This window comes from Streptomyces sp. NPDC029292 (assembly GCF_055569295.1).
The window spans coordinates 170,223-272,410 of record NZ_JBVHXR010000015.1 but is presented as its reverse complement, the minus strand read 5'-3'; the positions used below and the strand labels follow the sequence as shown (position 1 = coordinate 272,410).

The 102,188-nt window shown below is 70.5% G+C and carries 88 protein-coding genes, 8 pseudogenes and 1 riboswitch; of the genes and pseudogenes, 48 read left to right on the top strand and 48 right to left on the bottom strand.

The features are described 5' to 3' along the window. Window positions 1–144: 144 nt before the first annotated feature. From ACZ4WS_RS30405 to ACZ4WS_RS30395, 3 genes are all read right to left on the bottom strand, one after another. Window positions 145–825, bottom strand: coding sequence for a cyclase family protein (locus tag ACZ4WS_RS30405; RefSeq protein ID WP_467985448.1), 681 nt, complete (start codon window positions 823–825; stop codon window positions 145–147). After that, window positions 825–2,408 (bottom strand): purine-cytosine permease family protein, encoded by a 1,584-nt coding sequence (locus tag ACZ4WS_RS30400; RefSeq protein WP_467985446.1) that lies wholly within the window; start codon window positions 2,406–2,408, stop codon window positions 825–827. The genes ACZ4WS_RS30405 and ACZ4WS_RS30400 overlap by 1 nt, the downstream gene beginning before the upstream one ends. 233 nt (window positions 2,409–2,641) lie before the next feature. Continuing rightward, on the bottom strand, window positions 2,642–3,193 hold the full coding sequence (locus ACZ4WS_RS30395; protein ID WP_467985445.1) for a hypothetical protein: 552 nt from the start codon (window positions 3,191–3,193) through the stop codon (window positions 2,642–2,644). Window positions 3,194–3,502: 309 nt separating this feature from the next. Here ACZ4WS_RS30395 and ACZ4WS_RS30390 point away from each other — a divergent pair, with 309 nt between their 5' ends. The 6 genes from ACZ4WS_RS30390 to ACZ4WS_RS30365 all read left to right on the top strand — a co-directional run bounded on the left by ACZ4WS_RS30390 (window position 3,503) and on the right by ACZ4WS_RS30365 (window position 10,774). Beyond that, the gene (locus tag ACZ4WS_RS30390) at window positions 3,503–3,937 is read left to right on the top strand and encodes a protease inhibitor (protein ID WP_467985443.1); all 435 of its coding nucleotides are present in this window, start codon (window positions 3,503–3,505) and stop codon (window positions 3,935–3,937) included. Window positions 3,938–4,296: 359 nt separating this feature from the next. Continuing rightward, entirely contained in the window at window positions 4,297–5,151 is an 855-nt protein-coding gene (locus tag ACZ4WS_RS30385) for an ABC transporter permease (protein ID WP_467985441.1), read from the top strand. Next, window positions 5,148–6,035 carry a carbohydrate ABC transporter permease gene (locus ACZ4WS_RS30380; protein ID WP_467985440.1) on the top strand — a complete coding sequence of 296 codons (888 nt, stop codon included), beginning with the start codon at window positions 5,148–5,150 and terminating at the stop codon, window positions 6,033–6,035. The genes ACZ4WS_RS30385 and ACZ4WS_RS30380 overlap by 4 nt, the downstream gene beginning before the upstream one ends. Window positions 6,036–6,074: 39 nt before the next feature. Next, window positions 6,075–7,724, top strand: coding sequence for a type 2 periplasmic-binding domain-containing protein (locus tag ACZ4WS_RS30375; RefSeq protein ID WP_467985438.1), 1,650 nt, complete (start codon window positions 6,075–6,077; stop codon window positions 7,722–7,724). A gap of 43 nt (window positions 7,725–7,767) precedes the next feature. Next, complete coding sequence (locus ACZ4WS_RS30370) at window positions 7,768–8,835, top strand: LacI family DNA-binding transcriptional regulator (protein WP_467985466.1); 1,068 nt, start codon at window positions 7,768–7,770, stop codon at window positions 8,833–8,835. 22 nt (window positions 8,836–8,857) lie between these two features. Then, entirely contained in the window at window positions 8,858–10,774 is a 1,917-nt protein-coding gene (locus tag ACZ4WS_RS30365) for a DUF2264 domain-containing protein (protein ID WP_467985436.1), read from the top strand. Here ACZ4WS_RS30365 and ACZ4WS_RS30360 read toward each other — a convergent pair. The 3 genes and pseudogenes from ACZ4WS_RS30360 to ACZ4WS_RS30350 form a co-directional block, all read right to left on the bottom strand. Then, window positions 10,695–11,132: an STAS domain-containing protein gene (locus ACZ4WS_RS30360; RefSeq protein WP_467985434.1), complete on the bottom strand. Its 438-nt coding sequence runs from the start codon at window positions 11,130–11,132 to the stop codon at window positions 10,695–10,697. The two genes, ACZ4WS_RS30365 and ACZ4WS_RS30360, sit on opposite strands and share 80 nt — an antisense overlap. A gap of 174 nt (window positions 11,133–11,306) precedes the next feature. After that, a pseudogene (locus tag ACZ4WS_RS30355) lies at window positions 11,307–12,311 on the bottom strand (Ppx/GppA family phosphatase); the annotation flags it as partial. Between the two features lie 40 nt (window positions 12,312–12,351). Next, a complete protein-coding gene (locus tag ACZ4WS_RS30350) occupies window positions 12,352–12,849 on the bottom strand; it encodes a methyltransferase family protein (protein WP_467985432.1) in 498 nt (165 codons plus the stop codon). Between the two features lie 116 nt (window positions 12,850–12,965). On the opposite strand from ACZ4WS_RS30350, the gene ACZ4WS_RS30345 reads away from it, so the two are divergent. Beyond that, window positions 12,966–14,528, top strand: a complete 1,563-nt coding sequence (locus ACZ4WS_RS30345; protein WP_467985431.1) for a phosphatase PAP2 family protein — start codon at window positions 12,966–12,968, stop codon at window positions 14,526–14,528. 93 nt (window positions 14,529–14,621) lie between these two features. Here ACZ4WS_RS30345 and ACZ4WS_RS30340 read toward each other — a convergent pair whose 3' ends face one another. Beyond that, window positions 14,622–16,124: an MFS transporter gene (locus tag ACZ4WS_RS30340; RefSeq protein WP_467985430.1), complete on the bottom strand. Its 1,503-nt coding sequence runs from the start codon at window positions 16,122–16,124 to the stop codon at window positions 14,622–14,624. A gap of 178 nt (window positions 16,125–16,302) precedes the next feature. Here ACZ4WS_RS30340 and ACZ4WS_RS30335 point away from each other — a divergent pair, with 178 nt between their 5' ends. Then, window positions 16,303–16,656, top strand: a complete 354-nt coding sequence (locus ACZ4WS_RS30335; RefSeq protein ID WP_467985428.1) for an ArsR/SmtB family transcription factor — start codon at window positions 16,303–16,305, stop codon at window positions 16,654–16,656. Between the two features lie 6 nt (window positions 16,657–16,662). Further along, on the top strand, window positions 16,663–17,199 hold the full coding sequence (locus tag ACZ4WS_RS30330; RefSeq protein WP_467985426.1) for an SRPBCC family protein: 537 nt from the start codon (window positions 16,663–16,665) through the stop codon (window positions 17,197–17,199). A 4-nt stretch (window positions 17,200–17,203) separates the two neighbouring features. Here the strand turns inward: ACZ4WS_RS30330 and ACZ4WS_RS30325 are convergent, their stop codons facing one another. From ACZ4WS_RS30325 to ACZ4WS_RS30305, 5 genes are all read right to left on the bottom strand, one after another. Then, on the bottom strand, window positions 17,204–20,032 hold the full coding sequence (locus ACZ4WS_RS30325) for an NHLP bacteriocin export ABC transporter permease/ATPase subunit (protein ID WP_467985424.1): 2,829 nt from the start codon (window positions 20,030–20,032) through the stop codon (window positions 17,204–17,206). A 1-nt stretch (window position 20,033) separates the two neighbouring features. After that, window positions 20,034–22,256 (bottom strand): NHLP family bacteriocin export ABC transporter peptidase/permease/ATPase subunit, encoded by a 2,223-nt coding sequence (locus ACZ4WS_RS30320; protein ID WP_467985423.1) that lies wholly within the window; start codon window positions 22,254–22,256, stop codon window positions 20,034–20,036. Further along, the gene (locus ACZ4WS_RS30315) at window positions 22,253–23,062 is read right to left on the bottom strand and encodes a hypothetical protein (RefSeq protein ID WP_467985421.1); all 810 of its coding nucleotides are present in this window, start codon (window positions 23,060–23,062) and stop codon (window positions 22,253–22,255) included. Before ACZ4WS_RS30315 ends, ACZ4WS_RS30320 begins: the two co-directional genes overlap by 4 nt. Before the next feature lie 90 nt (window positions 23,063–23,152). Next, the gene (locus ACZ4WS_RS30310) at window positions 23,153–23,368 is read right to left on the bottom strand and encodes a type A2 lantipeptide (protein ID WP_467985419.1); all 216 of its coding nucleotides are present in this window, start codon (window positions 23,366–23,368) and stop codon (window positions 23,153–23,155) included. Between the two features lie 478 nt (window positions 23,369–23,846). Next, window positions 23,847–24,260 carry a PaaI family thioesterase gene (locus ACZ4WS_RS30305; protein WP_467985418.1) on the bottom strand — a complete coding sequence of 138 codons (414 nt, stop codon included), beginning with the start codon at window positions 24,258–24,260 and terminating at the stop codon, window positions 23,847–23,849. A 223-nt stretch (window positions 24,261–24,483) separates the two neighbouring features. Between ACZ4WS_RS30305 and ACZ4WS_RS30300 the strand changes: the two genes are divergently transcribed. Then, on the top strand, window positions 24,484–25,806 hold the full coding sequence (locus ACZ4WS_RS30300; RefSeq protein WP_467985416.1) for a S1 family peptidase: 1,323 nt from the start codon (window positions 24,484–24,486) through the stop codon (window positions 25,804–25,806). 201 nt (window positions 25,807–26,007) lie between these two features. Here the strand turns inward: ACZ4WS_RS30300 and ACZ4WS_RS30295 are convergent, their stop codons facing one another. Next, entirely contained in the window at window positions 26,008–28,164 is a 2,157-nt protein-coding gene (locus ACZ4WS_RS30295) for a SpoIIE family protein phosphatase (protein WP_467985415.1), read from the bottom strand. 288 nt (window positions 28,165–28,452) lie between these two features. Between ACZ4WS_RS30295 and ACZ4WS_RS30290 the strand changes: the two genes are divergently transcribed. Together ACZ4WS_RS30290 and ACZ4WS_RS30285 are read left to right on the top strand one after the other, a co-directional pair. Continuing rightward, window positions 28,453–30,921, top strand: a complete 2,469-nt coding sequence (locus ACZ4WS_RS30290; protein WP_467985413.1) for a SpoIIE family protein phosphatase — start codon at window positions 28,453–28,455, stop codon at window positions 30,919–30,921. Window positions 30,922–30,933: 12 nt separating this feature from the next. Continuing rightward, a complete protein-coding gene (locus tag ACZ4WS_RS30285; RefSeq protein ID WP_467985411.1) occupies window positions 30,934–31,455 on the top strand; it encodes a metallophosphoesterase family protein in 522 nt (173 codons plus the stop codon). A 23-nt stretch (window positions 31,456–31,478) separates the two neighbouring features. Here the strand turns inward: ACZ4WS_RS30285 and ACZ4WS_RS30280 are convergent, their stop codons facing one another. The 7 genes from ACZ4WS_RS30280 to ACZ4WS_RS30250 form a co-directional block, all read right to left on the bottom strand. Continuing rightward, window positions 31,479–32,072, bottom strand: coding sequence for an SRPBCC family protein (locus tag ACZ4WS_RS30280; RefSeq protein ID WP_467985410.1), 594 nt, complete (start codon window positions 32,070–32,072; stop codon window positions 31,479–31,481). 39 nt (window positions 32,073–32,111) lie between these two features. Next, on the bottom strand, window positions 32,112–33,230 hold the full coding sequence (locus tag ACZ4WS_RS30275) for an XdhC family protein (RefSeq protein ID WP_467985408.1): 1,119 nt from the start codon (window positions 33,228–33,230) through the stop codon (window positions 32,112–32,114). Window positions 33,231–33,327: 97 nt separating this feature from the next. Further along, window positions 33,328–34,440, bottom strand: coding sequence for a vWA domain-containing protein (locus ACZ4WS_RS30270; protein WP_467985407.1), 1,113 nt, complete (start codon window positions 34,438–34,440; stop codon window positions 33,328–33,330). Between the two features lie 3 nt (window positions 34,441–34,443). Then, the gene (locus ACZ4WS_RS30265; RefSeq protein ID WP_467985405.1) at window positions 34,444–35,328 is read right to left on the bottom strand and encodes an AAA family ATPase; all 885 of its coding nucleotides are present in this window, start codon (window positions 35,326–35,328) and stop codon (window positions 34,444–34,446) included. A 22-nt stretch (window positions 35,329–35,350) separates the two neighbouring features. Then, window positions 35,351–36,205 (bottom strand): FAD binding domain-containing protein, encoded by an 855-nt coding sequence (locus ACZ4WS_RS30260; protein WP_467985403.1) that lies wholly within the window; start codon window positions 36,203–36,205, stop codon window positions 35,351–35,353. Continuing rightward, window positions 36,202–38,583 carry a xanthine dehydrogenase family protein molybdopterin-binding subunit gene (locus tag ACZ4WS_RS30255; RefSeq protein WP_467985401.1) on the bottom strand — a complete coding sequence of 794 codons (2,382 nt, stop codon included), beginning with the start codon at window positions 38,581–38,583 and terminating at the stop codon, window positions 36,202–36,204. The genes ACZ4WS_RS30260 and ACZ4WS_RS30255 overlap by 4 nt, the downstream gene beginning before the upstream one ends. Beyond that, window positions 38,580–39,050: a (2Fe-2S)-binding protein gene (locus ACZ4WS_RS30250; RefSeq protein ID WP_467985399.1), complete on the bottom strand. Its 471-nt coding sequence runs from the start codon at window positions 39,048–39,050 to the stop codon at window positions 38,580–38,582. The genes ACZ4WS_RS30255 and ACZ4WS_RS30250 overlap by 4 nt, the downstream gene beginning before the upstream one ends. Window positions 39,051–39,297: 247 nt before the next feature. Between ACZ4WS_RS30250 and ACZ4WS_RS30245 the strand changes: the two genes are divergently transcribed. Then, window positions 39,298–41,283, top strand: coding sequence for a GTP-binding protein (locus tag ACZ4WS_RS30245; protein WP_467985397.1), 1,986 nt, complete (start codon window positions 39,298–39,300; stop codon window positions 41,281–41,283). A gap of 142 nt (window positions 41,284–41,425) precedes the next feature. After that, entirely contained in the window at window positions 41,426–43,294 is a 1,869-nt protein-coding gene (locus tag ACZ4WS_RS30240; RefSeq protein ID WP_467985395.1) for a cellulase family glycosylhydrolase, read from the top strand. On the opposite strand, the gene ACZ4WS_RS30235 is transcribed toward ACZ4WS_RS30240, so the two are convergent. Further along, window positions 43,287–44,555 (bottom strand): YncE family protein, encoded by a 1,269-nt coding sequence (locus ACZ4WS_RS30235; RefSeq protein ID WP_467985393.1) that lies wholly within the window; start codon window positions 44,553–44,555, stop codon window positions 43,287–43,289. The two genes, ACZ4WS_RS30240 and ACZ4WS_RS30235, sit on opposite strands and share 8 nt — an antisense overlap. Window positions 44,556–44,768: 213 nt before the next feature. On the opposite strand from ACZ4WS_RS30235, the gene ACZ4WS_RS30230 reads away from it, so the two are divergent. Then, window positions 44,769–45,422: a TetR/AcrR family transcriptional regulator gene (locus ACZ4WS_RS30230; RefSeq protein ID WP_467985392.1), complete on the top strand. Its 654-nt coding sequence runs from the start codon at window positions 44,769–44,771 to the stop codon at window positions 45,420–45,422. 232 nt (window positions 45,423–45,654) lie between these two features. Here ACZ4WS_RS30230 and ACZ4WS_RS30225 read toward each other — a convergent pair. Next, window positions 45,655–46,575, bottom strand: a pseudogene (locus ACZ4WS_RS30225) (glycosyltransferase). Between the two features lie 240 nt (window positions 46,576–46,815). On the opposite strand from ACZ4WS_RS30225, the pseudogene ACZ4WS_RS30220 reads away from it, so the two are divergent. From ACZ4WS_RS30220 to ACZ4WS_RS30210, 3 genes and pseudogenes are all read left to right on the top strand, one after another. Continuing rightward, window positions 46,816–47,058 (top strand): annotated as a pseudogene (locus ACZ4WS_RS30220) (response regulator transcription factor); the annotation flags it as partial. 51 nt (window positions 47,059–47,109) lie between these two features. Continuing rightward, window positions 47,110–48,114: a polyprenyl synthetase family protein gene (locus ACZ4WS_RS30215; RefSeq protein WP_467985390.1), complete on the top strand. Its 1,005-nt coding sequence runs from the start codon at window positions 47,110–47,112 to the stop codon at window positions 48,112–48,114. Window positions 48,115–48,422: 308 nt separating this feature from the next. Further along, window positions 48,423–49,628: an MFS transporter gene (locus ACZ4WS_RS30210; protein WP_467985388.1), complete on the top strand. Its 1,206-nt coding sequence runs from the start codon at window positions 48,423–48,425 to the stop codon at window positions 49,626–49,628. A 25-nt stretch (window positions 49,629–49,653) separates the two neighbouring features. Here the strand turns inward: ACZ4WS_RS30210 and ACZ4WS_RS30205 are convergent. Together ACZ4WS_RS30205 and ACZ4WS_RS30200 are read right to left on the bottom strand one after the other, a co-directional pair. After that, window positions 49,654–50,136: pseudogene (locus ACZ4WS_RS30205) on the bottom strand (winged helix-turn-helix domain-containing protein); the annotation flags it as partial. 139 nt (window positions 50,137–50,275) lie between these two features. Further along, window positions 50,276–50,506: a hypothetical protein gene (locus ACZ4WS_RS30200; protein WP_467985386.1), complete on the bottom strand. Its 231-nt coding sequence runs from the start codon at window positions 50,504–50,506 to the stop codon at window positions 50,276–50,278. Between the two features lie 26 nt (window positions 50,507–50,532). On the opposite strand from ACZ4WS_RS30200, the gene ACZ4WS_RS30195 reads away from it, so the two are divergent. Both ACZ4WS_RS30195 and ACZ4WS_RS30190 read left to right on the top strand, forming a co-directional pair. Next, a complete protein-coding gene (locus ACZ4WS_RS30195; protein ID WP_467985384.1) occupies window positions 50,533–51,255 on the top strand; it encodes a CU044_5270 family protein in 723 nt (240 codons plus the stop codon). Further along, on the top strand, window positions 51,249–51,371 hold the full coding sequence (locus ACZ4WS_RS30190; protein ID WP_467985382.1) for a hypothetical protein: 123 nt from the start codon (window positions 51,249–51,251) through the stop codon (window positions 51,369–51,371). The genes ACZ4WS_RS30195 and ACZ4WS_RS30190 overlap by 7 nt, the downstream gene beginning before the upstream one ends. On the opposite strand, the gene ACZ4WS_RS30185 is transcribed toward ACZ4WS_RS30190, so the two are convergent. From ACZ4WS_RS30185 to ACZ4WS_RS30175, 3 genes are all read right to left on the bottom strand, one after another. Beyond that, window positions 51,372–52,220: a bifunctional 5,10-methylenetetrahydrofolate dehydrogenase/5,10-methenyltetrahydrofolate cyclohydrolase gene (locus tag ACZ4WS_RS30185; protein ID WP_467985380.1), complete on the bottom strand. Its 849-nt coding sequence runs from the start codon at window positions 52,218–52,220 to the stop codon at window positions 51,372–51,374. It lies immediately after the preceding gene. 23 nt (window positions 52,221–52,243) lie between these two features. After that, a riboswitch (ZMP/ZTP riboswitch) is annotated at window positions 52,244–52,330 on the bottom strand. Between the two features lie 5 nt (window positions 52,331–52,335). Then, window positions 52,336–53,064: a hypothetical protein gene (locus ACZ4WS_RS30180; RefSeq protein ID WP_467985469.1), complete on the bottom strand. Its 729-nt coding sequence runs from the start codon at window positions 53,062–53,064 to the stop codon at window positions 52,336–52,338. A gap of 714 nt (window positions 53,065–53,778) precedes the next feature. Then, the gene (locus ACZ4WS_RS30175) at window positions 53,779–54,600 is read right to left on the bottom strand and encodes a hypothetical protein (RefSeq protein ID WP_467985467.1); all 822 of its coding nucleotides are present in this window, start codon (window positions 54,598–54,600) and stop codon (window positions 53,779–53,781) included. Window positions 54,601–54,723: 123 nt separating this feature from the next. Between ACZ4WS_RS30175 and ACZ4WS_RS30170 the strand changes: the two genes are divergently transcribed. Continuing rightward, a complete protein-coding gene (locus tag ACZ4WS_RS30170) occupies window positions 54,724–55,314 on the top strand; it encodes a MarR family winged helix-turn-helix transcriptional regulator (protein WP_467985379.1) in 591 nt (196 codons plus the stop codon). Window positions 55,315–55,338: 24 nt separating this feature from the next. On the opposite strand, the gene ACZ4WS_RS30165 is transcribed toward ACZ4WS_RS30170, so the two are convergent. Beyond that, a complete protein-coding gene (locus ACZ4WS_RS30165; RefSeq protein WP_467985377.1) occupies window positions 55,339–55,704 on the bottom strand; it encodes a nuclear transport factor 2 family protein in 366 nt (121 codons plus the stop codon). Between the two features lie 170 nt (window positions 55,705–55,874). Here ACZ4WS_RS30165 and ACZ4WS_RS30160 point away from each other — a divergent pair, with 170 nt between their 5' ends. Next, complete coding sequence (locus ACZ4WS_RS30160) at window positions 55,875–56,168, top strand: hypothetical protein (RefSeq protein WP_467985375.1); 294 nt, start codon at window positions 55,875–55,877, stop codon at window positions 56,166–56,168. Window positions 56,169–56,182: 14 nt separating this feature from the next. Then, window positions 56,183–56,320, top strand: a pseudogene (locus tag ACZ4WS_RS30155) (aldehyde dehydrogenase family protein); the annotation flags it as partial. A 4-nt stretch (window positions 56,321–56,324) separates the two neighbouring features. On the opposite strand, the gene ACZ4WS_RS30150 reads toward ACZ4WS_RS30155, so the two are convergent. Then, window positions 56,325–57,212, bottom strand: coding sequence for an MFS transporter (locus tag ACZ4WS_RS30150; RefSeq protein WP_467985373.1), 888 nt, complete (start codon window positions 57,210–57,212; stop codon window positions 56,325–56,327). 102 nt (window positions 57,213–57,314) lie between these two features. Continuing rightward, window positions 57,315–58,226 (bottom strand): helix-turn-helix transcriptional regulator, encoded by a 912-nt coding sequence (locus ACZ4WS_RS30145; protein WP_467985371.1) that lies wholly within the window; start codon window positions 58,224–58,226, stop codon window positions 57,315–57,317. A gap of 120 nt (window positions 58,227–58,346) precedes the next feature. Here ACZ4WS_RS30145 and ACZ4WS_RS30140 point away from each other — a divergent pair, with 120 nt between their 5' ends. Then, window positions 58,347–59,252, top strand: coding sequence for a prolyl oligopeptidase family serine peptidase (locus ACZ4WS_RS30140; RefSeq protein ID WP_467985369.1), 906 nt, complete (start codon window positions 58,347–58,349; stop codon window positions 59,250–59,252). 4 nt (window positions 59,253–59,256) lie between these two features. Here ACZ4WS_RS30140 and ACZ4WS_RS30135 read toward each other — a convergent pair whose 3' ends face one another. Together ACZ4WS_RS30135 and ACZ4WS_RS30130 are read right to left on the bottom strand one after the other, a co-directional pair. Next, window positions 59,257–61,011, bottom strand: a complete 1,755-nt coding sequence (locus ACZ4WS_RS30135) for an ABC transporter ATP-binding protein (protein ID WP_467985367.1) — start codon at window positions 61,009–61,011, stop codon at window positions 59,257–59,259. Between the two features lie 349 nt (window positions 61,012–61,360). Then, on the bottom strand, window positions 61,361–61,927 hold the full coding sequence (locus ACZ4WS_RS30130) for a rhodanese-like domain-containing protein (RefSeq protein ID WP_467985365.1): 567 nt from the start codon (window positions 61,925–61,927) through the stop codon (window positions 61,361–61,363). 81 nt (window positions 61,928–62,008) lie between these two features. On the opposite strand from ACZ4WS_RS30130, the gene ACZ4WS_RS30125 reads away from it, so the two are divergent. Next, window positions 62,009–62,296, top strand: coding sequence for a metal-sensitive transcriptional regulator (locus ACZ4WS_RS30125; RefSeq protein WP_467985363.1), 288 nt, complete (start codon window positions 62,009–62,011; stop codon window positions 62,294–62,296). Between the two features lie 36 nt (window positions 62,297–62,332). Here the strand turns inward: ACZ4WS_RS30125 and ACZ4WS_RS30120 are convergent, their stop codons facing one another. Together ACZ4WS_RS30120 and ACZ4WS_RS30115 are read right to left on the bottom strand one after the other, a co-directional pair. Then, a complete protein-coding gene (locus ACZ4WS_RS30120; RefSeq protein WP_467985361.1) occupies window positions 62,333–63,079 on the bottom strand; it encodes a sulfite exporter TauE/SafE family protein in 747 nt (248 codons plus the stop codon). Beyond that, window positions 63,076–64,869 (bottom strand): MBL fold metallo-hydrolase, encoded by a 1,794-nt coding sequence (locus ACZ4WS_RS30115; protein ID WP_467985359.1) that lies wholly within the window; start codon window positions 64,867–64,869, stop codon window positions 63,076–63,078. The genes ACZ4WS_RS30120 and ACZ4WS_RS30115 overlap by 4 nt, the downstream gene beginning before the upstream one ends. A gap of 273 nt (window positions 64,870–65,142) precedes the next feature. On the opposite strand from ACZ4WS_RS30115, the gene ACZ4WS_RS30110 reads away from it, so the two are divergent. From ACZ4WS_RS30110 to ACZ4WS_RS30095, 4 genes and pseudogenes are all read left to right on the top strand, one after another. Beyond that, window positions 65,143–65,346, top strand: coding sequence for a hypothetical protein (locus ACZ4WS_RS30110; protein WP_467985357.1), 204 nt, complete (start codon window positions 65,143–65,145; stop codon window positions 65,344–65,346). 41 nt (window positions 65,347–65,387) lie between these two features. Next, a complete protein-coding gene (locus ACZ4WS_RS30105; RefSeq protein ID WP_467985355.1) occupies window positions 65,388–66,473 on the top strand; it encodes an S-(hydroxymethyl)mycothiol dehydrogenase in 1,086 nt (361 codons plus the stop codon). Then, the gene (locus tag ACZ4WS_RS30100; RefSeq protein ID WP_467985353.1) at window positions 66,473–67,102 is read left to right on the top strand and encodes an MBL fold metallo-hydrolase; all 630 of its coding nucleotides are present in this window, start codon (window positions 66,473–66,475) and stop codon (window positions 67,100–67,102) included. Before ACZ4WS_RS30105 ends, ACZ4WS_RS30100 begins: the two co-directional genes overlap by 1 nt. Window positions 67,103–67,247: 145 nt before the next feature. Next, window positions 67,248–68,762, top strand: a pseudogene (locus ACZ4WS_RS30095) (SDR family oxidoreductase); the annotation flags it as partial. A gap of 18 nt (window positions 68,763–68,780) precedes the next feature. Here ACZ4WS_RS30095 and ACZ4WS_RS30090 read toward each other — a convergent pair. Then, window positions 68,781–70,183 (bottom strand): annotated as a pseudogene (locus ACZ4WS_RS30090) (pyridoxal phosphate-dependent decarboxylase family protein). Window positions 70,184–70,242: 59 nt separating this feature from the next. Between ACZ4WS_RS30090 and ACZ4WS_RS30085 the strand changes: the two are divergent. The 3 genes from ACZ4WS_RS30085 to ACZ4WS_RS30075 all read left to right on the top strand — a co-directional run bounded on the left by ACZ4WS_RS30085 (window position 70,243) and on the right by ACZ4WS_RS30075 (window position 72,854). Continuing rightward, on the top strand, window positions 70,243–71,619 hold the full coding sequence (locus tag ACZ4WS_RS30085; RefSeq protein WP_467985350.1) for an aminotransferase-like domain-containing protein: 1,377 nt from the start codon (window positions 70,243–70,245) through the stop codon (window positions 71,617–71,619). 104 nt (window positions 71,620–71,723) lie between these two features. Next, a complete protein-coding gene (locus ACZ4WS_RS30080; protein WP_467985348.1) occupies window positions 71,724–71,963 on the top strand; it encodes a hypothetical protein in 240 nt (79 codons plus the stop codon). A 195-nt stretch (window positions 71,964–72,158) separates the two neighbouring features. Next, window positions 72,159–72,854 carry a L,D-transpeptidase family protein gene (locus ACZ4WS_RS30075; protein ID WP_467985346.1) on the top strand — a complete coding sequence of 232 codons (696 nt, stop codon included), beginning with the start codon at window positions 72,159–72,161 and terminating at the stop codon, window positions 72,852–72,854. Window positions 72,855–72,883: 29 nt separating this feature from the next. On the opposite strand, the gene ACZ4WS_RS30070 is transcribed toward ACZ4WS_RS30075, so the two are convergent. After that, window positions 72,884–74,086 (bottom strand): Gfo/Idh/MocA family protein, encoded by a 1,203-nt coding sequence (locus tag ACZ4WS_RS30070; protein WP_467985344.1) that lies wholly within the window; start codon window positions 74,084–74,086, stop codon window positions 72,884–72,886. A gap of 195 nt (window positions 74,087–74,281) precedes the next feature. On the opposite strand from ACZ4WS_RS30070, the gene ACZ4WS_RS30065 reads away from it, so the two are divergent. Together ACZ4WS_RS30065 and ACZ4WS_RS30060 are read left to right on the top strand one after the other, a co-directional pair. Next, the gene (locus ACZ4WS_RS30065; protein ID WP_467985343.1) at window positions 74,282–75,442 is read left to right on the top strand and encodes an ROK family protein; all 1,161 of its coding nucleotides are present in this window, start codon (window positions 74,282–74,284) and stop codon (window positions 75,440–75,442) included. An 80-nt stretch (window positions 75,443–75,522) separates the two neighbouring features. Then, complete coding sequence (locus tag ACZ4WS_RS30060; RefSeq protein WP_467985341.1) at window positions 75,523–75,705, top strand: hypothetical protein; 183 nt, start codon at window positions 75,523–75,525, stop codon at window positions 75,703–75,705. A gap of 3 nt (window positions 75,706–75,708) precedes the next feature. On the opposite strand, the gene ACZ4WS_RS30055 is transcribed toward ACZ4WS_RS30060, so the two are convergent. The 3 genes from ACZ4WS_RS30055 to ACZ4WS_RS30045 form a co-directional block, all read right to left on the bottom strand. Next, window positions 75,709–77,106 (bottom strand): S1 family peptidase, encoded by a 1,398-nt coding sequence (locus ACZ4WS_RS30055; RefSeq protein WP_467985339.1) that lies wholly within the window; start codon window positions 77,104–77,106, stop codon window positions 75,709–75,711. A 124-nt stretch (window positions 77,107–77,230) separates the two neighbouring features. Further along, on the bottom strand, window positions 77,231–78,061 hold the full coding sequence (locus ACZ4WS_RS30050; protein ID WP_467985337.1) for an SAM-dependent methyltransferase: 831 nt from the start codon (window positions 78,059–78,061) through the stop codon (window positions 77,231–77,233). Between the two features lie 43 nt (window positions 78,062–78,104). After that, entirely contained in the window at window positions 78,105–79,121 is a 1,017-nt protein-coding gene (locus ACZ4WS_RS30045) for a DUF3800 domain-containing protein (RefSeq protein ID WP_467985335.1), read from the bottom strand. 44 nt (window positions 79,122–79,165) lie between these two features. On the opposite strand from ACZ4WS_RS30045, the gene ACZ4WS_RS30040 reads away from it, so the two are divergent. Next, window positions 79,166–79,924 (top strand): type 1 glutamine amidotransferase domain-containing protein, encoded by a 759-nt coding sequence (locus ACZ4WS_RS30040; protein WP_467985334.1) that lies wholly within the window; start codon window positions 79,166–79,168, stop codon window positions 79,922–79,924. Here ACZ4WS_RS30040 and ACZ4WS_RS30035 read toward each other — a convergent pair. Beyond that, window positions 79,921–81,273, bottom strand: coding sequence for an NAD(P)/FAD-dependent oxidoreductase (locus ACZ4WS_RS30035; protein ID WP_467985332.1), 1,353 nt, complete (start codon window positions 81,271–81,273; stop codon window positions 79,921–79,923). The genes ACZ4WS_RS30040 and ACZ4WS_RS30035 overlap by 4 nt on opposite strands. 229 nt (window positions 81,274–81,502) lie before the next feature. On the opposite strand from ACZ4WS_RS30035, the gene ACZ4WS_RS30030 reads away from it, so the two are divergent. Together ACZ4WS_RS30030 and ACZ4WS_RS30025 are read left to right on the top strand one after the other, a co-directional pair. Further along, on the top strand, window positions 81,503–82,141 hold the full coding sequence (locus ACZ4WS_RS30030) for an HAD family acid phosphatase (protein WP_467985330.1): 639 nt from the start codon (window positions 81,503–81,505) through the stop codon (window positions 82,139–82,141). 68 nt (window positions 82,142–82,209) lie between these two features. Further along, on the top strand, window positions 82,210–82,599 hold the full coding sequence (locus ACZ4WS_RS30025) for a PPOX class F420-dependent oxidoreductase (protein WP_467985328.1): 390 nt from the start codon (window positions 82,210–82,212) through the stop codon (window positions 82,597–82,599). Here ACZ4WS_RS30025 and ACZ4WS_RS30020 read toward each other — a convergent pair. Both ACZ4WS_RS30020 and ACZ4WS_RS30015 read right to left on the bottom strand, forming a co-directional pair. Further along, window positions 82,596–83,285, bottom strand: a complete 690-nt coding sequence (locus ACZ4WS_RS30020; protein WP_467985326.1) for a hypothetical protein — start codon at window positions 83,283–83,285, stop codon at window positions 82,596–82,598. The two genes, ACZ4WS_RS30025 and ACZ4WS_RS30020, sit on opposite strands and share 4 nt — an antisense overlap. Window positions 83,286–83,446: 161 nt before the next feature. After that, a complete protein-coding gene (locus ACZ4WS_RS30015; protein ID WP_467985464.1) occupies window positions 83,447–84,925 on the bottom strand; it encodes an alginate lyase family protein in 1,479 nt (492 codons plus the stop codon). 316 nt (window positions 84,926–85,241) lie between these two features. Here ACZ4WS_RS30015 and ACZ4WS_RS30010 point away from each other — a divergent pair, with 316 nt between their 5' ends. From ACZ4WS_RS30010 to ACZ4WS_RS30000, 3 genes are all read left to right on the top strand, one after another. Further along, on the top strand, window positions 85,242–85,766 hold the full coding sequence (locus ACZ4WS_RS30010; protein WP_467985324.1) for a hypothetical protein: 525 nt from the start codon (window positions 85,242–85,244) through the stop codon (window positions 85,764–85,766). Between the two features lie 344 nt (window positions 85,767–86,110). Next, a complete protein-coding gene (locus ACZ4WS_RS30005) occupies window positions 86,111–87,091 on the top strand; it encodes a pectate lyase family protein (RefSeq protein WP_467985322.1) in 981 nt (326 codons plus the stop codon). Window positions 87,092–87,122: 31 nt separating this feature from the next. Beyond that, on the top strand, window positions 87,123–87,929 hold the full coding sequence (locus ACZ4WS_RS30000) for a pectate lyase (RefSeq protein ID WP_467985320.1): 807 nt from the start codon (window positions 87,123–87,125) through the stop codon (window positions 87,927–87,929). Between the two features lie 65 nt (window positions 87,930–87,994). Here the strand turns inward: ACZ4WS_RS30000 and ACZ4WS_RS29995 are convergent, their stop codons facing one another. The 3 genes from ACZ4WS_RS29995 to ACZ4WS_RS29985 form a co-directional block, all read right to left on the bottom strand. Next, window positions 87,995–88,264, bottom strand: a complete 270-nt coding sequence (locus ACZ4WS_RS29995) for a hypothetical protein (protein ID WP_467985318.1) — start codon at window positions 88,262–88,264, stop codon at window positions 87,995–87,997. Window positions 88,265–88,310: 46 nt separating this feature from the next. Then, the gene (locus ACZ4WS_RS29990; RefSeq protein ID WP_467985316.1) at window positions 88,311–88,727 is read right to left on the bottom strand and encodes a Zn-ribbon domain-containing OB-fold protein; all 417 of its coding nucleotides are present in this window, start codon (window positions 88,725–88,727) and stop codon (window positions 88,311–88,313) included. A gap of 150 nt (window positions 88,728–88,877) precedes the next feature. Further along, a complete protein-coding gene (locus ACZ4WS_RS29985; protein WP_467985462.1) occupies window positions 88,878–89,546 on the bottom strand; it encodes a TetR family transcriptional regulator in 669 nt (222 codons plus the stop codon). 545 nt (window positions 89,547–90,091) lie between these two features. Between ACZ4WS_RS29985 and ACZ4WS_RS29980 the strand changes: the two genes are divergently transcribed. Then, on the top strand, window positions 90,092–91,312 hold the full coding sequence (locus ACZ4WS_RS29980; RefSeq protein WP_467985314.1) for a right-handed parallel beta-helix repeat-containing protein: 1,221 nt from the start codon (window positions 90,092–90,094) through the stop codon (window positions 91,310–91,312). A gap of 8 nt (window positions 91,313–91,320) precedes the next feature. Here ACZ4WS_RS29980 and ACZ4WS_RS29975 read toward each other — a convergent pair whose 3' ends face one another. Next, window positions 91,321–91,734 carry a luciferase domain-containing protein gene (locus tag ACZ4WS_RS29975; protein WP_467985312.1) on the bottom strand — a complete coding sequence of 138 codons (414 nt, stop codon included), beginning with the start codon at window positions 91,732–91,734 and terminating at the stop codon, window positions 91,321–91,323. Between the two features lie 160 nt (window positions 91,735–91,894). Further along, window positions 91,895–92,575, bottom strand: coding sequence for a DUF6445 family protein (locus tag ACZ4WS_RS29970; protein WP_467985310.1), 681 nt, complete (start codon window positions 92,573–92,575; stop codon window positions 91,895–91,897). A 113-nt stretch (window positions 92,576–92,688) separates the two neighbouring features. On the opposite strand from ACZ4WS_RS29970, the pseudogene ACZ4WS_RS29965 reads away from it, so the two are divergent. Next, window positions 92,689–92,826: pseudogene (locus ACZ4WS_RS29965) on the top strand (SCO5389 family protein); the annotation flags it as partial. A 16-nt stretch (window positions 92,827–92,842) separates the two neighbouring features. On the opposite strand, the gene ACZ4WS_RS29960 reads toward ACZ4WS_RS29965, so the two are convergent. Beyond that, the gene (locus ACZ4WS_RS29960; RefSeq protein WP_467985308.1) at window positions 92,843–95,305 is read right to left on the bottom strand and encodes a SpoIIE family protein phosphatase; all 2,463 of its coding nucleotides are present in this window, start codon (window positions 95,303–95,305) and stop codon (window positions 92,843–92,845) included. Between the two features lie 205 nt (window positions 95,306–95,510). On the opposite strand from ACZ4WS_RS29960, the gene ACZ4WS_RS29955 reads away from it, so the two are divergent. The 6 genes from ACZ4WS_RS29955 to ACZ4WS_RS29930 form a co-directional block, all read left to right on the top strand. After that, a complete protein-coding gene (locus ACZ4WS_RS29955; RefSeq protein ID WP_467985305.1) occupies window positions 95,511–96,602 on the top strand; it encodes a substrate-binding domain-containing protein in 1,092 nt (363 codons plus the stop codon). Window positions 96,603–96,717: 115 nt separating this feature from the next. After that, window positions 96,718–98,025: an ABC transporter substrate-binding protein gene (locus ACZ4WS_RS29950; RefSeq protein ID WP_467985303.1), complete on the top strand. Its 1,308-nt coding sequence runs from the start codon at window positions 96,718–96,720 to the stop codon at window positions 98,023–98,025. 295 nt (window positions 98,026–98,320) lie between these two features. After that, the gene (locus ACZ4WS_RS29945) at window positions 98,321–99,142 is read left to right on the top strand and encodes a carbohydrate ABC transporter permease (RefSeq protein WP_467985460.1); all 822 of its coding nucleotides are present in this window, start codon (window positions 98,321–98,323) and stop codon (window positions 99,140–99,142) included. Then, window positions 99,139–100,059, top strand: a complete 921-nt coding sequence (locus tag ACZ4WS_RS29940) for a carbohydrate ABC transporter permease (RefSeq protein ID WP_467985301.1) — start codon at window positions 99,139–99,141, stop codon at window positions 100,057–100,059. The genes ACZ4WS_RS29945 and ACZ4WS_RS29940 overlap by 4 nt, the downstream gene beginning before the upstream one ends. A 2-nt stretch (window positions 100,060–100,061) precedes the next feature. Then, entirely contained in the window at window positions 100,062–101,117 is a 1,056-nt protein-coding gene (locus ACZ4WS_RS29935; protein WP_467985299.1) for a hydroxyacid dehydrogenase, read from the top strand. 128 nt (window positions 101,118–101,245) lie between these two features. Then, on the top strand, window positions 101,246–102,188 hold a 943-nt coding region (locus ACZ4WS_RS29930), incomplete at its 3' end, for an alkaline phosphatase family protein (protein ID WP_467985297.1).

The window sequence follows — 102,188 nt, the reverse complement described above, 5'->3', positions numbered from 1 at the left end:
CCCCTCCCCCTCCCGGGGGGCTCCGCCCCCGGCCCCCCGCGATAGCCCTGCCGTCCTTGTCCCCAAACGCCGGACGGGCTGTCTCCAGCCCGTCCGGCGTTTGAGGACGAGGGGCGGCCGGGGCGACAACCATCCGCCATGCCCCTACGCGTACCCCACCCGGCCCCCGATGCGGGCCATCGCCCGGACCGGCGCACCGTCTGACCCCGGAATGCGCAGGGGAAACAGGAACACCTCGACCGAGTACCCCGCGGCCTGAGCGTCGGCGACGTGGTCGAGACCGGTCAGGTTCTCGGCGATCACGCCCCCCGCGCCGCACAGCACACGGTGGGCGGGAAGGTCGATGCCACCGGTGGGATCCACGCTCAGCGCGTCCACTCCGACCGTGCGCACGCTCGCGTTGACGAGCATCTGCGCCGCCTCCGGCGTGAGCCAGGGGTGGGCGAGGTACTGGTCCTCGCCCCAGTACGCCGACCAGCCGGTGGCGAGCAGCAGGATCGCGCCCGGTTGGAGGCGGAGACGACTGAGCGCGGGTGCGAGCAGGTCGGGGGTGATCGGCGTCCCGGCCGCGAGGCCCCGGACGTCGGCCACCACCGCCGGTCCGGCGAAGCGGTCGAGCGGCACGGCGTCCAGCGTGGGCCATGCCGAGTCCACGTGGTAGGGCGCGTCCACATGCGTCCCGGACTGTGAACCCATGTGCAGCCGCAGGACGTTGACCCCGTCGGTGGCGACCCGCAGCGCCCTCTCCACCTCGACCTGCGGGTCACCGGGATAGACGGGCATCCCGGTGACCAGCGGCACCGACAGATCGATCCAGGACTCCATCAGTTCCCCTCGACGGCGAGCACGGGCGGCGCGCCGTCGGGCTCCGCGCCGGGTCCGGTGATCGCGGGCACGGGAACATCGAGCGTACGGGCCAGCCGCGCACCCTCGGGCCCGTACACGGCCCGGGGTTCGGGGAAGAGCCGCAGCAGCGTGAGGAACAGGACGGCGGCGACGGCGAGGGACAGCGGCAGGCTGATGTCGATGCCGTTGGCCAGGTCGCCCAGCGGGCCGACGAACTGCCCGGGGATGTTGGTGAACAGCACGCCGATCACCGCGCCCACCCACCAGGCCGTCATGCCCCGCCAGTTCCAGCCGTGCGTGAACCAGTAACGGCCGCCGCGCTGACGGCGGTTGAAGACCTGGAGCGCGTCCGGGTCGTACCAGCCGCGCCGGGTGTAGAAGCCAAGGATCATCACGACCATCCACGGCGTGGTGCAGGTGATGATCATCGTGGCGAACGTCGAGATGGACTGCACCAGGTCGAACCCGAAGCGCCCGATGAAGATGAAGGCGATCGACAGCACGCCGACCAGCATCGTCGCCTGGACCCGCGACAGGCGGGGGAAGACGGACGAGAAGTCGAGCCCGGTCCCGTACAACGACGTCGTACCCGTCGACATACCGCCGATCAGCGCGAGCAGACACACCGGCAGGAAGAACCAGCTCGGCGAGATGGCCAGCAGCCCGCCCACGAAGTCGGGGGCGGCCGGGTCGACGTACTTCGGGGCCTTGGTGGCGATGATGCTCGCGGTCGCCAGGCCGAAGACGAACGGCAGCAGGGTCGCGATCTGGGAGAGGAACGCGGCACCGACGACCTTGCGGCGCGGCGCGTTCGCCGGGATGTAGCGCGACCAGTCGCCGAGGAAGGCGCCGAAGGACACCGGGTTCGACAGCACGATCAACGCCGAGCCGATGAACGAGGGCCAGAACAGCGCCTGCGTCGCCGAGTCGGCCGAGGACGTGAAGACACCGGCGTACGACGGGTCGAAGTCACCGGCGAAGGCGATCGCGCCGAGCAGGAACAGCACGGTCGCCGAGGTCACCGCGATCTTGTTGACGAACAGCATGAACCGGAACCCGTACACGCACACCGCCAGGACCAGGCAGCCGAAGAGCGCGTACGCCACCACGTACGACAGGTTGCTGCGCTCCAGGCCGAACAGCCGGTGCGCGCCGCCCACCAGGGCGTCGCCGGAGCTCCACACCGAGATCGAGAAGAACGCGATGGCCGTGAGCAGCGACAGGAACGAGCCGACGACCCGGCCGTGCACGCCCAGGTGCGCGGAGGAGGCGACCGCGTTGTTCGTGCCGTTGACCGGGCCGAACACCGCCATCGGGCACAGGATCAGCGCGCCGACGACGACGCCGAGGAGTGTCGCCGCGAGCCCCTGCCAGAAGGAGAGGCCGAAGAGGATGGGGAAGGCCCCGAGAACGCAGGTGGAGAAGGTGTTCGCGCCGCCGAAGGCGACCCGGAAGAGGTCGAGCGGGGACGCGGTGCGGTCCGCGTCGGGGATGCGCTCGACGCCGTAGGTCTCCACCTCGGTGAGAGACGGGGGAGGGGTGGTCGGAGAGTTGTCGGACAAGAGTGCTCCAGCGAAGTGCCTGTACCCGGGCCGGGCGGTGGAGCGCGTTGTGGCGCGGAGGGAGGGATGGCCGGTTGTCGCCGCTGGGGTATGCGGCGTGAGCGGATGCCGTCCTTGGGGGTCAGCCGACGCTACGGCGGCGCGTCGGGCCGGCGCCAGAGGACGGATCATCCATCTTTCGTTCCTCCGCTGGACGATTGCTCCACAGGGTCGGGCGGACTCCCGCTCCGGTGTCACTCCTCGTCGGCCGGGGCGTCCTGCGGTTCGGCGTCCGGACCCTGGGCGCGCACCCGCTGCACGTGCTCCAGCGAGTCCCGCAGCTCCGTGAGCCAGTCGTCGGTGTGCCGCTGGACGAGGCGCACACACCAGGCGAGGGCGTCGCTGCGGCTGCGGGCGACACCGGCGGCGATGAGGGTGTCGAGGACCTGGCGCTCGGGCTGGCGCAGCCGGGTCATCACGGGTGCGGCGATATGCGTGAACAGGGCGCGCTCGGCGCCGCACTCCACACCCCAGGAGACCTTCTTGCGGAACCGGTGTTCCGCCTCGCGCGCCACCGCGACCCGGTCCCCGCGGGTGCGCTCGCGGAATTCCTGGATACGTGCCTGGAGGGCCGCCTCCTTCTCGGCGTCCGAGGCGCCTTCGGCGAGCCGGGGCTCGGGGATGCGGCCGACGACGGTGATCTCCTCACGGTCGACCGTCACCTCCGCGAGGTTCTCGAAGAGATCGTCGGGCAGGCGGCCGGCGAACCAGCCGCGCAGCTTCTCGCGTTGCTCCGTCGTAATCATGTAATCACCATTACTCCGTTGCAGGGAGAGTGCAAGGGGGTCCGCCGCGGGCTGAAGCGGAATGTTTCAGGCCTATTGCCGAGCCGGGGAAATCCGGCCAGGAGGGCGCTCCTGGCGATCAACAACCGCTCAGTTCCGGGGATGGGGCGTTCGAATTCCGTAACTTCACGCCACTGATTCAACACTCAAAGTTACTGAAACCCGTGGGTTGGATGTGTGTTTCCGGTCCGGAGTCGGCAGACTCGCGCTCGCCGAACCGGCACTCAACCGAGCCGGTATCGCATTCGATCGAGCGGAAGGATGCACACAATGCCGACCACCGCGCACTGGGCAGCAACCCTCACCCTGACGGCCACCGCCGTCTGCGGACCCCTCGTCGGGTCCGCCCTCGCAGCCCCGAGCCACGGCCCGTCCGGCCTCTACGCCCCCTCGGCCCTGGTGCTCACCGTGGGCCACGGTGCCGGCGCGGCCACCGTCACTCCGGAACGCGCGGTCACGCTGAACTGTGCCCCGACCGCCTCCGGCACCCACCCCGCCGCCGTCGAGGCCTGTGCCGAACTCCGCGCGACCGGTGGCGACCTCAACACCCTGACGGTGAGAGACGGGGTTCGCTGTACCAAGCAGTTCGACCCGGTGGTCGTCACGGTCGAGGGCGTGTGGCAGGGCAAGCGCGTCGCGTACGAACGCACCTTCGCCAACGAGTGCGTGAAGAACTCCTACGGGATGACCGTCTTCACGTTCTGAGGGACCGGGATCGCGCGGTCTTCGTGAGCATCGATCGAGGCTCGTAGCTGGGGAGCGCGAGCCCCGTCGCGGGGAGCCGCGTGATTTCGCACCGGGGGTCGGCCGGACGGAGTGGGGCCGTCGGCCGTCCCCCGGCATCCGTCTGCCAACTCCCCGTTGTGTCAGAAGTGTTGACCCCGCATTGGAAACGTTTTAATTTCCCCTCACCCGACAGTCAGAGGTGAGGAGGCTCCGTGGCCGCAGTGTTGCGGGAGCGTGCAGGTACGGAGGCAGCGGACCCTTCTCGCCGCCGCCCGGCCGGGATGCGTCCGGGACTAAAACGTTTTCAGAGGCGCGGCAGCCGGGCGCTGTTCCTGCTGATGCTGCCCGGGCTGGCGTACTTCCTGGTGTTCCACTACGGGGCGCTGCTCGGCAACGTCATCGCGTTCAAGGACTACGTGCCCTTCGACGGCATCTGGGGCAGCCGATGGGTGGGCCTCGACAACTTCCAACGGATGTTCGAGGACGGCGAGTTCTGGGACGCGGTCCTCAACACCCTCTGGATCGCGGTCCTCCAGCTCGTCTTCTACTTCCCCGTCCCGCTCGCGCTCGCCCTGCTGCTGCACAGCCTCACCTGGAGCACCGTTCGCCGCTTCGTGCAGTCGGTGGCGTATCTGCCGCACTTCATCTCGTGGGTGATCGTCGTCGCCCTGTTCCAGCAAGTCCTGGGCGACACCGGCATGGTGAACGGCTATCTCGGCGACGCGGGCCTGCACACCGTCGACATCATCGGCAACCCCGACGCCTTCAAACCGCTCGTCGTGGCCCAGGTGATCTGGAAGGACGCCGGCTGGGGCACGATCATCTTCCTCGCCGCGCTCTCCCAGGTCGACGAGCAGCAGTACGAGGCCGCCGCCATCGACGGCGCGGGCCCCTGGCGGCGCTTCTGGCACGTCACGCTGCCCGCCATCCGCCCGGTGATCGTGCTGCTGCTCATCATGCGGCTCGGCGACATCCTCTCCGTCGGCTTCGAGCAGATGCTGCTCCAGCGCGACGCGGTGGGCCCGCAGGCCGCCGAGATCATCGACACCTTCGTCTACTACCAGGGCATCGTCGGCGGCGACTACGGATTCGCCGCCGCCGCGGGCCTGTTCAAGGGTGTCATCGGCGCCCTGCTCGTCTACGCGGCCAACAAGGTCGCCCATCGCCTCGGCGAACAGGGGGTCTACCGGTGAGCGCCCACGTACGGCCCGGCTGGATGGAGAAGCCCAGGCCCGCCACCCAGGCCGCCAAGGCCCTCGCACTGACCGCGGTCGTCCTGCTGGTCTGCGTGCCCTTCCTGGTGATCCTGTCGACCTCGCTCGCCTCGCAGCGCGAGGTGGTGGCGAACGGCGGCTGGGTGCTCTGGCCGCAGCACCCCACCCTCAAGGCGTACCGCGACATCCTCGACGGCGGCATCGTCACCCATGCCCTCGGCGTCAGCGCGGGCGTCACGTTCATCGGCACCCTGCTCAGCCTCGTCTGCACCGTCACCCTCGCCTACGCCCTCTCCCGCCCCCGCGTCTTCGGCGGCAAACCCGTCCTGCTCCTGGTCCTGTTCACCTTCCTCTTCCCGCCGGGCATGATCCCGAGCTTTCTGCTGGTGAAAGAGCTCGGACTCCTCGACTCCTACGGCTCGCTGATCCTGCCCGTGCTGGTCAACGTCTTCAATCTCGTCGTCCTGCGCGGCTTCTTCCAGGCGATCCCGGAGGAGTTGTACGAGGCCGCACGGCTCGACGGGGCGGGGGACTGGCGGGTGCTGTGGTCGGTCGTGCTGCCGCTGTCGAAGGCGGCCCTCGCCGTCGTCGGCCTCTTCTACGCGGTGGCGTACTGGAACTCCTGGTTCTACGCCTCCCTCTACCTGGAGAGCGGCCACTGGCCGCTCCAACAGGTGCTGCGCACCTACGTGGTGGCAGGTTCCGGACTCACCGACACCACCGTCGGCGAGGGCACTGTCAACGCGCCGCAGACCATCCAGATGGCGGTCCTGGTGATCGCCACCGTGCCGATCCTGCTTGTCTACCCCTTCCTCCAGAAGTACTTCACCAAGGGCGTGCTCACGGGCGCCATCAAGAGCTGACAACACATCAAGAGCCGCGCTACGAAAGGTCGGTTTCCCATGCCCTCCCTGTCCCGGCGCACCCTGCTGCGCTCGATAGCCGTCGGCGGCGCCGCGATCGCCGCGCCCGGCGTACTGACCGCCTGCTCGACCGGCTCGGGCGACGGCGACGTCTCCAACGCCGGGAAGAAGCTGGCCCCTTGGCCCGCGTACAAGGCGTTCGCCGGACCGAAGCCCGGCCTCGCGCCCACCGACGCGGGCGTCCAGGCCGGGTACACGGCCTACCCCTCCGACCTGGTCACCGCGGTCTCGCGCACGCCGGGCGACGGCTCCACCGTCAAGGTCATGTCGGTGACCTTCGGTACGCCGCCCAAGCCGGCCTCGGCGAACAAGTTCTGGGCCGCCGTGGAGAAAGCGCTCGGCGTGAAGATCGAGTACACGATCATCTCGCAGACGGACTACCAGAAGAAGATGGCCACGGTGATGGCCGGCGACCCGGGCGAGCTGCCCGACATCATCAACATGTTCTCCGGCTTCACGCTGCCCCGCGAGGCCCAGTTCGTGCAGCGCAGGGCCGAGGACCTCACCCCCTACCTGTCGGGCGAAGCCGTCCAGGACTACCCCAACCTCGCGAACATCCCCACCCACGCCTGGCGCGACATGGGCCGCATCGGCGGACGGATCTACGGCATCCCGCTCGAACGCCCGCTGCCCGGCTCCACCCTCTGGGTCAACCAGGGCTTCTTCACCGACGCCGGGATGAAGGAGGGCTGGACCTCCGAGGAGTTCGCCGCCGTCGCGAAGAAGGGGACCAGCGGCAAGAAGTACGCACTGGGCGCGGCGACCGGCTCACTCTTCGGCAACGCGGTGCACTCCGCGGCGCACAACGCTCCGCAGGGCTGGGCCGTGGACAAGGACGGCACCTTCCACGCCAACTACGGCGACGAGCGCTTCACGGCGGCGGTCGCCTACCAGGCACAGCTGCGCAAGAACGGCTCCTACCACCCGGACGCCACCTCCCTGTCCCAGCCGGACCTGACCACCCTCTTCCTCAACGGGACCGTCGGCTCCATGCAGGACGGCTTCGGCGCCTATCTCCCCAAGTACCTCGACTCCAAAGGCTTGTTGACACCGGCCGCCGCGCTGCCGTACAGCGTGGGCGGCACGCCGGGCGGCATCGTCGCGGCCCGCCGCTCGTTCGGTTACACCGTCCTGAAGAAGGCGAAGAAGGAGCGCATCGAGCTCCTGCTCCGCATCCTGAACTACCTCGCCGCACCCTTCGGCAGCAAGGAGTGGGAGCTCGTCCACTACGGCCTGGAGGGCACCCACTTCACCCGCGGCAAGGACGGCTCGCCCGAGGCCACCGAGCTGGGCAAGGTCGAGAACAACACCAACCTGCCCCTGAAGTACCTCGCCGAGGGCCCCCAGGTGCTGTTCGTACCGGGCATGCCCGCGGCCGTACAGGCCCTGCATTCCTGGCAGCAGAAGGTCGTACCGGTCGCGATCCGCAACGCCTCCTTCGGACTGCAGTCCGCGATCTACACCTCCCAGGGCACCACGCTCAGGGCACTGATGGACGACACCGTCACCGGCGTCATCGCGGGCCGTACCCCGCTGTCCGAACTCGACGGGGCCGTGAAGAAATGGCGCTCCCGCGGCGGCGACAGAATGGCCGAGGAATTCGCCAAGGACTACGCCGCCAACACCTGAGGTGGCGAGGCCGGTCGAGGGAGCGCGGGGGATGGGGAGCGAGATGGCGTCGAAGGGGCGGGTCACGATCCGCGAGGTGGCCGAGCGGGCCGGTGTGTCCATGGCCACGGTCTCTCGGGTGCTCAGCGGCAACCACCCGGTGCCGGCGTCCACGCGGGCCCGGGTGCTGCGCGCGGCCCGCGACCTCGACTACGTCGCCAACGCGCATGCCCGCGCTCTGGTCGGCGGCGGCCGCAAGATGGTCGCCGTCGTACTGCGGCAGGTCACCAGCCCGTTCTACGCGCAGGTGGCCGAGGGGGTCGAGGCGGAGGCGGCGTCCCGCGGCTGGCTCTGCCTGGTCGGGACCACCGGCGGTGACCCCGGGCGCGAGCTGGAATTCGTCCAGTTGATGCGCGAGGAGGGCGCCCGCCTGGTGATCCTGGTCGGCGGGGTCGTCGAGGACGACGCCTACCGGGAGCGCGTCGCTCACTACGCGCAGGCCCTCGCCTCGTCCGGCGCGCGGCTCGTGCTGTGCGGACGGCCCGCCCCCGACCCCGACATCCCGGCGCTCGTGGTCGAGTTCGACAACGAGGCCGGGGCCCGTGCCCTCACCAGTCACCTGCTGTCGGCAGGTCACCGCAGAATCGTGTTCCTGGGCGGCCTGCCCGGCAACACGGCACTCGACGCACGTGTCGCCGGATACCGGGCCGCGCTCGCCGAACACGGCCTCGGACCCGAGGCCGCCCATGTCGTCGACTGCGGCCTGGGGCGGGCGGCGGGCCTTCGGGCGATGACCGAGCTGCTGAAGAACGCATCCGACGCGCACAGTGCCCCGGGCTTCACCGCCGTCTTCGCCGGCGACGACATGGTCGCCGCCGGAGCCCTGCGGGCCATCGCCGACGCGGGGCTGCGTGTCCCCGAGGACATCTCTGTCGTCGGCTACAACGACATCCCGCTCGCCGAGGACTTCAACCCCCCGCTCACCACCGTCCGCACCCCCGCGGAGGAACTCGGCCGCGCCGCCGTCCGCATCGCCCTGCGCGACCCCGAACACGCCGCCGACACCCACCACTTGCTCGGCACCCACATCGTCGTACGCGACAGTGTTCAGCCGCCCCCGCCCGGGGCTTAGACCACGGAGGACCCGCCCCCGTATGACCGCACCACATGTGTCGCTCACCGTCCCGACACACCTGCCGCCCCTCGACCCCGCCAACTCACCCGTCACCGGCTGGACCCGGGCCCACTGGGAGGCGACGGCCGACCGGCTCCTGGACGGCCTGCTCCCGTACGCCTCACCGGGGCTGGCCCAGTACCGGCTACCGGGCCGGGCCAGCCACTCCGGGCCCTGGTCCGACGGGCTCGAAGGCTACGCACGGTCGTTCCTGCTCGCCGCCTTCCGCATCGCGGGTTCCGGCGGGCGGGTCTCTCCTGCCTTGATCGAGCGGTACGCGGCCGGGCTCGCCGCGGGTACGGACCCGGAAAGCCCCGAACGGTGGCCGCCCGTCACCGACCGGGGGCAGCCGATGGTCGAGGCCGCGTCCGTCGCGATCGCCCTGCACGAGACGCGCCCCTGGATCTGGGACCGCCTCGACGACGCCGTACGTCAGCGGGTCGCGGACTGGATGGGCGGATTCATCGGCGCGACGGTCAACGACTCGAACTGGCGGCTCTTCCAGGTCATCACCGAGGAGTTCCTCGCCTCCGTGGGCGCCCCGCACAGCCGGGCCGAGATCGACGCGGGGCTCGCGCGGCTGGGGGACTGGTACCAGGGCGGCGGCTGGTACACCGACGGCGACGGCCGGAAGTTCGACTACTACAACGCCTGGGCCCTGCACCTGTACCCGGTCCTGTGGGAGCGCATCGCGGGACCTCGGGCCGACCCGGACCTGGTGGCCCTGCACCGCGCCCGGCTGCGCGAATTCCTCGGTGTCCACCAGTACTTCTTCGGTGCGGACGGCGCTCCCGTGCACCAGGGCCGCTCCCTCACCTACCGGTTCGCGGCCGCCGCCCCGCTGTGGGCGGGCGCCCTCGCCGACGTGACCCCGCTGGCTCCGGGCCTCACCCGGCGCCTCGCCTCCGGAGCCCTCAAGCACTTCGCCGAACGCGGAGTCCCCGACGAGCGGGGACTGCTGTCCCTCGGCTGGTACCGCCCTTTCCTTCCGGTCACCCAGGAGTACTCGGGGCCCGCCTCCCCGTACTGGGCGAGCAAGGCATACCTCGGGCTGCTGCTCCCCGCCGACCACCCCGTGTGGACGGCCCCCGAGGAACCCGGGCCGGTCGACACGGCCGACACCTGCCTGGCGCTGCCCGCGCCGGGCTGGCTGCTGCATTCGAGCGCCGCCGACGGCATCGTCCGCCTGGTCAACCACGGCAGCGACCGGCTGCCGCCACCCCCCACGGCGGACGAGGACAGCCCGCACTACTCGAAGTTCGCGTATGCGTCTGCGGCGGCTCCCGACACCGTGGGCGCGGGAATCGACAACCACATCGCCCTGGTCGCGGCCGACGGCACGGCGTCCCAGCGCGGCCGGATCCATCCCCTGGGCGCGACCGGGTGCCGAGCGGCCTCCTGGCACACGGCGTTCCTGCCGGGGCAGGGGCAGGGGCATCGCATCGAGACGACGAGTGTGGTGCGCGGGCCGTGGGAGATACGGGTGCACCGGGTGGACGGGCCGGGTGGTGCGGTCGTACGAGAAGGGGGGTGGGCGCTGGCCGATGACGCCGGGCCGTTGGAGGAGAGCGTGGGGCCGGGGTGGGCGCGGGCGCGGCGCCCGGACGGGCCGGCGAGTGCGGTCGTCGGCCTGTACGGGTGGGACGCTTCACGACCCGGTGCGGTCGCGCGGGCCCGGGAGGCCAACGCCTATGGAGCCTGGTCGGCAACTCCCCATCTTCTGCTGCCTGTTCACCAAGGCGGTGTGCACGTGCTCGTCACGCTGGTGGTGCTCGGTGACGATTCCGCGACCGCGGTCACCGGGGCGGACGCCCGGGTCACGGCCGAGGGCGGGGTGCTGATCCGCTTTCCGGACGGGACGGAGGAGGAAGTTCCGGCAGTGGCGGAAAGCGGTTGAGCAGGCCCGAGGCGCGCAGGAGGCGGTGGATGCGGGGCCGGTCGGAGATGATGCGCAGGCGTCCGCCGCGCTCCCGCGCCCGCGTGTCGGCGCGGCACAGCACCCGCAGGCCCGAGCAGTCGAAGAAGTCGACCCGGCGCAGGTCGACCAGGACATCCGGCTCGGCGCGAGCGGTGGCGGCCGACAGATGCTCGGCCAGGGAACCCGCCGTCGCCATGTCGATCTCGCCCGAGACCTCGACCACGGTGTACGGGCCGTGCGGATGGCTGTGGGCGCAGGGGTTGGTCTGAGGGAGCCCGGGTCCGGCGGCCGAGCCCTCGGTCGGCTCGGCGGCTCGGTCGCGGGACTCCGGCGGCATAGCGGCACCACCTCGACGGGGGAGGGGCTATTCGATCTCGGTAGCTACCCCGCATGGCCGGAAACATCCGTATGGCACCGCCCTCAAGATCTAGTTCACCTGACCGGGTGAACTAGGGGATGAAGGTGTTGACATTTGGATGCGGTACTGCCCCAATCGGCCCTGTTCCAGAGGATGCGCCGGAGTCGCCAGGCGCAGGGGTGCCCCGCCCGTGGGCGCGGCCTCGTCGCTGTGCCGGATGATGTCCGCCCACCAGGAATCGCCGTCCTCGATGTGCCGCAGCAGCACACCCTCGCGGATCGCCCAGGGGCAGATGGAGACCGTCTTGAGTCCGGTCAGCTTCATCGCCGTGTGCCCGACCATCGCACCGGCCAGGCTCTGGGCGGCCCGCGGCGCCGAGATGCCCGGGAGCAGGGCGCGTTCGGCTGCCGTGAGACGGGAGAGCCGGTCGAGCGAGTCGCGCAGGTCCGTTCGGCGTAACTCCCGTTCCACGAAAGGACCCTGGCGTCCGGGCGCCGCCCCGCACAGCCGGGCCAGCTGCTGGAAGGTCCGTGAGGTCGCCACGGCGGTGCGCGGCCCCTCCCAGCGGATCCGTGCGGCCACGTCCCGCAGTTGGTGGCGTACCGTGCGGCGCAGCGCCCTGACGCTGTCCGGCGACGGCGGGTCCTGCCCCGCGAAGAACTCACGGGTCAGCCGCCCCGCACCGAGCGGGAGCGAGGCCACGAAGTCCGGCAGCCGGCCCCGGCCGAAGGCCACCTCCAGCGAGCCGCCGCCGATGTCGAGGAGCGCCAGCGGCCCCGAGCGCCAGCCCATCCAGCGGCGCGCCCCGAGGAAGGTGAGCTCGGCCTCCACCTCACCCGGCAGTGTGCACAGCCGTATACCGGTCCGGGCCCGAACGGTCCGCAGTACCTCCTGACGGTTCGGCGCGCTGCGCACCACGGCGGTCGCGAAGGCCAACGGGCCCGCCGCGCCCCACCGTTGGGCCGTAGTGCCCGCCGCGCGCACCGCCTCGACCAGCTGCTCCACGGCCTCGTCCGGGATCGGAGCCCCGTGCCCCATCTGCGCGGACAGCCGCAGCTGCCACTTGGCGGTGTGCACCGGCAGCGGTATCCCGCCCTCGGCGTCCGCCACCACCAGCCGCACCGTGTTCGACCCCACGTCCACCACACTGACTCGCATGTCCTCCCCATTACCCCGGTGTTGCCGCGGCACGCCCGCGTCAGCCGGGGCCGCGCCAGGGGCGGAGCCTGGGCCACCATCCGGGCACGGCTCGCCGGTAGTGTTCGTACTCCGCGCCGAATCTCTCGGCGAGTTCGGGTTCCTCGTACCACCGCGCGAACGCCCACATCGCGAGTCCGGCGATCGCGCCGTACGCCAGGAGCACCGGCCGTGCGAGCAGCAGGGCCTGCCCGGCGATCGACGCGACGACCGCGACGTACATCGGATTGCGTACATGCCGGTACAGCCCGCCCACGACGAGATGCTCCGGGGGCGCGACCGGCGCCGGGGTGCCGAGACCCTCGGCGACGAACCGTACGAAGGCCGACAGCAGCACCGCCGCACCCGCCGCCAGTGGCACCAGGCCCAGCGCGCGGACGGGCGGCCACCAGTGACCGGCCCGCCGGCCGGTCAGCCACCAGGGGACGAGGACGGCCACGGTGCCGGGGGCGAGCGCGAGGAAGAGCGAGCTGCCGAGCGCCGCTGCTGATCTGCGCATACGCCCACCATGGCGGCCGTGCGGCGGTCTGTGAACCTGCGCCGCCCGGACCAGCCCCGTCACCGGTCCGAGTCGCCCGGGATGCCGACGCGGGCCCGGCACCGTAGCGATGGAGCATGGGCGTATTCGGTGAGCTGGACCAGCGGCTGTTCGTGCGGGTGGCGGGAGCTCGGGTGCCCGGGGCCGATCCGGCGTTGCGGCGGCTGAGCCACTCCGCCGACCACGGGCGGCTGTGGCTGGGCGCGGCCGCCGGTCTCGCGTTCTTCGGCGGCCGCACGGCCAGGCGGGCGGCCCTGCGCGGGGTGGGCTCGCTCGCGCTGGCCTCGCTGACCGTCAACACGGTCGTGAAATGGAGCACCCGGCGCCCCCGCCCCCTGCTGGACCTCGTCCCGCAGATCCGCCATCTGACCCGGCAGCCGCACACCACGTCCTTCCCCTCGGGGCACTCGGCCTCGGCCGTGGCCTTCGCCACCGGAGTTGCCCTGGAGTCCACCCGCTACGGGGCGATGGTCGCGCCGTTCGCCGCCGTGGTCGCCCTTTCGCGTGTCTACGTGGGCGTGCACTACCCCGGAGACGTGCTGGCCGGGATGGCGATCGGCGCCGGTGCCGCCGCGCTCACCTGCCGCTGGTGGCCGCCGCGCCACGCCGCCCCCGAGCGGGAACGGCCCGCGGCCCACGCGCCCGCACTGCCCGGTGGCAAGGGGCTGGTCGTCTTCGTCAACAGCCGGGCCGGCAGCGGCGCACCCGGCGCGCCGCTGCCGCCCGCCGAGCGGCTGCGCGCCCTGCTGCCCGAGGCCGAGCTGATCGAGCGCGGCCCCGGCGAGGACTTCGCCGCGCTGCTCGCCCAGGCGGTGGACCGGGCCGCGCGGACGGGCGGCGCGCTGGGCGTGTGCGGAGGCGACGGCAGCGTCAACGCGGCGGCCCGCGCGGCGGCCGAACGAGGGCTCGCGCTGGCGGTGTTCCCCGGCGGCACCCTCAACCACTTCGCGCTGGACGTGGGCGTACCGGACTTCGAGGACACCGCCGTCGCGGTCGCCCGGGGCGAGGCGGTGGCCGTGGACATCGGCGTGGCGCGATCGGGGACCGGACACGGCGTGCTGTTCCTCAACACGTTCAGCATCGGCCTGTATCCCGAACTCGTCCGGCTCCGCGAGCACTTGGAGGAGCGTTGGGGCAAGTGGCCCGCCGCGGCCCTCGCCCTCGTCCGGGTGCTGCGCACCGCGACCCCCATCGAGCTGAGCGTCAACGGGCGCCGCCGCCGGCTGTGGCTGCTCTTCGCGGGCAACGGCCGGTACGTCCCCGAGGGCTTCGCCCCTGCCTTCCGGCCGCGCCTGGACGACGGACTGCTCGACCTGCGCCTGGTCGACGGCGACCACCGCCTCGCCCGCACCCGCGTCATCGCCGCCGCGCTCGCCGGGGCGCTGGGCCGCTCCCGGGTCTACAGCGCCGCACACGTCCCCTGGGTCGAGCTGGAGGATCTCACCGGCACGGACACCCTCGCGTACGACGGTGAAGTAGCCGACACACCTGCTGGGTTGAGGCTGGAGAAGCGGCACCGGGCGCTCGTCGTGTACCGGCCCGCCGTACCCCAGAACGAGCTGGCCCAGCAGGCCCGCCTCGCCGCCGCGACGGCCCGCTACCGGAAACGAACGCGACGGCCCGCCACCGGAAACGGATGAGGCAGCTGCAATCGAGAATGGATGAGGGGCCGCCGTCTCCCTGCAGACGGCGGCCCCTCGGCCTGGAAGTGATCACATGAGGTCAGCGCGTGATCACATGTGGACGACCGGTGCGGCGTCCGGGTCCTGCTCCAGCTTTCCGCGGCGGTAGAGCAGGAAGGCGATCGCCGCGCCCGCCACGAAGAAGCCCGCCGACCACCAGAAGGCGGTGGTGTAGCTCTCGATCGTCGACTGGGCCTGGACCAGCTTGTCGGTCGCGTCCTTGCCGGACAGATAGCTCGTCGCGGCGCTCGCGGCCAGGGTGTTCAGCAGTGCCGTACCGATCGAACCACCCACCTGCTGCATGGTGTTGACGGTCGCGGACGCGACACCGGCGTCCTCGGGTGCGATCCCGCTGGTGGCCAGCGACATGGCGGGCGGCATCACGATGCCGAGTCCCGCGCCGATCAGGAGCAGCTGCGGCAGGACGGCGGTCGAGAAGGACGATCCGATGCCGATGCCGGTCAGCCACGCCATGCCGACCGCCGCCAGTGCGAAGCCCGCGGGGATCACGGCCTTCGGCCCGATCCGCGGCACCAGGATCGTGGTGGAGACCTGCGCCATGATCATCAGGGCCGCCATCATCGGCAGGAACGCCACACCCGTCTTGGTCGGGCTGAAGCCCAGGTTCAGCTGCAGGTAGTAGGTGAGGAAGAGGAAGACGCCGAACATGCCCGCGCCGGTGATCAGGACGGTGACGAACGACGCGGCGCGATTGCGGTCGAGCAGCACGCGCATCGGCAGCAGCGGGTGCTTGGCACGGGTCTGCCACCAGGCGAACGCGGTCAGCAGGATTCCGCCCGCGATCAGGAAGCCCCAGGTGGCGGGCGAACTCCAGTCGTGCGTCTCGGCGTTGGAGAAGCCGTAGACCAGGGCGAAGAGACCGGTGGAGACCAGCAGCGTGCCCGGCAGGTCCAGCTTGGAGTTCGCGGCGTCACGGTGGTTGCTCAGCAGTATCCAGCCGCCGGCGAAGGCGACGACCGCGAAGATGACATTGACGAACAGCGTCCAGCGCCAGTCGAGCGCGTCGGTCAGCACACCGCCGAGCAGCAGGCCCACCGCACCGCCGGCGCCGGCGATCGCGCCGTACACGCTGAACGCCTTGGCGCGTTCCTTGGCGTCGGTGAACGTCGTGTTCAGCAGCGAGAGCGCGGCGGGTGCGAGCAGCGCGCCGAAGACACCTTGCAGGGCACGGGCGGTGACCAGCATTCCGAAGCTGGTCGAGACGCCGCCCAGCACGGAGGCCGCGGCGAATCCGGTGACGCCGACCAGGAAGGCGGACTTGCGTCCGAAGAGGTCGGCGATGCGGCCGCCGAGCAGCAGCAGTGAGGCGAAGGCCAGTGAGTACGCGGTGACGATCCACTGCCGGTTGCCGTCGGAGAAGCCCAGGTCCGCCTGGGCGGACGGCAGGGCGATGTTCACGATGGTGGCGTCGAGCACCACCATCAGCTGGGCGATGCCGATGATGGCGAGGATCCACCAGCGCCGCTTCGACGCCTCTGCGGGCTGCGCGTCCACGGCACCCGCGCGGGTGCCTTCTGCCACGGTCTGAGACATGGGAGAACCACTCCAGGGAAAGTCGCTCAGGATTACGTGCACGTAAACGAAACGGTTTCGTACACATCGATGGATCGAGACTAGACCCCTTTCAGCGAAACGGCAAAGTTTCGCTAAGTGGGCTGGCTCGCTCTTCCATTCCTTGACGGGCATATAACTGTCGAGGCATATTGAACCCATGTCCGATGCCTCCCTCTGGGCCGCACTCGCCGACCCCCACCGGCGCGCCATCGTCGCGCTGCTCCTGGAGCGGCCACGGGCCGTCGGTGAGATCGTCGAGGCGTGCGGTCTGAGCCAGCCGAGCACCTCGAAGCATCTGCGGGTGCTGCGCGACGCGGGGCTCGTGCGGGTACGACAGGACGCGCAACGCCGTGTCTACGCGCTCGACCCGGCCCCGATCGCTGAGCTCGACGCCTGGCTGGCCCCGTACCGGAAGCTGTGGAACGAGAGCCTCGACGCCCTCGGCCGTCGCCTGGACGAGGCGGCGGGGGAGCCGTCGGACGACCACGAAGACCTCTCCCCGAAGGGCTGAGCCACCATGTCCGCAGAACCCACCGCCCTCACCGGCACCTACCTCACGCTCGACGACGGCCGCCCCGCCGTCCGCTTCAGCCGGACCTACGACCACCCCGTCGACCGCGTCTGGCAGTTCGTGACCGACCCCGACGAGCTCGCCCAGTGGTTCCCGTCCCGCGCCGAGATCGAGCTGCGGCCCGGCGGCACCATCAAGTTCAGCGGCGACCCCAACATGGCGGAGTCCACGGGTCGGGTCATCGCGGTCGACGCGCCGCGGCACCTCTCCTTCGCATGGGGCGGCGACGAGCTGCACTTCGACCTCGAAGCCCTCGACGAGAAGCGCACGCACTTCACCCTCACCGACGTCCTCGCCGCCGAGAACACCGCCGCGCGCAACGGCGCGGGCTGGGAGGTGTGCCTCGCCGCGCTCGACGCGAAGGCCCGCGGGGAGCGCCCCGAGGGCCCGCACACCGGGGCCGGAGCGTCCTGGAAGGAGATCTACCGCGGTTACATCGAGGCCGGAGTGCCTTCCGGCGCTCCGGTCCCGGGGCTCGACTGAGCGCTCACTGCATCTGGCGCCGCACCAACTCGTGCAGCCGCCCACTGGTGTCCGCGAGGAGCTGTGCGGGCGGGCCCTGCTGGGCGACCCGGCCGTCCTCCATCACGATGACGCGGTCCGCGTCCATGACGGTGGACAGGCGGTGCGCGATCACGACCCGGGTGGCGTTGAGCGCCCGGGTGCTCTCGATGACCGTGCGCTGGGTCTCGTTGTCCAGGGCGCTGGTCGCCTCGTCGAAGAAGAGGATGCGCGGACGGCGGATCAGCGCCTGGGCGATCATCAGACGCTGCCGCTGACCGCCGGAGACCGCGCCGCTGCCGGAAACGATCGTGTGCAGCCCCATCGGCATGCGCTTGATGTCCTCGGCCAGGCCCGCCATCTCGGCCGCCGCCATCGCCTCCTCGGCAGTGAAGGGCTCGGTGCCGCAGATGCAGTCCAGGATCGAGCCGGTGAACGGCTGCGCGTGCTGGAGCACCACGCCGCACTGGCGGCGTACGGCGGACTGGTCGAGGGCCGCCAGATCCTGGCCGTCGTAGAGCACACTGCCCGAGACGGGCTTGTCGAAGCCGATGAGCAGCCGCAGCAGCGTGGACTTGCCGCAGCCGCTGGGGCCGACGATGGCCACGAACTCGCCCGGCCTGATGTCGAACGACACGTCGTCGAGGACCAGTGGGCCGTCGTCGGCGTACCGGAAGGAGAGCCTGCGGGCTTCGATGCCACCGGAGAGGACACCCGGGCGGGTGCTCGCCACGCGCACCTCGGGCGCGGCGTCCAGCACCGGCTTGATCTCCTCGAACATCGGCAGCGCGGCCGCCGCCGAGACGAACGCGCCGGTGATCGAGGTGACCGAGGTCAGCAGCATCGTCATCGACGTGTTGAAGGTGAGGAAGGCGGCGGCCGACAGTGAGCCGCGCGCCGGGCCCGCCAGCAGCATGAACATCAGCAGGGAGCACAGCGGCAGATACACCGCGCCCATCACCGTGGTGAGGTTCTTGATCCGGCCCACCTTCTGCTGGAGCTCACGGCTGCGCGCGAACTCACCCGCCCAGGCGGCGTACGCGTAGTTCTCGGCCGCGGCGACCCGCAGCTTGGGCAGGCCGCGCAGGGTCTGGAACGCCTGGTTGTTGAGCTTGTTGCTGAGCACGACCAGACGACGCTGCCAGCGCACCTGCCACAGGCCGAGCCCCAGGAACACGGCCGCGATGACGACGAGCATGCCGATCGCGGCCAGCGCCATGGGGACGCTGTACCAGAACAGCAGCCCCAGGTTCATCGCACCGACCGTGCCCGCCTGCGCGAGTGTCGGACCGACGCCCGCGAGGAGGCGGCGGATCGCGCTGATGCCCATGGCGGCACTGGCCAGTTCACCGGTGGAGCGCGAGGTGAAGAACTTCGTCGGCAGTCGCAACAGCCGGTCCCACACGGCCGGCTGGAGCGTGGCCTCGACCCGCCCCTCCATCCGCAGGATCGTGAGGTTCTGCAACAGCATGAAGGCCGCCGACACGATGCTGGTGACCATGAGGGCCAGACAGACCTGCACGATGAGACCGTGCTGGGCCTTCGGCACGTACTCGCCGAGCACCTTGCCGGTGGCGATCGGCACCAGAGCGCCGATCGCGACGGTCACCAGGCCGCTGATCGCGAGGTTGCGCACATCGCCACCGGTGCCCTGGAGGCAGAACCGCAGCAGCCGCAGCGGGCTCAGGCTCCGCTCGGGCAGCGGCCGGTAGAACATCACGGCCCGCGGCGCGAACTCCGCCGCGTTGGCCTTCTCGACCGGCGTCTCGCGCCCGGAGGACGGCTGCACGGCCACATATCCGCCGCGTCGCCACAGCAGCGCCACCGGGCTGCCCGACACGGCACGGTGGCCCACCAGGGGGCCGATGTTGTCCCGCCACCAGCGCCCGTCGAGGCGTACAGCACGGGTGCGGACGCGCGAGGAGAGCGCGATCCGCTCCACCGGGTCGAGCCGGTCGCTCTCGGTGCCGCTCTGCGCGGACTCCGCGAGGGTGATCCCGGCCGTGCGGGCGACCAGCTTGCAGGCCGCGTACGTGGCGTCCGCGTCGGCGGCGGTCGGGCGCTTCGCCGACGACTTGCCGATGGAGGCGAGCAGCGTCCGGTCGGCCTGGGCGCGGACGGCCTCGCCCGCCTTGATGCCCGCCGCCGTACGGTCCTCGTGGCGGGCCTCCAGCTGCTCGATCCAGCGGTCGAGCGTGGTCAGGAGGCGGTACTCCTGGTCGACCATGCTCTGCCAGACACCGGAGTCCATCAGCAGGTCGGCCGCGGCTTCGGCGCCGTACAGGGAGCCGTACTGCACACTCCCGGGCGGCACCTGCATCCAGAAGACGTCGTCATCCGTGAGCGCGGCGGCGTTCTCCGTGGCCATCGGCGCCTGGAAGAGGATGGACAGGCTGCGGCCGACGCCCAGGGCGAGGGCGTACTCCAGCGGGCTCGAAGTCGGCGGTACGTACTGGGCGTTGCCGTACTCGTCGTACGACCAGGTCTGCGTGTCGACGGGCTGGTACAGCTCGCGCAGCACGATCCGGTGCACGACGCAGTCGCGCAACGGCCGCCCGACCAGCGTGTGCTGGGGGCCCGCGACCGGGCCGAGCAGCAGAGAGCCCGCTTCGAGGCGGCCGAGGTGGTGCCAGTGGCCCTGCTGGACGGCGTCCACCGCGAACAGGTCCATGGCACCCGCCGCGACGAGCCACAGGACCTGCGGGCCTTCGAGGTCGAGGCGGTTGAGCCCGGAGCAGTCGATGGGCGTGCCCATGCCGCCGAGTGCGCCCAGGACGACGTCGCCCTCGTGAACACCCTCGTGAACCGTGGTCATCTCATCGCTCCTTGACCAGCTCGGCGTACGGACCGCCGGCCGCCACCAGGGCGTCGTGCCGCCCGCGTTCCACGATCGTGCCGTGCTGAAGTACGACGATCTCGTCGCTGTCGCGCACGGTGCTGAGCCGGTGCGCGATCACCACACAGGCGCAGCCGCGCTTGCGCAGGTTGTCGATGACGGTCTGCTCGGTCTCCGCGTCCAGCGCGCTGGTCACCTCGTCGAGGACCAGGATGCTGGGGCGTCGCACCAATGCCCGTGCGATCTCCAGGCGTTGCCGCTGGCCGCCGGAGAAGTTGCGCCCGTCCTGCTCGACCCGGCTCTGGATACCGCCGGGGCGACGCATCACCACGTCGTACAGTGCCGCGTCCTCCAGCGCCGCGATGATGGCGTCGTCCGGGATCGACGGGTCCCAGAGCGCGATGTTGTCCCGGACCGTCCCCTCGAAGAGGAAGACGTCCTGGTCGACGAAGGAGACGGAGGCCGCGAGCGCGCCGCGCGGGATGTCCTCCAGGCGCTGCCCGTCGATGCGGATCGTGCCTTCCCAAGGGGCGTACAGCCCCGAAATCAGCCGGGAGACCGTGGACTTGCCGCTTCCCGAGCCGCCCACCAGCGCGACCTGCTGGCCCGGACCGACCGTCAGCGAGAAGCCGGTCAGCAGGGGCTTGTCGAGCGGGCTGTAGCCGAACGTGATGTTCTCCAGCTCGACATGGCCCTGCAGGCGGCGGGTGGACTCGCCGGTGCCGGAGCGGGCGTAGAGCGGGTCCGCCTGGAAGTTCTCGACGTCCTTGAGGCGGGCCACGTCGGCCGCGAAGTCCTGGATGCGGCCCGCGACGCCGTTGAGGCGGGTGATCGGCGCGGTGAAGCGGGTGACAAGGGCCTGGAAGGCGACGAGGAGACCGACGGAGATATGGCCCTCGACCGCTCGCATACCGCCGATCCAGAGAATCAGCGCGGAGTTGAGCGTCGCGAGCGTCGGCGCGACCACGCCCAGCCAGGCGCTCGGCACACCGAGGCGCTGCTGTTCCTCCAGCGTGGTGGCGTGCTGCCCGGCCCACTTGCGGAAGTAGCCGTCCTCGCCGCCCGTGGCCTTCATCGTCTCGATCAACTGGAGCCCGGAATAGGCGGTGTTGGTCAGCCGGGCGCTGTCCGCGCGCAGTTTCGCCGTACGGGTGGCGCGCAGCCGGATCACCACCCGCATCGCGACCACGTTGAGCAGCGCGACGCCGATGCCCACGGCCGTGAGCTGCGGATCGTAGGTGTAGAGCAGCACCGCGTAGAGCACGACCACGATCGCGTCCACACCGGCCGCCGCGAGGTCGCGGGCCAGGGTCTCGGCCACCGCGTCGTTCGACTGGAGCCGCTGCACCAGGTCGGCCGGGCTGCGCTGGGAGAAGAAGGTGACCGGCAGCCGCAGCAGATGCCGCAGGAAGCGGGCGCTGCTGAGCGTCGAGGAGATGATGCGGCCGCGCAGCAGATTCGCCTGCTGCAACCAGGTCAGCACCACCGTGAGCAGCACCGATGCCCCCATCGACGCGAACAGCACGCCGAGCAGGGAGGTCTGGCCACCGATCAGATACGTGTCGATGTACGTCCGGCTGAGCGCGGGCACCGCCGCACCGACCACCACCAGCAGCAGGCTCGCCAGGACGGCCGCGGGCATGGTGCCCGACGTCCCGCGCAGCCGGGCCGGCATGGCACCCAGCACACCCGGCTTGCGGCCGCCCTTGCGGAAGTCCGCACCCGGCTCCATGACCAGGACGACACCGGTGAAGCTGGTGTCGAAGTCCTCCATCGGTACGAAACGGCGGCCCTTGCCGGGGTCGTTGATGTGCACACCGCGGCGTCCGAAGCGGCGCCCCATACCGTCGTACACGACGTAGTGGTTGAACTCCCAGAACAGGATCGCGGGCGCCTTCACCCCGGCGAGCGCGGCCGTGTCCATCTGCATGCCCTTGGCCGTGAGGCCGTAACTGCGGGCCGCCTTCAGCAGGTTGCTGGCGCGCGAGCCGTCCCGGGAGACACCGCACGCGATGCGCAGCTCTTCGAGAGGGATGTGCCGCCCGAAGTGCCCGAGCACCATGGCGAGGGAGGCGGCGCCGCACTCCACGGCCTCCATCTGGAGCACGGTGGGGGTGCGGACGGTCTTCGCCCTGCTCTTGGGGACCGAGCGCTTCGGCGGGGTGGCGCGCCGTCTGCCCCGGGTGTCTTGTGCGGTGGTCACGGCAGGAGCCAATCGACGGGGCGCTGATCGGCCAGGCGGATCGAACCCGTGGCCAGGGTCATGGAGGTGAGCGCGTACGGCGGCCCGTCCGCCGAGGACCACTTGAGGCCGCTCTTCGTGCCGGACGAACGGTCGAGGCGCACCAGGACGGCCACCGGCCTGCCCTTCTTGGTGAACTGCTCGCCCAGCTGGCTGTCACCGAGGAAGGAGGCGATCTGCGCCTGAGTCTGCACGCTCCGGTCGACCGCCTTCACATGGCCGCGCAGCACCCCGTACTGCTGGGTCGGCACCGACTGGACGGTGAGGTCGACCGCGGCGTTCGCGGGAATCGTGGCGGCGTTCTCGGCGGGGACGTACACCGTCGCGTACAGCGGATCGCCGGCATGCGCGACCTTCTCCACGGCCGCGACGTTCGCGCCGGTCGAGATGATCGCGCCGATGGTGGCGGCGAGCGCGGTGATACGGCCCGCGGCGACCGTCCGGACGACGGTCGTTTGGCCTTGTGCCGTACGGACTTGCAGCACGGGGGCGTTGGCGGCGAGCCGCTCGCCCTCCTTGGCCAGGACCGCGGTGACCTGCCCGGCGACCGGGCTCTGCAACACGTAACTGCCCTCCCCGTGCGTGAGGATGGCGGGCGCGCTGACCGTGGACGCCACGGTGCCCGTCACGGCCCAGACGGACGCCGCTGCCATGACGACGACCGTCACGGACAGGACGAGCCAGCCCTGGGGGCGGGCGAAGCGCACCGGAAGGTCGAGCTCTTCGGGCGACTGCAGCTTGGCGAGGGCCTGTTGGCGGAACTGCACGGGACTTCCCTCACCTGTTCGAGAGATTTACGGCACCCGAGAGTCCCGGAACCGGGGGGCGGTTCCGGGACTCAGCGGCATGAAATGCGATCAGAGACCGGCAACCAGGCCGGTGACCGGGGCGGTGTTCAGGCCGGTCACACCCTCGACGGTGCTGACGCCCGTGCCCAGGAGGCTGGAGACCGGGGCAACCGAGTCCACGAGGTCCGTGACGCTGCCAACGGCGTTCAGGGCCAGGCCGCCGGAGACGTTGTCGAGGTCGGCGTCCGAGATCTCGGCGGTCTCAACACGGGGGGTGGAGTTCATGATGGAACTTCCCTTCGTATGGGTATTCATAAGGGGGAGCGGCCCCCTCTGGGGACAGATGACGGCCGCCACCGCGAGCGTGCGGCCTCCGTTTCCGGAAGCCTTGGTGCGACCCTCGCGGTGCAACGGATCAAAGCACGCCGGCGTGGCGTGTATCCAATCAACCACGGCTCTCACCTGCGAACTTGAGCACCTCGGCCGTCCAACCGTGCAGGCCTGCGCACGTCTCGATGGCGAGTTCTTCACATGCTGCGCAGCATCGGTTCGTGCGGGCTCTTGCCGCCCCGGGATCGAATGGGACAGTCCCGCCTCAATGGCACGGAGAGGGGCGCGCGACTGTGCAGATCCGTCGCGCGCGGTGGCTTGCTTGCGTATTCGATGTGCAGATTCACTGAAGCCCGGGATTCCGTTCTTGCTCGAAGACGGACCGTTACTGATCGGTAGCGGACTGTGCCGTTCGGGCCGGAGCGGCGCGCGTTCAGCCCAGAAGCGCGTACACCGTGCTCGCCCGCGCCGCGATCTCCGGCGACCCCTCGGCGGTCATCATGATGTCGGCGAAGGCCATCCTGCGGCCGAGTTTCGTGAGGACCGCCTCGATCAGCACGTCCGCGTCGGTGACGGCCCGTTGGAAGCTGGTGGACTGCTGGACCGTCGTCATCGGGACGAAGGCGCCGCGTGCCGCCGACACCGCGATCACGGTCGCCGTGTCGGCGGCGGCCATCAGGGCCTGACCCGACAGGGAGCCGCCCTCCCGGGCGAGATGCGCGGACCACGGAAGCCGCAGGACGGCGCGGTGGTCACCCAACTCCTCGACGGTCAGCCCCAGGTCGAGAACCCAGGTGGCGAAGTGGGCGGCGAGGATCTTGTCGGCTTCGGCGAGGTTCAGCGTCATACGGGGCATTGTGCCCCGCCTGCACCGCGGAAAGCCGTTCCCCCGTTGTCTCGGCACAAAGGCCCGATTGCCTCGCAATCCACGCCTTTGGCCTGCGTAACTCCTGCCTTTCTTAAAGGCAGTTGAACAACCCACGCGGCTCACGCGTATCAACAGGCATCCAGGCGCCCCCCAGTCAGCTGCCGGACGGCGGCAACGGACCCCGTCCCCAGGAGGTCAAGAGTTGAGTCACAAACGGATACCCAAGCGCAAGGCCGCTCTCGCGGCGGGAAGCGTGGCGGCGCTGGGAGCGGCGGCACTTCTGCTGCCCAATGCCAACGCGTCACAGACGAACTCGGACGACGCCACCCCGAAGACGTTCAAGGCGACCGATGTCTCGGGCGTGGCCTCGCAGCTCGCCTCCCAGCTGGGTGACGCCTTCGCCGGGTCGTACTACGACGCCGGCAAGAAGCAACTCGTCATCAACGTCGTCGGTGAAAACAGCAACGTCGTCAACCAGATCGAGAAGGCCGGCGCCGTCGCCAACCAGGTGCAGAACAGCACCTCCACGCTCCAGACGGCCGCCAAGACGCTGAAGACCGACGCGACGATCCCGGGCACGGCATGGTCCGTCGACCCGAAGACCAACGAGATCCGCGTCACCGCCGACTCCACCGTCACGGGCACCAAGTGGGACACGCTGGAGTCGACGGTCCAGGGCCTCGGCTCGGACGTGGCGACCATCAAGAAGTCCGCGGGCACCTTCAAGACCTTCGTCGACGGCGGCGACGCCATCTTCGGCGGCGGCGCCCGCTGCTCGCTCGGCTTCAACGTCACCGCGGGCGACGGCAGCCCCGCCTTCCTCACCGCGGGCCACTGCGGTGTCGCCGCCGCCCAATGGTCGGACGCGCAGGACGGCGCGCCGATCGCCACCGTCGACCAGGCCACCTTCCCCGGCGACGGCGACTTCGCTCTCGTCAAGTACGACGACCCGAACACGCAGACCAACAGCGTGGTCAACGTCGGCAACGGCCAGACCGTCACGATCAACCAGGCCGCCGACGCCACCGTGGGCCAGCAGGTCTTCCGCATGGGCAGCACCACGGGCCTGAACAACGGCAACGTCCTCGGCCTCGACGCGACCGTCAACTACCCGGAGGGCACGGTCACCGGTCTCATCCAGACCGACGTCTGCGCCGAACCGGGCGACAGCGGCGGCTCCCTGTTCACCCAGGACGGCAGCGCGATCGGCCTGACCTCGGGCGGCAGCGGCGACTGCACCAGCGGCGGCGAGACCTTCTTCCAGCCGGTCACGACCGCGCTGGCAGCGGTGGGCGCGACGCTGGGAGCGGGCGACGCCGGAGCGGGAGCGGGTGACGCCGGAGCGGGCGCGGCAGACCCGAGCGCGAGTGCCAGTGACCCGGCGGGCGACGCCGGAGCCGGTGCGGCGGACCCCAGCGCCGGCGCGAGCGACCCGGCCGGCGCAGGTGACCAGACCGGAGCCGCGGGCGACCAGTCCGGCACCGGCATGGACGACGGCTCGGGCCTGGTGACCACCACCCCCTGACGCCGCTGACCAGGAGCCGCTGACCCGGCCGCGGAACAGCGGTCCCGGTCGGCAGTGGAAGCGTCCGGCCCTCCGGCGGGAGGGCCGGACCGCTCTGCGTACGGGCACTGCTCTGCGTACGGACATCGCACCGGGCACGGGCACCGCTCTACGTACGGACACCGCATCAGGTACGGGCGCCGCTCCTCGTACGGGCGCCGCTCACTCGTGTGCCCGCGCCCGCAGCAGAAGCAGCGCGACATCGTCGAGCCGCTCCTGCGAGGCCGTTGCGCCGTGCCGTACGAGGCTGTCGGCCAGCGCGTCCAGCGGCTGGTCGCCCGTCTCGGCGAGCCGCCGCCCGAGATCGGCGAGGGCGTCCTCGATGTCGACGCCCGGCGACTCGATCAGGCCGTCGGTGTAGAGGGCGAGGACGGAACCCGGGGCGAGCGGGACCTCGGTCGTCGGATACGTGGCGGAGGCGTCGATCCCGAGCAGCGGACCGCCGGCCAGGTCGAGTACGCGCACCTTGCCGTCCGGCCGCCGCAGCAGGGGCGGCGGATGGCCCGCGCGCGCCATGACGGCCACCTCGCGCTCGGGGTCGAGACGCATATAGAGACAGCTGGCGAACAGCTCGGTGCCCAGATCGAACAACAGCCGGTTGGTGCTCCGCATGACCTCTTCCGGGGCCTGACCGACGGTCGTGTACGCGCGGACAGCCGTGCGCAGCTGCCCCATCAGGCCCGCCGCCGTGACGTTGTGGCCCTGCACGTCACCGATCACGGCCGCGGCTCCGCCGTGCGTGGGCACCAGGTCGTAGAAGTCCCCGCCGATGTCCATGCCCTGTGTGGCGGGGAGATAGCGGGCGGCCGCCTCGATCAGGGGCAGCGACGGCAGGGAGTGCGGCAGCAGTGCGGCCTGCAGACCGTGTGCCAGCTGGTGCTTGGCGTCGTAGAGGAGCGCCCGTTCCAGGGCCTGCGCGATCAGACCGCTCAGACTCGTCAGGACGGCACGCTCGTCCGCCGGGAAGACGTGCGGCTCCGCGTACGAGAGGACACAGGTGCCCACCGGACGCCCGGACGCGATGAGCGGCAGATACGCCCACGCGGCCATGCCGTCCGGTGTCGCGTTCCGGGACGGATAGAGGCGCTCCAGCTGCTGACGGGAGTCGAAGAAGGCGGGAACACCGCTCTTCAGCGCCTGCGCACCCGGGGTCTGCGCGCTGAGCGGCAGCCCGTCGAAACGCTCCACGACGTGCGCGTCCGGGTACCCATGATGGCCGAGCACGTGCAGACGCCCGGCCTGCGTCCCGAGAACGACCAGGGCCTGGCTGCCGACGGCGGGCGCGATCTCGTCCGCGACCAGCTGCACCACGTCCTGCACGCCCGCCGCCTGCGTGAGCGCGCTCGCCAGGCTCAGCAGCTGGGTGATGGTCACCAGTCGCGGGGTGGCGTCGTCGCTGTGCTGCGGTTCCGCACGGGTCATCTCGGACACCGCCCGGGCCTGGGAGATGCGCACACTCAGCCCGGTCGTACTGGGATACAGACGGAACGACAGCCAGTCGCCGGGCGGCCGCAGCGCCACGAAGGACGTCACATGCTGGCTGAACAGCGCGGCACGGTAGCGGTCCTCGTAGATCGGGTCGTTCAGCCAGGGCACGGCCGTCCACAACTGGCTGCCCAGCAGGCCGCTCACCGGGATGCCGAGCAGCTCGGTCGTCGCCGCGTTGGCGAAGCTGACCCGCCCGTGCAGATCCAGCGCGCACAGCCCGTAGGGCAGCCGCGCCACCATGCGCGCCGCCTCCATCGTGCCGAGCGTGCCCGGCGCGGTCGCGGCGGCCGGCGCGAGCAGATCCGGCTCGGGGTGGACCGGACGGTGCTCCTCGGCCGCCCGCTCGAGGCGCAGTGCGAGCCGGTCGCAGGCCGCGGTGAGATGGTCGCGTTCCCAGTCGGACAGCTCCGGTGGATGCGAGCCGGGCCAGGTCACGAACACGGAGCCGTACGCCGCGTTCGCGGTCGCCACCGGGAGCGCGGCCAGCGCGAAGGGATAGGGGAGCACCACGGCGATCCGGGGATAGCGGAGGGCCATCTGCTCCTCGCCGCTGACCCAGATCAGCCGCCGTTCGCGTACCGCCTCGGCGACCGGGATCGGCGCGCTGAGCCCCACCCGCTCCCACGGTGCGGCGAAGGCCCTGGGCAGCCCCGCCATGACCGCCATCTCCAGGACCGGCTCGTCGGGCGCCAGCAGATACACCGCGCCGGAGTGGGCGTGCACGTCGTCCATCATCGCGGCCAGCGTCAGCGACAGCAGTGGCCGTCCCACCGGTGGATTGGCGGATGCCGGCGCCTGCACGGCCCCCTGCCAGTCGGGCACGCCGACCACCTCCTCGCGGGGCGGCGCGAAAGGTCTCCGGGGTCAAGGCTCTCTCCTGGAGCCTCTTCCCGCACGGCGAGCGGCGCCTGCGGGCGAGGGCCGCGAGTACCCCGCTCGCCCGAACCCATGCACCCCGGGTCGAAGCGCGGCGCGGCCGGCCACGCCTGTCACCAGATCACCGTGCGGAACGCATGCGTAAGGACATGTCCGAATTCCTTCGCGCGGCCGGGCTCCGTCGCAGGCCCGACGGGCTCGGAACGGTCACAGGGGCTGCGCGAGCGTCCCGAAAGCGCTGTAATGACGGACGTGGTCAGTGAGGGCGCAGCGGGACGCAGAAAGAGAACGCTGCGTGCCGAGCTTGCCCTCAAGACGCTCACCGCGGACCTGGACCCGCGCGAGCGGCTGCGCCGCGTCCTCGAACTGGCCCTCGTCTTCACCGGCGCCACCCTCGCCGCGCTGTACGCGCCGACGGAGAGCGGCGCCGAGCTGTGCCTGGCCGAGTCGGCGGGCGTGCCGAGGACGCTCTACGGGCTGCGCGACAGCTATCCCCTCTCCGGTGGGTCTCCCGCGGCGGACGCCCACCGAACGGGCGAGCCGCGGTGGCTCGGCCCGGAGGAGCTGGGCCGCTGCGCCGACGCCCGGCGGCTGCCGGCCCAGGACTTCTCCCTGGCCTTGCTGCCGCTGCGGGACGGCGGCTGCCTGGTCGCCGTCAGCGAGCACCCGGGCGGCTTCGACGCCGAGGACCGCGAATGCCTGGGCCTGCTCGCCGAGGCCGTCGTCAGCCCGCCCCCCGCCGCGGCGGCCGAGGCGCCCGACCTGCCCGCCAGCTCCTTCAGCCTCGCCATGGACACCGGGCACGTCGAGGTCGACGACGAGATACTGGACCTGTTCGGCCTGAGCCCGGCCGAATTCGACGGCAAGGTGGAAACACTGCTGTCGCTGACCGTGCCGGAGGACCTGCCCTCGCTGATGTCCGTGGTCGAGCCGGACCACATGTCCATCGGCGACCGGGAGCTGGAGTTCCGGATCCTCCAGCCCTCCGGCGAGCAGAAGTGGCTGCGGCTGCGCGGACGCCTCGTGCCCGGCGGAAAGGGCCGCCCGGCGCGGCTCATGGGCACCGTCGCCGACGCCTCCTCGCTGCGCCCCGGCGTCAACGACGTGGCCCGCGTCCAGCGGCTCGCCGCGTCCCTGGCCACCGCGGGCACCGTCCGTGACGTCGGCAGCGCCGTGGTCGCCGCCCTGCGCGGACCCCTCCAGGCCGACCGGATCGCCCTCGCCGAGCTGGAGGGGGACCGCCTCGTCGTCACTGTCCTCGACCCGCCCGAGCCGGAGGCCTGGCCCGATGTGTGGCGCTCCGAGTGGCGTTCGGAGTGGCCCGACGCGCCCGTACGCTCCATGCCCACGCTCGCGGCGGCCCTGAGCGAGGGGCGCGCCGCGATCTGGCCCGCCGGAGCGGACCTGGAACCCGCGCTCGCCGACGTGGGCCCCGGCGGCCTCGCCGTGCTGCCGCTGCCCGCCGGCGGACGCATGGCCGGTGCCTGCCTCATCGGCTGGGACACCCCGCACGAGTTCGGCCCCGACGAGCGCGCCCTGCTCACCGCGGCCGCGGGCCTCGCGGGCCAGGCCCTGATGCGCGCCCACGCCTTCGACGCCGAACACGAGCTGATCGGCATGCTCCAGCGCAGCCTGCTGCCCCGCCGGCTGCCCCGGCTGCCCGGCGCGGTCGCCGTCGCCCGCTATCTGCCCACCACGGCGGGCCTGGAGGTCGGCGGCGACTGGTACGACGTGATCCCGCTGCCCGACAACCACGTCGCCCTCGTCATCGGCGACGTCCAGGGACACAACGCCTCGGCCGCGACCCTCATGGGCCAGATGCGCACAGCGCTCCGTGCGTACGCCATCGAGGGCCACCCCCCGGACGTGGTGGTCTCGCACGCCAACCGTCTCCTCATGGACCTGGAGACCGACCTCTTCGCCACCTGCTGCTACGTCGACGTGGACATGGAGGAGGACACCGCCTGGTTCGTCCGCGCCGGTCACCTCCCACCGGTGCTGCGTCACCCGGACGGCGGCACGGAGATCGCCTGGTCCGAGGGCGGCCCGCCGCTCGGCGTCGTCACCCAGACCGAATTCCCCATGAGCCCGCTGCGGCTCCAGCCCGGCACCGTCATCGCCCTGACCACGGACGGTCTCGTCGAGTCCGTCGAGGTCGACATCGAGGACGGCCTGAACCGGCTCGCCGAAGAGCTGTCCGCCTCCGACCCCGCCCATCTCGGAGTCGTCGCCGACGGACTGCTCGCGGGCGCCAACCGCAGCGACGACGTGGCCCTCCTCCTGCTGCGCTACGACGGCATGGCGCTGCGCCCGCGGCGGGAGGGCTGGACCGTGTGGCGTGTCCCCGAGGCGGTCCGGCACGCTCGCCGCTTCACCCGGCGCACCCTGCGCGCCTGGGGCGTGGCCGAAGAGGCGGACACCGTACTCCTCGTCGTCTCCGAACTCGTCACCAACGCCCTCGTGCACACCGACGGCCAGGTCAGGCTCGACCTCACCCTCATCAACAGCCGACTGCGGATCGCGGTCACCGACAACTCACCGCGTACGCCCGTGAAGCCCACCAGCATCGGCTGGGAGGCCACCGGCGGACGCGGCATCCTCCTCGTCGAGGCCATGTCGGCCGCTTGGGGGACGGTGCCGGTGAGCGGCGGGAAGCAGGTGTGGAGCGAGGTCGCGCTGGAGCGGCACCCCGGCGAGAACGTCCCGGAGTGACACCCTGAGCGTGTGCGTCTCCTGCTGATGTCCGACACCCACCTCCCGCAGCGCGCCAAGGAGCTACCCGACCCGCTCCTCGCCGAACTCCCGCTCGCCGACGTCGTCATCCACGCGGGCGACTGGGTGGACACCGCCACGCTCGATCTGCTGGAGGACCGCTCCCGCCGGGTCGTCGGCGTGTACGGCAACAACGACGGCCCGGCACTGCGCACCCGCCTCCCCGAGGTCGCCCACGCCGACCTGGGCGGCCTGCGCTTCGGAGTCGTCCACGAGACCGGCGCCGCCGAGGGCCGCGAGCGCCGCTGCGCCGAGCGCTTCCCCGACCTCGACGTCCTCGTCTTCGGCCACAGCCACATCCCCTGGGACACGACCACACCGACCGGCCTGCGCCTCCTCAACCCCGGCTCCCCGACCGACCGCCGCCGTCAGCCCCACTGCACCTACATGACCGCGACCGTGACCGACGGGCGGCTCGCCGACGTGACACTGCACCGGCTGCCGCCGCGCACGCCGGGATCCAGGAGTCGTTGATCGACGCCGAGGCGGGTGGCGGATCAACGGCGCCGACGTCGGCGTATGCGCAAGAACACCAGTGCTGCCGCGACGGCCGCCACCACACCCGCCACCCGCTTGGCGACGGATGGACCGACCGTCCGCAGCAGGTCGATCGCTTCCGGCTCGGGCTCCGAACGCACCGACAGAGTGGTCTCGTGGAGCCGCTCGGACAGACAGTCCGCGAACTGTCCGACCAGCTTGTCGCCCACCTCCGCCATGACCCCGCGCCCGAACTGCGCCGGACGCCCCGTCACCGTCAGATCGGTCCGCACCGACACGGCCGTGCCGCCGTCGTGTTCGCTCAGGGTGCCCGTGACGGTGGCCCGCGCCGTGCCCTGGCCGCGGGTCTCCTTGCCGCTCGCGATCAGCACCATCCGGTGCGCGGCCTCGTCCTGCTCCTCGAAGACGGCGGTGCCCCGGTAGGTCACCGTGATTGGGCCGACCTTCACCTTCACGGATCCGGTCACGGTCTTGCCGTCGTACTCCTCCACCGTCGCACCGGGCATGCAGGGAGCCACCCGCTCGATGTCGAGGAGCACCCGCCAGGCGTCCTGGACCGGGACGGGGACCGTGAACTCGTGGTGCAGATCCATCGCTTCCTCCTGGATCGAGCTACATCGAGCTATCGCGAGCTACCTCGGATGAATCGCCCCGCCCGTCGCTGTCAGGGGTGTCCCGCTGCCGCCCCACCGCAGCGCGACGATCTCCGCGGCGACGGACACGGCCACCTCCTCGGGCGTACGGGCCCCGAGGTCGAGCCCGACGGGGGAGCGCAGCCGGGACAGTTCGGGCTCCGACAGACCGGCGTCGGTCAGCCGCTTCATCCGGTCGTCGTGGGTACGACGGCTGCCCATCGCCCCGATGTACGCGGCCGGGTGGCGCAGTGCCTCCTCGAGCAGCGGCACGTCGAACTTCGGGTCATGGGTGAGGACACAGATCACCGTGCGCGCGTCGGTCGTCGTACCGCTCAGATAGCGGTGCGGCCAGTCGACGACCACCTCCACGCCCTCCGGGAACCGTTTCGGTGTGGCGAAGACGGGGCGGGCGTCGCACACCGTGACCCGGTAGCCGAGGAAGGCGCCGATGCGGGCCACCGCTGCCGCGTAGTCGATCGCGCCGAAGACCAGCATGCGGGGCGGTGGCGCGAAGGAGTTGAGGAAGACGGTGACCGCGTCCTCGCGGCGCTCGCCGTTCGGGCCGTAGTGCCGCCGGATCGTGGCGCCCTGGGCCAGTTCGCCGCGCGCGTCGGCGGTGACGGCCACGTCCAGTCCGACCGAACCGAGCGAGCCCGCCACCCCGTCGGAAGGCCCCGACTCCGCGTCCGGCCATACGGCGAGGGTGGCTCCGCGCGGCGCCGGTCCGTCGATCACCGTCGTCACGGTCACCGGGCGGCCCGCGGCGACCGATTCGGCCACCGCCCCGAAGGACGGGTCGTCGGCGGGGGACACCCGGCGCACGAGCAGCGTGATCTCGCCGCCGCAGGTGAGGCCGACGGCGAACGCGTCCTCGTCGCTGTACCCGAACGTCTCCAGGCGTGCCTCGCCGGACTCCACCACCTCCTGCGCCAGCTCGAAGACCGCGCCCTCCACGCAGCCGCCGGAGACACTGCCCACGACCTCGTCGTCGGGGCCCACGGCCATGGCCGCTCCCGGGTCGCGGGGCGCGCTGCGGCTGACCGCGACCACCGTGGCGAGCCCGAACGGGGTCCCCGCCGCGTACCACCGGTTCAGCGCAGGGAGGATCTCACGCATCGCTCGCTCCCTTCACCACAGGGTGCGTCTCTCGAGGTCCCTCTCAAGGATCCGCTACTCCTGAAGGGTCCGGTTTTCTTCAAGCGTCCGGTTCTCTTCAAGGGTCCGCTCCTCTCACCACCGCCGCCAGACGCTCCAGCGCGGCCAGACTGTGCCCTTCGACGAACGCGTCCACGCTCGGCAACGCAGCCGCCATTCCCGCGGCCAAGGGTGCGTAACCGGGGCGGGCCTTGCGCGGATTGGCCCAGATCACCCGGTGCGCGAGCCGGTGCAAGCGTCGCATCTGGGCCGCGAGCAGGGCAGGATCGCCACGCTCCCAGCCGTCCGAGAGCAGCACCACGACCGCGCCGCGCGCCATGCCCCGGCGGCCCCAGCGGTCCAGGAAGGCCCGCAGCATCTCGCCGAGCCGGGTGCCGCCGCGCCAGTCCGGGACCGCCGCCGAGAGTGCCGCCATGGCCGTGTCGGGGTCGCGGTGGGCGAGCTCGCGGGTCACCCGGGTCAGCCGCGTGCCGATCGTGAACACCTCCGTAGTGGTGCCGTGCGAGGCCGCGTGCGCGAATCGCAGCAGCGCGTCCGCGTACGGGGCCATCGAGCCGCTCACATCCACGAGCAGTACGACCCGGCGCGGGCGCTCGGCCCGGGCGTGCCGCCGTAGGCGGGCCGGCTCACCGCCCCGCCGCAGCAACTCCCGTACGGTACGTCGCGGATCCACGCTCCCCCGCCGCGCCGGATGCCGCCGCGCGGAGCGCCGCACCTCACCGCGCAGGCGGAACGCGGCCAGCAGCCGCCGCAGTTGCTCCCGCTCGGCCGCCGTGAGCCCGGCGAAGTCCCGGTGGCGCAGTACGTCGGTGGAGTCGGCCAGCACCGGTGTCGGTACGCCGTCCTCCGCGGCCCGCGTCGCCGTGCGCGGAGCGGAACCGGGATCGCGGACGACCAGGCGCAGCCGGGGCGCGGGAGTAGCCCCCTTCGGCACCCCGTCGCCCTGCGCGCCGAAGTACGCGGCGAAGACCCGCTCGTACCGCTCCAGATCGTCCCGGCTACCGCACAGTGTGAGCCGCCCGGCCCAGTACACGTCGGAGCGCAGGCCCGGTTCGAGGAGGGCGAGCGCGCCGAGGAAGGCCTGGACACGGTCGGGCCCCGCGTCGACACCGGCCGCGCGCAGCGCCCGAGCGAAACCGACGACCACGGCGGACGCATCGACGCCCATCACCTTTCACACCCCTCGCGCCGCGAGGATCGCCGACAGATCGAGCCCGCGGGCCCGCTCCGCGTCCTCCCGGTACTTCAGCACCGATCCCAGCGTGGCCACCGCCAGTTCGGCATCCACCTCGGTCGCGCCCAGCGCGTGCAGGGCCTCCGCCCAGTCGATCGTCTCCGCGACCCCGGGCGGCTTGAGCAGGTCCTCGGCGCGCAGGGCCTGGACGAGCGCGGTGACCTGCTCGGCGAGCCTGGCGGTCACCTCCGGCAACCTCCTTCTCACGATGGCGAGTTCGCGGGCGAACTCGGGATGGTCGAACCAGTGGTAGAGACAGCGTCGCTTCAGCGCGTCGTGCACCTCGCGGGTGCGGTTGGAGGTGAGGACGACGATCGGCGGCAACTCGGCTCGCAGTGTGCCCAGTTCGGGGATGGTGACCGCGTACTCCGACAGCAGCTCCAGCAGGAACGCCTCGAACTCGTCGTCCGCGCGGTCGACTTCGTCGACCAGCAGCACCGACGGCTGGGTCTCCAGAGCCTGGAGGAGGGGCCGCGTGATGAGGAACCGCCGGTCGTACAGCTCCCCTTCGAGCCGGTCGGCGTCGGTGATGCCCGCCGCCTCGGCGGCCCGCAGGTGCAGGAGCTGGCGCGGGAAGTCCCAGTCGTACAGGGCCTGGGACGCGTCGATGCCCTCGTAGCACTGCAGCCGGATCAGCGGGGCGCCGGTTGCCTCGGCGAGGGCGGACGCGAGCGCGGTCTTGCCCACGCCCGCGTCGCCCTCGCAGAAGATCGGCCGGTGCAGCCGCAGCGCCAGGAAGCAGGCCACGGCCAGCCCGTCGTCGACGAGATACCCCGTCTTCTCCAGGCGGGCCCGCACCTCCTCAGGGCCGCTCAAGCCGTCCATGACCACGCCGGTGATGGGCTCCTCACCCCATCCCGGCGGCGGACAGGACCGCCCGCCGCGTGAGCACCCGGGCGAGGTGCGCGCGGTATTCGGGCGAGGCCGATGGATCGGACGACGGGTGCGTGCCGTCCGCCGCTTCCTCGGCGGCCCGCCGCACCACACCCTCCGCCGAGGCACCCACGAGCGCCTCTTCGGTCGCCCCGGCCCGCAGTGGTGTCGAGCCCATGTTCGTCAGCCCGATCCGTGCCTCGGCGATCTGCCCGTTGTCGCGTCGCACGAGCGCCGCCACACCGACGACCGCCCAGGCCTGCGCCACCCGCTGGAACTTCTCGTAGTGGAACCCCCAGTCGTCGGTCGTCGGGATCTCCACCTCCACCAGCAGTTCGTCCGGCCGCAGCGCGGTCTGCAGATAGTCGACGAAGAATTCGCGGGCCGGGATGGCGCGCCGCCCCTGCGGTCCCACCGCGATCAGTGTCGCGTCGAGCGCGAGGATCACGGCGGGCAGGTCACCGGCCGGATCGGCGTGCGCGAGCGCTCCGCCGAGGGTGCCGCGATGGCGTACGGCGGGATCGGCGACCGTGGCCGTGGCCGCGGCCAGCAGACCTGCGTGACGGCGTACCCGGGGGTCGCGGATGACGTCGTGGTGCGAGGTCATCGCGCCGATGATCAGCGTCCCCTCGTCCTCGCGGATCCCGCGCAGCTCCGGGATCCGGCCGACGTCCACGACGAGTTCGGGAAAGGCGAGCCGCAGTCGGAGCAGCGGCAGCAGGCTCTGCCCGCCGGCCAGCACCTTCGCGTCCTCGCCCGCGTCCGCGAGGGTGCGCACGGCCTCCTCGACGCTTGAGGGCCTCGCGTACTCGAATGCCGGGGGAATCATGCCGACGCCTCCTTCACGGACTGAGCGGACTGAAGGGCCTCCCAGACCCGCTGTGGCGTACAGGGCATCGCCACCTCGGTCACCCCCAGCGGGCGCAGCGCGTCCACGATCGCGTTGACGACCGCAGGCGTGGAAGCGATCGTCCCCGCCTCGCCGACACCCTTGGCTCCCAAGGGATTCGAGGTGGCCGGCGTCTCCGTCCGGTCCGTCACGAACTCAGGCAGATCGGCGGCCGAGGGCACGAGATAGTCGGCCATCGTGCCCGACACCAGGTTGCCCTCGTCGTCGTACACCGCCTCCTCGTACAGGGCCTGTGCGATGCCCTGTGCGACCCCGCCGTGCACCTGTCCCTCGACGATCATCGGGTTGATGACACGGCCGACGTCGTCGACACAGACGTACTTGCGGATGGTGGTCCGTCCGGTCTCGGTGTCGATCTCGACGGCACACAGATGGGTGCCGTGCGGGTAGGAGAAGTTCTCCGGGTCGACCAGGTGCTCGGCGTTGATGGTGGGTTCCATGCCGTCGGGCAGGTCGTGCGAGGAGAACGTCTCGAAGGCGATCTCCTGGATGGACTTGCGCGCCTCGGGCGAGCCCTTCACGGAGAAGACGCCGTGGGTGAACTCCAGGTCGTGCTCGTTGGCTTCGAGGAGGTGCGCGGCCACCTTCCGTGCCTTCTCCACCACCTTCTGGGCGGCGTGATGGACGGCCGCCCCGCCGACGACCAGCGACCGCGAGCCGTAGGTGTCCATGCCCTGCGGTGCCGCCCTGGTGTCGCCGTGCACCACTTCGACGTCCTCGAAGGGCACCCCCAGTACGTCGGCGGCGATCTGGCTCCAGCAGGTCACATGCCCCTGCCCGTGCGGGCTGGTGCCGGTGACCACCTCGACCTTGCCGGTCGGCAGCATGCGGATGCTCGCCGCCTCCCAGCCGCCGGCCGCGTACCGCAGATCCCGCAGCACCCGGCTCGGCGCGAGCCCGCACATCTCGGTGTACGTGGACACACCGATGCCCAGGCGTACGACGTCACCGCGCTCATTGCGCTTCTGCTGCTCGGAGCGCAGCTCGTCGTATCCGAAGAGTGCGAGTGCCTTGTCCGTGGCGGCCTCGTAGTTGCCGCTGTCGTATGTCAGACCCGCGATGGACGTGTACGGGAATTCTTCGTGCCCGATCCAGTTGCGGCGCCTCAACTCGACGGGATCCAGGCTGAGTTCGACGGCCAGTTCGTCCATGATCCGTTCGATGGCGAATGTCGCCTCGGGGCGTCCGGCGCCGCGGTAGGCATCCGTGGGCGTCTTGGTCGTGAAGACCCCGGTGCAGGTGAAGTCGTACGCCTCCATCTTGTAGATCGCCGGATACATGAACGCACCGAGGATCGGGATGCCCGGCGTGACGAGCATCAGATAGGCGCCCATGTCGGCGAGGAGGTCGACCTTGAGGCCGAGCAGTTTGCCCTCGCGCGTGGCCGCGATCTCGATGTCCTGGATCATGCCGCGGCCGTGATGGGTCGCGAGATAGCCCTCGGAGCGCGACTCGGTCCACTTCACCGGGCGGCCCAGCCGTTGCGCCACGGTGAGAGCGAGGGCCTCCTCGCCGTACACCTGGAGCTTGGAGCCGAAGCCGCCGCCCACGTCCGGGGCGATGACCCGGAGCTTGTGCTCGGGGACGCCGGTGACCATGGAGAGCATGATCCGCAGGATGTGCGGTATCTGGGTGGACGAGTAGAGGGTGTACTCGCCGGAGGCGGCGAGTGGCGTGACGACCACCGCGCGCGGCTCCATGGCGTTGGGGATGAGCCGCTGCTGGAGGTATCGGCGCTTGAGGACGACATCGGCCCGCTCCCGGACCGTGTCGAAGCTCTCGCCGGTGGCCAGGGGCCAGACGTAGCAGCGGTTCGTGCCCTTGTCCGCGTGGACCAGCGGGGCGTCCTCGGCGAGGGCGGCCTCCAGGTCGAGCACCGGGGGCAGGGGCTCGTAGTCGACCTCGATGGCTTCCAGCGCGTCGGCGGCCGCGTACCGGTCGCGAGCCACGACCACGGCCACCGGATCGCCCGCGAACCGCACCTCGTCGACCGCGATCGGCGGGTGGTCGGGCAGGACGATGTCCTCGGTGACCGGCCAGGCGCAGGGCAGCGAGCCGAGGCCCTCGGCGAGATCGCGTCCGCTGAAGGCGGCCACGACACCGGGCCGCTCGCGTGCGGCTGAGACGTCCACCCGGTCGATCCGGGCGTGTGCCATGGGGCTGCGCAGGATCGCCATGTGCAGCAGCCCGCTGACGTTGATGTTGTCCGTCCAGTTGGTCTGGCCTGTGACGAGACGGGCGTCTTCCTTGCGGGGGCGGGAGCGGCCGACCTCACGCTCGACGACCTGGTCGCTCATCGGGTGGCCTCCTGCCCGGAGGCGGCGAGGACCGCGCGCACGATGTTCTGGTAGCCGGTGCACCGGCAGAGGTTGCCCTCCAGGGCCTCCCGGACGTCCTGGGGACCCGGCTCGGGGTTCTCGCGGAGCAGATCCCGGGCCGCCATGATCATCCCGGGGGTGCAGTAGCCGCACTGCAGCGCGTGCCGATCGTGGAACGCCTTCTGCAGGCTGTGCCACTCCCCGTCCTGGGCCAGGCCCTGGACCGTGGTCACTTCGCTCCCGTCGGCCTGGACGGCGAGTACTGAGCAGCTCTTGACGCTCTCCCCGTCGAGGTCGACCGTGCATGCCCCGCAATTGGAGGTGTCGCAGCCAATCGGGGTGCCGGTCAGGCCCAGGCGGTCTCGCAGGTAGTGGACCAGGAGGAGACGGGGTTCGACCTCGTCCTCGTATGTGGTGCCGTCCACCTTCACCGATATGCGGGTCATGTGCCCTCCCAGAGAGCCAGGTGAGGGGTATCAGCCATTTTACGTGACGTGCGTCACTCTAGGGCTGAGTGCCGAGGGGGGCGAGCGCTGCGGCACCCATTTGTTGAGCGTTAATCCGTTGCCGTCGCGCGCCGCCGCCTGCTGGACTGGCGAGGACGCGTCCACCAAGATCGAGGAGCAGCAATGCGCACACCGTTCATGTCCACCCAGGAAGGAATCACTCTCACTTCAAAGGACATGACGCCCGGTGCATATGCTCAACCTGGGAATTCTGGCGCACGTAGACGCCGGTAAGACAAGCCTGACCGAGCGGCTGCTGCATGCCGTCGGGGTCATCGACGAGATCGGCAGCGTCGACGACGGAAACACCCAGACCGATTCCCTCGCGCTGGAGCGACAGCGCGGCATCACGATCAAATCCGCCGTCGTCTCCTTCGCGATCGACGACACCGCCGTCAATCTGATCGACACCCCCGGCCACCCGGACTTCATCGCAGAGGTGGAGCGGGTGCTCAGCGTGCTCGACGGCGCCGTACTCGTCGTCTCGGCCGTGGAGGGCGTCCAGGCGCAGACCCGTGTGCTGATGCGGACGCTCAAGCGGCTGCGGATTCCCACGCTCGTCTTCGTGAACAAGATCGACCGTGGCGGGGCGCAGTACGAGCATGTCCTGGAAAAGATCTCCGCGCGGCTCACTCCGTCGATCGTCCCGCTGGGTGAGGTCGGTGAACCGGGCACACGGCAGGCCCACTTCACCCTGTTCGACGACGCCCGGCTCAGGGCACCACTGCTCGATCTGCTCGCGGAGAACGACGACGATCTGCTGGGCGCGTACGTCGAGGGCCGCGTCTCGGACGACCGGCTCCGCGCGGCTCTCGTACGGCAGACCGGGCAGGCCCTGGTGCACCCGGTGTTCTTCGGCTCGGCCATGACCGGCGCGGGCGTCGCGGAACTGATCGCCGGGATCAAAGAGTTGCTGCCCTCGGCCGACGGCGATGCGGACGGTCCGGTCTCGGGCACCGTCTTCAAGGTCGAGAGAGGGCCCGCGGGGGAGAAGATCGCGTACGCCCGGATGTTCTCGGGGACGCTGCGGACGCGCGACCGCTTGGCCTTCCGTGACGCGGAGGAGGGGAAGGTCACCGCGATCAGCGTCTTCGACCAGGGCTCGGCCGTCCGGGTGACGTCCGTGGCCGCGGGGCGGATCGGCAAGCTCTGGGGGCTGGGCGACATCAGGATCGGCGACACCATCGGCGCGGCGCGGACATCGTCGGCGGGCGAGCACCTTTTCTCCCCGCCGACGCTCGAAACGGTCGTCGTCCCCTGCCGTCCGACCGACAAGGGCGCCCTGCATCTCGCGCTCACGCAACTCGCCGAACAGGATCCGCTGATCAATCTGCGCCACGACGAGCTGCGCAAGGAGACCTCCGTATCCCTCTACGGCGAGGTGCAGAAAGAGGTCATCCAGGCGACGCTGGCGGACGAATTCGGTATCGACGTCCTGTTCCGCGAGACGACACCGCTCTGCATCGAGCGGCCGGTCGGTACCGGCGGGGTGGTCGAGTTCAATGGAAAGGACCCCAATCCCTTCCTCGCTACCGTCGGACTGCGCATCGATCCGGCGCCGGTCGACTCCGGTGTGGAATTCCGCCTGGAGGTCGAACTCGGATCCATGCCGTACGCGTTCTTCAAGGCGGTCGAGGACACCGTGAAGGACACACTCGCGCAGGGAATCCACGGATGGCAGGTCACCGACTGCACGGTCACCATGACCCACTCCGGCTATTCGCCCCGGCAGAGCCACGCCCATCAGGGCTTCGACAAAAGCATGTCCAGCACGGGCGCCGACTTCCGGGGCCTGACGCCGCTGGTGGTGGTGAACGCACTGCTGGTGGCGGGTACGCAGGTGTACGAGCCGATGCACCGTTTCCGTCTGGAGGCCCCGGCGGACACCCTGGGAGCCGTGCTGCCCGTGCTGGCGAAGCAGGGCGCCGTCGCGCAGACCACGGAGATGCGCGGCGCGTCATGCGTGCTGGAGGGCCGGATCCCGGTCGCCCAGGTGCATGAACTGGAGCAGCAGCTACCGGGGCTGACCCGCGGAGAGGGCGAGCTGGAATGCGCCTTCGACCACTACGCGCCGGTTGTCCGCGGCGCGGTCCCGGACCGGCCGCGGACCGACCTGAACCCGCTCGACCGGAAGGAGTACCTGCTGAACGTGACGCGACGGGTCGGCGGGTGAACGAGGCGGGGGAAGGAGACGGTGAAGGCGGCGGGCGAAGGAGGCCGTGAACGAGGCGGCTGAAGGAGGCGGGTGAAACGAGAAACTTACTCATGAGTCAGGGGTGTTGACGCCCCCTGGTGCAGGGGCGACTGTTGTGAACATGTCGAAGTTACGTGCGCGTCTGCTCGGCGTCCTCGTACTCCTCACCGGCTTCCTCACGGCGGCGGGCGCGCAGCCCGCCGCCGCGGACGGACTCCCCGACTCCCTCTGGTTCGACGAACCCGCGGCCGCCACCCTCACGGTCGCGAACGGCCACTTCACCGACGGCCTCGGCCGCGAGGTCGTGCTGCGCGGCTACAACGTCTCCGGTGAAACCAAGCTTGAGGAGAACAGCGGACTGCCCTTCGCCTCGGTCGCCGACGCCAAGAAGTCCGCGACCGCGCTGCGCGCCCTCGGCGGCGGAAACTCCGTACGCTTCCTGCTCTCCTGGGCGCACGCCGAACCCGTGCGCGGCCAGGTCGACACCGCCTATCTCGCCGCGGCCACCGACCAGATACGCGCCTTCCTCGACGCGGGAATCCGCGTGTACCCCGACTTCCATCAGGACCTCTACTCCCGTTATCTCTTCAACACGGGCAGCTGGTACAGCGGCGACGGCGCCCCCAAGTGGGCCGTACAGGCGGGCAATTACCCCCAGGAGTCCTGCGGGATCTGCCTCTTCTGGGGCCAGAACATCACCCAGAACGGGGCCGTGAAGCAGGCGTCGTACGACTTCTGGCACAACGCGTACGGAGTCCAGGACGCCTTCCTCGCCACGGCCGCGACCACCATGGCCTACGTGAAACAGCACCTCACCACCGCCCAGTTCGCCGGCGTCGTCGGCTTCGACCCGTTCAACGAGCCGTACGCGGGCACGTACGACTCCGGGCAGACCAGCCGGACGTGGGAGCGCGACGTGCTGTGGCCCTTCTACGTGAAGTTCCGGGCCCGCATGGACGCGGCGGGCTGGCAGGGCAAGCCCGCCCTCGTCGAACCGAACCTCTTCTGGAACGCCAACATCGACTCCCAGAAGCAGGAGGGCGGCCTGCTGGACGCGGGCACCCTGGGCTCGCGCTATGTGTTCAACACCCACTTCTACGACCAGAAGGCGATCTCCGGCATCCTGATGTGGGGCAAGGCGGGGGACGGCCAGTACGCCACGGACTTCGGGACGGTACGCGACCGCGCCTCGGCCGCGGGCACGACGGCGATCGTCAGCGAGTTCGGCCACCCGCTCTCCGGATCGGTCTCGGACAAGGCGCCGACGGTCGTGAAGGCGATGTACCAGGCCCTCGACTCCCGCCTGCCGGGCTCCACTTGGTGGTCCGAACCGGCATCCTCGGGCCCTGTCCTCTCCGGCACCCAGTGGCAGTGGGACATCTACAACGGCCGCCACCACGAGCTGATGAACGACAACCCCGACAAGGTCCTGACCTCCGGTGACGCCTGGAACGACGAGGACCTCTCCGCCGTACGCCTCGACGACTCGGGCACGGCCGTCCTGCGCCAGGACGCCCGCCTCCTGGACCGCCTCTACCCCAGCGCCACGGCGGGCAGCACGGTCGCCTTCACCTACGAGGACCGCTCCCGCGACGGCTCCACCACCCTGACCTGGAACCCGATTCCGTCGTCCCTGCCGCACGTCGCCCAGCTCGTGGGATCGGGCCAGTACGGGCTGCTGCTCTGGCGCTCCGGCGGCACTGGCGCCCCCACGGAGCTCCACCTCCCGGCGTCCTTCCCGACCTCGGCCACGACGGTGGTGTCCGACCTCGGGGCGATGATCTCGCCACCCGCCTACACCACGACGACACCGATCGCCGCGGCCCCCGAGCCGGGCGGTACCGGCAGCCGTCGACTGCTGCTCACCGCACCGGGCTCGGGGACCCTGCACTACGCGCTGGTCACGAACGGGGCGACGGCTCCGTCCGCCGATCTGCTGAGCGCGGCCCGGACCGAACTGGCGTCGTGGGCCGCGACGGCGGTCAACTAGCGGGCGTGCCCGACCAGTTCGCCTCCACATGGCCGAGGCGAACGCGCTGGGGGTGGTCGCCGACCGGTACTGACACCGTCTTCTGCCCGGTGGCGAAGTCGATGGCGGTGATCTGGTCGGCGCCGCTCTCGGAGATGACGCAGTCCTTGCCGTCGCCGCTGACGGTCGCCCAGTACGGCTTGGAGGCGGTGACGAGCGGGCCCTCCTGGAGGGTGGCCCGGTCGACGACGGTCGCGTAGTCGTCCATCGTTCCCGCGACGCACAGCTTGGTGCCGGCGGGGTTCATCGAGATGCCGTGGTGGCGGGAGTCGTTGACCCAGGTGGTGCGGTCGGTACTGGTGGCCGGGTTCTTCGGGAGCGTCTTGACGCGGGTGATCTTGTCGGTGGCGACGTCGTACTCCAGGAAGCCGTTGAAGAAGGACACCTGGAAGTACAGCTTGGACTCGTCGGGGCTGAACACGGCGGGGCGGACCGCGTCCGAGTAGTCGGTGAGGCCGATCGCGTCGAGCCGCTCGCGCATGTCGATCACCTTGACCTGCTTGAAGGTGGCCGCGTCGACGACGGTGATGTGCCGGTCGCCCTTCGTCCAGTCCAGCCAGGGGTCGTCGAGGGCGGTGTTGACGTCACCGATGGCCATGTTCCAGATGTACTTGCCGTCGTGGGTGAAGATGTTCTCGTGCGGCTTGTCGCCGGTGGCGAAGGAGCCGAGCTGTTTGCCGGTGTTGATGTCCAGGACGTGCACGGTGTTCGTGGTCGAGGCGGAGACCGCGACGCGGGTGCCGTCGGGGGAGACCGCCATGTGGTCGGAGCGGTAACCCGACACCGCGAAACGCCAGTTGATCTTCCCGGTGGCGAGGTCGATCGAGACGACGTCGGCGAAGCTCGGGCGGGAGACGACCACGGACTTGCCGTCGGGCGTGGAGTACATGTCGTCGACGAACTGGTCGTGGCCCTCCCCGACGCCGTTGCGAATGGCGAGGAAGTAGGCCCACTTGATCGGGTCGGCGTTGATCGCCGCCAGCCGCTCGTCCTTGTCCGGGATCACGTTGATCCGGCCGACCTTCGCGAAGTCTCCGGTGGACTTGATGACGTCGGCGGTGCCGTCCCAGTTGTTGCCCACGAACATCACCTCGCGCAGATCGGCGGCGGAGCTCTGCGCGATGGCCGCATTGGCTGCGGTGGCCGTGGTCGCCGTGCCGCCGACGGTGAGGGCGAGGGCGGCGGCCAGGGAGCAGATGTGCCTTGGTCTGAGGACAGCCATGGTGGGTCCTTGCCTTGGTGGGGAGTGCGGGTGGGGAGTGCGCGTGCAGAGTGCCGCTGGCGAGGGCATGACAAGGAAAAATCTGAACACGCCCGCGTTCAGAGTTGACTTACTGGAAAGTAAGGAGGGGGCGGCCCTCTCCACAAGGGTCCGTACACGACAAAATCGTCCGGGTGAACGGTTCGTCGGACCGGCGAGGCGAGGGAGGAACGCGTGGCGGGCAGGCTCAGACAGCCGACCGGCCGTTACGGGGGCAGGACCGCCGAGGAGCGGCAGGCCGAGCGACGCCGCCGCTTCCTGGACGCCGCGCTTCAGCTGTTCGGCGACAGTCCGGGCTTCCGGTCCACGACCGTCGCGGCACTCAGCGAGGCTGCGGGCCTGTCGACGCGCCAGTTCTACGAGGAGTTCCGCACCCTCGAAGACGTCCTGGCCGCGCTGCACCTCCAGGTCAACGACTGGGCCGAGGAGGCCGCGCTCGCCGCGCTCGCCGACGCGCGGGAGCTGCCGCTCGCCGAGCGGGCCACCGCGATCTTCCGCGCCTACGCCGCGAACGTGACCGGCGACCCGCGCCGGATCCGCATCACCTTCGTCGAAATCATCGGCGTGAGCCCGCGGCTGGAGGAGCAGCGGCTTGCCCGCCGCGCCCGTTGGGTGGACCTCATCTGCGCCGAGGCGGCCGCGGCTGCCGCCCGTGGTGAGGCGGCACCGCGCGACTACCGGATCGCCGCGACCGCCTTCATCGGCAGCGTCAATGGCCTGCTCCATGACTGGAGCGCCGGCTGGGTGGATGCGACGCTCGACGAGGTGGTCGAGGAACTTGTCCGGCAGCTGCTGGGGATCTTGAGGCCGGCAGGGTGGGTGGGGTGACGGTGCGGGGGTGGGGGCTGGAGGGTTTTTCGCCCCCGCCGCCCCCGCCGCCCCTGCCCGTCCCGTATCTGGGGGCTGCCGCCCCCAGACCCCCGCTATCGGCCTGACGGCCTCGTCCTCAAACGCCGGACGGGCTGAATTCAGCCTCTCCGGCGTTTGAGGAGCGGGGTCTGGGGCGGAGCCCCAGGTACGGGAAGGGTAGGGGCGGCGGGGGCGAAAACCATCCCGGCCGTCAGCCCGTCAGCCGGTTCACCGCCTCGGCGACGGGTCCCACCCCCGTCCTCGGTGCGGATACGGGTCGAAAGGGCCTGGGCGCGCTGCCGATACGAAGGGTCCGTCGTCGCCCGTAGGAGAGCTGACGTGAGCCGGACGGAAGTCAGCCCACGCAGCGGCACGGCCGCCGGCGCCACGCCGAGGGAGACGAGCCGGGCGGCCCAGAACCCCTCGTCGAACTGGATCGGCACGGGCACGGCCGGAACCCCGGCCCGCAGCCCGGCCGCCGTCGTGCCCGCCCCCGCGTGATGAACCACCGCGGCCATCCGCGGGAAGAGCGCCGAGTGCGGCACCTCGTCGACCGTGAACATGTCGTCACCGGTGGCGCGCAGCCCACCCCATCCCCGCTGGATCACCCCACGCCGCCCGGCCGCCCGCAGGGCCCGTACGACCTCGGCACTCAGCCGCTCGGAATCGGGCACGGTGGCGCTGCCCAGACCCACGAAGACCGGGGGAGGAGCGGAGGCGCGAACTCCCTTGTGGGGGCCAGCGGTTGCAGATAGACGCCCATGCTGGGCAGCGACAGCCCCTCGGCGACGGCATGGCCGAGCGGCCCCAGGGAACTGGACAGCAGCAGTACGTCACTGGAGTGAGCGGCCTCGATCAGGTCGTCGGTCATCTGCCCGACGAGCGCCCGCGCCATCTCGACGACCCGGATCAGCTTCCCGGTCCCGGTGGTACTGCGATGCAGTCCCTGTCCCCGCGCCGACTCCAACTCCGCCCGGGGGTCGACGGGCAGCGCGTGAAACCCCACATCCGAACCGGCCACCAGCCGTTCGAAGTACCCGTGCGTCACCAGGGTGACCTCGTGCCCGGCCCGCGTGAGCCCGTGCCCCAGACCGGTGTATGGCGCCACATCGCCCCGCGACCCCGCGGTCATGATCGCTACTCGCACGACGGCCAGTATGGCGGGGTTTCACGGCCGGTGGCCCGCGGCTTGGCTCGCCGTGACGAATTCGGTGACCGCGTGACGGTACAGCCGGGGCTGTTCGGCGTCGATGATGTGCCGGCGTCCGCGACGGTGCGGAGCGTGGAGTTGGGCAGGACCTGACCGGCATGCGGGAGTGCGTCGGCCGACTCGGCGGGACCTTCGAGGCTGGTCCCGCCCAGGACGGCGGCTGAAGTGCTCCTGTTGCTCGGCCGGGGCCTGTCCAACGCGGAGATCGCCGCCCGGCTCCACGTCGGCGAGGCCACCGTGAAGACCCATGTGGGCCGCGGCCTCGACAAGCTCGGCCTGCGCGACCGCGTCCACGCGGTGGTCTTCGCCTTCGATCACGGCCTGGTCCGCCCCGGAGGCCCGCACGAACCGGCAGAGAACCAGCCATGGCCGAAATTCGCTCTAGCTCGCCTCCATCCAGAATGATCGAATCGGTCCTTGATTGATCGTCAAAGGGTGGGGGCTTCCGTGAATTCCATGTCGTACGTGGATCTGCATCGGCGCATGTCGGCGGATATCGAGGCGGAGATGGATACCGCTCTCGAAAAACTCGGTAGATCGGCGAAATCGGTCAGAGAAACAGTCGCCAAGCTATTGGAGCACCGCACCTTCAAATACCCGCTGTCGGTGCTGCCGATGATGGTCCATGCCGTCGAGACCGGAGCGCCCGAACCGGCGGTTCCGCTGGCCGTCGTGCATGAGCTGTGGTGGACGTCGGCGTGCTATCTGGACGATCTGGCCGATGGGCAGGGCGCGTTCGTCGCCGGTGACCTCAGCGGGAGCGAAGCGCTGCTCGCCACGGTCGTCAGCGGAAATCCGCTTCCCATTCTCGTCGTTCAGTCGCAACGAATTCCGGAGTCGGTGCGTGGTGTTCTGGCGATCGAGATCGTGAACTGCTCGATCGTTGCCGCCGAAGGGCAACTGATCGACCTTCGTGGTGATGTACGTGCTGCTACGCGCGACTCGGTGGTCACGGCGTACCGAGGTAAATCCGGCGCTCCCTTCAGCATGGTCACGGCAATGGCCGCCGAATTGGCGGGAGTCGAGAAGGAGCGAGTGGAGCTCTGGCGCGAGTTCGGCAATGTCTTCGGCATCCTGTGGCAGATATTCAACGACCAGGAGGACATCCTCTCCGGCCGTAACGAAGACCTGCTGAACGGCACGGTGACGTACCTGCTTGCCTGCGCCCTCGACGAGGCGGCCCCCCAGCCCAGGCAGCACCTCCTCGGCCTGCACACCGCCGCAAGGAGTTCTCACCAAGCCAGAGCGGAACTCACCGACCTCCTTCTCGCGCCTGCCGTTCTTCGTCGGTACGAGGAGGACATCAACGAGTTCCGCGACAAGGCGTATCGCCTTCTCGACGAACTGGGCGGTGACGAAACGTATTTGCAGATGCTTCGGCAGCTCGTGGACGAGTCCTCTCGGATGCTGCTCGGGGCGGACCTCGTCTCCGCGGGGACGGCTTCGGGGCAGTGCTACTGAACTTGACCGGGTGATGTCGGGCTGTTCGCCTGACGTCCCACGCGGACTTGCTTTCGGCAACTCGGTCGACTGCGCTCGGCCACCGGCCGGGAGACCGTTACCAGTGGTTGCTGCTCAGCGGGCTGGAGGAGGTGGGTGCGTGCGGGCAGCGCAAGGCACCGTACATCCGTACGAACTCTGCGCACCGGTGGCATAGTTGTGTCTCAACGCCGCGCAGTCCGCCAGGGCCACACACGTGCGGTCCGAGGTCCGGGCGATCCACGCGCTGCGGCGTGCGATTCGCTGGGCGCGTGACAGGAGAGCGACGGTTGCCGATCGGACTCATCGCACTGGCAATGGGCGGTTTCGGTATCGGTCTGACCGAGTTCCTGATCGCCGGACTGTTGCCGCAGGTGGCGTCGAGTTTCGCGGTGTCCGAGGCGGCCGCGGGCCGGCTGATCTCCGGGTACGCGTTGAGTGTCGCGGTCGGCGCGATCGCGCTGACCGCGGCGACGGCGCGGCTGCCCCGCAAGGGGGTTCTGGTCGGCCTGGTGGCGTTGTTCGTCATCGGCAACCTGCTGTCCGCCGTCGCGTCGAGCTATCCGGTGATGTTGCTCGGGCGGATCGTTGCGGCGTTGTGCCACGGTTCGTTCTTCGGTATCGGCTCGCTGGTCGCGCGCAGCCTGGTCGCCCCCGAGAAGAAGTCCCGTGCGGTGGCTGTCATGTTCGGCGGGCTGACGGTTGCGAACGTGTTGGGCGTGCCGTTCGGCGCGCTCGTCGGTGAACGCTGGGGCTGGCGAGCGGCCTTCTGGGCAGTCACCGGAATCGGCCTGCTCGCGCTGGCGGGAATCGTCGTCCTCGTCCCCGGTTGGGCGGGAGAGGCGCGGCTGCCGATGGCGGCGGGCCGTTCGGACCCGATACAACGCGGTGGCTTGTGGGCCCAGTTCCGTGCGTTCCGGTCCTGGCAGGTCTGGCTGACCCTGACGGCCACCGCGCTCAGCTACGGCGGGATGTTCGGTGCGTTCAGTTACATCGCCTACACGTTCACCGAGGTCGGCGGCTTTTCCCCCGCGGACGTCGCATGGTTGCTCATGGTGTACGGCGTCGGCCTGGTCGTCGGGAACCTGATCGGAGGGCGGGCAGCCGACCGTGACCGTGACCGCGCCCTGGTCCTCGCCCTGCTCGGACTCACCATCACCCTGGCCGTGTTCGGTCTGCTGGCCGGCAGCGCCACGGCGTCGGTGATACTGATCTTTCTGATGGGGCTGTTCGGATTCGCCAGTGTGCCCGGCATGATCACTCGTGTCACCGACTTCGCACATGGGGCGCCCCTGGCCGCAAGCGCCAACGTGTCCGCGTCCAACCTCGGCAACGCCCTCGGCGCCTGGCTCGGGGGCCTGGCCATCACCGCGGGCCTCGGCTACACCGCGCCGCTCTACGTCGGCGCCGGTATCGCCCTGACTTCCACCATCGTCATGGTCATCGCCGCAAACCACGCCAGGTCAACCGCGCAGCAGACTGGCTGCTGGACTTAAAAGTGTGACGTCCGTCCGAGCGTTTTCAGCTGTCCAGGGTGAGGCCGGTGCCAGTGAGGCAGCCGTTGATCAGGTGTGGCCGGTACTGGATCTTCTTGAGTTGCGCTTGACGGCGGTGGCCAACTGGTCGAGGTCCGCGGCGGCAAGGTTGCCCGTAGCCCGTTTCATCAGCGACCAGATGCCTTCCTGCGGGTTGAGGTCGAGTGCGTAAGAAGGGAACTGGAAGACCACGGCCAGTCCTGGTTCGCGGCGATGAATTCCTTCATCCCCGCCATCAAGATGTGTCCGGAGGAGCCGCGGCCACGGACGCGGCCCACCGGGGTTCGGCCGACCACGCCCCAGGTTCTCGCACGTGGCGGCCTCAGCGACTGGCTGGCCTCGTCTTCGAAGCGATCCAGGCCCCGCGGGCCGGCTGCTGCCACGACCAGCCGTGGCGCTTGAGTAGCCGCCACGTCCCTTCCATCGTGTAGCTGACGTGGAACATCCGCACTCTTGTCGCCACCCTCGAAGCGAACGACTGCCGCCAGCCGAATCCGCTCCCGCAGGGCCCTCCCCTCGGCGGTCAAGCCCCCGCCCTGCGCGTGTCTCACAGTCCACGACCACCGACTCCAACCACACGCCGTCAGGCGAACAGCCCGATCACCCAATCAAGTCCAGTAGCCGGCCGACGCGGCCATCACCAAGGCCGTCGCCAGGGCGAGGGCGGTACCGAGCAGAACTCCGGCGCACAGCCGGCGCCGCAGCACGCGGTACCTCTCCTCGTATTCGGCGCGCAATTCCGTGCCGCGCCGTGCGGTGCGTTCCCAGGAACGCCGGGTGAGGGCGAGGTGGTTCTCCTGATAGCGCGCCTCCGCCTCCTGTCGCTGGGAGTCCGTCAACGCAGCCGAGCGAGCGTCCCCGCCGCGTGCGCCGCTGGGCCTGGAGCATCGGGACCGCCGCCGTCGGCGTGGTCGTCCTGACCTTGATGCTGTCGGGAACGACCACCACCCCCGCCGTGGCCGCGCGCCGTCCCCTGCTCGTCGAGTCCGGCTCCACCCCCGTACCTCTGGACCGGCTCGCAGACCGGGCAGCGGCGGCGGCCGGCGGTTCGCCGCGGCTGCGCCAGGGCACCCACGTCCAGACCTGGAGCCTGAGCATGACCTCGGGACCCGGTGCCCGGCCGCCGATCACGCTCCCCGAGGAACGTGTCGTCCGCTGGAAGGCCGACGGCAGCCACACGGAACTCGTGGTGGCCACCGACCCGCGCCACCCGGGCAAGCCCGTCATCACCGACACCGACGGCACGCCGCGCACGGTCGAGGACGGCCATGTCCTCAACCGGCAGACGTATCCGCCGAGTTGGAGCGACGCCCCACCGCAGGCGCGGCCGCCGCACGACGCCGAGCGGCTGCGCGCCTACCTCGAGGAGATCGACACCACCGAAGCGATGAAGACACCGGAACTCCTGGACGCCATGGCCGAGTTGCTCGACCACTGGACGCTCGGCGCCCGGGAGTCCGCCGCGCTGGCCCGTGTCCTGGCCGATGCGAAGGGGCTGCGCCCGTCCGGAGCGGTCACCGACCGGCTGGGGCGCCGGGGCAGGCGTACGTGTACGACGACACGGCCCACTCCGCACACCGGATGCTGATCCTCGACCCGGCGACCGGCGCCGTCCTCGGCCTCGAGGACACCGTCACGAAGGACGATCCCGAGTACGGCGTCAAGGCCGGGGACGTGATGTCGTACAGCGCCTGGATGCGCTGATCAGGCGCCGAGCCGGCGTTCGGCCCCCGTCACGGTCTGCTCCAGCAGGACCGCGATCGTCATCGGGCCGACGCCACCGGGCACGGGAGTGATCAGCTCGGCCCGGACGCTCGCGGTGTCGAAGTCGACGTCGCCGACGTTTCCGGCGTTGTAGCCCGCGTCGATCACGACGGCCCCCGGCTTGATGTCCTCGCCGCGGATCAGCCGGGGCCGTCCCACGGCGGCGACCACGATGTCCGCCTCGCGCACGACCGAGGACAGATCCGTCGTCCGCGAGTGGCAGTACGTCACCGTCGCGTCGCGCCCGAGCAGCAGCATGCCGACCGGCTTGCCCAGGATCGCGCTGCGGCCCACGACCACGGCCCGCTTGCCCGCCGGGTCGACGTCGTACTCGTCGAGGAGCCGCATGATGCCGCCGGGCGTGCAGGACACGAAGCCCGGCAGTCCGAAGCTCATCGCCGAGTACGAGCTCAGCGTCACCCCGTCGACGTCCTTCTCCGGCGCGATGGCCTCGAACGCCGCACGCTCGTCGATGTGCGGTCCGACGGGGTGCTGGAGCAGGATGCCGTGCACGGTGGGGTCGCCGGACAACGCGTGGAGCGTGTCGACCAGTTCGGCCGTCGTGGTGTCGGCGGGCAGGGAGACGTGCCGCGACTCGATACCGGCCTTGCGGCAGCGGTTCTGCTTCATCCGGACGTACGTGACGGAGGCGGGATCCTCGCCGACCAGCACCGTCGCCAGACACGGCGCGGCACCCGTACCGTCCTTGAGGTCGGCCGCTCGCTTGGCGGTCTCCTCGACGATGCGGCGCGCGAGACCGGCGCCGTCCATCAGCTGGGCCTGGGGCATGAGCTACTCCTGAGCGTCGTTGACACCATCGCCCAGGCGCGCGGCAGAGACTCGTTCGTCAGACCGCTCCCCGGTGGTACTCCACCTCAGCGCCAGTCACGGCCCGCCGACCACCCTAGCCCGTACGATGATCGGCCAGGACGGCAGGGGGAGAGGGCCATTGGGCGACGTACGGGACGACCTTCTCAAAGGACTGGCGTGGAATACGGCCGCGCCGAGCGGCGTCCTGCTGCGCCTCCTGAGTCCGCAGGTCCCCTCGGTCTGGTTCTGGCGCTGCCTGCGGGCAGGCCTGCCCGCCGACGTCGTCGACGCGATCGTCACCCACCCCGACCTGCGCGTACGCGGTTACTTCGCCGATAGCTGGAACGCCGACCCAGCCGACCGCGCCCGACTGGCCGACGACCCCGAGCGGAAGGTCCGGATAGCGGTGGCCAACGGACCGGAACCGTTCCGGATGGAGGTCGCGCCGCTGCCCGATGCCGCGTACGAGCGGCTCCTGTCCGATCCGGACGGCGAGGTACGCGACTGGGCGGTGCACTCCCGGAGCATCCCCCCGCGGGTCCTCGCCGGGTACGCCGACCACACCGACCCCGCGGTCCGTGCCGCGGTCTGCCGGGCCTGGGACGAACTGGCTCCGGCCGTTCGCGACGCGCTCCTTGCGGATCCCGACGCCGAGGTCCGCCGGGCCGCGGCCGTCAGCGCCTGCCCCGACGACGCGGCACGTACCGACGAACTGCTGGACACCGTCGAGCGACGGCGGCGAGACGACGTACTCAGGGAGGGCCGACTCAGCCGCGCCACGGCCGAACGCCTCGCGGCGAGCGCGGACTCGGGAGAGCGGCACGCCGTCGCCGCGAACCCCTCACTGCCGCCCGATCTGGTCGCGCGCCTGGCCACGGATCCCGAACACGCCGTCCGCCTGGCGATATCGGTCAGGCCCGAACTCACCGAGCAGGAGCGAGCCGCGATCGACTACGAGATGGACCCGGAGCGCCGCCCCGGCCCGGTCCGGTGGGTCTGGAACCTCGGGGACGAGAACGACGACCACGCAGCGCTCCGCCGATGCGCGACCTCCGCCCACGTCCTGCTGCGCCGTTCCGCGGCCGCCAACCGCCACCTGCCGGGCGACCTCGTCGCGCGTCTCGCTCGCGACGAGGACCACGCGGTCCGCCTCTTGACCTGTGAGTACCAGCCCTCCGCCCCGCCGGACGCCCTCCTGCGCACGGTCCTGGAGTGGGACGGCTACACCCGCTCCATCCTGCTGGACAGACCGCAGTTCCCCAGGAAGGGCCTCGCCCGGTACGCCGACGACGCGGACCCGAGCCTACGGGTGCTCGCCCTGCACGACCCGGACGCCTCGCCCGAGCTGGTCGAGCGCCTCAGCCGCGACGAGTCCACCCGGGTCAGGAATGCACGGCCGCTGATCCCCGCGTCGCGCCGGCCCGCATCGAGGAACTGCTGGCCGAGCCCGCCACCGCCCAGCAAGCGGCGGGGAATCCCGGACTGCCGGTGCGGGCCATGCACCGGTTGCTGGACGAGCTCGGCCTGGACTGACGACTCAGGAGCCGCTCTCCGCGGGCGGCGCGGTCGGATCCGCCCCGGCCAGGAACCCGTTGGCCTGCGCCTCGGTGGTCACCGCACCGATGGCTCCGGCCCATCGGGCGATCTCGCGGGCCAGCGCCAGGGCTCCGGCCTCGTTGCCCGCGGCGCGGGCCAGGACCGCGAGCAGCATCTGCTGGGAGAGCGTGCCGGGGACGTTCCCGGCACGGGCGCCCAGAGCGGTCGCCCGGGTCCAGCGCTCCAGCGCCCGCGCGTGGTCGCCGCGATCGTGGTCGTGGTCGCCGAGGTGACGCAGCGCCTCGCGAGCCAGCAGGTCGTCGCCGGAGACGCCCGAGACACCCGAGACGGCCGACTCGCCCGCGCGCAGGGCGGCTTCGTAGTGCCCCGGTGCGAGATCGCGCTCGCCGAAGAGATTGTCGGCGATGAGGCCCAGGTACATCTCGGCCCAGCCACGGCGCACCTCGTCCGGGGCCTGCTCCCGCAGGGTCCCGGCACGGCTCCGGAGAGCGGCGAGGGCGTGCGGGTCCTTGCCCTCGGGGCCGAAGCGCCAGGTGCCGTCGGCGCGGAGCTGACCGAGATAGTCGTGGCGCAGCCACAGATAGTCCAGGTCCCAACGGCCGCTGGAGAGCGGCTCTTCGAAGGCTTTCTCGGCGGCGTCGAGCCGGGCGGCGGCAAGGCCGGTGCCGGTGAACCAGTCGCTCTCCAGGGCGACTTCGGCCGCGGCGAGGGCGAGCCGCGCACGAGACCGCGGATCGGTCGTGTCCGCCGTGTCCAGCAGGACCGTCGCGCGCTCCCACCGGGCGGCCCCCCCCCAACTCACGGGCCGCAGAGACGAGTTCGTCGAGCGGCACGGTCGTACGGAACTTGCTTGCGGAGTTCGTCATGGCGAGGAAAGTAGTAATCCGAAAAACTATCCACAAGAAAACTACTTTCGGAGGCACGCATGGGGGACCCGTCCGAGCTGTCCGGTCCGTCCGACGCGCCGGCGGCGGACTCGGTCGACCGGCATGTCGCGCTCTGGTCCAAGGAGCTCGACTGGATGGACCCGGTCAAGGAGGCGATCTTCGCCCGGCTCGCGATCCTGGCCCGGCACGCGGCGCAGGCGCGCCGGGACACCCTGGACTCGGACGGGCTGCGGCACTGGCAGTTCAAGGTGCTGCTGATGCTGCGGCGCATCGGTCCGCCCTACGAGGCGAGCCCCTCGCGACTCGCCGACATGCTCGGCCTGACCCGGGGCGCTCTGTCGGCGAGGCTCGGCCCCATGGAGGACGCGGGGCTGATCACCCGCACGAACGAGAGGGCCGACCGCCGCCGCGTACGGGTACGGCTCACCGACGCCGGAATCGGTGTGTTCGAGCAGCACGCGGCGTTGGAGGAAGAGGGTGAGAACGCGCTGCTCGCAGTGCTGAGCGCAGCAGAGAAGCAGACACTCGCAGACCTGCTGCGGAAACTGGTCGTGGCAGCCGAGTCCGGCGCGGATGCGACCGGCCCATCGACGCACTCGCCGAGAAGGTCCAGCTCAGACGCGACCTGACCTGGACCTTCGGCCAGTTCCTTCCTACTCGTCCCATGCCTGCACAAGTGTCTGTTCGACGATCTTGCCGTCGCGCAACGACATCATCGAGCTGGCCAGCACCCTTACCCCGTCCGGGTACTCGCAGGACTCGGTGTAGGCGACGTGGTCGCCCTGGATGATGCAGTCTTCCATTTTGTGCGTCATGTCCCGGCTGTAGACGTCGTTGAGCATGTCGGCGATCTCGCCGCGACCGTGTTTGATCATCGGGTGGCTGGGCTGGGTGTTGCGGTCGACGACGCGTAGTTCCGCGTCGTCCGCGTAGAGCGACAGCAGAGCTGCCGCACTGTTTCCTTCTATGCCCCGGCGTAGCACTTCGGTGTCGAAGGCGGGGGCTGCCGCGGTGCCCATGATGACCTCCTTGGAAGGCCGCCGACCAGCGAGGAGCGGGCCGCGTGGGCCTCTCTTCCGAGACTCCTCCGCCACGGGGCCCACGGCAAGCGCAGCCGCCCGATGCGCCTGACGGGTGAGCGGCGGGGGACGGCCGTGTCCGCCCGGGGTCCGGGTCCGTTGCTGAAAGCATGATCTCAACACGACGTATTGTCGCTGCCGTTGGTCTCGCCGCCGGTGTCACGGGCCTTGCCGCGCCGATGGCGAACGCCGCCGTCTCCGTGGACCCGGGTGCGGGGAAGCTGAACCCGATCGCTCAGCTCGACTCGCTTGCCCAGAGCGGCATTCCCGCCGAGCACCGGCACGAAATCCCGCGGGTCGCCAGCCAGCTGGCCGGGCTCAACCGCCTGAATGACCTCAACCAGCTGCACCAGGTGACCGACCTGGTCGCACCCGTCACCGGGCTGCTCCCGGCGGTCGAGTAGGAGACGGCCCGCCCGTCGCCGACGAGCCGCACGCGCCCTTCGGTGGCGTCAAGGCCTCCGGCTACGGGCGCTTCGGAGGCCGCTGGGGTATCGAGGCGTTCTCCAACGCCCGCTGGGTGGCCATCGCCACGCAGCAGGCGCACTACCCGTACTGGCTCAGGCCTCGGAGGGGACGGCGGCGGCAGCGGAGGTCGGCTCCCGTCGGCTCGTGCGCCGGGCCAGCGGCACCAGCGCGATGGCCGCGGCGCCGAGCAGTCCGGCCAGGGCGAACGTGGTGAAGCCCCAGCTCTGGTCGCCGTTCGCGGCGAGCGCGCCGATCAGCCAGGGCCCGACGACGGCACCGGTGCGGCCGACCCCGGTGACCATGCCCAGGCCTGCCGCACGCTCGCTGTCGCGATAGACGGTGTTGGCGGTGGCGTACACCATCACCTGCGCACTGAAGAGCCAGACGCCCGTGATCGCGACCACGGCGGGCAGCACGCCCGCCCAGAACACCCAGCGCCAGCCCGCCGCGGGCGCGAGCGTCAGCCCGAGCGCCGTCGCGAACATGCCGCCCGCGTGGTACGAGGTCATCAGCAGCCCGGTGGTGAGCGCCGCGCGGCGCGGCGGGGCGAATTCCATGACCATGGCCAGGCACAGCGGCATCAGACCGCCGAGCCCGAGCCCGGCGATGAACCGGCCCGTCCCGAACAGGGTGGCGTCCCCGGCCGACGCGCAGATCGCGGACCCGATGGAGAACAGCGTCACGCTGGCCACCAGCATCGGGCGGCGGCCCAGCCAGTCGGTGATGTTCCCGGCGGTCAGCGCGCCGATGAGCATGCCGAACGTGGTCCAGCTGCCGATCGTGCCCGCGCTCGCCGGGGTCAGCCCGAGCCCCGAGTCGTCGAGCATGTGCGGCATGACCGCGCCGTAGATGTTGACGTCCATGCCGTCGAAGAAGACGGCCAGCCAGCACAGCGCCAGCACCGGGAAGACCGTGCGGAAGGTGTGCGGCGGGCGGTCGGGTGACAGGTGCTGTGCACCGGGCAAAGCGGGAGAAGTCATGTTCAAGTCCCTGAGGAAGCGAGCTCGTTCGTTCGCCTGGTGAAGTTGTGTTCACTCTGTGCGAGTTTCAGGGTGGGGCACGTGGGTGTCAATGGTCCGGGCCTAGTTTTCCCGGATCTCCCGGGGTCCTCCCCGCACGACGTTCCGGAACGCGATGGGGGCCAGTCCGGCGCGCTGGTGGAAGTACTTGGCGAAGTTCGTGGAGCTGGAAAAGCCCAGCTGGGCGCCGATGCGGGCGGCTGAGAGGTCGCTGTGGGCGAGCAGCCGCTTGGCCTCCAGGACGACCCGGCGGTCGATGAACTCCTTCGCGCCGACGCCCGCCGCGTCGAGGGCGGCCCGGGACAGTGTGCGGGCGGAGTAGCCGAGGGCGGCGGCGTAGTCGTCCACGCGGCGGGTGCGGGCGAAGTCCCGCTCGACGGCGTCACGGAAGCGCAGGAAGGTCTCGCCCGGCTCGGGGGCGCAGCTGCCGGGGACCTCCAGGTGGGCCATGCGCAGGATCAGGACGTCCAAGAGGTGGCGCAGCACGGCGACGTGCACGTCGGGCGGCAGCCGACCCCAGGACTGGAACTCGCGCTCCAGGTGGGCGGCGGCGAGGCGCAGTGCCTCGGCGTCCTCGCCGTCCGGTTCGAGCAGCACGCGCGCGTGCGGGTCGTCCACCTGGGCCGCGGCCACGGTGCCCGGATCCGGGAAGTCCCGCTCGAAGACGACCAGGACGCCCTCCGCCCGCGCGAGATCGCCCCACTGGAGCACCTGACCGGGCCGCACCCACAGCCACGCGCCCGGATCGAGCGCGTATGCCGTGAAGTCCACGGTCTGCCGCAGCATGCCGGAGGTGAGCGTGAGGACGTGGTGGAAGCGGGGGCGCTGTGGCGCGCCGAGGTCGGCCCCGCGGGCGTGTGCCCTGGCGCGCAGGTCGGCCAGCGAGATCACTTCCAGGCCCGCCGGAGTGCCGACCGGGGCGGCGAAGGCGACCTCGGGGATGGCCTGCCGGGCCGCATGTCGGTTTTTGACCATGTTCAGTCGCCAACGTATCCGAGTGGAGCGTGTCTCCCCGCCTAGTTTGAAGTGGCCGCCGAGCAGGTGAACGGCAGCTGTGACGGAAAGAGAACATCACCATAGAAGGAGAGCTGATCCATGGCCAAGGAACTCAAGGACATCGCGTACGGCGACGGTCTCGACGGTCAGTTGATCGACCTGTACGTCCCGGACGGTGCGGGTCCCTGGCCGCTGGTGATCTGGAGCCGCGGCTCGGGCTGGCTGGCCGACACCGGCAGGGAGGACGCCGACGTGGTCGCCCGGCGGCTGAACCCGCGCGGCTTCGCCGTGGCCGGGCTCGCCATCCGCTCCAGCGCGCAGACCTGTTTCGCCGGGCAGGCGCAGGACATCGAGGCGGCGATCCGCCATCTCCGGACGAACTCCCTCGCGTACCGCCCCGACCTCGACCGCATCGGAATGTTCGGCGAGTCATCGGGCGGCTGGGCCGCGGCGATGGCCGCGCTCACCGTCGACGGCATCCGTGCCGCCGTACCCGTCTACCCGCCGACCGACCTGCTGCGCATGGACGAGCAGATGCTCCCCGGCACGCTCCAGGAATTCACCCTCCCCCAGCTCAACTTCGTTCGACCGGGGGGGACCCCCACCCCCGGCAGCCCGTACGGCCATGACGACCCCGAGTCCGCGGAGTCCCGCCTCCTCGGCGGCCCCCTTCAGGAACGGCCCGAACTCGCCCGCCGGGCAAGCCCGTTGACGTACGTCGGCCAGGACGCCCCGCCCTTCCTGATCCTGCACGGAAGGGCCGACCGGATCGTCCCGTACGGCCAGGGCGAACTCTTCTACGACGCACTGGCCGAGGCGGGCGCCGACGTCGAGCTGATCACCCTGCCGCATGCCGGGCACGGACCCTGGAACGACTTCCTGACCGACCCCGGCGTGCGGCGGGACGCGTTCACGGTCTCCTCGCGCGGGGGCAAGGAGACCGAGGCGCGGCCGTGCGATCCGACCTGGGACACCGTGGCGGACTTCTTCCACCGGCACCTGTAGGTGGCTACCCGACGGTCGCGAGGAACTGCGTGGCCGCCAGCTCGGCGTACAGCGGGTCCCCGGCCACGAGTTCGCGGTGCGTTCCCACCGCGCGGACCTGCCCCGCGTCCATGACGACGATGCGGTCCGCCATCGTGACGGTGGACAGCCGGTGCGCGACCACGAGGACCGTGGTCGTCCGGGCGACATCGGCGACCGTGTCGCGCAGCGCGGCCTCGTTCACCGCGTCGAGCTGCGACGTGGCCTCGTCCAGGAGCAGCAGGCGCGGGCGGCGCAGCAGGGCGCGGGCGATGGCGACGCGCTGGCGCTCGCCGCCGGACAGCTTGGTGCCGCGGTGACCGACCAGTGTGTCCAGGCCGCGCGGCAGCCGGGCGACCAGGCCGTCGAGGCGGGTCGTCTTCAGTGCCCGGGTGAGGTCGGCGTCCTCGGCCTCCGGATTGCCGAGCAGCAGATTGTCGCGCAGGGAGCCCGACAGCACCGGAGCGTCCTGCTCCACATAGCCGATGGCGGAACGGAGCCGGGGCAGATCCCAGTCCTCCAGCTCACGGCCGTCGAGGGTGATGACGCCCGCCTCGGGGTCGTAGAACCGCTCGATGAGCGAGAAGACGGTGGTCTTGCCCGCGCCGGAGGGTCCGACGAACGCGGTCATGCCGCGGGCCGGGACGGCGAAGGTCACGCCGTGATGGACGTACGGCAGATCGTCGGCGTACCGGAAGCGGACGTCGTCGAAGGCGAGCGCGGCGGGCTCGGCGCCCGGGGTCGGCAACGGCGCGGGCAGGGAAGCCGGTTCGGCGGGCAGCCGCAGCGCCTCCTGGATCCGGGCGAGCGCGGCGGCACCGGTCTGGTACTGCGTGATCGCGCCGACCACCTGCTGGATCGGCGACATCAGATAGAAGACGTAGAGGAGGAACGCGACCAGCGTGCCCACGTCGATGGCGCCGGTCGCGACTCTTGCTCCGCCGACCGCGAGCACCGTGATGAAGGCGATCTGCATCGCCAGACCGGCCGTATTGCCCGCGGCCGCCGACCACTTGGCGGCCCGGACGCTCTGCCGCCACGACTCCTCGGCCGCCGCGTGGATGGTCTGCTCCTCGCGGTGCTCCGCACCGGAGGCCTTGACCGTGCGCAGCGCGCCGAGGATCCGCTCCAGCGAGGCGCCCATCACGCCGACGGCGTCCTGCGCCTGCTTGCTCGCCCGGTTGATGCGCGGCACGATCACACCGAGCACCGTCCCGGCGCACAGGACAACGCCCAGGGTGACGCCGAGCAGCACCACGTCGACCAGTCCCATCATCACCACCGTCGCGACGAGGGTGAGACCGCCGGTGCCGAGACCGACGAGGGAGTCGGTCGTGACCTCGCGCAGCAGCGTCGTGTCGGAGGTGATCCGCGCCATCAGGTCACCCGGCTCGCTGCGGTCCACGGCCGGTATCCGCAGCCGCAGCAGATACGACGACAGGTCGCGCCGTGCGCCCAGCACCACCGACTCGGCGGTGCGCCGCAGCACATACGAACCCAGCGCCCCCACCGCCGCGTTGGTGACCACCAGCGCCGCCATACCGAGCAGCACACGCCCGATGGGCCTGTCGTGCGACAGGTCGTCGATGAGCCCCCGCGCCACCAACGGCAGCACCAGACCGGTGGCCCCGGTCGCGAGCGCCAGCAACGCGCCCGCCAGCAGCGCCCATCGATGCGGTCGTACGTACCCGAGCAGCAGGCGCCACGCGGGCACGTCCGGCTCGGCGTCGGTGATGCTCACGGGGCTCCTCGCCGGAGTCGGGATGGAGCATTCAGGCTACGTCGGCGCGAGCGCGAACCGAGAACCGGTCAACCTCCGTGCAGGGTCCGCCAGTCCGGGGCGAGCGAGCGGACGAGCGAGGACTCGCCCCGGTGCGGCAGGCAGCCCTCGCGCATGCGGGCCGGTACCTCGTCGGCGCCCAGTTCGAGGAACGTCGTGGCACCGTCCCGGTCCGCCGGGCGACCGCGTCCGCGAACCGCACCGCCCGCTTGCCCTCGGTGCCGAGGCGGACGAGGAGCAGGGGCGGGACGAGGCGTGCATCGCCCGTGCCGTCAGGGAGCTCATCCGACGGCGGGGGCGTCGGCCCGCGTCAGCGCCGCGCGAGCGCGGCGAGCGTCGCGTCGAGGTCGGCGCCCCGGGGCCGGTTGTGCGGCAGCCTGGCCAGTAGCGCGGCCATGCCGCAGGTGTTGGTGAGCGCCGAGAAGACCAGACCGCCCGCTATTCCGGCGGAGAGCAACTGCCACGCGGGGTGCAGCAGGCCGAGGCCCAGCCCGGCCAGGACGACGCTGCCCGCGGTGAGACGGACCTGACGCTCCATGGACCAGGTGGTGCGCGTGCCGGCAACGGGGTGGTGAAGTTCATGGCCGCGCTCGGCCCACGCGCTGGTGCCGCCGGTGAGGGTCGCGGCCGTCACACCGTGCTCGGCGAGCGTCTTGCGGGCGCTGTCGGAACGGGCGCCGGACGCGCAGACGACGAGCAGGTCCGCAGCGGTCGCCTTGAGCGCGGGCAGCGCGCGGTGCAGCTGGTCCAGGGGGATGTTGAGGGCGCCGGGCAGATGGCCGGAGGCGTACTCGCCGGGCGTGCGGACATCGAGGACGGTCAGCTCCGGCAGCCGCGTGCGGGCCTGGTCGGCGTCGAGGGACGAAGGCGTCGTCATGTCAGGTGTCATCCTTGATCTTCGAGGGTGCCCGGAGGGGCGGGGTATCATACCCCTAGGGGTATGGGTGAAGGAGTTTTCGTGGAACTGGATCTCGCGGCTGCCGAGCTGAAGTCAGTCCTGAACCGGCTGCGCCGGGCGCACGGGCAGATCTCCGGTGTGATCAAGATGATCGAGGAGGGGCGCGACTGCGAGGACGTGGTCACCCAGCTCGCCGCGGCCTCCCGCGCCCTGGACCGGGCCGGATTCGCGATCATCGCCACCGGGCTGCAGCAGTGCATGACCGATGCCGAGGACGGTGCGAAGAACGGCGAGGACAGGGACGCGATGCGCGCCCGGCTGGAGAAGCTGTTCCTGTCGCTGGCGTGAGGATCGTCTGCCCGTGCGCCTCCGGATGTGCCGACGTCATACGACGGCGTCGATCAGCATGAACGCGGCCACCGCCAGCAGCAGACAGGCGAAGATCCGCTGAAGACCGCCCCCGGAGACCTTCGCCGCCAGGCGCTTGCCGTCCCACGCGCCGAGAACCGCGGCGCCCGCGAACGGCGCGACGACCGACCAGTCGAGGCTCTCCGCCGCCCCCGCGCGGGCCGCCAGCGCCGCCAGTGAGTTCACGGTGATGACCAGCAGACTCGTGCCGACGGCGGCCCGCATCCGCAGACCCACCACACTGACCAGGGCCGGTACGGCGAGGAAGCCGCCGCCCACCCCCAGCACGCCGGTCACCGCGCCGAGTCCCGCACCCGTCCCGGCGATCCGTCCCGGACGGGGTGGCGTCGCGTCGGGCTCGGCGGCCGAGGGGCGCAGCATCCGCACGGCCGCGAGTGCGGCGACCACGGCGAAGGCAGCGGTCAGCAGGCCCGACGGCAGATGCCCGGCGACGGCTCCGCCCAGGGCAGCGGGTACGAGGCCCGCCGCCGCGAACAGTGCGCCACCGCGCCAGCGGACCCCGCCCTCCCGGGCATGCGCGGCGAGCGCGGTCGCGGAGGTGACCGTGACGATGACCAGGCTCGCGGTGGTGGCCGCGGCCGGGGTGAATCCGAGCAGATAGATCAGGGCGGGAACGGCCAGCACACTGCCACCGCCGCCCAGCGCACCGAGCGCGAGCCCGATCACGCCTCCGGCGACGAGAGCGAGGATCATGACACTCACGCGGCCGGGCCGCCGTCGCGGTGTTCCTCGCGCACCGGCGCAGGCCCGGAGCTGACGACGGGAAAGCCGTCGCCCGCCGCGACCGAGCCTTCGCCCGGGACGGCCGGGACCCGGCCCGGCGCGGTGGCGGGCGCGAGCACCACGGGCAGGCCCGCTTCCGCCCAAGCCCGCATCCCCCCGATCACGTCCACCACGTCGAAGCCGCGCGCCGCGAGCAGCGCGGTGGCCTCCCGGGAGCGTTTCCCGGAGCGGCACACGGCGACGAGCGGGCGGCCCTGGGCGGCCGACGGCAGGGCGGCTCCGGTGGCCAGCGCGGAGAGCGGGGCGTTCATGGAACCGGGCGCGTGCCCGGCCGCCCATTCGTCCGGCTCGCGCACGTCGAGCAGTACGGCATCGGCCGCGGAGCCCGTACGCTCCCGGGCCTGCGCGGGGGTGATCCGTGCCATGGGGAGACCGGCCTCGCCCGCGGCGGCGAACGCGTCGTCCACGGCCACGACATCCCGGCCGGCCGCGTCGAGGAGCGAGGCGGCGATGGCGGCCCGCATGCCTCCGGCGCAGTGCACCCAGACGGTTCCGGCGGGTATCTCCCCCAGCCGGTCGCGGAGTTGGTGGACCGGGATGTGCACGGAACCCGCGACATGGCCCTCGGCGCGCTCGGAGTCGCGCCGGACGTCCAGGATCACGACCCCGTCGGAGGATGCCCCGGCAAGATCGGCGAACGTGGCGCGCGGGAAGGAGCGCGGGCGTTCACCCTCGCGCACCCAGCCGGCGGGGGAGCCGATCGCGGCCGCGGCGGGACGGTCGACGCCGACGCGCACGAGCTCCCGCTGTGCGTTCGCGAGCTGGTCCGGTGACTCGGCGAGCAGCGTGACCGGCTTGCCCCAGGGCAGCAGCCAGGCCAGATACGTGGCGAGCTGACCGTCCGCCTCGAAGTTGACGGACCCGGCGACATGCCCCGTCGCGAACGCGACCCGGTTGCGCAGGTCCACGACCCACTCACCGGCGGCAAGCCGGTCGGCGATCTCCTCGGCGTCCGCGAGCGCGGGCCGGGTGAGGTCGACGGGGGCGGGTCCCTCGGCGTTGGCCGGGCCCATGTGCGCGTAGTACGCGGGCACCTCGGCGAGTCCGGCCAGCAGCTCGGCGACGAACGTGTCGACGTCCTTGGCCAGGGCTTCGTTGGTGTCGCGTTCGTGCCCGACGGTCGTCGCGTCACCGAGGGTCTGCCCGGCGGAGCAGAAGCTGCCGAAGCCGTGGGTGGGCAGCACAGCGGTGTCGTCCGGCAGTTCGGCGGCCAGCCGGTGCGCGGACGCGTGCTGCGCCCGGGCCAGCTCCGCGGTCAGCCGCGGCTCGACCAGGTCGGGCCGCCCGACCGTGCCGATGAGCAGGGATCCGCCGGTGAAGGCCGCCACCGCGCGCCCGGCATCCTCGAGGACGTACGAGGTGTGGTGCGGGGTGTGCCCGGGCGTGGCCAGCGCGCGCAGGGTCAGCCCGGCGTCGACTTCCACGCTGTCGCCGTCGGCCACCGGCACCCGCTCGAACGCGACCCGCGCGCCGCCCGGCACGAGGTAGGCGGCTCCGGTGAGGCGGGCCAGCTCCAGACCGCCGGACACGTAGTCGTTGTGGAGGTGGGTCTCCACGACGTACGTGATCCGCACGCCCCGTCGGGCCGCGGCCGTGATCATCCGGTCGACGTCCCTCGGCGGATCGACCGCCACGGCACCCTGCGGGCCGCCCGCCAGATAGCTGCGGTTGCCCAAGCCCGGCACCTCGATGGTGTCAACGAAGAACACGGCAGCACTCCTCTCCTCGTGAACCCGGGGGTCCTCGTGAACCCGGGGTCCTCGTGAACCCGGGGTCCTCGTGAATCCGGGGGTCCTCGTGAACCCGGGGTCCTCGTGAACCCGGGGCTCCTCGCGAAGCCACGGGAAATTACCCCCGGGGGTATATTTCCACCGTAGCAGAGGTACCCCCAGGGGTATTCGGGGAGGATCTTGCCGGCCGTCAAGGAGGGCTTCGGGACCGCGGCCCGGAGGCACTCGCCGCGGGGGTCTCGCTGGTCGTCCGTGAGCCGCCGGTCCTGCGCGAGGTGGTCGGCCCGGTCGCCCGTTTCGCGAACACCCCCGCGGGACTTCGCCGCGGAACTCGGCCGCGCGCTCACCTCGTCCGACCCGGTGCGCACGGCGGCCGGCCGGAAGCCGGCCGTCCGCCACACCTGGGCGGAGGCCGCCGAGCGCCACCTGGCCTTCTACCGGTCGGTCACACCGTAGGGTCGGTTGACGGAACGTCGACTTACGGAAGGGCTCATCACATGGCGCAGGAAGTACGGGGCGTGATCGCACCGGGCAAGAACGAGCCGGTGCGTGTCGAGACCATCGTCGTGCCGGATCCGGGGCCGGGAGAGGCCGTGGTGAAGATCCAGGCATGCGGGGTCTGTCACACCGACCTGCACTACAAACAGGGCGGCATCAACGACGACTTCCCGTTCCTGCTCGGCCACGAGGCGGCCGGGATCGTGGAGTCGGTCGGCGACGGCGTCACGGACGTCGCACCCGGCGACTTCGTCATCCTCAACTGGCGTGCGGTGTGCGGGCAGTGCCGGGCGTGTCTGCGTGGTCGTCCCTGGTACTGCTTCAACACGCACAACGCGAAGCAGAAGATGACCCTCAAGGACGGCACGGAGCTGTCCCCGGCCCTGGGCATCGGCGCCTTCGCGGAGAAGACGCTGGTCGCGGCCGGGCAGTGCACCAAGGTCGACCCCGCTGTGTCTCCTGCCGTGGCCGGACTCCTCGGCTGCGGAGTGATGGCCGGGATCGGGGCCGCCATCAACACCGGGAACGTCGGCCGGGGCGACTCGGTCGCCGTCATCGGCTGCGGAGGCGTCGGCGACGCGGCGATCGCCGGGTCCCGTATCGCGGGCGCGGCGAAGATCATCGCCGTGGACATCGACGACCGGAAGCTCACGACCGCGCAGAAGATCGGCGCGACACACATCGTCAACTCCCGCGAGACCGACCCCGTCGAGGCGATCCGCGAGCTCACCGGCGGCTTCGGCGCCGACGTCGTCATCGAGGCCGTGGGCCGCCCGGAGACGTACAAGCAGGCCTTCTACGCCCGTGACCTGGCGGGCACGGTCGTGCTCGTCGGCGTACCCACCCCGGAGATGAAGCTCGAACTGCCCCTGATCGACGTCTTCGGACGCGGCGGCGCCCTCAAGTCGTCCTGGTACGGCGACTGCCTGCCCTCCCGCGACTTCCCGATGCTGATCGACCTGCATCTCCAGGGACGCCTCGACCTGGGCGCGTTCGTGTCCGAGACGATCGCCCTGGACGAGATCGAGCCGGCCTTCGAGCGGATGCACCACGGCGACGTGCTGCGTTCGGTGGTGGTGCTGTGATGACCACGCGCATCGAACACCTCGTCACCTCGGGCACCTTCTCGCTCGACGGCGGCACCTGGGCGGTCGACAACAACGTGTGGATCGTCGGCGACGACCACGAGGCCGTCGTCATCGACGCCGCCCACGACGCCGACGCCATCGCCGAAGCGGTGGGCGACCGGCGGCTCCTGGCCATCGTGTGCACGCACGCCCACAACGACCACATCGACGCCGCTCCCGCCCTCGCCGAGCGCACCGGCGCCAGGATCTGGCTCCACCCCGACGACCTGCCGCTGTGGAAGCAGACCCACCCCGACCGCCTCCCCGATTCCTGGCTCCAGGACGGCCAGGTGATCGAGGCGGCCGGCGCCGACCTGACCGTCCTGCATACCCCGGGGCACGCCCCGGGCGCGATCTGCCTGTACGACCCCGGCCTGGGCACCGTCTTCACGGGCGACACACTCTTCAAGGGCGGACCGGGAGCCACTGGTCGCTCCTACTCCCACTTCCCGACGATCGTCGAGTCGATCCGTGAGCGCCTGCTGGGCCTTCCGGCCGACACGGTCGTCCGTACGGGACATGGGGAGTCGACCACGATCGGGGCCGAGGCCCCGCACCTGGCGGAGTGGATCGCGCGCGGCCACTGACGTCGGCGCGCTGGGACACGACAGAACGGCCGGAGAAACCTGACAGGAGATGTCCGGCTTTCGGGGCACGCTCGGAGAGACACATGGGTGAAGGCAGCCCGTGAGCGCTACGAGCACGGAGGTCGGACATGTCAGGGCCGCTGGCATACACGCTGCGGGGCAAGGTCGCACTGGTCGCGGGGGCGACACGGGGAGCCGGTCGCGGGATCGCCGTGGAGCTCGGCGCGGCCGGTGCCACTGTCTATGTGACCGGGCGCAGCACGCGCGAGCGCCGTTCGGAGTACGACCGTCCGGAGACCGTCGAGGACACCGCGGACCTGGTCACGGCGGCGGGCGGCCGGGGCATCGCGGTTCCCACCGACCACCTCGTCCCGTCCGAGGTCGAGGCCCTGGTCGCGCGCATCGCGGACGAACAGGGCCGCCTCGACGTGCTGGCCAACGACATCTGGGGCGGCGAAAAACTCTTCGAGTGGGATACTCCGGTCTGGGAGCACGACCTCAACAACGGCCTCAGGCTGCTGCGCCTCGCCGTCGAGACGCATGCGATCACCAACCACCACGCGCTGCCCTTGCTGCTGCGCCGTCCGGGCGGCCTGGTTGTCGAGATGACCGACGGCACCGCCGAGTACAACCGGAACACCTACCGGGTCTCGTTCTTCTACGACCTCGCCAAGTCGTCCGTCCTGCGTATGGCGTGGGCCCTGGGGCAGGAGCTCGGTACACGCGGAGCCACCGCTGTGGCCCTCACACCCGGGTGGCTGCGCTCCGAGATGATGCTCGACAACTACGGCGTCACCGAGGAGAACTGGCGCGACGCCCTGGAGCGCAACCCGCACTTCGGCATTTCCGAGACCCCGTTCTACGTGGGTCGCGCCGTCGCCGCCCTCGCCGCCGACCCGGACGTCGCCCGCTGGAACGGGGAGTCGCTCTCCAGCGGGCAGCTCGCCCAGGTGTACGGTTTCACCGACCGCGACGGCAGCCGCCCGGACGCCTGGCGCTACCTCGTCGAGGTCCAGGACGCGGGCAAGCCGGCGGACGCGACGGGGTACCGGTGAGGCTCAGGTGTGATGCACCGGCGGCAGCGGCCAGCGCGCGGAGTGGCCCGGCGGCAGCGCCAGATCGTTCCGCACGGCCGCGTAGTAGCCCTCGCGCCCGGCGCGCTGCCGCTCCAGCAGGGCCTGCCACGCGGGACGAGGTGTGGGCCCGCGACCTCGACATCACGCTGACCGGGGCGTACCGCTGCTCCCGCGCGGCACTCCCGCACCTGGTGGCCTCGGGCCGCGGCGCCATCGTCGGCATCGGCTCCGTCAACGGCATCCAGGACTTCGGCAACCACGCCTACAGCGCGGCCAAGGCGGGTCTCATGTCGCTGACCCGCACCCTTGCGGGGCACGCCGCCGCGCGGGGTGTGCGCGTCAACCTGGTGGCGCCGGGCACGGTCCGCACCACGGCGTGGGAAGGCCGCGAAGCCGATCTCGCGTTGGCGCAGGAGGCGTATCCGCTGGGGCGCGTCGGCGAGCCGGAAGACATCGCGGCCGCCGTCGCCTTCCTCGCCTCCGGTGACGCGGCGTGGATCACCGGGACGACCTTGTGCGTGGACGGGGGTCTGCTGGCGGTCAACACCGGTTTCCAGCAGGCGATCAAGCGCCGGGACGACGCTTAGCGGCGTGCTCAGAGGTCATGGGAGGAGATCTGCGCAGGAGCGCTTGAGGGCGTCGAACACACGGTCCGTATCCGCCTCGGACGTACGCCAGTTGCTGAACCCCGCCCGCAGCGCGTGCGTCCCGCCGTAGAACGTCGGTGTCACGAACGCCTCGCCCGACGCGGCGACCGCGTGGGCCAGCGCGTGCACCCGCTCCTCGCTGGGCTCGTCGGCGAGGGTGAAGCAGACGACGTTGAGCCGGACGGGCGCCAGGAGCCGCAGCTGAGGACCCTCCTCCGAGATCCGCTCGCCCAGCCGCCGGGCGAGCGCCACGTTCCGCTCGACGATCTCGCGATTCCCCTCGCGCCCGTACGCCGTGAGTGAGAACCAGGCCGGGAGCGCGCGCAGCCGACGGGAGTTTTCGGGGGTGAGGTGCAGGAAGTCGGGATCGCCTCCGGGCAGGCCGAGATACGGCGACGCGTTGTGGAAGACCCGCACCTGGAGGTCCTGGCGGCGCGTGAACTGGACGGCCGAGTCGTAGGGGACGTTCAGCCACTTGTGCAGGTCGACACAGACGGAGTCGGCCGCGTCCAGGCCCTCGACGAGATGCGCGTACGACGGTGACAGCGCGGCGAAGCCGCCGAACGCGGCGTCCACGTGCAGCCAGAAGTCGTACCGTTCCTTCAGCGCGGCGATGGCCCGCAGATCGTCGAAGTCGACGGTGTTCACGGTCCCCGCGTTCGCCACGATCACGGCCGGGCGCCCGTCGAGCGCGTCGAGCGCGGCGGCGAGCCGCTCGACGTCGACAGCCTCGCGGTTCCCGGTCAGCACCGGCACCGGACGCAGCCGGTCCCGCCCGATGCCGAGCACCGACAGCGCCTTGGCGACGCTGGAGTGCGGGCTGCCGGACAAGACGTGCACCGGACCGAGGGCGGCGACGCCCTGCTCGGCACGGACATGCCTTGCCGCTCGCCGAGCCACTCCCGCGCGATGGCGAGCCCGACCGTGTTGGAGACGGTCGCCCCGCTCACGAACGCACCGCTGTGTGCCTCGCTCAGCCCGAACAGCTCACGCAGCCAGCCCAGTGTCTCGTGCTCCAGGGCGGTCGCGGACGAACCGGCACTGCCGGACACATTCTGGTCGTACGTGCTGGTCAGCCAGTCCCCGGTGAGTGAGGCGGGCGTCGCGCCGCCCGTGACGAAGCCGAGGTAGCGCGGGCCCGCGGAGCCCGAGAAACCGGGAGCCCAGCGCTCCGCGAACCGGGCCAGGGCGCCGTCCGCGCCCGTTCCCTCGGCCGGGAGGGGCTCGGGGGCGGGCGTCCTGTCGAGGTGGGCGACGGGGCGGTCGGCGAGCCCGCCGACCTCCCGGGCGGCGAAGTCGCGGGCGGACTGGAGGAGTTCGGGGAGCCGGTCGAGGTCGTCGGCGAGTGTGCGGTGCATGGCGGCAGCGTAGGCGGGCCGGGGAGGAAAACCTGGTCCAGTTGAGGGAAACTGGACCAATGCAGAGGGGATTCGCCGCCGCGCTCGGCACCTGGCGCACGAAAGAGGGCCCGCTCGCGCGGTCGCTGTCCGCTGCCGTACGCGAGGCGGTGGTCGACGGCCGTCTCCCCGCCGGAACCCGGCTTCCGTCAGAGCGGGAACTCGCCCGCACCCTCGACCTCAGCCGCGGCACCGTCGTCACGGCCCTCACCCTGCTGCGGGACGACGGCTGGCTGCACACCCGGCACGGCAGTGGCAGCGTCGTACGACTTCCCGCGCGCCTCACCGAGCGCACCACACCGTGGTCACTGGACCGGGGCGGATCGGGTGACGCGGACCTCGACCTGACGCTCGCCGTCACGGCAGCGCCCCACGAGGCCTACCTCGCCGCACTGGGCCGGGCCGTCGAGCGCAGCGCGGCCCTGCTGGTCGACTCGGGGGTGGCGACACCGGGACTGCCCCGGCTGCGCGAACTCCTCGCCGAGCGGTACACACGCTCGGGCCTGGCCACCCGCCCGGAGCAGATCCTGGTCACCTCGGGCGCGCAGGCCGCGCTGACGCTGCTCCTCGACCACCTGCACACCGACCGCAGGGCGCCGGTCGTGGTGGAGAGCCCCACCTATCCCGGGGCGCTGGCCATCCTGCGACGGCGCCGGGCCCGACTGCTGCCCGTGCCGGTGACGGCCGCGCTCGGCTGGGACACGGAGCGTCTCACCGAGGTCGTACGCGGGAAGGCTCCCCAACTCGCCTATCTCATCCCCGACTTCCACAACCCCACCGGTGCGCACATGACCGCCCCGACCCGGGGCGCGGTCGCCGCCCTCGCCGAACGCCACGCGCTGACCGTCGTCGTCGACGAGACCATGCGCGACCTGGACCTGCGAACTCCGCCCCGACCGGAGCCCCATCTCTCCGGAGCACGGGTGATCCAGATCGGCTCGGCGAGCAAGGTGCTGTGGAGCGGCCTCCGGGTCGGCTGGATCCGGGGCGGCGCGGACCTCGTACGCGAGCTGGTGTGCAATCCCTTGCAGGCGCAGTTGTCATCGCCGCCGCTGGAGCAGCTGATCGCCGCCGAGTTGTTCGGCGACGGCCTGGACGAGGTCCTCGCCGACCGCCGGACCCGCCTGCGAGCTCAGCGCGACCACTTGGCCGGACTCCTCGCGGAGCTGGAGACCGGATGGACCTTCACCGCGCCGAACGGCGGGCTGTCGATCTGGCTGCACCTCGGCCCGGCCACGACGGCGACAGAGCTGGCGGCGCGCGCCGCGGCTCGGGGTCTCGCCGTGTCGCCCGGTCCGCTGTTCGCACCCGACCGCGCGACCCTGGCCCACCATCTGCGTCTGCCGTTCACGGCCACGCCGGATGTGCTCACGCGGGCGGTGGCACTGCTGCGGTAGCCGCCCGGGGTTGGCGCGGGCGCGCCGCTGTCGGGGCCGCAGGAGTGGGCGTCAGCGGGCCGGACAGTACGGCCGATGGGCCCGGCGGGAGCTGGTGGTCCGCCATGGTCGTCGTCGGCCCGGAGGCGACGCGGGGCGCGTGGGGTCTCGGCGGGGCGTGGCTGCCCGGGGCAGGCGTGGACGTCCGGCCGGGCGTCTCGCTCCTCCGCCTCGACTGCTACGCGGGCGGCGACCACAAGCTCGTCGCGTACTCCGAGAACAACGGGTTCACGGCGACCCGCCGGTCGGCTTGTCCAGGACTGGACGGACGTCAGCCTCGTCACACCAATCCAGCCAGAGGTTGACGTTGTTCTCGTATACCTCGATCGTGCCGGGCGGGACCGATTCCTCAAGGCCCCAGGTCAGACGCGTCCAAAAGTGTCACAAGGCTACGAGAAAAGTCACCGTTCGGTCGCAGCCCGATCCTCCCTACAACGCACACCCCCCGACGCGGGTCTACCAGGCAGGTAACGCGAGAAGCACGAAAGGGAAGGCCCGCCATGGGGGACATACGCAGACGAGGAGCCGTCGCGCTCGGGATCACCGGACTGGTCGCACCGCTGACCCTCGCGCTGGGCACGACGCCCGCGCAGGCCGCGAGCTGCACGACGCAGACCGGCCCGTATCAGAAGCAGGTGGAGAAGTTCCTCGGCCGGCCGGTCGACGGGCGGCAGTCCACCGCCGACTGCAAGGCGATCCAGGCCTTCCAGACCAAGCATGGCATCACCCCGAACATCGGGTACGCGGGATCCGTCACCTGGGGCGTGATGGACCTGATGAACAAGCAGAAGGCCGTCGGCAACAACCCCAACAAGGACGGCAAGTGCCCGGTCAACAAGGGCCGCATCGCCTGCGTCAACCTGACGCTCCAGCTCAGCTGGATCCAGGACGGCAGCACCCTCGTCTACGGGCCGGTGCCGGTCCGCACCGGGCGTGACGGATACGAGACCCGCACCGGCCTGAAGAAGATCTACTGGCGGGACATCGACCACGTCTCGAACATCTACAACGTGCCGATGCCCTACAGCCAGTTCTTCGACGGCGGCCAGGCCTTCCACTCGGTCGGCCTGAGCATGTGGAACCCGCCCGGCTCGCACGGCTGCGTCAACATGACCACGGCCACCGCGAAGAAGTACTGGTCGCTGCTGAAGACCGGCGACGACGTGTTCGTGTACGGCCGCAAGCCGGGCACCTGACGGCGCCCGGCCCCCAACGGGCCGAAACGTTACGCTTCCGGAGCGTCCCCGAAGTCCGGGATCTCCAGCCTGACCCCGCCCTGCCGCGCCGACTCGTGCGCGACGATGCCCGGCAGGGTGTAGCGGGCGGCGACCCACGCGTTCACCGACGGCAGCGTCCGGGTGTCGACCGCGGTCACGAAGTCGTCCACCAGGAAGTGGTGGCTGCCCTCGTGCCCGTTGTGGAGCTGGTCGAACTCCCGGGGGAGCCGCGCCCGGTCGTGCACGGGCGCCGACCCGGACGTGAAGGCGGCCCGCAGCGCGGGCGCGATGTGCTGGAGCGACGGATCATCAGGAGCCAGTGTGGGCTTGGGCTCCAGCAGCTCGGTGATGTCCTTCACTCCCTTCTTGTCCTGCCAGAAGCTCACCGTCGCGAGCTGCTCCATGCTCGCGTCCGTACCGAAGAACCGGAAACGCGACTCCCGGATGTGCGAGGGATAGCCGACCCGCCGGAACTCGTTCGTACGGAACGAGCCGCCGCCCGCGACCTCGAACAGCGCGGTCGCGTTGGAGAAGTCATTGCCGAACTGGCTGATCTCCTTGTCGAACACGCCGTCCCCGCGCTCGTCGCGCACCCCGATCGCGGACACGCTCACCGCGTGTGTCTGCCAGGCGCCGAGCACCCCGCCCACCGAGTGCGTCGGGTACAGGAGCGGCGGATAGCTGGCGGTCGCCTTCCAGTTCTCGCCGCCGCTGTACTGGTACGCCTCGTAGAAACCGAGATCCATGTCGTGGACGTAGTCGCCCTCGGCGTAGAAGAGCCGCCCGAAGGCGCCGTCGGCGATCTGGTTGCGGGCATGGACCGTCGCCGGGTTGTACTGGCTGGTCTCGCCCATCATGTACGTCAGTCCGGTCGCCCGTACCGCGTCGATGATCGCCGCGATCTCCTCGGTAGTGATCGCCATCGGCACCGCCGAGTACACGTGCTTCCCCGCACCCAACCCCTGGAGCACCAGCGGACCATGGGTCCAGCGCTGGGTGAAGATCGCGACGGCGTCCACCGCCTTCGACTCCAGCATCGCCTCGTACGAGGGGAACGTGCCCGACAGCCCCTCGGCGGCCGCCAGTTGCCCGGCCCGCTCGGGGAGGAGATCGGTGACGTAGACGTCGCCCACGCCCGGATGGGCGAGGAACAGTTTGGCGAACTGGCCGGAGAACTGACCGGCGCCCACGATGCCGAGAGAGAACGTCATGTGAGGGGCATCCTTCACTGGTCGATCTTCACTGGTCGGTGTTCATTGGTCGATTCTGGTCACTTCCTTTTACTTTTGAGGCGAAACAATCGTGGCGTCAAGAGTCGTGCGGGCATCGCCTCCGTGGGGAGGTCGCGGCGTAGGGTGACGTCATTACTTCCGAAGTGGAAGAAAAGCTCGGGGAGTCCGACGTTCATGACCACACGTGCCGCCAGCTGGCTGCCGCTGAGCCCGGGCGAACGTGCGGTGGCGATCGAGGTGCTCGTCCACGGTCCGCTGTCGCGCAGCGAGATCGCGCGCCGGCTGAACCTCTCGGCGGGCAGCCTCACCCGGCTGACCAAACCGCTGATCGAGTCGGGCCTGCTCATCGAGGCGACTGAGGACTCCGTACCCCCGGAGGTACGGCAGGGGCGGCCCTCGCAGCCCCTGGACATCGTCGCCGAGTCCCGCTCCTTCGCCGGATTCAAGATCATCGAGGACATGGTCTACGGCGTGGTCACCACCCTCAGGAGCGACATCGTGGCGCGGCGCGACCGTCCGCTCACCACGCACGATCCGGACCAAGTGGCCGACATTCTGCGGGAGATCGCGGACGAGTTCGCGCGCGTCCTTCCCGGACTGGCCGGAATCGGCATCGGCGTGGGCGGCCGCGTCGAGCAGCGCGCCGTCGTCGCCGAGTCGGGCTTCCTCGGCTGGAATGACGTCCCGCTCGCCCAACTCGTCGAGGAGCGCACCGGCTTGCCCGTGGTGGTCGACAACGACGTCGCCGCCCTGGTCGAGGCCGAGACATGGTTCGGCGCCGGCCGCGGCCTCGACCGCTTCGTCGTTCTCACCATCGGCGCCGGAATCGGCTACGGTCTCGTGCTCGGCGGCAGCAGGGTCGCCAGTGCCACCGACGGCCGGGGTGTCGGCCGTCACTGGATGGTCGACCCCCACGGCCCGCTCACCCCGCACGGGGAGCGCGGCAGCGCCAACTCCCTGCTCACCATTCCCAGCATCAGATACCAGATCCGTGCCGCCACCGGCCACGACCTGACGTACGAGGAGATCCTTGCCCTCGCCGCCGCAGGTGACCCCATGGCCTCCCGCGTCGTCGACGAGGCGGCCCGCGCCCTCGGTACCGTCGTCGCCCAGATCGCCAACTTCGCCATGCCCCAGAAGATCCTGCTCGCCGGAGAGGGCGTCGGCCTCGTCGACGTGGCGGGCCCGCTCATCGAGGAGACTGTCCTCGCGAACCGGCATCCGCTGGCGGATCCGGTCAACCTGGAGACGAAGGTGTCCGACTTCCACGACTGGGCGCGCGGGGCCGCGGTGTTGGCGATCCAGGTGCTGGTGCTGGGGCCCACGGACATGTGAGCCGTGTGAGTGATGAGGTTCACGGTCCGTAATGTCGCCCGACGTACCTTTACTCACATCGCCTTCACACCAAGGTCCGTATGCTTCACACCATGTCCACCACTCCTGAACCCACTTCCGAGCGCTCCGCCGCGGAGGTCAACGAGGAGATCCGGGCCCTCTGGTTCCGGGCGGGCGGGACGCTGAGCATGGAGGAGCGGCGGGAGTACCAGCGGCTCGTCCTGGAGTGGGCCGAGGCCTCTCCGCCCACCCAGGCCGCGTGACCCTCAGCCCCAACTCTGTGAGTACTGCTGCCGGTAGCGCTTGCGGTCCTGTTCTGTCCGGATATAGCGGGTGGCCACCAGCGCGATGAGACTTCCCGCGATGACCAGCAGGCCCGGACCGATGTTCCTGGGGTTCGTGAGCCGGGAGACGAGCGTCTCGGCGGTGCCCGCCGTGCCGACCGGTTCGACCGCGCCCGGCGCGGCGGAGCCCGGCGCCACCGCCGCGCCCTGCGACGCGGAGGCCGCCGGCGCCGGGGAGGTCTGGGCCGCGGAACCGGCAGGGGCGGAGGCGGAGGCCGCGGGCTGACCCGCGAGCTTCACACCCAGCGCCGTCAGCGCCTTGGTGACCGGCTGGAAGAACGTCGTACCTCCGGAGGTGCAGTCCCCGTTGCCCCCCGAGGTCACGCCGAGCGCGATGCCCTCGGAGAACAACGGGCCGCCGCTGTCACCCGGTTCGGCGCACACGGTGGTCTGGATGAGTCCGGTGACGGTGCCCTCCGGGTAGTTGACCGTCGCGTTGAGCCCGGTCACCTTCCCGTCGTGCAGCCCGCTGGTGCTCCCGCTGCGGAACACCCGCTGGCCCACGGTCGGATCGGCGGCGCCCGTGATCCGGACGCCGTTTCCGCCGCCGATGGCCACCACATTCGTACCCGCCGTGGTCTCCTGGCCGTTGGTGTACTGCACGAGGGAGAAGTCGCTCCCGGGGAATGTCGTGGTCACCGTCTGCCCCACCTGCTGCTTGCCCTGGCTGTCGGAGAACCAGACGGACCCGGCGGGCCCGCAGTGCCCGGCTGTGAGGATGAACTCGCTCTGCCCGTTGGTGACATTGAAGCCCGCCGAACAGCGCCCGCCGGTCGACAGGATCGGCTGCGCGCCGTTCAGCCGCGTGGTGAACGTGCCCTGGGTGCGCTGCATGCGCACGGAATCCCCGATGCCATCGGCCAGCTTCGTCATGCGTGACCAGTCGGAGGCGGAGACCGTACTGTCGGCCTGCACCACCACCTCGTTCTTCGTGTAGTCCACGGCCCAGGCGGTGCCCGCCACCCGCGGTGCCGAACGCAGGCTCGCGGTCGCCGACTTGAGGTCCTGCATGCTGTGCCGCACGACCTTGGCGCGGGCGCCCGCGTCCGTCACCTCAGCCGCCGCGCTCGCGTCGGTCACCGCGACGACGGGGCGCCCGTCGGAGGCGATCCAGCTGCCCGCGGTACGGGAGGTGCCGAGGCGGGACACCAGTCCGGCGCCGGTGTCGGCGGCGGACTGGGCCGAACTTCCCGTGGCACGCGACGCGTCGGACGGTTCGCTCGCCATCGCGTGCGTCACCATCAGCCCTCCGCAGAGCAGTCCGCCGACGGCCGCGAGTCGCGCCCCCCGTCGGACGATCCGTCGTCGTGCGTGCCTCATGCATGGGCTCCCGAAGCCGAACGGCACGGCGGCACCGCCGCCGCGGGCTCCGGTCGAGAGCCCTCCCTTCATACGTGCGCCCGCGGCACCGCGTTCACCGAGGAGGCCGTGAGCCGCCGTAACCTCAGAGCTTGCGCCCCACCCCGCCGAACATGGCCACATCCTCCGGCTCGGACCCGCCCGTCTCCTCGGGCCGCCAGCGCGAGCACGAGACGACGCCGGGCTCAAGAAGTTCGAGACCGTCGAAGAAGCGGGCGACCGCCTCAGGGGTGCGCTGGGTGAGCTTGGGAGTGCCGTGCTCGTTCCAGAAGGCCACGGCGGCGTCCACGTCGGGCATCGCCGGGCTGGTGATCGTGTGCGAGAGCACGAGATGGCTGCCGGAGGGCAACGCGTCCAGCAGGCGGCGCACGATCGCGTACGCCTCCTCGTCGTCGCCGATGAAGATGACGACCCCGAGGAGCATCAAGGCGACCGGCTGGCTCAAGTCCAGTGTCTTGGCGGCGTGTTCGAGGATGGCGTCCACATTGCGGAGGTCCTCGTCCAGGTAGTCCGTGCGGCCTTCCGGCGTACTGGTGAGAAGGGCACGGGCGTGCGTGAGGACGAGGGGGTCGTTGTCGACGTAGACGATCCGGGCATCCGGGGCGAGCCGCTGGGCCACCTCGTGCGTGTTGTCCGCGGTCGGCAGGCCGGTGCCGATGTCGAGGAACTGGCGTATCCCGCGGTCGGCGACGAGATGGCGCACGGCACGCCCCAGGAACAGCCGGTCCGCCTGCGCGTAGTCCCCGATGCCCGGATGCAGTTGGCGGATCTGGTCCCCGGCCGCCTGGTCGACCTCGTAGTTGTCCTTGCCGCCGAGCCAGTAGTTCCAGATCCGGGCCGTGTGCGGCTGCGTGGTGTTGATACGGCTGCGCACGGCCTCGGAGGGGTGTTCTGCGGCTGCCGGGGTCTCCGTCACGGGATCAGCTCCTGAATTCCTGGATGAAGTGTCAACGAGCAATCTAAACCGGCGAGTTGGCATCCTGGGCCTGGGGGCCGCCGTCGACTCCGAGCAGGTGTCCGCTGCGGTCGTCGCCCCACACGGAGGACGCGCCGACGTACGGCCTCAGCAGTGCGGTGAGCCGCGGGTCGCCCCGCTTGTTGAGTTCGTCCGAGGCGATCTTCCGGGCGATACCGGCGAGGAAGTCGGCCAGTTGGACCCGCGGGTCCTGGCGTGAATCGACCAGCCGGAGTCCGGCAAGGCCGGAGGACTGCTTGAGCCAGGCGATCCGCTGCGCCGTCAGCATGTTCTGCTCGTCGTGGACCAGTGAGACGAGCCGCCCGCCCGCACTCCAGTGGGCGGCCGTGTGAACGATGGCCGGCAGCAAGGGATTGAGCAGCGGGATCACGGCGGGGGATGCGAGCATTTGGGCCCGGAAGGAATCGGCGCGCGACCGGGACCGCCCGAGCAGCGCCATGATCTCGCCGGCCGGCGTATGCGGACGCGAGCGGCGCAGGGCGTCCACCGTGCGGAAGAACGAGTCGACCGGCGTGCCGACTTCCCCGTTGTACCGGGTGCGCATCAGATGGTTGGACGCCTCCAGGAAAGCCTTCCACTGCTCGTCGGCGTAGGTGCGTCGGCCCTCCCGGTAGAGGGTGACGGCCATCGCCCCGGCGTCTGTCACCAGCAGGTCGATCACCCGGTCGACCACGAAGAACGACTTGTCGGTCAGATGCACATACGCATGCCCATGGACCGGCCCCGAGGACCCGAGCAGCCATTCCAGCACCGTCCGGTGTTTCTCCCGCAGCAGATGATTCGCCTTGTACTCCTCCGCCGGAGACCGGATGCGACGGCGTATCTCCTGGACGTGATCCGCGGCGGAATCGAGGGGCAACCGCACACTGGCATGAGCGAATACGTCGGTGTTCCCCTGGGTGAGGTTCTCGCCGTCCGACCCGGACTCGTCACAGGCGACCTCAAGGAGCCGACCCGTCGGCACGGCGGCCCCCGGCACGCCCTCACCACCACCCGTCAAGACCTCGCCCCTTCCGTCACCCGCCGCCCTGCCATGATGGGCGCATGCGCGTGCTGATTCCGGTCCCCGACCGTGATTTCGACGTCACCGAAGTAGCCGTACCCTGGCGGATCCTCACCGACGCGGGACACGAGGTCGTCTTCGCGACCGAGCGGGCGGGCACCCTGCCCGCGGCGGACCCGCGGCTGCTGACAGGCGTGCTCTTCGGACAGCTCGGTGCCGAGCCGGAACCTCGACGGTTCTACGAGGAGATGACCAGGGCTCCGGAGTTCCACGCCACCGTGTCCTGGGCGGACGCCGACGTCGAGGAGTTCGACGGGCTGCTGCTGCCCGGCGGCCACGCGCCCGGCATGCGGCAGTACCTCGGGTCCACCGCGCTGCACCAGCAGATCGCCCGCTTCTGGTCCCTGGAGCGGCCCGTCGGCGCGATCTGCCACGGCGTCCTCGTCCTGGCCCGCGCCCGCGACACCGAAACCGGCCGCAGCGTCCTGGCCGGCCGCCGCACGACCTGCCTGCCGAAGTACATGGAACGCACGGCCTACTTCACCACCGCCTGGCGCCTCGGCCACTACTACCGCACCTACCCCGCCTACGTGGAGGACGAGGTCAGGTCGGCCCTCACCGCCCCGGACACGCAGTTCGAACGCGGCCCCCGCACACTCACCCAGCGGGGCACCGCCACCGACGACACCCACGCGTTCGTCGTCGAGGACGGCCACTACCTCTCGGCCCGCTGGCCGGGAGACGCCTACCTCTTCGGCCGCCGCTACCTCGCGCTGCTGCGCAGCAGTGCGGAGCGCTAAGCCCGGGCGCGGGTGCGGGCGGCCACCTGCTCCGGCGTCAGGTACACGTCGGTGTGCTCGAAGTCCCGCAGGGTTCCCTTGCGGTCGGCGAGGAAGCCGGTGCGGACGAAGTCGTCGCCCGCGACCGCGTTGAGCAGCCAGTTGGCGCTCGTACGGAACCGGGCCGTGCCCGTGCGCAGCGCGTACAGGTGGTATCCGCGGGCCACGACCTGCGCGGGCACGCCCTTGAGGCCGATGCCGAGTGGCTTGGACACCGCGTCGTGGCCGCCGAGGTCGACGACGAGACCGAGGTCCTTGTGCTTGTACGGCGTCGTGGGCTGCCCGCGCAGCACCGCCGTCAGGGTCTTCGCCGCGTGCCGGCCCTGCCGGGCGGCGTGCTGGGCGGTCGGCACGCAGTACGAGCCGTCGCCCTTGGCCAGGTCGGGCACGGCGGCCGCGTCGCCCAGCGCGAACACCCCGTCCATGCCGGGCACCCGGAAGTCGGTCTCGGTGACGATCCGGCCGCGTACGGTCTCGGCGCTCAGCGAGTCGACGAGCGGGTTCGCCGCGACACCGGCCGTCCACACCAGGGTCCGCGAGGGCAGCACCCGGCCGTCGGTGAGGGTGATCTTGTCCTCGGTGACGGAGGCGACGGATGTCTTCAGGGCGATCTGCACCCCGCGTTCGGTCAGCATGCGCAGCGCGCTCGCGCCCAGCTTGTCGCCGAGCTCGGGCAGCAGCTTGGGGGCGAGGTCGACCAGGTGCCACTTGATGAGGCGGGGATCGATGCGCGGGTGGTAACGCTTGGCCGCCGCGGTGGTCAGGCGCTGCAGACAGGCCGCGGTCTCGGTGCCCGCGTAACCGCCGCCGACCACCACGAACTGCAGCCGCGCCGCCCGCTCGTCCTCGTCCAGCGTGGCCGCCGCCAGATCCAGTTGGGCGATCACATGGTCGCGCAGATACACGGCCTGGGCGAGCGTCTTCATACCGCGCGCCTCCTCCGGCAGGCCGGGGATGTCGAAGGTGCGGGTCACGCTGCCCGGGGTGAGTACCAGATAGTCGTACGGCAGGTCGACGAGTTCCCCGGTGATCTTGCGGACGACGCACATCTTGGCCCCCGGATCCACGCCGATCACCCCGCCCGGCACCAGCGTGGTGCGGTGCAGGATGCGGCGCAGCGAGGGTGCCACGGACTGCGGGGTGACGACACCGGCGGCGACGTGCGGCAGCAGCGGCAGGTAGAGCTGGTAGTCGGTGGGGCTGACCAGGGTGATCCGGGCGTCGCCGGCCTCGAGCGTCCGCTCCAGGCCTCGCGCGGTCTCGACACCGGCGAAACCCGCGCCGACGATGACGATGTTCGGTGCGTCCATCCGAGCAGCCTCTCTCCCTGTGCCGACACCGCGGCCCGCCGACCGCGAGCCCAGGCTCACACGGGATGCCCGCGTTTGCCACCCCACGAAGGGAGCGGGGACGGTGGGCGCCGGATTCTCTACCGAGCAGTAACTATTGCTTCCCCTTCCGTACATCCTCAGGCACGATCATGGCTCGCGCGGCGGCGGTCGAGGCACCCCGCCGCTCCGACGTGAGAAGGGGACGGGCATGACAGGACGCGGTGTGGGGCGCCGGATCGGCGCGGTTTCGGCGGTCGTGGCGCTGGGGATCGGGGGGACGGTCACCGCCGCGGGGACCGCCGCCGCGGCCCCGGTGCAGGCCTCGGCGAGCGCTTCGGCAGCTCAGACCGGTGTCGACTACGCCACCTGGCAGCGCGACGTCCAGGCCGTCATCGACCAGGCGCTGCCCTACGTCGAGCAGCGCACCGCGCACGCCGACGGGCAGAAGCTCGCCCTCGTCTTCGACATCGACAACACCACCCTGGAGACGGACTTCCACCCCTGGTACGAACTGCCCACCCCGGCGGTCAAGCCCTCCCTGGAACTCGCCCGCTACGCGCACTCCCGGGGCGTGGACATCTTCTTCGTCACCGCACGCCCGGGCATCATCGCCAGCGAGACCAAGTGGAACCTGAAGTCCGTGGGCTACCCGGTCTCCGGCCTCTACGTGCGGGACCTGCCGGACCTGTTCGACGAGGTCAGCGACTACAAGACGAGCAAGCGGGCACAGATCGAGTCCCTCGGGTACACGATCATCGCCAACGTCGGCAACAACACCACCGACCTCGTCGGAGGCCACGCCGAGCGCACCTTCAAGCTGCCGGACTACGACGGCCAGTTGTCCTGAGTCCGGCCGCCCCGGCCCCTCTGTACCGGCCGCCCCGGCTTCCGATTCCGTCCGCTTAGACTCCCGTCATGGACGAGACCTCGCTGGACACGCTCGGTTCGGGCAAGTACCTGCTCATCACGAGCTACCGCAAGAACGGGACGGGGGTCGCGACACCGGTGTGGGTGGTCCGGGACGGTGCGGCGCTCGGCGTCTGGACCGCGGTGGACACCTGGAAGGTGAAGCGGATCCGCAACCGGGCCGATGTCCTGGTGGGACCCTGCGACCTGCGCGGCAACCCGACCGGAGACCAGGTCCCCGCCACGGCGGAGATCCTCGACCCGGCCGGGACCGCGCACTACCGCCGGCTGATCGCCCGCAAGTACGGTCTCCTCGGCCGCCTCACCCTCTTCGGCAGCCGACTGCGCCGCGGCGAACGCGGCACGGTCGGAATCCGCATCTCCCTGACCCACTCCTAGGCGTAGAACGGCCCGGGCGTGCTCCAGGTCGTCGTGCCGAAGACGTTCGCGTCGTCGATGCTGACGCTGACGTTGGTGACCTTGAGGCCGTACTGGGTCGGCGTCATGCCGTCGGGGCAATCCACCTGCACGGCCGGGAAGTTGACGAAGAAGGGCGGGCCGAAGTCCCGGTCGGGGTAGCGGGCGAACTGGCCGAGCAGCCAGTTGCTGTCCGGCTCGTAGTACACCCCGGAGAGCGGCGTCTGCTCGGTGCGTACGACGAAGCTCGTGCCGTGATCGAAGGTGCCGTCCGGGCGCAGGCAGCCGAAGGTGCGCGCGGTGTCCGCGTACGCCGTGAAGTAGCCGCCGGTGCTGCTGAGTCCGGCCAGATAGCCGGGCTGGTTGCGCACATTGTGCAGCGTGACGCCGAGACTGAAGCCGCCGCAGCCGGGCGTCGGGTTGTAGTCGTGGTAGATGAGCTGGCACTTGCGGTCCCCGAACGCCGCGTTCGGGTCGGGATTGTAGGGCTGCGGCACCACAGCTCCGTAGAACTTCACGGTGGCTGAGATGCCTCCGTCGGTGGGCGCCGGGATCTCGACGGTGGTCGTGGCCTGGGCGGCGCCGGGTCCGGCCAGGACGAGAACGGCCCCCGCGAACAACGCGAGGGCCAGTCTGCCCAGCACTCCGGGCACGCGCTTGCTCCCCATGTGAAACTTCCCCCCTTGTGCACGTGGTGCACCCTCACATGAATTGTGACCAGCGCACGCTATCGCCCCTTGAGCCCCTCAACCGGCAAACGCCCCAACGCTCACAAACGGAACGCACCCGGAGAGGTTCAGGCCGCTTCCCGCTGCGGCCCGGGGCGGCTTCAGCTGTCGCCGCTCGCGTTCCTGCGACGCAGGGCGATGAAGCCGCCCGCGATGGCCAGCACGCCGGTGGCGGCCACGGCCGCGATGCCGCCGGCGCCGGTGGCGGCCAGATCGTCGCCCCGGCCGCCCTGCGGATCGGCTCCGCCGGACGCGCCGGTGGTGGGCGTCCCGGCGCCGGACGGGGACCCGGCTGCGGAGGCGCTCGCCGAAGGCGTCGGTGCCGGTGTCGGGGCGGAGACGATCGCCTTGTCCCGGGTGAAGGCCAGCGTGCCGAAGCCGAGTTGGTCGAAGCCACCGCCCGCGCCATAGTTCCCGCCGCCGCCCTCGGGACGGACCTTCGCGGCGTACGCCGTCACGTACGGGGCGTCGAGGCCGCGGCGGTTGACGTAGTGGTGGTAGATCGACTCCCAGATCGGCCGGAGCTGCCCCCGGCTGGCCGGCGACGCGGCGGTCAGGGTCTGCGATCCCGACCAGACGCCCGGCGAACCGTAGTTCCAGGTCCAGGAGGTGTACGGCACGTCGTGGCCGAGGTTCCACTTGGCGACGTACTCGAAGCCCTTCAGCAGGCGGTTGTCGTCGTAGCCGTACAGGTCGATGCCCTGGTTCCAGGCCATCTCGGCGATGGCGCCCGCCAGGCCGACCCCCAGCGTGGCGTGCCCCTGGTCACGGCCGACCTCCGCCCACTGCCCGAGGCCGCCGGGATGGATGTGGCTGATGAGGTTCCTGACGGAGCCGTTGCCCTTGCCCGACTTGAAGTAGGTGACCGCCTCGTCGACCTTGGCCCGGTCGTCGCAGAGGATGCCGACGGCCAGCACGCAGGCGATGCTCAACAGGTCCCAGCTGCCCCAGTAGTTGGTGATGTAGGCGTCGTTGTGCCGCGTGAGGAAGTCGCTGCTCATCGAGTAGAAGACGTCGACCATCATCTTCTGGAAGCGGGCGAGGTCGAAGCCCTCGTAACCCCGCATGATCTCGGCCGCGTTCGCGAACTGGTAGCCGTGCAGGCCCGCCGCGAGGAACCGGTCGGCGTTGCCGTTGATCGCCGTGAGCTCGGCCGACCAGGCGTTGAGGATGTCCCGGGCCGCGTCCGCGTGGGCGGTGTCACCGGTGACCTTCCAGCGCAGCGCGTTCTGGTAGGCGGCGTGGACATCGTGGTAGAGCGTGCCGACGTTCGTACCGTCACCGCCGCGCACCACCGTCGCCAGAGGCCTCGGCTGCCAGGTGCTCTGCGCGTGCGAGTTGGCCGCCAGCACCGCGAACCCCGCCTTGTACGGCGCCGCGCCCGCCTTCACCTTGGCCGCCATACGGTCGAAGTCGGCCTGGGTGTGCAGCATCCCGGGATGTGCGAACGCACCGCTCGCCTTGGCGGAAGCGGAGAGCGCGGGTGTGGCGAGCGCGGGTGTCGTGCTGCCGGCGACTGCTCCGAGACCGGCCACCGAGGCCGCCCCCGTGATCCGCAGCACGCCGCGGCGGCTCAACATCGGGCTGCTGTTGTCCTGACTCACTGACACTGATGGGCTCCTGTCGGATTCGGTCGTACGCACAGGAGACGCGCGGGCGGAGCGGGGATAACAGAAAACGTGCGGCGGCATTCCGCTCCTCGCCGCGCGGCGGAGGCGGTGCCTCAACAACCAAGCCCAGGCCATGACTTCACCTGAAGCGGCCAGGGCATGGATAAATCTTCAACCAAGCGTCTCCCGGTCGAGTCAAAGGCTCTACCCGCATAGACGGCCCCGCTGCTGTCATGCGCACGACCGCCCGGAATCCTGCCGGGCACCACATCGGGAGACCCCCACGATGTCCCGCATATCCCGTCCCCTCGTCACCAGTCTGTCCGCCCTGGCCCTCGCGGCCGCCGGACTCACCGTCACCGCCGGCACCGCGCACGCCGCCACGTGCAGCCAGGGCTACCTCCCGCTGCCCGACCCCAGCTGCCAGCCCGGCGACCTCAACCCGGACGTCACCCAGGACACCATCGACTCCACGATCTGCGTCTCCGGCTGGACCGCGACCGTGCGGCCCTCCAGCTCGTACACCACCGCCCTGAAGAAGAAGCAGATCGTCGAGTACGGCTACACCGACACCTCCACCTCCGACTACGAGGAGGATCACTTCGTCCCCCTCGAACTCGGCGGCTCGCCCAAGAGTGAGCTCAACCTCTGGCCGGAGCCCCAGTACGGCGACAAGACCGCCGCCAACAAGGACACGGTCGAGAACAAGCTCAAGAAGGCCGTCTGCGCCGGTGCCGTCACCCTCACCGACGCTCAGGACGCCATCATCAACGACTGGACGACCGCCCTCTCCAGCCTCGGCCTGAGCTGACCCCTCGCGCAGCAGTGCCCGCCGGGCCCGGTCTCCGTTCCCGGACCGGGCCCGGTGTGTCTGTGTCATCTGCTCATGCCCGATACGGGAGTTGGCCGGATGTGGTCTGTGCGAAGCGTTGACTAGAAAGCGCTTGCCCCATACGTTTCCCGTTCAGCAGCGTGACCCGTGTGTGACATCTCGTATGCGAGACATCAGATCTCCGAGCCGCACTACCTGGGAAGCCGCACTTCCTGGAGTCCATGAGTCCTCGTGCGGGTGTCACCTCATGCCGCATCCCGTTCAACATGGCGTACAACGTTCGAGCATATGACCCACGGACACTCCCGAAGGGACACGCCCGCATGCGTACTCTCCCCCCACCAAGGCGTTCTCGCCGCCTGGCCCTGGCGGCATCCGCTTCGGCTGTCCTGGCCGTAACCGCGGCGCTCGTTCTGCCGCAGTCGGCAGGAGCCGCCGAGACCTCACCCATCGGCTTCGGCGCCGGGACCACCGGCGGCGGCAGCGCGTCCGCCGTCACCGTCACCACGCTCGTCGCGTTCAAGACGGCCGTCACCGGCGCCACGGCCAAGGTGGTCAAGGTCAACGGACTGATCTCGCTGAGCGGCCAGGTCGACATCGGCTCCAACACCACGGTCCTGGGTGTCGGTTCGGCGTCCGGGTTCACCGGCGGCGGGCTGCGGCTGAAGAAGGTGACCAATGTCGTCGTCCGCAACCTGAACATCAGTAAGCCGGTCGCACCCGCCGACGGCATCACCGTCCAGGCATCGACAAAGGTGTGGATCGACCACAACTCCTTCTCGTCCGACCTGGACCACGACAAGGACTACTACGACGGTCTGCTGGACATCAACCACGGCTCCGACTACGTCACCGTGTCCTGGAACACCTTCAAGGACCACTACAAGGGCTCTCTGGTCGGCCACAGCGACAACAATGCGAGCGAGGACACCGGGCATCTGCGGGTGACGTACCACCACAACTGGTTCAACAACGTCAACTCCCGTATTCCCAGCCTGCGTTTCGGCACCGGGCACTTCTACGACAACTACGTCGTCGGGGCCTCGACCGCCGTGCACTCCCGCATGGGCGCCCAGATGCTCGTCGAGAACAACGTCTTCCGTGACACGGAGGTCGCCGTCACCACCAACCGCGACAGCGACGTGGACGGCTACGCCAACCTCACCGGAAACGACCTCGGGGGAGCCGCCACCGAGGTCTCGCAGGTGGGCACCTTCAGCAGCCCGCCCTACAGCTACACCGCCGAGCCCGCCTCGACCGTCGTCGCCTCGGTGACGTCCGGCTCGGGCGCCGGGAAGATCTGACCACCCCCCACCTGGAAGAAGGCATCGGGACATGACTTCACCAGCACGTCCGCGCCCGCGACGGCGCGCGCTCACCGGCACCCTGGCCGCACTCAGCCTCTCGGCTGTCATGATCATGGCAGAAGGCGGCCTGACTCCGGCGAGCGCCGCCACCTGGCCCACCGCGAGCGGCAGTCAGGCGGTCTCGTCCACCATCTCGGTCTCGGGCACCAAGGACTACGGGATGCTGCGCCTGTACGGCACCGGTGACCTGGGCAGTGGAAGCCAGGACGAGGACCAGGGGCCGATCCTGGAACTGGCCGCCGGCACGGTCCTGAAGAACGTCATCATCGGCGCGCCTGCCGCGGACGGCATCCACTGCCTGGGCAGCTGCACGCTGCAGAACGTCTGGTGGGAGGACGTCGGCGAGGACGCGGCGACGTTCCTGGGCTCCTCGTCGTCCAACGTCTACACCGTTTCCGGCGGCGGGGCGAAGGCAGCCAGCGACAAGGTGTTCCAGTTCAACGGCGCGGGAACGCTGAACGTCTCGAACTTCGCGGTGCAGACCTTCGGCACCTTCGTCCGCTCCTGCGGCAACTGCAAGACGCAGTACAAGCGCACGATCAACCTCAACTCCATCGAGGCGACCTACAAGGGCAGCAAGCTGGTCGGCATCAACACCAACTACGGCGACAGCGCGACCCTGAAGGGCATCAAGATCATCGGGGACACCAGCAAGAAGATCATCCCCTGCCAGAAGTACATCGGGAACAACACGGGTGCGGAGCCGACCACGAACGGCTCGGGTCCCGACAGCACGTACTGCAAGTACGCGACGTCCGACATCACCTACAGCTGAGGATCCTCCTCGGCCGCCGGTCCTTCCCCGGCGACTGAACGAACCGGTCCCGCACGCCGGTTCGCTCAGTCGCCGAAGGCTGTCCGGCGGGCGCTTCGCAGTACCTCCCCGGCCAGCACGGCCAGGTCCTCGTCCGTGAGGAGTCGGCCGCCTTCGGCCATCAACTGCCGTGCCCGGCCGAGCACTTCCCCGACCTGGACGTGAGTGAGGTCGACCCCGAGCGCCGCCAGCTTGTCGGCCAGGGTGTACGGCCCGCTGTCGGGCGTGAAGGGGACCTTGCGGTCATTGCCGACGAGGGTGGCGAACAGCAGCGCGGGGCAGGTGGACGTCTTCAAGGGCGCCTGCTCGTAGTGGACGTGCGGACGGGCCGGGCCGCAGTCGTCAGAACCAGCTTCCGTGGGCGCTGTCGACGAGCTGGAACACCGGCTGGTGGCGTACCGGGTCCTGGGCGGTGGCGAGTTGGACCCGGTCGCCGCTGTGGATGGTGGCGGGCGGGCCCATGACGCGGCCCCGGACGGTGAATCCCTCCGCCATCTCGACGAGGGAGACGTTGCGCGCCGCCGGGGTGTTGCGGTGGATGACGGTGGAATGACGCACGATCCCCGTCCCCGCGCTCGCTTCCGTCCGCAGGTCGCTGCCCGCGCAGACCGGGCAGAGCAGGCGCTGGAACATCGCGGTGCCGCACCAGTGGCACCGCTGGAACAGGAGGGCGTTCGTGGCAGGCTCCGCAGGGGCCGCGTCGAGCACGTCCGTCGCGGGTCCGACGCCCGGATGAAGGGCGATTCCTGGGTGGTACACGATGTCATCTCCCTGCGCTCGGCCGGAATCTGATGTGCCCGGGACACCGCGCACGACCACAGAGTATGGCACTGAGTGCCACCAGTAAAGGCACTCCGTACCCTCAATCTGGGGTGGGGACCCGATCCGTCCATTCGGGGCAGGGAACGATCAGTCTCGTCCGAGGGTGGATTCGATCTCCTGGACGACGCGCCACAACGGCGCCCCGCGCCGGGAGATGACGACGACCACGTCCTCGTGCTCCTGGGCCGACGGCTCCCCGGCAGGGCCGCCGAACGTCTCCCGCACATACCCGAGCGCGTGGTCCACCGCGGCGCTCGCGTCCCCCTGCCCGTCCGAACGCAGCCAGGAGCGCAGGGCGTTGTTGTGCGCGGCGACCACGGCCGCGGCGACGACATCGGCCCGCAGGGTGCCGTCCCGCCGGCCGGCGAAGCGCCCCCGCAGATATTCGGCGAGGGCACGCTCGTAACGCCAGACGACCGACAGCTCGTACGCGCGCAGGCCGGGGACCTTCTTGGTGAGGCGGTAGCGCTGCACGGAGAAGGTCGGGTTCTCGGCGTACATGCGCAGCACGAGCCGGGCCGCGTCGCAGACTCGCTGCACCGGGTCGTCCTCGTCCGAACCGTCGCCCAGGAACGCCGTCATGTCGGCCAGGCAGCGCTCGTGGTCCGGGAAGACCACGTCCTCCTTGGAAGGGAAGTAACGGAAGAACGACCGTCGGCCGACCCCGGCGAGCGCCACGATGTCGTCGACCGTCGTCTGCTCGTAGCCGCGCTCCAGGAAGAGCTGGAAGGCCGCCGCGACCAGAGCGTCCCGCATGGGCGGCTTCGCCGTCGTCGCGTCGGCGCTCTCGCGGCGCCGGGGTTCCTCGCTCATGGACGGGAACCTAGCATCGGGCGAAAGATATGGCACTCAGTGCGCACGATTGAGGGAACTGAGTGCCTTGCGCGCGTGGCGACGTCTCCTGCTGCACCGGAGGAGCTGATTCCCTATGTGGTCAGAATGTGATCACCCGTGAAGTTCATGTGTATTCAACACGGTTGACAGCTTCCGCGCCGTGATCGACTATGTGGTCGCGCTGTGGCTCACGTGACCAATGAGCCCAGTGATTCTTCGACCACTCATTCCTGGTACGGCCCCCGGCTGCTTCGTGCTGCCCTGTTGCCGTCGACCGGGTCTCGCATCATCAAGACGGCCCGCGATGACCCTGTGACGAGCCCCGGCACTCCATCCGTACGCGAGTGCCGGGGCCTCTTCCGCTCTGCCGACCGCGACCAGGACCCGGGCGCAGGGGCGGCAACCTTTCCCGTGTGCGCGACCACTGACCCGGTGACCAGTGAGCATGTACGGAATCGGGAGGTCGTATGAGTGCCGCAGACAGGTTCAAGGGGGCAGTGCTGGGTGCTGCCGCGTTGGCGGCGGGGACGGTGACGGCGCTGGTGCCGACGGAAGCCACCGCCGCCGCGACGCCGACCATCGTCGTGGCCGTGAACGGCGACGACGCCGCCTCCGGCACGCTCGAACACCCGTTACGGACCATTCAGGGAGCCGTGGACAAGGCTCAGCCCGGAGACGTGATCGCCGTACGAGGCGGTACCTACGCCCTCGACGACAACATCACCATCACCGCCTCGGGCACCGCGTCCCAGCCGATCACCCTGGGCGCGTACCCGGGCGAGCGTGTGGTCGTCGACGGTGAGCAGTTGCCCGCCAGCCACACCCCCGTCGGCGGCAGCATCCCGCGTGCCGAGCGCGGCGCGATCCACCAGGAGGCCTCGTACTGGCGGATCTCCGACCTGGAGATCGTCGACGGCCCGTACGGCGTCTACTGCGACGGCTGCAACAACAATGTCTTCGCGCGGCTCGCGACCCACGACAACTACGAGTCCGGCTTCCAGCTCCAGGGCACCTCCAGCGGCAACCAGATCCTCGACCTGGACAGTTACGCGAACCGCGACCCGCGCAAGAACGGCGAGAGCGCCGACGGCCTCGCCATCAAGGAGGGCAGCGGCACCGGCAACGTGGTGCGGGGCGCGCGGCTGTGGAACAACGTCGACGACGGCTTCGACGCCTGGAAATTCGCCTCGCCGATCCTCGTCGAGAACACCATCTCGTACGGCAATGGCTTCAACCGCTGGAACTTCCCCGACTTCGCGGGCGACGGCAACGGCTTCAAGCTCGGCGGCGGCAGCCCGGCCCCGGCGGTGGCCCACATCCTGCGCAACTCGATCGCGTTCAAGAACGCCGTGCACGGCATCACCGACAACGGCAATCCCGGCGGCCTGGCGCTGTCCCGCGACACCACGTTCGGCAACCAGGGCACGGGCTTCGACGCCGATGTCGCGGGGTCGCAGGCGGTCCTCACCCGCAACCTGTCCGTCGCGGACGGCCGACCGGTCGCCCTCGGCTCCACCACCAGCTCCAGCGGCAACTCCTGGGATCTGGGGGGGACATGGGACGAGTCCTCGGTCCTGAGCGCGGACCTGAGCTCCGTCACCGGCCCACGTGGCGCCGACGGTTCCCTCCCTTCCGCGCCGAACTTCCTCGTCCCGCGCGACGGCACGGCGATCGGGGCCCGATGGTAGGGCGCCTCTCAGAACCCGAACTCCGTAGGAGCCGAGCTCCTGTACGCGGGCCCCGCGTTCGACCAGGCGTGATCATTGCAGGCCGCCGACGAAGCGTCGCCCGGAACCGGCCACGCCTGGTGGGCCTGGAGGGCGACGCTCATCAGGGTCAGCAGCAGATCGATGTCCGCGTCGGCCTCGAGGCGAATCGTCACCCATCGCGAGCCGGGCACCATGCGGACCGCGGTCGCGCCCTTGAGGTGGTCCTCGAGACGCCGAATGGCGGGGGCGGTGAGATGCAGGTCGACGTCGTGATCCGAGTGGAAGTGGACGATCTCGCTCTGGGGCGAGCGCAGTGCCCGCCCCGTACCGCAGCTCGGCAGGGCCTCCTGGAGGTCCGGCCAACTCGCCAGTTGCGCCATGGCACGCAAGGCCAACGTCATGGCTCCATCATGCCGAGCTCACCGCCCGGCCACCAGAACTTGAGGAGGCCGTAACTGATCCGCGGGGTCCGAATGTCCGGATTCCGGCTCGAAAACAGCGCGGCGGGACCGTGGTCCCCCTGCTGGGCTCCACGATCCCGCCGCTCCGAGACCTGCTACGTCAGGCCATCCAGAAGAAGACCGCGGTCATCCGCTTGTCCTCCATGGTGCTGCCCGAGTAACCGGTGGCGCTGTGCATCAGGTTGGCGTTGTACAGGAGCAGCCGGTTGTACCGATGGGGTACGCGGATGTCCTCGATGAAGGAGTCCGGGGGGACGAAGCGCGTACCCAGCGCCTCGACCAGGTTGTTGTGCGGGGCCGCCACCACGTTTCCGCCCAGCCGACCGCCGGGCAGGTTCTGCCGGTAGAAGCTGGTTCCGCAGTCCTTGGGAACGGCCGGATTGAGATAGAGCACCGCGGCATAACGGCACAACGCACGTGAATCGGTGTGCGGACGCGGCTCGCCCTCGTCCTTGCCCACCACCTGGACGCAGTTGTGATTGAGCGTGGCACCGGAGGGCGTCGCCTGCTGCCACAACTCCCGCGCGCCCGTGGCCTTCTTCACCAACCGTTCTACGCGCGTCAATTCCTGTGGCTCGAGGCCCGGCATCGTCCGCAGGCCGGGCCAGCTCTCGGACGTGTACGGATAGCCTTCGACCCAGTCGTCCTTCTCCAGGCACCGGGCCCGTACGGCATCAACGTCGGGCAGCACATCGTCGAATACCCAGTAGTCCCGATCGCGGGTGGGCTTTCGGTAAGGGAGCACCGGGAGCGCCGGCGTTCTTGGAGGCTGTGGGGGCATGCGCCAGACCATATAGTCGCGCGCGCCGGTGATCTTCAGGGTTTGGTCAACCTTTCGTCAACTCGGCGTCCTCGCAAAAGCGTCGGCCGCCGGCGGCTCGTCGGGGCACGCCCGTGAGTCCACTCGACGTCTCCCCGAAGCTCCTCGCCGAAGCCGAACGCGGTCAGGTCCGCGAAGAGGACTTCGTGGATACCGCTCGTACGTCACTGCCGTACGCCTACGACCTCATCGCCGGCCTGGTCGGTGAACTGCGACCGGCGGCTCCGTTCAGAGCGGCGGATCCGTGAGGGACTGCTCGGCCCAGATGATCTTTCCCTCGGTGGTGTAGCGGGTGCCCCAGCGCTGGGTGAACTGCGAGATCAGGAACAGGCCGCGGCCGCCCTCGTCCGTGGTCTTCGGATGACGCAGGTGCGGGGCGGTCGCGCCGCCGTCGAAGACCTCGCAGATCAGGGCCTGCTCGGTGATCAGACGCAGCCGGATCGGGCCGGTGGCGTGCCGGATCGCGTTGGTGACGAGTTCGCTCACGACCAGTTCGGTGGTGAAGGCCAGTTCGTCCAGGCCCCACCTGCTCAGCTGCTCGGTGGTCGCCTTGCGGGCATCGGCCACGACGGCCGGGTCGATGCGCAGGTCCCAGGTGGCGACCTGCTCGGGGCCCAGGCGGCGGGTGCGGGCCATCAGCAGCGCGACGTCGTCGTACGGACGCGTCGGCACGAGATCGTCCACGATGGTGCGGCACATGCCGTCGAGCGGCTGATGGTGCGCCTCCAGCGCCCGGCGCAGCCGCTCCCGGCCCGCGACCGGATCCTGCCCGGTACGGGGTGTGGCGATGAGACCGTCGGTGTGGAGGGCGAGCACGCTGCCCTCCGCCAGGGTCAACTCGACCGATTCGAAGGGCAGTCCGCCCGCGCCCAGCGCGGGACCGTGGGGGAGCTCGGTGAAGGTGACCGAGCCGTCCGGGGTGACGATCGCGGGCGCGGGATGGCCCGCGCTCGCCATGGCGCAGCGCCCGCTCACCGGGTCGTACACCACGTACAGACAGCTGGCGCCCACCGCCTGCATTCCGCTCGAACGGGCGTCCGCGCCCATGCCCTCCTCCCGGGCGGAGCGGCTGACCAGATCGTCGAGGTGGGCGAGCACCTCCTCCGGGGGCAGGTCCAGATCGGCGAGAGTCTGTACGGCGGCCCGCAGCCGCCCCATAGCCGCGGCGCCGTCGATGCCGTGCCCGGCGACCTCGCCCACCACCAGGGCCACCCGGGCCCCGGACAGCGGAATGACGTCGAACCAGTCACCGGCGAGACCCGTCAGTTCATCGGCGGGCCGATAGCAGGCCGCGACCTCCACCGCGTCCTGCTCGGGGAATCGGTGGGGGAGCAGGTTGCGCTGCAGGACGAGCGCCGCGTCACGCTCGCGGGTGTAGCGGCGGGCGTTGTCGACACACAGGGCCGCCCGGCCGACGTACTCCTCGGCCAGGCTCAGATCGTCCTCGTCGAAGGGGTCCTGGTGGCCGCGCCGGAAGAATGTGGTGATGCCCAGCGTGATGCCGCGGGCCCGGATGGGCACGATCATCACGCTGTGCAGCCCGAGATCGAGGAACGAGGCAGCCCGGCCCCCGGGGGTGCCCGTGGCCCACTCCTGGGCCAGCGGGTCCAGCCGTTCCTCGCGCCAGGACTCACCGTCGGCCAGGCACCGGATCGGGGGAGACCCGGCCAGGTAGGTCGCCACCTCGCCGATCCCGACGACTGTTTCGGGGACCCCGCCCTGTACCGACTGATGTCCGGCGCGCCGCAGCGGCATGGCGTCCGTGTCGCTCTGCGGGCCGGGCGCCGGCTCGGCTCCCTTGAGCACGGACTCCAGCAGGTCCACGGTGACGAAGTCGGCGAGCCCCGGCACCGCGACGTCGGCCAGCTCCTGGGCGGTCCGCATGACGTCCAGGCTGCGGCCGATGTGCTCGCCGGCCCGGTCCAGCAGGGCGAGCCGCCGCCGGGCGCGATAACGCTCGGTGACGTCGACGACGGTGTAATACACACCGATCGGTTGACCGTCGTCGTCCTCCAGCCGGATGAACGACATGGCGTGGGCGGTCTCGCGGTGCGGCGCTGACCGTATGCGGCCCACATGCTCGTACGCGATCACCGGCTCGCCGGTCTCCAGGACCCGGCGCATCTGTGCTTCGAGCCGCTCGGCGTCCAGGCCCGGCTGCACATCGGCGATCCTTCGTCCCAGCCGCTGCGGGGGCCGGCCCCCGCCGAACTGCTCCAGCGCCGCGTTCGACCACACGTACCGCAGGTCCGTGTCCACGATCGCGATGCCCAGCGGCGACCGCGCGGCCATCCGCTCCAGCACGGACCGGCTCATGTCCCAGCCGGGGCCGCCCGCCAGCTCGGCGAACAGCACCACCCAGCGTGCGGGGCCCCTGGTCTCGTGCACCGGGACGACACGCACCATCACGGTGACCGGGCGCCCGTCGCGGTGGCGCGCGGTCAGCAGTCCGGCCCAGCTGCTGTCGTCACGGCATCGCTCGGCCAGTTCCGGGATCCTCGCCGCGTCCGCGGGGAGCAGCAGGTCGGCGGCGTGCCGTCCCAGCACCTCCGCGGCCGGATACCCGAGCAGCCGCTCGGCGTCGGCGGTCCAGCTGGTCACGGTCATCCGGGCATCGAGCAGCAGTGGCGCGGCGTCCGCCATGTCGAAGCGCCGACGGGCCAGCACATCTCGTTCCTCGCTCGCACCCACTGCGACCCTCTCCGCTCCCCGAAGGTGGTCTTACCCCGTGACATCCATTCTTCACGTTGTATGACCGCCGTGCGGGTTGCTCAGAGATATGTGATCGTATTGATCGTAAACGATCGATACGATTGTGGGCGTACAGTATGCACACGGGATCACGCTCCGCGTTCGCCCGTAGTTCGTCCGTCCGGCCTTGCCCCAGGGGGAGCCCATGCGACTGCACGTCGACCAGCGCCATGAGCGGGTACTCGAACTCGTCCGGGAGCGCGGCAGCCTCCGGGTCGCCGAACTCGCGGCCGAACTCGGCGTCTCGGCCGTGACCTTGAGGCGTGACGTGGAGACGCTCGCCGCCCAGGGCCGGGTGCAGCGGCTGCACGGCGCGGTGGTGTGGCCGGGTGAACCGGTCGCCGAGCCGCAGCCCCGGCAGGGGTCCGTCGAGGGTGCCGTGATCGGAATGATCGTGCCGACCACGAACTACATCTTCGCGGACATCGTGCGAGGGGCCCGCGAGGCCGTCGGGGCCCAGGGCGGTCGCCTGGTCCTCGGTATGAGCGGATACGTCGACTCCGAGGATCCCGTGCAGGCGGAACACCTGATCGCGGGCGGTGCCGAGGGGCTGCTGGTGGCGCCCAGCTGGTTCGGCGGGGTGCCCGTCGAGGGCCAGGAGAAGTGGCTCGTGGAGTGCGAGGTGCCGACCGTCCTGGTCGAGCGCTCCGCACCGGCGGGCAACCCCGCGGCGGGCCTCGACCGGGTGCGTACGGACCGGGCGCACGGGGCGGCTGTGGCCGTGGGCCACTTCGCCTCCCTGGGGCATCGCCGGATCACCGCGGTGCTGCAGGAAGGCCCGCACGCCGCGCAGATCTCGGCGGGCTACCTGGCGGCCGTGCAGTCGCTGGGCCTGGACGTCGACGCGGGCGCCCCGACCGTCCGCGAACACGGTGACTACGAAGCCTCCATCGACTACCTGGCCGAGGCCGTGGAGAAGCGCGGGGTGACGGCGGCCCTCATCCACAGTGACGAGGACGCGATCGTGCTGGTGCCGAAGCTTCAGGCGCGCGGCATCAGTGTGCCCGAGGACCTCGCGCTCATCGCGTACGACGACGAGGTCGCCGGCCTCTCGGACGTGCCCCTGACGGCCGTCGCGCCGCCCAAGCGCTCGGTGGGCGAACTCGCGGCGAAACTGCTGCTCCAGCGGCTCGCGGAACGCAGGAGCGGACAGCGCCCGGCGCCGCGTCAGCACCTCGAACTTCTTCCCGAATTGAGGATCCGTTCGTCCTGCGGTGGCGAAGCGCTCGAATCATGAGCGTTGTGCGATCGTTTTGATTGTCTTGGTCGAATGCTCTTGACTCTGATCATGTGCGCACAAAAGATGTCCTGCATCCACCTCTTCCCGTACGAGGTCTCGTAGGAGACGTGCCATGTCGCGCACTTCACGTTCGTTCCGCATAGCCGCCACCGCCACCATCGCCGCCCTGGGCATGCTCGCCACCGCATGCGGCGGCGACGGCGGCTCGACCGACTCCACGTCGGACGGCAAGCCGGTCACCATCAACTACTGGACCTGGACGCTCGGGGCCAAGTCGACGGTGGACGCGTTCAACAAGACGCACAAGGACATCAAGGTCAAGTTCACCGAGATCCCGAGCGGGACCGAGGGCTACGGCAAGCTGTCCAACGCGGTGAAGGGCGGCAACGCGCCCGACGTGGCGACCATCGAGTACCAGATGGTCCCGGAGTTCGCGAGCCAGGGAAACCTGATCGATCTGACCAAGTACGCCGGTGAGACGGTCAAGTCGAAGTTCCCCGAGGCCGTCCAGAGCCTGGTGACCTTCGGCGGCAAGACCTGGACCGTGCCGTACGACGTCGCGCCGCAGCTGTACTACTACCGCACCGACCTGTTCAAGAAGTACGGCATCGAAGTCCCCAAGACCTGGGACGAGTTCAAGACCGCCGCCGCGAAGGTCGAGAAGAAGGACAAGAACGTCCGGCTGGCCTCCATGCCGAAGTCCGACCCGGCCCTGCTGGCCGCCCTGTCCTGGCAGGCCGGCGGCAAGTGGTTCGCCACCGAGGGCGACGCCTGGAAGCCCGGCGTGAACGACGCCCCCAGCAAGAAGGTCGCCGCCTACTGGGACGGCCTGATCAAGGACGACCTGGTGCAGTCCTTCACCGGCTACAGCCCCGAGGAGACCAAGGCCCGCGCTTCCGGCAAGACCCTCTCCTTCCTCGGCGCCTCCTGGTCCGCGGGCGGCATGAAGACCGCCATGCCCGACCTGAGCGGCAAGTGGGCCGCCGCCCCCATGCCGAACTGGGGCACCGCGGCCACCGGCAACTACGGCGGCACCTCCTACGGCGTCCTCAAGGGCAGCAAGCACGCCGAGGCCGCCACCGAGTTCATCAAGTGGCTCACTACGGACAAGGCGGGCGTCGAGGCCCGGCTCGCCGACCTCGAGTCGCCCAGCAGCGCCCTGCCGGCCAACCCGGAGATGCGTGCCGTCGCGGCGGCGAAGTTCGACACCTCGTACCTGAACGGCCAGGACCTCTACAAGCTCGCCTCCGAGCAGGTCGACACGATCGTCCCCGGCTGGACGTGGGGACCGAACCAGCAGGACGTCTACACCGCGGTCCAGGACCAGACGGCCAAGTCCGGGTTCACCGGCGGCGTCGACGCCGGCCAGCGGAAGGCCGAGTCGGGAATCACCGATCGCGGGCTGAAGCTCGCCAAGTGATCTTCCGAGTGCCCTGACGGGTCCGGCAGCCCGCGGCCCCTGTCCGAGCCCTGTCCGAGCGCGATTCGGATACGGGCCGCGGCCGGACCCCGTCACCTCGGTCACCCGTCACCGATCCGCCTCCCTGAAGCGTCCAGCCCGCCAAGGAGCCACCGTGGCAGCACCTCTCGCCCCAGCCGTGAAGGCCGGGCGCCAACCCGCGACGAAGCCCCCGGGCACCTCGAAGCTCCGGCGCAGTCAACGCCGGGCCGCGGCCCTCTTCATCACCCCGTTCTTCGTCCTGTTCGCCGCGGTGATGGCCGCGCCCATCGGCTACGCCGTGTGGATGAGCCTCTTCCAGGAGCGCTCCTCGGGGCTCGGCTTCGGCGGCACCGAGCGGGTGTTCTCCGGAATCGGCAACTACACCAAGGCCCTGTCCGACGCGGGCTTCAGGGACTCCTTCGTCCACATCGCGCTCTACTGCGCGCTGTACATCCCGGTGATGATCGGCGGCTCCCTTCTCCTCGCGCTGCTGGTCGACTCCGCGATGGCCCGCGCCAAGCGGTTCTTCCAGCTGGCGCTGTTCCTGCCGCACGCGATCCCGGGACTGATCGCCTCGATCATCTGGATCTACCTCTACACCCCGGGCCTGAGCCCCGTGCTCGACTGGATCGGCGCCCTCGGCGGGTCGTGGAACTTCTACAGCAACGACCATGTGCTGTCGTCCATGGTCAACCTCTGCGCCTGGCAGTGGATCGGCTACAACATGGTCATCTTCTACGCCGCCCTGCAGGCCGTTCCGCGCGAAATGATCGAAGCGGCCGTCGTCGACGGCGCGGGCGCCATCCGCACGGCCTTGCAGATCAAGGTGCCGCTGATCGCCTCAGCGGTCGTGATGACCGTGCTGTTCACCTGCGTGGGCGCCATCCAGATCTTCACCGAGCCGAAGCTGCTCAACCAGCGCGGAGCGCCCTCCATCGACACCGAGTGGTCGCCGACCCTGTTCATCTGGAAGGCCGGCTTCGTCCAGCACGACTACGGCCTCGCCGCCGCCGCGTCCCTGCTGCTCGCCCTGCTCGGCATCGTCCTCTCCTACATCGTCACCCGGCTCGGCAACCGGTGGAAGGCGGCGTCATGAGCACCCTCACCCCCACCACGAGCCCGGCCCAGACCCAGGCCGGACGCAAGGCCACCCAGGCCGCGCGCCGCCGCACCGCACCGAACGCCCTGCTGTCCAAGGCAGTGGTCAACGGACTGCTGATCGTCGCCGCCTTCTACACCCTGATGCCGGTCAGCTGGCTGCTCTTCGCCGCCACCAAGAACGACCGCGACCTGTTCGGCACCTCGGGCTTCTCCCTCGGCGACTTCAACCTCTTCGCCAACCTGCACCACGTCTTCACCTTCAACGACGGCATCTACTTGCGCTGGTTCGGCAACAGCATCCTGTACTCGGTCGTCGGCTCGGCCGCCTCCACGTTCCTGTGCATCGCCACCGGCTACGCCTTCGACAAGTACGACTTCAAGGGCAAGGAAAAGCTGTTCGGTGTGGTGCTCGGCGGAGTCCTGGTCCCCACCACGGTGATCCAGCTGCCGATGTACCTCCTCGCCACCAAGGCCGGGGTCGTGAACACGTACTGGGCCCTGCTGCTGCCCGCCCTGGTCAACCCCTTCGGCGTATACCTCGCCCGTGTCTTCTCCGAGGGATATGTGCCGAACGAGGTCCTGGAGGCCGCCCGCGTCGACGGGGCGGGCGAGCTGCGCACCTTCGCCGGGATCTCCCTGCCGATGCTCGCCCCCGGCTTCATGACCATCTTCCTGTTCTCGTTCACCGCCAGCTGGAACAACTTCTTCGGCGCCCTAGTCATGCTGAACGACGAGAAGCTCTACCCGGTCAACCTCGGCCTGTTCATGTGGAACAGCGTCACGCAGCAGCAGCCCGAGTACTACGCGCTCGTCATCACCGGCTCACTCGTCGCCGTCGTCCCGCTGATCGTCGCCTTCGTCTGCCTTCAGCGCTTCTGGCGCTCGGGCTTGACCGCCGGCGCGGTGAAGTGACCATGTACGTACCGGAAGGCACCCTCCTGAACAGCTCGGACCGACCGTCCCAGGACCGCCGCCCGCGAACCGCCCTCGCCATGGGACACGAGATCCACGCCTCCCTGCTCGCACAAGGCGCACTCGACGGCCTCCGGTCGATCGCCGCCGTCGACACCGCTACCCACATCACGGACTTCGCCGCGGCCGACAGCGCCGAACTGTCCGCTGTCGAGGTCCTGTTCACGCACTGGGGCGCACCGCTGCTGACCGAGGACGCGCTGCGCCGCATGCCGCGGCTGCGGGCCGTCGTCCATGCGGCCGGATCCATCAAGCACCACATCACCGCATCCGTCTGGAAGCGTGGCATCACCGTCTCCTCTGCGGCCGCCGCCAACGCGATCCCGGTCGCCGAATTCACCCTCGCCGCCATCCTGTTCGCGAACAAGCGGGTTCTCGACATCGCCCGCGACTACGCCCAGGCACGCGAACATCCCGCGTTGCTGCCGTACTTCAGCGGGTACGGCAACTACCACCGCACTGTCGGCATCGTCGGCGCCTCCCGCATCGGACGCCGCGTCGTCGAACTGCTCCGCCCGCTCGACCTCGACGTCCTGCTGCACGACCCCTACCTGGGGCAGGAGGATGCCCGAGCCCTGGGCGTGGAACCCGTCGACCTCGACGAACTCGTCCGACGCAGCCAGGTGGTGTCCATCCACGCGCCCCAACTTCCCGAGACACGCCACATGTTCGACGCGCGCAGGATCGCGCTCCTGCAGGACGGCGCGACGCTCATCAACACGGCGCGCGGCTCCCTCGTCGACACCGAAGCGCTCACCGAGCATCTCGTCTCCGGACGCGTTCACGCCGTACTCGACGTGACCGAACCGGACGTACCACCCGCCGCATCCCCGCTCTACACGCTGCCCAACGTGCTGCTCACCCCGCACATCGCGGGTTCCCTCGGCAACGAGCTCGGCCGCATGACGCACTGGGCCGTGGACGAGGTGGGGCGCTACGCCCAAGGCCTCCCGTTCCGGTACGGAGTCGGCCCCGACGAGCTGACCCGCTCGGCCTGAACTGGAGCCCTCCATGGCCGACTTGGACAACGGCGCTCCGGCTGGAGCTGACCATCGACCCGATCTGGGCCCACCACTCTCAACCTGGTCCTGCGCAGCCTGTGACCGCCCCACGGAAGGGACCGCCCATGCCCGCAGCCGCTGTTCACCGCGTCCTCGTCGTCGGCATCGACGGCGTACGACTGGACGTGCTGCGCCGCCTGTCCACCCCGCATCTGGACACCCTCGCGGCCGACGGCTTCCTCACGCCGATCCAGGTCGACGACCGCACGCCCACCATGTCGGGCCCCTGCTGGGCGACGATCGTCACCGGAGTGAGCGTCGAGAAGCACGGAGTGTGGAGCAACGACTTCACCGGCCACCGCCTCGACGTCTTCCCCGACTTCGCGACCCGCCTCGCCCAGCGGGACGGCCGCCGCACCTTCGTCGCGGCGGGCTGGCAGCCGCTCATGCAGATACGCGACGGCGGCCCCCTCTTCCGCGCGCCGTCGAGGGCCGCGTACAACTCCCCGAGCGCGGACACCCCCGAAGCCTGGGAGACCTGCGACGAACAGATCACCGAGGAGGCGGTGCGCGTCCTCGCGGGCGACGACATAGACGCGTCGTTCGTCTACCTCGGGGCTCCCGACGAGACCGCGCACTTCCTCGGCTGCGGTGACGCCTACGAGGCCGCGGTGCTGCGCGCCGACGCGCGCGTGGGCCGCCTGCTGGACGCCGTACGCTCCCGGGCCTCGTACGGCAGTGAGCAGTGGACGGTCCTGGTGGTCACGGACCACGGCCACGTCGGCGACGGTGGTCATGGCGGCCGCTCCCACGAGGAACGCACCGCCTGGCTGATCGCCACCGGCCCCGGTCTTCGCTCGGCGCCCCCGAAGGTACGCCATGTCGACGTCGCCGCCCAGGTGTTCGCGTCGCTGGGGCGCGACGCCGACCGGCACTGGACGCTCGACGGCCGGCCGTTCGCGGCCACCGGGACCGGGGGGGGGGGGGGGGGGGGGGGGGGGGGGGGGGGGGGGGGGGGGGGGGGGGGGGGGCGCTTGTTCTTTTCTTTTTTTCCCCTCTCTCCCCGGG

Excerpts from the sequence above, each read along its gene's own strand:
- ACZ4WS_RS30405 (WP_467985448.1), bottom strand. The coding sequence starts at position 825 with ATGGAGTCCTGGATCGATCTGTCGGTGCCGCTGGTCACCGGGATGCCC.
- ACZ4WS_RS30395 (WP_467985445.1), bottom strand. The coding sequence starts at position 3,193 with ATGATTACGACGGAGCAACGCGAGAAGCTGCGCGGCTGGTTCGCCGGC.
- ACZ4WS_RS30390 (WP_467985443.1), top strand. The coding sequence starts at position 3,503 with ATGCCGACCACCGCGCACTGGGCAGCAACCCTCACCCTGACGGCCACC.
- ACZ4WS_RS30385 (WP_467985441.1), top strand. The coding sequence starts at position 4,297 with ATGCTGCCCGGGCTGGCGTACTTCCTGGTGTTCCACTACGGGGCGCTG.
- ACZ4WS_RS30375 (WP_467985438.1), top strand. The coding sequence starts at position 6,075 with ATGCCCTCCCTGTCCCGGCGCACCCTGCTGCGCTCGATAGCCGTCGGC.
- ACZ4WS_RS30370 (WP_467985466.1), top strand. The coding sequence starts at position 7,768 with ATGGCGTCGAAGGGGCGGGTCACGATCCGCGAGGTGGCCGAGCGGGCC.
- ACZ4WS_RS30365 (WP_467985436.1), top strand. The coding sequence starts at position 8,858 with ATGACCGCACCACATGTGTCGCTCACCGTCCCGACACACCTGCCGCCC.
- ACZ4WS_RS30360 (WP_467985434.1), bottom strand. The coding sequence starts at position 11,132 with ATGCCGCCGGAGTCCCGCGACCGAGCCGCCGAGCCGACCGAGGGCTCG.
- ACZ4WS_RS30350 (WP_467985432.1), bottom strand. The coding sequence starts at position 12,849 with ATGCGCAGATCAGCAGCGGCGCTCGGCAGCTCGCTCTTCCTCGCGCTC.
- ACZ4WS_RS30345 (WP_467985431.1), top strand. The coding sequence starts at position 12,966 with ATGGGCGTATTCGGTGAGCTGGACCAGCGGCTGTTCGTGCGGGTGGCG.
- ACZ4WS_RS30340 (WP_467985430.1), bottom strand. The coding sequence starts at position 16,124 with ATGTCTCAGACCGTGGCAGAAGGCACCCGCGCGGGTGCCGTGGACGCG.
- ACZ4WS_RS30335 (WP_467985428.1), top strand. The coding sequence starts at position 16,303 with ATGTCCGATGCCTCCCTCTGGGCCGCACTCGCCGACCCCCACCGGCGC.
- ACZ4WS_RS30330 (WP_467985426.1), top strand. The coding sequence starts at position 16,663 with ATGTCCGCAGAACCCACCGCCCTCACCGGCACCTACCTCACGCTCGAC.
- ACZ4WS_RS30325 (WP_467985424.1), bottom strand. The coding sequence starts at position 20,032 with ATGACCACGGTTCACGAGGGTGTTCACGAGGGCGACGTCGTCCTGGGC.
- ACZ4WS_RS30310 (WP_467985419.1), bottom strand. The coding sequence starts at position 23,368 with ATGAACTCCACCCCCCGTGTTGAGACCGCCGAGATCTCGGACGCCGAC.
- ACZ4WS_RS30305 (WP_467985418.1), bottom strand. The coding sequence starts at position 24,260 with ATGACGCTGAACCTCGCCGAAGCCGACAAGATCCTCGCCGCCCACTTC.
- ACZ4WS_RS30290 (WP_467985413.1), top strand. The coding sequence starts at position 28,453 with ATGACGGACGTGGTCAGTGAGGGCGCAGCGGGACGCAGAAAGAGAACG.
- ACZ4WS_RS30280 (WP_467985410.1), bottom strand. The coding sequence starts at position 32,072 with ATGGATCTGCACCACGAGTTCACGGTCCCCGTCCCGGTCCAGGACGCC.
- ACZ4WS_RS30275 (WP_467985408.1), bottom strand. The coding sequence starts at position 33,230 with ATGCGTGAGATCCTCCCTGCGCTGAACCGGTGGTACGCGGCGGGGACC.
- ACZ4WS_RS30265 (WP_467985405.1), bottom strand. The coding sequence starts at position 35,328 with ATGGACGGCTTGAGCGGCCCTGAGGAGGTGCGGGCCCGCCTGGAGAAG.
- ACZ4WS_RS30260 (WP_467985403.1), bottom strand. The coding sequence starts at position 36,205 with ATGATTCCCCCGGCATTCGAGTACGCGAGGCCCTCAAGCGTCGAGGAG.
- ACZ4WS_RS30255 (WP_467985401.1), bottom strand. The coding sequence starts at position 38,583 with ATGAGCGACCAGGTCGTCGAGCGTGAGGTCGGCCGCTCCCGCCCCCGC.
- ACZ4WS_RS30250 (WP_467985399.1), bottom strand. The coding sequence starts at position 39,050 with ATGACCCGCATATCGGTGAAGGTGGACGGCACCACATACGAGGACGAG.
- ACZ4WS_RS30240 (WP_467985395.1), top strand. The coding sequence starts at position 41,426 with ATGTCGAAGTTACGTGCGCGTCTGCTCGGCGTCCTCGTACTCCTCACC.
- ACZ4WS_RS30235 (WP_467985393.1), bottom strand. The coding sequence starts at position 44,555 with ATGGCTGTCCTCAGACCAAGGCACATCTGCTCCCTGGCCGCCGCCCTC.
- ACZ4WS_RS30215 (WP_467985390.1), top strand. The coding sequence starts at position 47,110 with ATGTCGTACGTGGATCTGCATCGGCGCATGTCGGCGGATATCGAGGCG.
- ACZ4WS_RS30190 (WP_467985382.1), top strand. The coding sequence starts at position 51,249 with ATGCTGATCCTCGACCCGGCGACCGGCGCCGTCCTCGGCCTCGAGGAC.
- ACZ4WS_RS30185 (WP_467985380.1), bottom strand. The coding sequence starts at position 52,220 with ATGCCCCAGGCCCAGCTGATGGACGGCGCCGGTCTCGCGCGCCGCATC.
- ACZ4WS_RS30170 (WP_467985379.1), top strand. The coding sequence starts at position 54,724 with ATGGGGGACCCGTCCGAGCTGTCCGGTCCGTCCGACGCGCCGGCGGCG.
- ACZ4WS_RS30165 (WP_467985377.1), bottom strand. The coding sequence starts at position 55,704 with ATGGGCACCGCGGCAGCCCCCGCCTTCGACACCGAAGTGCTACGCCGG.
- ACZ4WS_RS30160 (WP_467985375.1), top strand. The coding sequence starts at position 55,875 with ATGATCTCAACACGACGTATTGTCGCTGCCGTTGGTCTCGCCGCCGGT.
- ACZ4WS_RS30150 (WP_467985373.1), bottom strand. The coding sequence starts at position 57,212 with ATGACTTCTCCCGCTTTGCCCGGTGCACAGCACCTGTCACCCGACCGC.
- ACZ4WS_RS30145 (WP_467985371.1), bottom strand. The coding sequence starts at position 58,226 with ATGGTCAAAAACCGACATGCGGCCCGGCAGGCCATCCCCGAGGTCGCC.
- ACZ4WS_RS30140 (WP_467985369.1), top strand. The coding sequence starts at position 58,347 with ATGGCCAAGGAACTCAAGGACATCGCGTACGGCGACGGTCTCGACGGT.
- ACZ4WS_RS30130 (WP_467985365.1), bottom strand. The coding sequence starts at position 61,927 with ATGACGACGCCTTCGTCCCTCGACGCCGACCAGGCCCGCACGCGGCTG.
- ACZ4WS_RS30105 (WP_467985355.1), top strand. The coding sequence starts at position 65,388 with ATGGCGCAGGAAGTACGGGGCGTGATCGCACCGGGCAAGAACGAGCCG.
- ACZ4WS_RS30100 (WP_467985353.1), top strand. The coding sequence starts at position 66,473 with ATGACCACGCGCATCGAACACCTCGTCACCTCGGGCACCTTCTCGCTC.
- ACZ4WS_RS30085 (WP_467985350.1), top strand. The coding sequence starts at position 70,243 with ATGCAGAGGGGATTCGCCGCCGCGCTCGGCACCTGGCGCACGAAAGAG.
- ACZ4WS_RS30080 (WP_467985348.1), top strand. The coding sequence starts at position 71,724 with ATGGTCGTCGTCGGCCCGGAGGCGACGCGGGGCGCGTGGGGTCTCGGC.
- ACZ4WS_RS30075 (WP_467985346.1), top strand. The coding sequence starts at position 72,159 with ATGGGGGACATACGCAGACGAGGAGCCGTCGCGCTCGGGATCACCGGA.
- ACZ4WS_RS30070 (WP_467985344.1), bottom strand. The coding sequence starts at position 74,086 with ATGACGTTCTCTCTCGGCATCGTGGGCGCCGGTCAGTTCTCCGGCCAG.
- ACZ4WS_RS30065 (WP_467985343.1), top strand. The coding sequence starts at position 74,282 with ATGACCACACGTGCCGCCAGCTGGCTGCCGCTGAGCCCGGGCGAACGT.
- ACZ4WS_RS30060 (WP_467985341.1), top strand. The coding sequence starts at position 75,523 with ATGCTTCACACCATGTCCACCACTCCTGAACCCACTTCCGAGCGCTCC.
- ACZ4WS_RS30055 (WP_467985339.1), bottom strand. The coding sequence starts at position 77,106 with ATGAGGCACGCACGACGACGGATCGTCCGACGGGGGGCGCGACTCGCG.
- ACZ4WS_RS30040 (WP_467985334.1), top strand. The coding sequence starts at position 79,166 with ATGCGCGTGCTGATTCCGGTCCCCGACCGTGATTTCGACGTCACCGAA.
- ACZ4WS_RS30035 (WP_467985332.1), bottom strand. The coding sequence starts at position 81,273 with ATGGACGCACCGAACATCGTCATCGTCGGCGCGGGTTTCGCCGGTGTC.
- ACZ4WS_RS30030 (WP_467985330.1), top strand. The coding sequence starts at position 81,503 with ATGACAGGACGCGGTGTGGGGCGCCGGATCGGCGCGGTTTCGGCGGTC.
- ACZ4WS_RS30025 (WP_467985328.1), top strand. The coding sequence starts at position 82,210 with ATGGACGAGACCTCGCTGGACACGCTCGGTTCGGGCAAGTACCTGCTC.
- ACZ4WS_RS30020 (WP_467985326.1), bottom strand. The coding sequence starts at position 83,285 with ATGGGGAGCAAGCGCGTGCCCGGAGTGCTGGGCAGACTGGCCCTCGCG.
- ACZ4WS_RS30015 (WP_467985464.1), bottom strand. The coding sequence starts at position 84,925 with ATGTTGAGCCGCCGCGGCGTGCTGCGGATCACGGGGGCGGCCTCGGTG.
- ACZ4WS_RS30010 (WP_467985324.1), top strand. The coding sequence starts at position 85,242 with ATGTCCCGCATATCCCGTCCCCTCGTCACCAGTCTGTCCGCCCTGGCC.
- ACZ4WS_RS30005 (WP_467985322.1), top strand. The coding sequence starts at position 86,111 with ATGCGTACTCTCCCCCCACCAAGGCGTTCTCGCCGCCTGGCCCTGGCG.
- ACZ4WS_RS30000 (WP_467985320.1), top strand. The coding sequence starts at position 87,123 with ATGACTTCACCAGCACGTCCGCGCCCGCGACGGCGCGCGCTCACCGGC.
- ACZ4WS_RS29985 (WP_467985462.1), bottom strand. The coding sequence starts at position 89,546 with ATGCGGGACGCTCTGGTCGCGGCGGCCTTCCAGCTCTTCCTGGAGCGC.
- ACZ4WS_RS29980 (WP_467985314.1), top strand. The coding sequence starts at position 90,092 with ATGAGTGCCGCAGACAGGTTCAAGGGGGCAGTGCTGGGTGCTGCCGCG.
- ACZ4WS_RS29975 (WP_467985312.1), bottom strand. The coding sequence starts at position 91,734 with ATGACGTTGGCCTTGCGTGCCATGGCGCAACTGGCGAGTTGGCCGGAC.
- ACZ4WS_RS29970 (WP_467985310.1), bottom strand. The coding sequence starts at position 92,575 with ATGCCCCCACAGCCTCCAAGAACGCCGGCGCTCCCGGTGCTCCCTTAC.
- ACZ4WS_RS29955 (WP_467985305.1), top strand. The coding sequence starts at position 95,511 with ATGCGACTGCACGTCGACCAGCGCCATGAGCGGGTACTCGAACTCGTC.
- ACZ4WS_RS29950 (WP_467985303.1), top strand. The coding sequence starts at position 96,718 with ATGTCGCGCACTTCACGTTCGTTCCGCATAGCCGCCACCGCCACCATC.
- ACZ4WS_RS29945 (WP_467985460.1), top strand. The coding sequence starts at position 98,321 with ATGGCCGCGCCCATCGGCTACGCCGTGTGGATGAGCCTCTTCCAGGAG.
- ACZ4WS_RS29940 (WP_467985301.1), top strand. The coding sequence starts at position 99,139 with ATGAGCACCCTCACCCCCACCACGAGCCCGGCCCAGACCCAGGCCGGA.
- ACZ4WS_RS29935 (WP_467985299.1), top strand. The coding sequence starts at position 100,062 with ATGTACGTACCGGAAGGCACCCTCCTGAACAGCTCGGACCGACCGTCC.